The organism is Parabacteroides sp. B2-S-102, from assembly GCF_023656665.1.
GTDB lineage: Bacteria > Bacteroidota > Bacteroidia > Bacteroidales > Tannerellaceae > Parabacteroides > Parabacteroides distasonis.
In genome coordinates this window covers 1-115,343 of the sequence record NZ_JAMOKM010000011.1, presented here as the reverse complement: position 1 = coordinate 115,343, position 115,343 = coordinate 1, and the positions used below count along the sequence as shown (strand labels likewise).

Genomic DNA, 115,343 nt, shown 5'->3' with positions numbered 1-115,343 from the left:
AGAGCCGCAGCCGCTAGAGGCTATCGGAGGCAAAGTTCCTGTAACGATCAACGCGACTTTCCCCGCTAAATGGTTCAACAAGAAAGCTGTTGTAACTGTAACTCCGGTATTGCGTTACCAGGGTGGCGAAGCTTGGGGCACTTCTTACACTTACCAAGGTGAGAAAGTAAAAGGTAACAACCAAGTAATCCCTCAAAAAGAAGGCGCTAACGTAACTATGAAGTCTTCTTTCACTTACAAACCCGAGATGAAAAAATCAGAATTGTATTTGACTTTCGACGCGAAGATCAAAAACAAGACTGTTAAATTGCCGGACGTAAAGATCGGTGAAGGCGTTATCGCTACTTCCGAATTGGCAGACGCAGCTACTGCTACAGCAGCTATCGCTGCTGATAAATTCCAACGTATTATCAAAGAGGCTCATGACGCTAACATCATGTTCTTGATCCAACAAGCTAACCTTCGCGCTCAAGAATTGAATTCTGACGCTATCAAAGAATGGAAAGATCTTGTTAAGAACGCAGACGAGGCTCCGAACCAGAATGTAGCTATCGAGATCAGCGCTTACGCTTCTCCTGATGGTGGTTTCAAATTGAACAACACGTTGGCTGAGAATCGTGAAGGTAACACTTCTAAATATTTGAACAAAGAATTGAAGAAGATGAAAGTTGACGCTCCGGTTGACGCTCGTTACACAGCTCAAGACTGGGAAGGCTTCAAGGAATTAGTTTCTGCTTCTAACTTGCAAGATAAAGACTTAGTATTGCGTGTGATCTCTATGTACCAAGATCCTGAGACAAGAGAGAAAGAAATCAAGAATATCTCCGCTGTTTACTCTGACTTGGCTGAGACTATCCTTCCGCAATTACGTCGTTCTCGTTTGACCGCTAACATCGAGATCATCGGTAAGTCTGACGACGAGATCAGCGCTTTGGCGAAGAGCAATCCTTCTGAGTTGAATATCGAGGAAATCCTTTACGCCGCTACATTGACGAACAACGACAATGAAAAGATGGCTATCTATACAAAAGCTTCTGAATTGTATCCTAACTGCTACCGCACTTGGAACAACATCGGTATGATGGCATTCAAGGCTGGTGATTTGGCTAAGGCTGAGCAAATGTTTAACAAGTCTAACTCTGTTAAGAATAACGCTTCCGCTAACATGAACTTAGGTTTGATCGCATTAACGAAGGGTGACCAAGCTAAGGCTCAACAATTGTTCGGTAACGCTGCCGGCGTAAACGAATTGAGCGAGGCTCTTGGCGTTCTTTACTTAGAGCAAGGCGAATATGCTAAGGCTGTTAACTCTTTCGGTTCTGTTAAGACTAACAACGCTGCTTTGGCTCAGATCTTGGTTAAGGATTACAGCAAGGCTTCTCAGACTTTGAACGGTGTTGCTAAACCTGATGCTATCACCTCTTACTTGAAGGCTGTTGTTGCTGCTCGTACAAACGACGCTAACGGTGTAGTAAGCAACTTGAAGGCCGCCATCGCTGCTGACAAGAGCTTGGCTAAGGAAGCTGCTATCGACTTAGAGTTCGCTAAATATGCGACTAACTCTGACTTCTCAGCTTTAGTAAAATAATTAGAAAATATTCTTTCTAAATAAGAAAAAGACCTCATCCTTTTGGATGGGGTTTTTTTATATTCCACCCACTCAAGCCTATATTTCAGAATATTGCAACACTTCAAAATAAATATTGATTATCAATGACTTTTTTATAAAATAAATCCGTAGATTTGCAAAATTCAATAAAGTTGTTGTAAATATTAATCAAATAGGGTAAAGAAATTATGAGATCACAAATCTGGAAACAAATGGTGTGGGTATTTTGTCTGCTCTTCCTTATGGAATCATGCGTTAAGCATGACATTTATCAAGGAGAAGACCCCTCGGTAGATCCTCAAGAACCTACCAAAGAAAAAGAAGATTACATAGCCCAGTTCGAGAATTTCGAGAACATACAGGTTAGCATATCTTCTCAGCATGAAGGGACCCTATATTCTATTTATTATGAATATCCTTATGAGGAAGGCTCTTTAGTCAAAGATCCTTATTTAATTGGTAAAACTCCGATCCATATGGCCCTGGAAGTACCTAAACACGTAAAGAAACTCTATATCCTAAGAGGGGATGGGGAACTTATCGAGAGCGATGTAAAGGACATCACGATCGGAAGCGATACCAAAAGCAGCTTACGGGCTACAAATGCGATCAGTGATGAAGTCCTTCATCTGATCAATAACAAATACTTTCCAGAAAAAGCATACAATGTAAAAAGCGAGGATTTATATAGATGCTCTGATCTAAAAATCACGGAAACCGTTTTTACCAGTAGCTTTGAGAAAGCGGATATTTGGCTAACCTATATAAGCGATGGAGGAATGTCCAAAGGCAACAGTAATATGCATGGTAAAATTTGGTTCTATACATATCCCTCCGAGAAGATGGAGAACCTTACTTTAGATGACTGCACCTTCTATGGAAAAACTAATGGTGCTATCCAAGTCACTGACTTCAATACGATCAACCAAGGCGATAATTATATATTCTACTCCAAAGAAGAACAGCCAAAGGCCCAAGCAGGAGAATATACCCGAATACCCTTGGGAAGATTCGACAAGGGGCTCAACGTCGGCTTCGTATATCGAGGCACAGACCGTCCACAGTTCTCCACTCCGGCATTAAATGGGCCGGATAACAATAAAGTACCAGATAATGGGACATTCTCCCATAATTACGTAGGCCATACCTTAAAATATGGTAATTCCTCTTTCAAAATAGAGAAAAACGTAGCAAATGGCTTCATTCACCACATTCAAGAAGGTGATTTTGAAGGAAATGTACTGGGAATGGAAAATCGCTGCCCAAACTATAGGGCCTATGATGGAGACTACAACGATATGCTTTGTCTAATCGAAAGTAATCCCGTTGCCATCGAGCCGGCAGAGCCGGTAACCCCTCCCGTCATAGAATCGCAAACGAACAAGAAAGGATTCCTCCTGTTCGAAGATAATTATCCAAACCAAGGCGATTTCGATTTCAATGACGCTGTCATATATTATAGCATCACAGCATATACCGATAAGAGTACCGCAGATGTTTATGCCCAGTTACTGGCTAAAGGCTGTACATTCCACAACCAATTTGGATTTAAGGACGCCAATGGACTAACTCCCTTTTTCTCCGATGTCAATGGATATGTCAATGTGAGAAAATTCGACAAGGAACCGGAAAGTGGGATTACAAAGACATTAACATATAGTGCGACTCAGCTGATCATGCCTTACATTGATAACGGGAAGGGACCGGTAAGTAAAAACGTCAAGAATACGGATCTATACCCATATGTATTGGATATTCCTTATTCGGAAAGTCAACCTTTCCGTTGGTGTATAGAGAATAAAAGCATCGACGAAGCTTATAATTTTGACCAAGATTACCGAAAGGCACATGGAGATTGGTATGAGACTCCTAAAGATGAATCGTTAGTGATACAATTTACCACTCCGGATGAAGAGAAGAAAGATCCGGAAAATAAAGAATGAAGGATACACACTCATTGAAGGATCTCTAAAATCCTAACATCATATAAAAAACGGCGAGCTTTTTAAAGGCCCGCCGTTTTTTGTATCTATTAATAGAAGAATATATTATCTACCTTGGCGCTTACGCTCTGTCTCATCCAAGATGATCTTACGCATACGCATATTATTCGGGGTGATCTCTACGTACTCATCGCCCTTGATGTACTCAAGCGCATCCTCTAGGCTGAATACGATAGGAGGAGCCAAGGAAACTTTGTCGTCCGAACCAGAGGCACGCATATTCGTCAACTTCTTGGATTTGGTAACATTTACCACCAAGTCATTGTCCTTGGTATGCTCACCAACCACCTGTCCAGCGTAAACCTCCTCGCCCGGGGCGATGAAGAAACGTCCGCGGGATTGCAAGTTATTCAGGGCATAAGCGAAAGCCTGACCTGTCTCCATAGCGATAATCGAACCATTCATACGTCGTTCGATATCACCCTTCCACGGTTGATATTCCAAGAAACGGTGTGCCATGATAGCCTCACCGGCAGAGGCGGTCAATACGGCGTTGTTCAAACCGATAATACCACGGGAAGGAATCGTGAATTCTAAGTGCATACGACCATTCTTGCTTTCCATCATGGTCATCTCGCCCTTACGCTTCGTTACCATATCGATAATACGGCTAGAGCATTCCTCCGGAAGATTCACCGTCAATTGCTCTACCGGCTCACATTTCTCACCATCGATCTCCTTGATGATAACCTGAGGCTGACCTACCTGCAACTCGTATCCCTCACGACGCATCGTCTCGATCAATACAGACAAGTGAAGCACGCCACGGCCATATACCAACCAAGAATCAGCGGAATCAGTAGGAACTACGCGTAAAGCCAAGTTCTTATCCAATTCTTTCTGCAAACGGTCAAAAATATGACGGGAAGTAACAAACTTACCATCCTTACCAAAGAACGGAGAATTGTTGATCGTGAAAAGCATAGACATCGTAGGCTCGTCGATAGCGATCGTTGGCAATGGCTCCGGCTCGTTCACGTCGGCGATAGTCTCACCGATCTCGAAACCATCGATACCGATAATAGCGCAAATATCCCCGGACTGCACGGAATCAACTTTCGTACGTCCCAAGCCCTCGAATACATCCACTTCCTTGATCCTCGATTTCACCATACTACCATCACGCTTACAAAGCATGACATCTTGGCCCTCTTTCAACTCGCCACGGTGTACACGTCCTACGGCGATACGACCTACATACTTAGAATAATCCAAAGAAGTAATCAACATCTGCGGAGTACCCTCCAACATCTTTGGTTCGGGGATATACTTGATGATCGCATCAAGCACAGCCGCGATATCCTCTTTCGGCTCCTTCCAATCCTCGGACATCCAGCCCTGCTTGGCGGAACCATAAATAGTAGGGAAGTCAAGCTGCTCCTCGGTAGCATCCAGACTAAACATCAAGTCGAATACCATTTCCTGCACTTCCGACGGGCGGCAATTCGGCTTATCCACCTTATTAATTACCACGATCGGCTTCAAACCCAGTTGAATCGCTTTTTGCAAAACAAAACGAGTCTGCGGCATAGGCCCCTCAAAGGCGTCTACCAATAGCAAACAACCATCCGCCATATTCAAGACACGCTCCACCTCGCCACCAAAGTCGGCGTGGCCCGGAGTGTCAATAATATTGATCTTATATCCCTTATAATTGATAGACACGTTCTTGGCAAGAATCGTGATACCTCGTTCCCGTTCCAGATCATTGTTATCCATGAACTGATCCGGTTCTGCCTGTCCTTCACGGAAAAGCTTACCGGCTAATAACATCTTATCCACGAGCGTCGTTTTGCCGTGGTCTACGTGCGCGATAATCGCAATGTTTCTGATCTTTTGCATTGAAGACTAATTTATTGGCTGCAAAAATACGATATTTTTACGATATATATATGACATTCATGCTTCAAAACACAAAAAAGATAGTAGAATCTATTGCAAATCAAAAAGGAATGTCTACCTTTGCGACCGCTTAGATAACATAGTATTAATTTATTAAAGTAAAAAGAATCATGTATTTAGATTCAGCGAAGAAAAAAGAATTATTTGAAAAGTATGGCAAATCAGCAACTAACACAGGTTCTGCTGAGAGCCAAATCGCATTGTTCACATTCCGTATCTCTCACTTGACAGAGCACTTGAAAGTGAATCACAAAGATTACGCTACGGAAAGATCATTGAAGATGTTGGTAGGTAAACGTCGTCGTTTATTGGACTATCTGATCAAGACTGACATCGAGAGATACCGCGCTATCATCAAAGAACTTGGTATCAGAAAGTAAGAAAAAGCTTACTCGAAAATATTAAAAAGGGCAATCCCAAATGGGTATTGCCCTTTTTATTTGTCTTAATCCTAGATATAATAAAATATTAATGTAAATTTGCGCCGTTTAGTATCAAATTATCAAACATTACAGGACTATAAATAACAAATCATACACATGGGAAACAACAAAATTATAGGCGCGAAAATTAAAAATATCCGGGAATCGAAACAACTCTCTATCGAGGAGGTAGCCGAACGCTCCGGGTTAGGTATCGAACAGATCGAACGTATCGAGGGTAACTTGGATTTTCCATCTTTGGCCCCTCTTATCAAAATAGCACGGGTATTAGGGGTACGTTTGGGTACATTCTTGGATGACCAAGCGGAGCTAGGCCCGGTCGTATGCCGCAAAAAGGACAGCGAGGCCGATGGTATCGGGTTCACGAACAACGCGACACAAGGGCACAAGCATATGGATTACCACTCGCTCTCGCAAGATAAGTCCGGCCGCCATATGGAACCCTTCTTGATCGAGATCGCTCCCTCCGAGGAAGGCGAGGATTTCATCCTGTCCACGCATGAGGGAGAGGAGTTTATCTACGTATTGAATGGCGTCGTAGAGATCAATTACGGAAAGAACACCTATATCCTAGAGGAAGGCGATAGCATCTATTATGATTCTATCGTGGCGCATCATGTACATGCGGCAGCCGACAACAAGGCCCGAATCCTAGGAGTTGTCTATACACCTTATTAAATCCGGCGTTTTATGGAATTACATAACAGAACCCTTGGCCAATGGCTGGAACATTGGGCCGAGACTACACCGGACAAGGAATATATCGTTTATTCGGACCGTGACTTACGTTTCACTTGGAGCGAATTCAACAAGCGTGTGGACGACATGGCGAAAGGCATGCTGGCGATCGGTATCACTCATGGCACACATGTCGGCGTATGGGCGACAAACGTACCGGATTGGCTGACTTTCTTATATGCCGGAGCCAAGATCGGTGCCGTACTGGTCACGATCAACACCAACTATAAACAAAGCGAACTGGAATATCTGGTTGAGAACGCCGATATCCATACGATGTGTATCACGGACGGCGTGTTTGATGGAAGTTACGTGGACATGGTCTATACCATGTTGCCGGAATTGAAGACCTCTCAACGGGGGTATTTGAAAAGCAAGCGTTTCCCACGCTTGAGAAATGTAGTATATATCGGACAGGAGAAATACAGGGGTATGTACAATACGCCCGAGATGTTGCTCCTCGGACAAAATATCAAGGATGAGACCTTAGAGGCTGCCAAAGCGAGAGTAAATTGCCACGACGTTGTCAATATGCAATATACTTCCGGTACGACCGGCTTCCCGAAAGGGGTCATGTTGACTCACTACAACATCGCCAACAACGGTTTCTTGACGGGTGAGCATATGAAATTCACCGCCGACGATAAGCTTTGTTGCTGCGTACCTCTCTTTCATTGCTTTGGTGTGGTATTAGCTTCCATGAACGTATTGACGCATGGATGTACGCAAGTGATGGTCGAGAAATTCGATCCGCTATTGGTATTAGCTTCTATACATAAAGAGCGTTGCACGGCCGTGTACGGCGTGCCTACCATGTTCATTGCCGAGCTGAACCACCCGATGTTCGAGATGTTCGACCTCACGTCGTTACGTACCGGTATTATGGCAGGTTCTCTTTGCCCGGTTGAACTCATGAAAACCGTGGACGAGAAGATGCATATGCGTGTAACCAGCGTGTATGGATTGACAGAGACCTCACCGGGTATGACCCACTCCCGTATCGAAGATCCGGCCGAGGTGCGTTATAATACTGTAGGCCATGAGTTCGAATTTACCGAGGTACGGGTTATCGATCCGGAGACCGGCGAAGAATGCCCCGTCGGCGTACAGGGTGAGATGTGTAACCGCGGTTATAATAACATGAAAGGTTACTATAAAAACGAAGCCGCCACCAATGAGGCGATCGACAAGGATGGCTTCCTGCATTCCGGCGACTTAGGCGTGAAAGACGAGAACGGCAACTATCGGATCACCGGCCGTATCAAGGACATGATTATCCGCGGGGGCGAGAATATCTATCCCCGTGAGCTGGAGGAGTTCCTCTATCATTTCCCCGGCGTGAAAGACGTGCAAGTAGCTGCTGTTCCTTCCAAGAAATATGGAGAGGAAGTGGGTGCCTTTATCATCCTTCACGATGGCGTGACGGCTACGGAGGAAGAGGTGAAAGACTTCTGCCGCGGAAAGATCGCCCGGCATAAGATCCCGAAATACATCTTCTTCGTCGATACCTTCCCGATGACCGGAAGCGGAAAGATACAGAAGTTCAAGTTGAAAGACCTCGGGCTGAAACTATTGCAAGAGCAAGGTATCACGCCGGCCTAACGATTTAGTGGACAGTTAACAGTTACTTTAAAATCCTCATAATGGGCGGCACGATCTTCCCGTGTCGCCCATTTTCCTAAAGAACGATGGACGGGATCAACACACTGCGTTACTCGGATTTATTTTTAGCGATGTATTTCGATGGCGGAAAGAGCTGCCTGCACCGGAATCATTCGCACGTGTTGGTGTATGTATACTCCGGAGAGATGGTAATCGACGAGAAAGGCCAAATCACCCGGTTACATAAAGGAGAATGCGCTTTCATCCGCAAGGACTTCAGCGTGCAGATGACGAAACAAGCATGGAATGGCGAGCAGTTCAAGGCGATCTTCTTGATGTTCACCATGAAGTTCCTACGCGACTTTTACAGCAAATTAGATCGAAATACTCTCCCTAAAGATGCCAAGCGAGATCAGGTAAGCCTTTACAAGCTACCGTCCAACCGTCCCGATATCGTAAGCTTGTTTGAGTCGATGACCCCTTATTTCAATTCCAAGATCCAACCGACAGACGAATTGCTGCAACTAAAAATGGTCGAGGGCGTTTATGTGTTGCTCAATACCGACAAGAATCTATATGCCTCTATCTTCGATTTTACCGATCCATGGAAGATAGACATACTGGAATTCATGGAGCGGAATTATATGAACGATATTTCCATGGAAGAAATCGCCAACTATACGGGACGCAGTCTCTCCACATTTAAACGTGATTTCAAGAAATGTAGCGCTCTCTCGCCCCGGGAATGGCTCATCCAACGCCGCCTTGAAGCCGCACATGGGCTGATACGTAAAGGGGGGCGTAAGGTCTCGGAGATTTGTTTCGAGGTAGGCTTCAAGAACCTTTCCCATTTCTCGAAAATCTATAAGATAGCGTATGGCGTACCGCCAACCGAGGATATATAATATTTATAATGGGCCACACAACAAAGCTATTTGAACCACATAACAAAGCCTCCATACCACTCCCTCCTTATCTTCGCGACATAAATAATAACAAAATGTAAATCAAATGATCATGACAAAGACAATGGAAGAGAAAGTAGCTTTAGTAACCGGTTCAGCGATGGGTATCGGACTCGCTTGCGCTGAAGCCTTCGCCAAGGCTGGATACATAACCGTATTGGCAGACATCCGTGAGCCGAGAGAACAGGTAGAGAAATTAGTAGCCGAGGGACATAAGGCCGTAGCGTATCGGTGCGACGTATCAAACACGCAAGCCGTAAAAGAGATGATCGACTGGATCGTAGCTACCTACGGAAGACTGGACGCGGCTCTTAACAACGCAGGCATACAAACACCGCAACGCCCAATGGCGGAAATCACCGACGATGAATTCGACCGTACCGTGGCTGTGGATTTGAAAGGTGTCTGGAACTGCATGCGTTATGAGATCCTGCAAATGCTGAAACAAGGCGGCGGCGCCATCGTCAACACCTCATCGCAAGGCGGAGTCACGGGATTTCCGGGGCAAGCGGCCTACATAGCCTGTAAGCATGCCGTTATCGGACTGACACGTACCGCCGCTATCGACTATGCGGCAAAGAACATCCGCATCAATGCCGTATGTCCGGGCGTTATCCGTACGCCGATGGCGGAAGACTTAATGCGGCGTGACCCTTCCTTGGAGAAGGAGCTGGTGCGCGACATTCCCGCAGGGCGGCTCGGTAAACCGGAAGAGATCGCCAACGCCGTACTTTGGCTATGCAGCCCGCAAGCGAGCTTCGTAGATGGACATGCGTTATTGGTAGATGGAGCCTTCAGTATTCATTAAATCGCAAAACTACAGAGAGTCCAATACTGCAACAGCATTGCAGTGTTACTACAATGCGGGTTGCAGTAACGAACCCACCGTACCCCTCAGCAAGCCTCTGCCCTAGATGGAAATTCATAGATAAAGAACACCTACTATCAACGCTTTTTCGTACCTTCGCGTCTCAACCATTTATAGTATTAATTTATGTCACAATTATTTCCAACTAATCTGCCTTATAAAGTGGCAGATATGAGTTTGGCTGAATTCGGTCGCAAAGAGATCGAGATCGCCGAACACGAAATGCCGGGATTAATGGCGCTACGCCAGAAATACGCCGATCAGAAACCCTTGAAAGGCGCACGTATCACCGGCTCACTGCATATGACTATTCAGACGGCAGTGTTAATCGAAACATTAGTTGCGTTGGGAGCGGACGTTCGCTGGGCTAGCTGTAACATCTTCTCCACACAGGACCATGCGGCGGCGGCTATCGCAGCTGATGGCGTACCGGTATTCGCTTGGAAAGGCGAGACGCTGGAAGAATATTGGTGGTGTACGGACATGGCGCTTCGTTTCCCGGAAGGCAAAGGTCCTCACATGATTGTTGACGATGGCGGTGACGCTTCCTTATTGATTCACATGGGCTATCGTGCGGAGAACGATGCGGAGACCATCAACCGCAAAGGCGGGAATCATGAGGAACAGGTAATTCTAGATACATTAAATCGTATCCTTCAAGAAGATAACAGCCGTTGGCACCGTACGGTAGCCGAGATGAAAGGTGTGTCGGAAGAGACGACCACCGGTGTTCACCGTCTGTATCAGATGATGGAGAAAGGTGAGTTGCTGGTTCCGGCTATCAATGTTAATGACTCCGTGACGAAATCCAAGTTCGATAACTTATATGGTTGCCGTGAGTCTTTGGCGGACGGCATCAAGCGCGCTACGGACGTGATGATCGCCGGCAAGGTGGTAGTCGTGGCCGGATACGGTGACGTAGGTAAAGGCTGCTCTCACTCCATGCGCACTTACGGAGCCCGTGTATTGGTGACGGAGATCGACCCGATCTGCGCCCTGCAAGCCGCTATGGAAGGTTTCGAGGTTACGACCATGGAAGAGGCCGTGAAAGAGGGTAACATCTTCGTTACAACCACCGGAAACTGCGATATCATCACGATCGAGCATATGACACAGATGAAAGATCAAGCGATCGTATGTAACATCGGTCACTTCGACAACGAGATACAGGTGGATAAGCTTGTCAACTATCCGAATATCAAGCACACGAATATCAAACCTCAAGTGGACAAATATACGTTCCCGAACGGAAATTCCATCTTCTTATTGGCAGAGGGACGCTTGGTAAACTTAGGTTGCGCTACGGGACACCCGTCATTCGTAATGAGTAACTCGTTCACGAACCAAGTGCTTGCCCAGATGGACTTATGGCAAATGGCTTATGAGGTAGGTGTATACCGCTTACCGAAACGCTTGGATGAGGAAGTTGCCCGCCTACACTTGGAACGTATCGGCGTGAAATTATCTACATTATCACAAAAGCAAGCTGATTATATCGGCGTACCGGTAGAAGGACCGTACAAGGCCGATCATTACAGATACTAATTAATTGAAGATTGAAAGTTGAGAATTGATAATGAAGGGAGGGCAGCTCCTGTAGTTCTCGATTCTTAATTTTCAATTTTCAATTCTTAATTTTCAATTACCATGCGTTTCGCTATTCTCTCCCCCATTTATCCCTATCGTGGCGGTATCGCCCAATTCAGCGGGATGCTCTATACGGAATTAGTAAAAGAAGGTCATGAAGTAAAGGCTTTCAACTTCAAACGCCTTTATCCGGATATCTTATTTCCCGGCAAGACTCAATACGTAGAAGCGGGAGACCGTGCGATCGAAATCGAGAGCGTGCGAGTATTAGATAGCGTCAACCCGGTTAGTTATTTCAGTACCGTAAACGCCATTCGTTCCTATGCGCCGGACGTACTGATTATCTCTTACTGGATGTCCTTTTTCGTTCCCGGATACGCCCACGTAGCGAACCAGATGAAGAAGCATTGCAAGGTAATCACCCTTATCCACAATGCGATTCCCCATGAGCCGCGTTTCTTCGACAAGCCTTTAGCTTCGTTACTTTTCAAGCAATGCCATGGCTTTATCGTGATGAGCGATAACGTGCGGTATGATTTGCGGAAACTTTACCCGGGCGCTAAATATATCCAGAACCCACACCCGCTTTACAATCATTTCGGGAGTAAGATCAACAAGAACGAGGCGTGCCGGAAATTAGGAATCCATCCGTCCAAAAAGAATCTTCTATTCTTTGGACTGATACGGGATTATAAAGGATTAGATCTGCTGATAGAAGCGATGGGACAGCTTAACGAGGATTACCATCTCATTATAGCCGGCGAATGTTACGGTAGTTTCGAGAAGTATCAGGCTCTGATCGATGCATCTCCGGCAAAAGAACGTATATTCGTCCACTGTGAATATATCAGCGACGAGGAAATCCCCATTTATTTCTCAGCGGCGGATGCCTTGGTACTCCCCTATCGCTCCGCCACTCAAAGCGGTGTCGTATCCGTAGCCTACAATTACGATTTACCTATGTTAAGTACTCCCGTAGGCGATTTCAAGAACAGCATCGAAAAGCCGGGTACAGGCATCGTAGTGCCTGAGATATCTACGACGGCCCTCGCCCAAGGTATCGAGGAACTTTTCACCCCCTCACAGCAAGCCACCATCCCTGCGAACATATCCAAAGAAAAAGCAGCCCTCTCGTGGGAAACCCTAACGAGAAAACTGCTCGATTTTATCAATAGCGGTTTCATCTAGTTGTAGAGACGGGGCGTGCCCCGTCTCTACAACCAACCGGAATTTATATCTCTTTTTGCTTTCTAGCTTTCCAAACCGAATATCCTACCGCACCAATCAATAACAACAAGATAATCAACGAACTGAAAGAAGTAACATAAGCCGCCGTAATATAACCTTGCGGTCTAAACTCAAATACGATCTGATGCTCTCCTGCAGGAACTAACATAGCCCTTAATATCCAATCCGCCCGGAAATGCGGAGCGGGCTTCCCATCAATCGTAGCCTCCCATCCCGGTTGATAATAGATCTCAGAGAATACTGCTAATTGCTCAGAATTAGTCTTCGTCGTATAAACTAACTTATTAGGGCGATAACTATCCAATGTTATCGTAGCGGTAGAGTCCAATTGAGGCGTGAAACCTTTCACCTCATCAGCGAAACGTTTATCGACAACCGCCGTCGTTAACGGATTGATCGTATTCAACGCCGCTATTTCCGCATCCGCATTCTCCACGACCTCCACTTTATCCACAAACCAAGCGTTGCCGAAAGCGAACGGATTTCTCAAAGGCGGTTGCTCCGGATTATAGATAATATAACGTGTATTGAGCATATTCAAGGACGGGCAAGCAGCGAACGCCCCCATCAAATCCTCCGCGGTCTGCGCTTTCTGGAAAGCCCCGATAACCGAGTTAAGCTCTCCTTGCAGACGGTGGTCGATCAGTTCTTGGTACCGTCTCAGCTTCGCAGCGTAATAACCACCGACGGAATGGTGATAGTACGAGGTCGTTGTCTCCAAGAAAGGATTATTCAAATTCAAGACACGATAAGAAAGGTCCTTATCCTTCATGATTTCTTGATCGGCTACCGTCTCTTTATATACCTCTGTAGGTTTCTGGCGGATAAAGTTACTATCGTTCAAATACCGTTTATCCACCGTCCATAAGTCAACCAACATCAAGACCGCAACACCGATCCCTACGAATGTCGCCACCTTTTTCCGATCTTTCGAGGTATAGAACCAGAACAACAAAGCCGCCCCTAATAAGATAAAGACCAAAGAGCGCAACGCATCCGCCGAAGCCAAGGAAGCACGATCCATTAACAAGGCGTTGTAATACCAATCCGGCAACTGATATTGAGCGTCGAAAGAAGAACGGAAATCCAACAGCATACTCGGCATCAACCAAAGGATTAAAGAAAGCCCCCCCGTGATAGCCAAAGCAGCGATCAATCCTTTCTTCAACAAGGCATCGCTCACGGTCTCCGATAACACCTCTTTCAATCCCCATATAGCGATAATAGGAAATACCATACCCGGAATAACCAATGCCATCTCTACGGTACGGAACTTATTATACATCGGCAAGTAATGGAACATAAAGTCATTGAAGCTATCAAAATTACGTCCCAATGCCAGCAATATCAAAAAGACAGAACCTCCGAACAACCACCATTTCATCGGATTACGGATCACGAACATTCCCAGAACAAACAAGAAGCAGACCAATGCCCCGAAATAAACCGGCCCGGAAGTAAATGTCTTCTCTCCCCAATAGGTAGGAGCCTGTACCTCTTTTCCGACTTGAGCGCCTTTCGCCCTTAATTCCTTATATAGCTCAGAATCCGGGCCTAGCATTCCACCTGAACTTCCACCATAGGCATTCGGGACCAACAAGGTCAACAACTCCCCTTTTCCATAGCTCCAAGCGAACGCATAATCCTTGTCTAAGCCGGAAGAAATCTTCTCGCCCGAAGGGGTCGTTGTCGTTAATTCCGTAGCCCCACGGATAGAGTTCTGTCCCAAATCCCATTGAGCATACATATTCTGGGCATTCGGCAACACCGCCAATATCACGCATCCAGCCATAATAGCGGTTACCGTACCCAGTTCTTTATAAGCTTTTTCCTTCAGTTTATTGAACAAATATCCCAAATAAACGAAGAAGCAAAGTAATAATAAATAATAAGTGATTTGCAGGTGCGTATTCGCAATAGAGAATGCGACACCCAACAAGAACACGACCGCCCCCCATAAATACTTACGCTTGAACAACAGGGCCATACCCGCCAACGTTAATGGCATATAAGCGATTACATACGCTTTCGTGACATGGCCGGCCTCTATAATGATCAGATTATAAGATGCTAAAGCGAAAGCGATAGCACCAGCGATCGCCAACCACCAATTTACGCCCATGACACACATCAAGATATAGAAACAAACGAATCCGGTAAACACCATCCCCGCATCCATATACCCCAGCGCTTTTAAAGGCTTCTCCACTAAAAGATATCCGGGAAATCGTGGAGCCGGATTTCCATATCCCGACACATAAGGCATTCCGCCAAACATAGCATCAGACCATGCGCTGAATTCTCCCGGTTGGGCCGTCTTCTCATATTCATCCATCTGGCTATTCCCCATACCGATAGCCTTTTCCGTATCCCCTTGCCGGACTACCTTACCCTCAAATACGGCCGGAGAAAAATAAATCACCGTCAATACCAAGAATACGGCTATCGCTGCGATATGTTTTCCCCATTTACTCATTATACTCCGCATAAAACTTATCTATAATTTATTGTTTATACTCTACCTTTAAACCATTTGGCAAAATAGAATCTCACGGCGAACCAACCATGCAACAGAATCGTCGACACCTTGCCATAATACTTACACATGACCTCATATCGCTCCTTTAAGGAAGCTTTCCGGTTCACACTACTTAACCCTTCCTCCAAAAAATTAGACAGGATCAAACGTGTATTATGTATTCTTTTCGATCGTCTCAGACATTGGATACACCAATCATAATCCGCCGTCAAACGGTATTCCGTATTATATAACGGAGCGATCTCCCGTTTTGATATAAACGACTGGTGACAAACCAACATTCCCATCCGGAAGCTTTTCCAAGTCAGTTTCTCCGGTGCTTTCAATCTGCGCATCCCTAATGATCTACCCTCCGCGTCAACGATCCGGGTCTCTCCGTAAATCACGTCTGGCAAAGATACTTTCTTTTTCAAAGACGCCACAATTCTTTGCACGGTATCTGCGGTATAAAGTGTATCCCCCGCATTCAGGAACCACACATAATCCCCCGTAGCCCGCTTCAATCCCTTATTCATAGCATCATACAAGCCTTTATCAGGCTCGCTTATCCAAGAAGCGATACCGGACTCATATTGCTTGATGATCTCTACGGTCTTATCCTTCGACGCTCCGTCAATCAATATATACTCGATATTCGGATACGACTGGCTAAGTACGCTCAATATCGTACGCTCCAACCATCGCTCCGCATTATAGGTGATCGTTATGATCGAAAATGTAGGTTGCTGATTCATTGTTGTTTCTTTTTATATGCTTGATTAGGATGATTTGGAGTAGTAGGATATAAACGTTCTAAAAGCCCATCTTTCAATAATTGAGATACTATCTTATTCTTCAGATATTTTGAAGTACGTCGGGTTTTTACCGCGATCTCCTCGATTGTTAAATACTTACTTGAGCAAATTTCTACAATATAAGACTTTAATTCTGAGCTTTTAATTTCTTGCATATTTCTGCCAAGGTGTCCATCTTTCTTGTCCGAGGTGTCCATCTTTTCATTAAGGTGTCCATCTTTCTTATCCGAGGTGTCCATCTTTTCATTAAGGTGTCCATCCAAGTTCTCAAATAAACTTCCTTGTTTAAGTCCTATTCCCTTATTCAAATGATAAGAAGTCCAACGTCCCTTATTCTCTGGATTTAAATATCCTTGCGAACATAAATCTTTTAACATAATAGATATCTCCGAGGAATGTTTATTAAGTAAACCCTGTAATCGAAGATTTGAGACAACCCCTTCTATCTCAGCGGTAGACAATATAACCAAAGCATCCCCATACATATTACGAACATCCTTAGCCGTCAAAAGGTTAACGCTCACTTTTTCTTTATTGTTTATCTGATTCCAAAAATCATCAAGCCACTTACGCACAACATCCTCTCCTAAACCATCCAAATAACAATAATTATCTTTTTCGGAAACGCCAAGAATAATTGTACCTCCCTCGGAATTAGCAAACGCAGAATAAGACTCCCAAAGAGACCGAGGAAGCCCCCCCTTCGCACTTTTGAACTCCAGATCATACGATTCGTTCAAAACGCCTTTTTCTTCCAATATCTCTAAAACATTTGATAAATACTCTTTCATCTCATAGCATTCCTTCCTATACTATATAGTAACTTCCATTTTTCACAAAAGTAACTATATTCTTGATATAGATGAAATATCCAAAGAATTCATTCTAAGGCGAAGTTAAACTCCGATACAAATCAATATACCTCCCCGCTACAACCGATTCTTGATAACAATCATGGACCTTTCGAATGCAAGCCTCACTTAATTGTAAAGATTCCCGGCTATCTATTATCCACTTAATTCCCTCCGCTAAATCTTCAGTATCCTTATATTTAGCTACATACCCATTCTTCAAATGATCTATCATCTCTGGAATCCCTCCTGTCTCAAATCCCACACAAGGCGTACCGCATGCCATCGACTCCATAATCGTATTGGGTAAGTTATCCTCCAACGAAGGAATAACGAACATATCGGCACAGGCATAAACGGAAATCATAGAGTCTTGATCCGATATATATCCCAGCGTATTCACCTTAAAAGGAAACTGGCTAATCAATTCTTCCGAGCTATTTCCCATCAACACGATTTCTATGCGATCTTGGTATTTCTCTTTTAGTTTTTCGCAAGCCTCGATCAAAAAAATCGCTCCCTTCCGGGTATCTGAAAGCTTAGCGGCGGCAAAAAGAAGAAGGAACTTATCTTCCGGCAGGCCGAATCGTTTACGGGCCACCCGCTTTTCCATACGCTTAAAGGCTGTCACGTCAATCGGGTTAGGAATCGAGGTAAAACAGGCTGTTCTCAACCAATTGCCTTTTTTGGCCTCTTCCATTATCCATCGGCTACAACCGACAAATGTAATCTTAGATAACCCTATTTTCCCTTTCTCCTTAAAAACAGAAGCCGCTAAATCAAAAAACGGATTTCGTTTCAGCATCGGGCACTGATAACAATTCGATATATACTTCTCACATCCTCCCGGATAATGACAAATAGCCGTAGCAGGCCACAAATCATGCATAGTCCACACAATGGGTTTTCCGGTATTTACTAATTTCTTGATATCAGAAAGAGACAAAAATCCTTGATTCACCCAATGCAGATGAATCACATCCGCCTGTTGCACTAATGGGTGCTTCGATAAGTCCGTGCCTGTATTGGCTATGGAAACTTGAAAGAGGTTCTTCTTGCTAAAGAAGTTACAGATAAAGATTATCAGTCGTTCCCAAATGAAACGAAAAGAATTAAGCCTATGTGAAGTCCATGAATTATTTACAGAGAAAACTTTTACATGGTCTGTTTTCCGATCACGTACTAACATAGAAACCTCTACACCAGATTTACCCAATGCTTTCGCTAGTCGGTTCGCGGCGACTGCCGCTCCACCAGTTAATTCAGAGGTATTTAATATCAATATCTTCATGACTTCTCTATTATTTTCCAATAACCATTTTTATCTGCACCTACACGTTCTATGTAATTCTTATCTTTCAACGCCTTCATTATTTTGCGAATATATTGTACCGTTAGCCGCAACTCCGCAGCTAATTCTAATTGAGTAACAGATGGCTTATTTGCAACGAGCCTATAGACAGCTCTGTATCAGTAAGCTCATTTACCCGCTCATGAGAAAAAGTTAAGTACAAAAATCCCATCTTATACTCATACATAGGAGCGGATAATCCCTCAGCTACGCAGTTATCAATAATACGTTGTGTTCCCCGCCCCCAACTTTCCATAAAACCTGCCTTGTAAAAGACATCCGCTATCAATTTATTATGAGGTCTAGAGGGGTGAGATCGAGATAAATCCTCCTCGATCACACTTTCCCATGTCAACCCCATTTTCGCAGCCAAGAACATATTTAACTGATTCCCTTGTAACTCGGAAGTAACGCTTCCACTCCGGGTATAATACCGTCCATGCACGGAAATCGGCATGGCAAAAGGTTGGACTTCTATTTCCAAATATTCCTTACCTGCCCTTTCCTTTAAATGGATAAGAGGCATAATACCTGTTTTCTGAGCGATAAAGTTCGGAAGTTTCTCAATCAACTTCTTTGGCTGCTCTATCCCTACAACTTCTCCTTTATCATCGATACCGATATATAATACACCACCCTCCGTATTACAGAAAGCTGATATATAACGGGTATATTCGTCATGCCATGACTCCTTAAATTCGGTATGTTGGTTTTCTTTCATTCTATTGTAACTACTCTTATCAACCCAAAGGTACTGAACATATTAGATTAAACAATAATGCTTTATGAATATCAAGTAAAAAATTCAATCAAACGACCCTATCAATCATGAAAAAACAATAAACACTTTTTGTGAAAGTATCTCAAATACTTACTTAAATCAATGAAAAATCTAAGTAAAGCAGGTTTATAATTAATACAGCCCACATGTTCTATACCTTTAGAATGAAAAAAAGTACCTTTATCTCTAAAAATTATTTTTGCATGTATGGGGAAAAAGAACTTCTCTGGTTTTCCATATATGGTATCCACAATCTTTATTTTTTTATTTAGTAGATACCTATTCAAATAAGACTCATCAGCAACAGCTGCTATATTATTTTTTTCCACATCTATATCTACCGCAATCATACACTGTTCAGCAAGTTCCAAATATTCCTTTGTACGTCCACCATTTAATCCTCCTTGAAAGTAATACACTCCTTCATCATAAGAAATATAAGCCAAGGAATTTGGATTTCTATCATATGGAAACTTTTTAGGAGACTTTATTTGATATATATGCCAAGATAAAGCCAATAAATAACCCTCGCTCTCACATGGAATCAGTTCCTTACTCAGAATTGTCCGTTTAAAAACAACATCCCCGTTGAAGAAAAACAAATAATCACATTGAGACAAAGCAGTCCTATGTTCATAAAACATTTTAAACCTATACAATGTATTATTTCTTCCCCCTAAGTCTTTTTGATACAATTTTACAACAGATTCAGGGAAAAAATCATCGCTATCTGTAAATACAAAATAGACTTTTTCAGCATCCGGGAACAAATACTTCTGACTCGTTTTATAAAAATCATCCCACAAGCTCAAATATTTACCTATTCCTATATATAAAATTCCTATTTTCATTCCAACTAATTTTTTAACTATACGGTCAACAAAGCCAAAGCTATTTCCTTTGTACATCGTTCTAAATTATATGTACGTTCAGCCAATCGTCTCGCATTTTCCCCTAAACGCTTGGCTTTTTCTGGATGGCTACTCAAATATTGGATTGCCTCAACCCAACCGTTCACATCCCCATATGCGATTTTTATTCCAACCTGCTCTTTCTCTACATCAAACGGAAAGGTCGGATTATCCGTAGATAGTATAGGTAATCCGAGAGCTAAAGCCTCTACCAACGAAGTAAGACCAACAGTATATGGAAAATCCAAACAACAAATCAAAATAGCAAAAGCGTTATTCGTTTTCTCTGCCATTTCAAGATGAGTGGAATCTACAATATGGAAATGTATATTCTCTTTTAACACACCTATTTCTTTTTGCACAAGTAGTTCATAATCACTGACTCTTCCTCCAAATCGAGTCGTATAAATATCACAGGATTCCGTTAACTGACTAAAAGCCCGAATAAGCGTTATAAAATCACGATTCTCTCGCCCTGTAGATATAAAATGAGATGAGGTTTGCCTCTTAGCTATCAAACGATCATAAAAAGCCAAGTCTCCTCCCCAATGAACCACAAAGGCATTTTCCTTCTTTAACTTTTTTGTTTTCAAAGATTCGCTCAATAAGACCTCACTAAAAAAGAACATTCTATCAATCCCTTTATAGAAAAGGGCAGACCCCCATCTTCTAATAGAACTCTCTGGAACTACCACTGCCGTATGATGCCAAATCACAATAGGCTTTCTAAATAAGCCTAATGCCCTCATAAAAATCAATAGTTCCAAACCTGTATGAGTGACCGCATAAACCGCATCATAACTTTGAGAACAAGACAATATCTTTCTCAAGTTGTAAAACATCAGTTTCCACTTATGAAGATAGGGATTGAAGGGAAAGGTATGATATATACATTCAACACCATATTGAGATAAATGTGTCAGACCATATAAAAGATGTCCGGGAATCTTTCCTGCCCTCCAATCCTCATAATAAGATTTAATGGGCACCATATGGTAATAATAAACTTTCATCATCAATTCTATTTATTCAACAAGTCATCTAATCGGTTCATAAAATTAGCAAAATATGTATCATAACTATTTAGCATCTTATTCTCCTTAAGTCTCAACTCTGATAAAACAGGAGTCATATCCAAAGCTACTGTCAATTGCTCTACCAGCCCATCTTTTGAGTGAGAATCAAAAATCGCACCATTCTCTAAAGGATTAACCAAACAGGCGGCTCCTGCCGCAGAAGAGCATAAGGTATAACAACCTGCCAATAATGCCTCATTCACCACCGCTCCAAAACGCTCATAATAACTTGGCAGCACAAATATCTGGCCGACATTATAACAAGCATATAGATCCTTACCTTGCTTTTTCCCAGCGAAAATCACATGGTCAGCCAATCCATTTCTCTCCGCATGTCGCTCTAAAGCCACTCGCTGATCACCATCACCAACAAATAAAAGAATAACCTTAGGATACCTATTTACAACCAAGGCTAAAGCATCCAGTAAAAAGAATAAATTCTTGATATCTATTAAACGACCAACAAACAACAAGACTTGCCTTCCTTCCAAATGATACGTATCCTCCAATATCTTAGAAACAGGCAACGCATTCTCCAATAGCAACCTAAAATCTTGATCTTTTTGGATAATCGGGAAAAACAAAAATTTCTGCTTTACCCGAAAGCGTTTAACATACCAAGACAGCACATCATCGTTTGTCAAGATAATGCCACTGTAAAACTTAACCGCGATAAAACGCATACATCTTTTCACAAGACTTGCGCTTTCAGCAATCTCTTTGCTATCATCACAGATCGTAAAAATAGACAATTTCCAGTTGAATAGAAATTTATAAACCAACAATAATAAACCCAATATATTATACTCACTACAAAACACCACATCCGGCTGTTCCTTCCTCAATATTGAGAAAACCTGTGTCCTAAGATTCTTAATCCCGAATAATCCCGAAGCCAGAAAGCGAGGTACAAATTCCAATCGCCCTCTCAACTCATCTTGAGCGAATGATTGCTCCAATACATCTCCAAACTCAAAATAGAATATAGCATCAAACTCCTTATTCAAGGAATTAAAAAAATCTACTCGATAAGGAGCTATCGCCGGATGAAAAACCACAAGTTTCTTTTTCATTTCAAAATGCGTTTTATCTTTTCGGAGTTCCATACTTTCCTATTTGTCTCCAACTTCATTTTCCAATAAGAACGTCTTTCCGAATTTCCCAACAATAAGAATTGAAGAATACGAATATAACTTTTCAACTGGGTAATAGCAAAGATCAATCGGCAGCCAGAGATACCATAAACCTTTCGAAAATAAATGTATTGCCCCTCATATAAAAAATAAAGACGAGATTGCTTTATATAAGAAGCACGGCCCTCCAAATGTGTGATCTGAGCCGAAGGCACTGAATATATATCCCAACCCGACTGATGAATCCGAAGACACAATTCTGTCTCCTCATAGTTCATGAAGAAATCCGCATCAAAACCTCCTCCTATCGAAGATAACACTGATCTCCTCACCATCAAATCCGCACCAGTAACAGAAGCCACCTTTATCGGTTTCCCTTCGTGATTGAAAAACAAAGAACGCCCAGACGAAAAACATAGTGAAGGTATATATAAGATCCCCAATAACTCCCATAAAAAAGACGGATATTTACGGCTAAAAGAAGTGGTCGCATTTCCCTTTTCATCGTATAGGTTCCCTCCACAGGCCCCTACAGACGGATGATCTTTCATGAAACGACAAAGTATATCTATCGCATTATTCCGTAAAACTGTATCTGGATTCAAAAAAAAGATATACTCTCCTGACGCATACTCAAGACCAAGATTGTTTGCTCGTCCAAAACCTAAATTTTCAAAAGCTTGTACACATACCGTTTGGGGACAATACTTTCGTATCAACTCTAGATCACATTCTCCAGAAGCATTATCGACAACAATAAACTCATACTCAAACTCCTTCGTATTTTTCTGCACAGACTTAATGCTATCCAGTACCAATGACGCAGTTTTATAGTTCACATAAATGATAGATACATCCATTTCACAAACTATTTGATTCAAAAAATCTTTTTATTATAACACGCCAAGAAAGTTGCACGGGATCAAAATCCGCAAAAACATCCAAGTTTGTCTCACCCGCTATCACTGATTGTAGTCTTGAAGCTAACATATCACTATTATCTTGCTCTACGAAAGATCCATACTTACCCTTTATCAAATCTTCTGCCGCACCGACTTCTGTTGATATTATATAGTTTTTAAACCTTAAAGCCTCATTCAAAACCAACGCATAACTTTCAGATCTAGATGTTAAGACAAAAATTTTAGATCTGTTATAAAAATCCCACAACTTCTTCTTATCATAGATAGCATCTACAACAATCACAGATACCTTTTTTTCCGGATACTGTCGAAAGAAATCATTAATCCTTAGTCTAAAAGACTCTTCTACTGGACCAATCAAATAAAATTTCCAATCTTTTAAATCAACTTTAGCTAAGGCATTCAACAACATTTCAGTATTTTTCTCAAAAGTGCCCAAACGCCCCACTGTTATCATTATATTTTCTTTAATATTTCTTTCTTGAAACCTCATTGAGATCAATTCATCCTCATCGAATCCATTTTCTAGAATCCTTAATTTCCTCTTAAAACAATCTGACAATAAATTACTAGTCATTAATTTCTTATAGTAAGTAGATGTTTCACAAGTTAATAGATCTACCTTTTCCAATGATTGAAGCAAAATATATTTCTTGATCTTATCCCTTAAAAAGCGACTTTCTGCCAAGAACAGCGCATCTATATAGCCATCAAGCTTTACATATACCTTTCCTCTCTTATTAAAGAACTTATATAGCAATATCATGATCGCTGTCATTAATGTATAATGAAAACGAAATAGAATATCTATACTTCTCGCATTTTTGAGTAAGTAAACAACAAAGTTCCATTCTCTATAAAGGAAAAAGCTCGTCGTATTACCTAAGCTTCTCAAAGCCGAAAGCTTTACACCTTTTATAGAAGATGGAAAATCTTTATTCATGGGGGTACTAGGATAGACAATCTCTACTTCATCCCCATATTCTTGTTTCCAATAATAAGGAAAAAGATAAACATCCTTACCCAAATGTACCTCCTCAAAGTGATTAAATATCAACACAAATCTTCTCATACCTTACCTTTCCGCAAATACTCCAATATTTCCTTAAATATGATCGAGTTACCCAGCCACATAATTATCATATAAAAAATTACTGATAATACAATCTTCAAAATTAATAGTACCAGTACATGCTCTATCTGAGAAGTTACAAACCAAGCGATAAAAAACGACAGGAAAGTCGCCAACACATAAGGCAATATATCTTTTATTATATGTATTAAGTGTAAACCTATAAGCTGTGAGGCAATATAATGCCAAAACAAAAGTCCTAGAAAGTAAACGCTGATGTAAGCCCCTAACATATAATATATACCATAACGCAGAAAAGCAAACACACAGAGAAGTTGTATCATCCCAACAAAAACAATACCCCACATATACAAATCAGACTTCCCATGAGAGATCAACAGGTTTGAATATAGATTCCATAAGAAACTCACCGCTCCCCATATGCAAAAAAGTTGTAGGAAGGGTACGCTGGGTAGCCATTTATCTCCGATAAGCACACAGATAAATTCTTTTCCGACAAAAGCAAGACCAAGCATCACCGGAAAGGATACGAAGGAGCCAAAACGGACCATTTTCCTGAACACATTCCTTTGCCGGCACAAATCATCCCCCACCGAGACTAGAACCGGTTGAGCGACACTATTGATCATCCCTGAAATAAACGTATTACCCATACCCTGCCATTTATTACCTTGAGAATAAAATCCTACTTGTCGAGCATCATAGAACCGCCCTAATAATACAGAAAATATATTCGTATTAATTTGGGTAAACACATTGGTCAAGAAGAGCTTCACGCTAAAAGAGAACATATGCCTCAATGGGGAAAAATCAAATTCAAATGTAGGACGCCACGGAGAGACATAGCACTTCAGCAAAGAATTAATCGTCACGTATGACATACTCTGCAAAGCGATCGCCCAATAAGCGAAGCCATTTAAGGCGAGACTAACCCCTATAATCCCCGAGAAGAACAAAGACAGAATATCAATTTTGGCCTGTTCCTTAACCATCAGCCTTTTAAACATGACCGTATAAGGAACGGAAGCAATCCCAGAGACGAAAAAGCTAATGAACAAAACACGGGATAAAGCTGTTAGTTCCGGTCGGTGATAGAACTCAGAAATCAACGGCGCAGCCAGAAACAGCACTAAATATAAAATCAAACCGATAAAAAAGGTAAACCAAAACACCGCATTATAATCCTTATGAGTCGCATTTTGATTATTTGTTAGCGCTACCGTAAATCCACTATTGATAATCGTACCAGCAATTCCACTAAATATCGCCAACATCCCTACCAACCCATAATCCTCCGCATTAAGAATCCGAGCCAGATAAATACCAAACAACATCCCCAGCAACTGCTGTACCCCATTGCTCACCCCTCCCCAGAAGAGCCCTTTCGCTGTCTTATCTTTTAGTGATTGTTCTGCCATTTGATATTTACGGTAAAAGTGCCACAAAGATAAACATTTACTCTTGGGTAACGGGCAAAACCCGGAAGCTTTTCATACTTTATGTATAAAATAACAAATAGTACGTATGGAAATATGAATTAGTATCAATAGAAAACACCAATTAGTATCAATAGAAATCCGGATTTCTATTGATACTAATTAAAAAGTCTCGCACCTACTAGATATAATAAATTAACAATCAGAAATATACAAAACAAACCCATTCTAATATAGCTTATTGTATATTTTTACATTTTACTAGTCTTGCGAACTAAAGGAAGCGAAACAGGCACTCGTAGACTAATAGCCACATACACGGACATTGACAGACATAAACCGACACAGACCGATTTGCCTCATACGGCTCGCGATACCTTTGTCATGTTTTCGAAAACAAGGTAATTCATTTAATCATCTTTTAAAATTTAGAAATTATGGCAGTAAAGTACAGATTGATCGAGAGAAAGAACTTGGGTAACGACAAGACAGAAACACCCAAGAAACAGTATGCGCAAGTGGTCTATGGAGATCTTGTAGAGTTCGAGACTTTCCTCGAGGAAGTGGCAGATGGAAGTGGAGTAGGCTCCGCCCAAGTCAAAGCGGTACTCGACCGTATCAATATCGTGTTGAAACGAAATCTCGCGCAAGGGCGCAGGGTGAATGTAGGCGAATTGGGTAATTTCCGTTTTGGGGTAGGTTCTACGGGAGCCGCTACCACCGAGGAGTTTACCACCAGTTTGATCAAAGAGCCTAAAGTCGTCTTTAGCCCCGGAAAGGCCTTGAGAATAGCTAAGAAACTCACTAATTTCGAGAAAAAGGAACTCTCCGAACCGCAAAGCGGGGGTAGCCAAGACAGCGAAAGCCCTGACGAGATCTAAAATCTCAATCTCTATTCGCGGTGGATTTATGCTTTCAATACGTAAATCCACCGTATTGTTTCCAATATAAAACAAAAAGCAAGCGGATGCGTTTCTACATCTTAAACGTATGATGATTATCATCCGAGACGAGAAACGAACCATCCAAGTCCAAGAGAGAACGATCGAGGTAGTCCCTATCTGGGAATGGATTCTCAAGCCTTCCCCGCATAAATCCTCCGTATAATATCCACCACCTTCATACCTTCCAAGACGTTGGTCGTTATGATCTCGCCGGGGGCGCCGGAAAGGACATTGACCACGTTACGGATCACGAAGTTGTGGTTTTGGGCGGAGCCTTTGTAAGGGCCATAATCATTGCCGGGGTTGGTAGGGGCCAATTCCGGCATTTTATACCCCTTGATATGGCAATATTCTACCTCATTCATATATTGACCGCCGATTTTCACGCTGCCATTCTCAGCCACGATCAGCATGCTGCTTTCCAGATTCTTGTCCCATACCGCCGTAGAGTAGCTCAAACTACCCATTCCACCGTTCACGAAATTAAAATTCACGAAACCGGAATCCTCAAAGGCGGTCAGTTTCTCGTGGTTGAAGTCGGCGAAACGGGTCTGGATATTACAGATATCCCCGAATAACCAGTACATAATGTCGATGAAATGGGAGAATTGGGTGAATAAGGTACCACCATCCAAGGCAGCGTCGCCATGCCATCCTCCGGGTTTATAGTAGCGTTCGTCACGGTTCCAGTAGCAATTCAGCTGCACCATATAAATCTGGCCTAATTTTCCGGACTCAACCATCTCCTTGATCCAGACCGAAGGCGGGGAATATCGGTTTTGCATCACGCAAAATACCTGCTTACGGAATCTCAGCGAGGTATAAACCACTTTCTCGGCATCCGCCAAGGTCAAGGCCATAGGCTTTTCTATGACCACATGATGTCCGCTTTCTATCGCTTGGATCGCCATCTCGGCATGTAAACCGTTGGGTGTACAAATATTCACCACATCTATATCCAATCCCAAACGGAATAGTTCATCTATATTCCGGGCGAAAGGGACCGCATAAGCCTCGATCCCCAGCTCCTCTTTCGGACGGATATCACACAAAGCGACCAACTCCGCCCCTTCATCCCGGGTAATCATCTCGGCATGACGCTTACCTATATGACCACAGCCGATCACGGCGAAACGTATCTTCTTATTCATAAAACACTTATTCATTAAAGAAGTACAAAAGTACTTCTTTTAGCAACAAGAACCTAAATATTGCCTTAAAAACAAAAAATGGGCTGAGAACTATCTTATTCTTTATATTATTCACACTCATATTAAATTTATTCCGATATTTAGGACGTTAATCTTAAAAACTCATTTTACAATGAAAATCATTGATAGCACATTACTAAATACCGTAAGCGAACAAGCTAAGACAAACTCACGCTTACGAATGAATTATAACTTCCATAAACAAATGGATGAGCCTGTTCAAAGATTATTAAATGCTCTTGAGCCAAATACATATTTACCTCCTCATAGGCATCTCCAAGCCCAAAAACAAGAGATATTCCTCGTACTAAGAGGGAGTGTACTTACATTTTTGTTTGATGACAAAGGCACAATTACACAAATCCACGAGATTAACCCTGCTAAAGGTGTTTTCGGTATGGAAATAGAGCCAGATATATGGCATTCTTTTATTATTCTAGAAACCAATACTGTTATATATGAAATCAAACAAGGGCCATTTGCTCCTATAGACCCTAAAGATATGGCCCCATGGGCTCCAAAACCCCAAGAAACAGAAGCTGCGCAAAATTACATACAGGAACTATTATCAGCTTATCAACCCCAATATATAATCCACCCAACCGCAGAAGTAGCACCTTCCGCTACAATCGGAAATAAAACCATCATTGAGAACCATACAATAATCGGAGAGAATGCAAAGATTGGTGAACAATGTAAAATACACCGGAATATCTACGTAGACAATGATGTGCAAATAGGGAATAAAGTAAAGATTCAAGATAATGTCATGATTCCGCACGGAGTTACGATCGAGGATGGAGTATTCATAGGCCCCGGTGTAGCTTTCACTAATGATAAATGGCCTAGATCGATCACGGAAGATGGGGAATTAAAGACCTCCGAAGATTGGGTTTGTTCCGAAACCATCGTAAAATACGGAGCCTCTATCGGAGCGAACGCTACTATAGTTTGCGGAATAACTATCGGAGAGTGGGCCATGATAGGTGCTGGAGCGGTCGTAACCAAGGACGTACCGGCACATGCGATAGTGATAGGGAACCCGGGAAGAATAATTAACCAGAAAGTAAGATGAGACAGTATATAATTGATTTCATACAAACCATTTGCATATCCGTATTCGGTTTAGCGATTGTAGCATCATACAAATTATATAATAGAAAAAAATCCATACGGAGCAGGGAAAAATATCTATCCACTCACTATAAGAGTGACAACGAAATAGAATTCGTATGTACCGACTTCGATTTTTTCGATCATGATGAAAAATATGAACAAGAATTGATGTATGTAACCCTTTCTGACACTCAAATACGATATGATTTCACCATATCTATAGACGAAAACCTCAAAAAAGGCCATTTCAAAAAAATCGATGATTTCATCAATGAGTTTTATCCAGATAAAATTGATACAGCATCCTTAATCCAATCCATCCTTATCCAAGAACCACCTTCCACTGGAGAGAACCTCATCCAATATGGCATCCAGTCTTTATCCAGAGGCAGAATCGACTTTGAGGGAAGACCAGAAGCCTCTTCTCTCTATATCACATTATGCGAGATCGACAAAAAAACCGCTTGGCTAATTGATAACATCTACAAACGTCTAAGAGAACAAGACGAGAACGTATTACGCCTAAAGAGCCGGGAACTAAAATTTAAGGTAAGTCAACTTAACAGCATTCTTGACCTAGAGAAACTTCTTATTTTTATGACTACAATACAGATATCCGGCTTTATCGCATGGAAAAAATCAGATAAAGGAACTGTTAAATTAATATTTCAACAAAAGGAAGATAAAGAACTGTTTTACGCATACGATTTTCCTTTGTATGCCCACAAAAATAACATCTTACTACCTATGAATGGAAACAATGCCTCATTAGACTATACCCGACTAATCCAACAAGAAATCTTAAACCATTATTCCCAGCCAACACAAAAACAAAAATACGACATCGTGATTACAGATATTTGTTTAGACTACACCCATGGGTTTCATCTAAAACTACTCAGTTACGCCGGATACACAGGAGAAAAGGAAATCAAGTCTCACAAAAACTCTATAGCTTTAAACATCGAGTACACTGAACTAAGGAATCATCTCACTTACAAATGCAAGAATAAAGAGATAGCCTTATATGCTCTTTCTCTCAGTCAAAAAGCGAGACATAATATCGAGTGTTTCTTAAATAATCTAGATTAAGCCATATGATACACCTATTTTATCCCTTATTATCAAACAGCCATCTATATCAGTTTATTACAGACTGTTTTTCATTTTCTATCCCAATTGTTGTCATCGGAATATTGGGTACTATAATCATAGAGGTCTTACTCTCTTATTTTTCTCCCTTGATTAAGAAGTTCAAGGACTATCTAAAAAAAAATAAACTGGAGAGAAAAATCAAAAAGATAACACACTCTAACTATACACCTTTAATATCTAGTTTCACATACGAGATAAATGGGTTCCCTATTGATATCACCTCTAACCGATTCATTTGGCCTATTCCTACAGATGGAGACAGAAGGACTCGGCTAAATAAAAAACTCCACTTCGGAAAACCTCAAAGAACAAATGAACACACATATATATATAAGGAGAATATAGAAAAAATAATAAAAGATTACTTCCAGCCATATATTCCCAATGCTAATAAGTTCCTAAATGAAACAGCAAATGAGATAACAGATAAGTTCATAGAAGATCTCAAAGCCAATAAACTCCGTTTTAACAAATGGCTTTATGGAGTCTCTAAAATCAAGGGAAAGAAAATGATCCAACTATATCATTCCGATTACTTTACATTTAAATTCACAGTACATGTCTATAACAAATTGAAAAAAATCATATCAACAAATTCACTACAGACTCCATTATCCCACTACACAGATCTGAAGCATATCGAACGATTAAAACCATTTCTGAACTCCATCGGAATAGGGGGATTTCTAATTCTTGACAGAGGAAAGGGAGATGAGATTGTCTTTGGTTGGAGGGATAATCGTAGTTGTGAGAGTGGAGGGTATTGGCATTTTACATACGATGAAACTTTTACTCCCGATGATGTCGCAAATGACACAAAAGGCGAAAATGGTATGATCACTTGTCTAAAGAGGGCGCTATTTGAGGAAGTTGGCCTTACATATCATCAACAAAAAATTTGTATGCATCCCAATCATATGGGAATTATCGATGCTGGAATTATCCATACGGATGGAGACGATAATCGGTTTGAGTTTGAGGTATGCTCATTCGCCCGTCTCTGTTTTTCCGACGAATTCACGATTGATGATTTCATTAATAGCTACCAATTCGCTAAAGATGCAGCGATAGAAACCAGCAACCTGCATTTCGTACCAATAACCGAGCTAGACGAATTCTTAATGAATGAGAAAAACAGTTTTTCTCCCGAAGCAAGGCATCTCTGTCTGCAACTAAAAACACGAATTGAAGAAGAGGTCATTGCCAACGATTACACATGTTTTGAGGACATCAAACGAGCAAGAGAGTCTCAATCTATACATAAAAATCTTTAATCTTACATACAATATACTCTTGAACATCCTCTTCCATCTCCGTATGTATAGGGAGGGAGAGGACGTTTTGTGTAAGGCGTTTAGCTACAGACAAGTCGCCTCCATGCCGAACATGATCCTTAAACGCAATTTGTTCTTGCATTGGAACGGGATAGTAAATCAAGGCAGGGATTCCATGTTCTTTTAAATAATTTTGCAAAGCCTCACGACGGCCATCCAAGACCTGTATCGTATATTGGTGGTATACATGTGTTGAGGAAGGAATACAAGTAGGCAACAATATACCATCCAAGCTTGATAAGCCTGCATCATATCGCCGGGCAGCAGCTTGTCGGGAGGCAATAAAGTCATCTATATGTTTTAATTTAGCATTTAAGATAGCCGCCTGTAAGGTATCAAGGCGGGAATTACAACCTATAATCTGATGATGATACTTTACATTTTGTCCATGCACCGTAGTCATACGGATTTCTTCTGCCAAGTCCGCGTCATGTACGATCACAGCTCCTCCATCACCATAACATCCTAAAATCTTTGTCGGGAAAAAAGACAAAGCGCCAATATCGCCTATCGTCCCGGTCTTTCTTGAGGTTCCGTCCGGGAATGTATATTCCGCACCCAATGATTGCGCATTATCTTCAATAACATATAAATCATTTTTCCTAGCCAATTCCAATATCGGATGCATATCACAGCTTTGTCCAAAAAGATGGACCGCAATGATAACCTTCGTACGATCCGTTATAGCTTCAGCTATGGCTTCCGGAGAAATATTAAAAGTACGCTCATCTACATCAACCAAAACGGGAACCAGACCTAATAAAACCGCAGCCTCAGCCGCCGCCGCATATGTGAACGCCGGCACTATTACCTCATCTCCTCGCTTTAAATTCAAACGCATCAAAGCGATTTGTAAAGCATCGGTACAGTTTCCACAGGGAATCACATACTCCGTATCTAAATAAGCTGCCAGATTTGAGCCAAAAACCTTCACCATCGGGCCATTAATAAAAGAGCTACTCTCTATCATTGAAAACATAGCTTCATCTATCTCTTCCTTTAGTCGATGATATTGACCAACTAAATCAACCATTTGTATTTTTTTCTCCATATCTGCGATCTTATTATTTAAAAATGAAAAAGGAAGGACATTCAAATAGCACTTGAATGTCCCTACTTTTAATTATGCCATTCCAAAAGGATTTCCTATTTCACCTCACTACCCGGTTTCACCTCTTTCTCCGGAGTGATAACCGCCAGCTTTCCATCAAAATTCTCAGCGGAGAGAATCATGCCCTCGGAAACAATGCCTTTCAGCTTACGGGGAGCTAAGTTAGCGATGAAGCAAACTTGCTTGCCTACCAATTCCTCGGGTTTATAATGTTGGGCGATGCCCGATACGATCGTGCGTTTCTCCAGGCCATCGTCGATACGGAACTGAAGCAGCTTATCCGCTTTCGGAACTTTCGTGCATTCCAGAACCGTACCCACGCGGATATCCAGTTTCATGAAATCATCGAACTCAATATTCTCACGGATCGGTTTCGCCTTATAATTCGCTTCCTCATTCGCTTTCTTCGTATCCAATAATTTCTGCACTTGGGCCTCGATCACGCTATCCTCTATCTTCTCGAACAACAACTCTGCCTTGCCCAATTGATGACCGGCCTCCAATAGATCCGTAGCACCTAGGCGATTCCATCCCAACGGCTCTACATTCAGCATCTTGTTCAGTTTCTCCATGCTAAACGGCAAGAACGGCTCAAAAGCGATCGCCAGATTAGCCGTAATCTGCAAAGCGATGTTCATGATCGTAGCGACACGAGGCATATCCGTCTTCGCCAACTTCCAAGGCTCCATATCAGCGAGATACTTATTTCCGATACGGGCCAGGTTCATCGCCTCTTTCTGAGCGTCACGGAAGTGGTAGGTATCCAACAGGCGTTCCACGTTCTCTTTCACATCCGCGAAATCCTTCAAGGTCTGACGATCGTAATCCGTCAACTCGCCAGCCGCCGGCACCTTACCCTCGAAATACTTATCCGTAAGGACTAACGCACGATTCACGAAGTTCCCTAAGATAGCGACCAACTCGTTATTATTACGAGCCTGAAAATCTTTCCATGTGAAATCATTATCCTTTGTCTCTGGAGCGTTGGCCGTCAAGACATAGCGCAACACGTCTTGCTTACCCGGCATATCCACCAAATACTCGTTCAACCAAACCGCCCAGTTGCGGGAAGTAGAGATCTTGTCGCCCTCCAAGTTCAAGAACTCATTAGCAGGGACATTCTCCGGCAAGTTATAAGAACCTTCCGCTTTTAGCATGGAAGGGAACACGATACAATGGAATACGATATTATCTTTACCGATGAAATGGACCATTTTAGTCTCTGGATCCTTCCACCAAGTCTCCCAACTATCCGGCAGCAACTCCTTCGTATTAGAGATATAACCGATCGGAGCGTCGAACCATACATACAGCACCTTTCCTTCCGCCCCTTCTACGGGAACAGGGATACCCCAATCCAAATCGCGACTCACCGCACGGGGTTGCAGACCCATATCCAGCCAACTCTTACACTGCCCGTAGACGTTCGGCTTCCATTCCTTATGATCCTCCAAGATCCATTTACGCAAGAATGGCTCCCACTTATCCAAAGGCAGATACCAATGCTTCGTCTCACGCATCACCGGCTTGCTGCCACTGATAGCGGATTTCGGATCGATCAAATCCGTCGGGCTAAGGGAAGTACCACAAGCCTCACACTGGTCACCATATGCCTTCTCGTTTCCACAATGCGGACAAGTACCCGTGATATAACGGTCGGCCAAGAATTGCTTCGCCTCCTCATCGTAGTATTGCTCGCTTGTTTTCTCGATGAATTCGCCTTTATCATACAATGTACGGAAAAAATCCGAGGCCATCTGATGATGCGTAGCGGAAGTAGTACGTGAATAGATATCAAACGTGATACCGAACTCCTCGAACGATTTCTTGATAATACCGTGGTAACGATCCACCACATCCTGCGGCGTGATCCCCTCCTTCTTCGCTCTCAACGTGATGGGTACCCCATGCTCGTCCGAACCACCAATCATCAACACTTCCTCTCCCTTCAAACGAAGGTAACGGGCATAAATATCAGCAGGCACATACACCCCGGCCAAGTGTCCGATATGCACCGGTCCGTTCGCATACGGCAACGCCGTAGTAATCAGCGTTCTCTTAAAATGTTTTTCCATACCTTGTGTTCTCTTTTTGAGGGGCAAAGGTACGGAATAATTTGGTTAGACGAAAAAGAATAATTTCCTTTGTGAGTGAGTTTCCTCTTAATGAGGCTAGGAACTTTACCTCTAATAATAATATATATGGGAAGAAGACATAAAAACAAGGTATAAAAAAAGAGCTTACCGCTAGGGGACATAAGGCGGAAGCTCTTGGCATCATCGAAAAAGGTAATTTCTTCGACAAAAAGAAGATTATTATAATAAAGATCGAAGATAAGATTTACACAGCGTCCATTACTACTTCCGAGAAGGGGACTTTAATCTCGTTTATTTAAATCCAAACCTATACACCAGCGCCAACCGGAAATTAAGCATGAAATGGGTCGCTGAGAAATTCTCCGTAGTCTCGCTCACCTGTGCATCATAATCCCGCTCGTAAGTGGAAGCATCAAAGATAATTCGTGAGCCAAAGCCAAACCCAGCCTCAAAAGCGAAATTCCCGGAGATAGGTTGCAAATAATTCAGCATCGCCCCGATACCGAAGAACTGTCCAGTCTCTCCATGTCCTAACGGCTCATTATCGCGCACGTTGAAGTTTCCGTATTTCATCTGCAAGCCCACGTTGAATCCCCGATAAGTACCATCATCGTTAAACCATAGTCGAGGCTCCAAAGATAGCACCGACACTCCCCACAAATTATTAGGATTCCCTTTATAACCAAACCGAGAATACATACCTCCCAATACGACAGAACCCCAACCTCCAAACATATACTCCAATTCCAAGTTTGGCATGATAGACCCTGTCTTCAATTCCGCTCCCTCCTTACCGACACTTAAACCCGGGGGAACCGTCATCCAAGGCAGTACATTCGTCCTAACAGTCAAATTTGTCATTTGGAAAGTAGGATAGACTTTCTCCATCGTCACGGCACGAGTCTCCGCCTGTCGGGGCTGATATGCGGTAGACTGCCGTTCCGGAGCTTGAGGCTCAGGGGTTACAGCTACCGTTGCCTGCCGAGTAATCTCAGGTTCCGTCCGAGCCGGTTGAGAGACTACCGGCGTTTGCCTCACCTTCTCCTGCGCAGGAGGAGCCACCGGAACCATCGCCCCTTCCTCATAAGGAAGATCGGCCTTATTGCTGATCACGACATAAGCGAACACCTCATCATCCACGCAAAGATCCGGATCATTGAGCACGTAAATATAAGGGACCTCCGTATATCGTTTTAGGCTTGCCGAGATAGCAGGTATAGACTGATCCGTGGAATAAAAGATCTGCTTATTGGCAAACTCCGGCATAGCGAAATAAAGCAGATACACATGCACGCTATTCCCCCACTCCCCACTACGGTCTACATAGAAGGAGATTTGTTTATTATCAAGCTCGTATTTGTTTTTCAGATATTTCCTCACGGTATTCCCCCGCCACATGGCAGTGTTGACAGCGGTTTTGGATACCGCTCCTGTCTCAGTATAGATATGCGAGACGATCAGCACATGAAACTCCCCATCCATCAAAGGATTCATCACCGGCCAGATTTTCCGATTGAGTCGCTCCATCTCTATTGAATTATTCCCGTAGGTAGCTTGTAGATCAGCCTCTCCGGGTATAAAGGAAAACAAGAATGAATCGCCCTTGGATTTCTCATTCTCCGATTGCCCATGGGCCATAAAGATTGAGAGAAGCGAAAAACAGAATAGAATAATTAGCGAATGTCTCATACCTTGTTCTTTATGTTATATTTTTTGCAAAGTTACTACAAAAAGTAAGATACGTAATATCATTACACTTGGAAATCGGACGGAGAATCTGGATAAATGGAGACAATCACTCGTAAGGATTGACCTCGACCGGTATCTCGACAATCTCCACCGTTCCGTTTACATTGATGCTCAACGTCAATGTACCTTGCGTATTCGAAAGGCTATATTTCACGTTGTAGTTCTTCTTGGCCGTGGTAGTAGTACCATCCTTTTCCTTTATCGGTGACGAGGTAGCGAATGTCTTGGTCTCGTCTGCGATCAACTTGCCTTCTATGCGGATATATACATTCGAGAGACCGGGTTTCACAAACAAAGTCTTACCGATTTCTAGGGTATTTACAGCGGATAGCAGGGAATATTCAGGGTTCTCTTTCGTAGGATCGGCAGCGGTACCGGTGTACACATAAAGCTTAGTGATCGTAGCCATCTTCTGCAACTCGGCGAACGTTCCCGGATCGATCGTGATGATCGAGTTGGTGAGCGTGGCGGTGATAGAGGCCTTTGCAGCCGCGGCGTTGGGAGTGACGGTTACGATTTCCGTTGTCTTCCCTGCAAGCATGGGGCTGTCGAACTGCAAATCGCCGATCATTTGGCTGTACGTAGCCGATAGTTCCGTATAGGTACCGGCGGGAACGGCCCTTGTGGCCCCATCAGCGAAATCGGAGGATTTACCTAAAGTAATAGGGCTGCCACCTTTTGTACCGGTGATCACCAGATTGTTTTTAACTTCGTCACTGATCGTGACCGTTGATGTAGCTTTCGTTGTTACACTAACGGAGGCATCTGCCTCAAGGGCAAGGTTAAGCTTGCCGGTCTCTGTGATAGCCGACGGGTTTCCGGAATCCTCTAGGATGTTGCTACAGGAGGGGAGGAAGACTAATGCCAGGGCAGTTAAGCCAAATAAGAGTATTTGTTTCATATTTATTGTTCTATACTATAATAAACGTTTATCTTATAAACTATTGAATGAGTTTGCCCTACCCCATAACTATTATTACATTTTATATAGTTATTAGAGGATGATAATACAGAAAAACGTTTTTCTTCGACTGTTTCACTGTTAGGATTAAAAATAGTAGCACCCGCAACCGTTGTTCGAAACAACTCATTTGTTCCTATAAACAAACTAAAAGTAGTACCACTCGTTGCTCCCTGCACATGATATTTTGTATCAATTTCCACATTCAGCTCTTTTGGAACATAAAATTTATTAAACAAAATAGATTGAGGATTAGATGTAGCATTCTTTCCCAATTGTACATAACCGCTCTCCCAGCTAAGCTTTCCCTCCCCTGTCCATTCTTCTTGTTTCGGCGGCTCCGCCTTATACGGCAACCCCGTCACATGGCAGTCACTTGGAGTGGAAATCTTCTCTGTCCCATCAAAAATAACCGCCGCTGTCAGCGAGTGCTTTTTCCAAGCAAGGGAAGTGAAACTTGCTTTTGCACCATAGGCAAACTCTCCTGATTCTTGTCCGGTATCCGTTTTATAAGAACTCTTCAACAAACTCGAATAATTCGGATTATTCAATATACCCTCAGCTATACTTGCCGTAGCCACGATATCAACAATGCTTGATCCATCCATCGCATTCGCAGCGGTAGGATTATTCTCTTCCGCATAAACCGAATAACTCGTGCGACCGGAAACACTTACGGAGAAGTCCGGCTCTGTAACCGCAACATCTACCGGAGGAAGCGTAAACTCCTCGCCTGTTCGCAGTCTAATAGAGGTAGACAACTTACATCCCTTCGGGACATACGGCCATCCCTCCACCACAGTCATGGCACCAGTAAGATTATTACCTGAATAAGTCCGGATAGGCGTGTCATTGTATAAAGCACTGATTGTCCAAGTATCTACCAACTCAATAGGAACCCCTTCCGCTACACAGCCCAACGTTATCCTAGAACCCGTCAGCAGACCTTCTTCATACGTTGGTGTAGCAAGTGCTTGCATCTGTATGTTCGAGAAGATCGACAAATCCGGGTCACACTGAACGATATATTGCTTACAAGCCTCCGCTTGATCAATCAAGTCCCATCCCTTCGGGGTCGCCGACTTGTCCAATAGATTCGTACCTTCGAACAGAGCTTTCACCGTCTGCCCGGAACGAACAAACAAGGTTCCCTCCGAAACCTCATGGGTAGCTAAAACATCGGAGGCTTCTCCCACCTCTACCGTCAGTTGCCAAGTCTTATAATGCTTTCTCAGATTTTCACTTACCGCAGCCACCAACATCGTATTCGCCAAGGAAGTCTCAATGGATTCCACCAAGCTCTCTCCCGGCACGATACGCACCTCCTTGGAACCATAAAAATAAGGACTCTCTTGGATCAGTTCATTCGTTCCCGCATATACCTCCAGAGTATAAATGCTCGTAGGCAACTCCAAGTTCTGCCCCTCTATCTCTGAAAAGGGTTTCGGATACCCTTCATACGAAGTACCCCCTTGCTTAATATCAATCATGAAATCCGTTTTTGCGGGAATATACGTATCGGGCAACGTAAGCGTTCCCGCCTTCGTCTCCACCTCTGCGGAAACAGCGGCCGAGATATCCCCCAGCGTAAGCCGGAGATACCCTGTGCCCTCCCCCTTCGGGGCAGAAAGCTCCTCGCCCACGCAAGCGGAGAGTGTCGCGAGCAGGGCGAAGAAGGGTAAATATATGTACAAGTGAATATGTCTCATTGCTTTCATCCTATCGTTTGTTTTCCTTATTGTTAGTCGTAAATCAATTCACATTCATCCAGCCAAAGCTTGCTACCCTCGCCACCCGTGAAGTAATCGCCATACTTGCTAGCAGAAGCGACTACCACGATGTATTTAGGCGTACGGTTCGTGTAGCGGTAATCCAGCACGATATCCGCTTGCGTCCACGAGGAGACAGACTCGCCCTTCGTCAGCTCGCCGTAAGCGATCACTTTCGGATCCGAAGGGTCAAAGAGCTGACGTTCGGAAGGCCGGGTACGGATCTCCAGCGGAGCGTCCCAGTCAGTCAAGGCGATATAGACCTGACACGAGTCCGGGCGACCTACCAAATATTTGAAATCATCGTCGCCCGACTTGTTGATCGGAACGCAATTGTATTTATAATGGATCCGCAACTTCGAGGGGAAGCTCGTGAAGGGACGGCCGAATTGCAACACACCGTTCGTCCCGTCCGTCCGCACGTAAGTACCCGTAAAGATGTTGCCGGCAGCAAACTTCAAGACGATATATTTCGACTCCAGCGAGGCAGCTTGCCCACTTCCCGTGCTCGTCTCGGTAGTAGGCGTGGAGTTGCTGTTACCCACGGTGGTAGCCCCTTTGTTTCCCGTATCCCAGAAGGAGGTTCCTCCCTCCGCCCAAGGTTGCCAAAGCGTATTCTTGCCCGCGGGCACGGAACTCCAGTCATCGAAGCTCCCGTTCGTCAAGGGTACCGCCTCCGCCGTGGTAAAAGATTGCTCCTCTCCCGCTGTTCCATCTACCGATACCCGGTATTGGTAGGCAGTGGCAGCCTTCAGCCCCGTCAGCGAGGCCGTAAAGGAGGTACCGGACACCTTCACAGCCGAAGTCGCCAACGTGCTCCAAGCCGCATCCGCCTGTCGCTTATACTCCACGACCGGTGTCTTCCCGCTCTGGATCTTTCCGGAAAGCGTAGCACGGGTTACCATCGCAAAAGCTTCCGCACCACTTGCGTTACTCTCCTTATGATAGACGAAGACATTCCATTTCGACATCGTCTCCTCCCAGTTATACCCCACATAGAACTGCCGGGGACCTTTCGAATAATCTTTCTCCGCCGGATCGGTAGGATCCGGTTCCACACGCCCGAACTCCCCACCAAGCATCATGCTGTTCACTTGCAGGTCGCTTAACGATTGATCCGGAGATACATAGATAATCACGTTACGGTTCACCGGATCGATCACGGCATCCGCCACTTGCCCCGTCACGTCCACTTCTCGTTTGATCAATTGCGTCACCGACACCTTCCAGACATATTCCTGATACGTTTTCACCGTAAAGGAAACCGGCTTGGTAAAATCCACCCGCGTATTCGCATCGGAAGAGATACTGTCCAAAGAGGCGAAACCCGTTGTCGGGAAACGGAGTATATCCGCACACGCAGCCGAATCGGCCATCAAGGTAGCTCCCTCTGTCACTTTCAAGGATTTTATCTTCAAACGGGAGAGATCCACCGAGTCGTTCACGAATAGGGTCACCGTGCGGGCCTTCGCATCGATCGTAGCCTCCACGCTCTGTCCCTCCTCACCGGCACGCTGCCCCTCCACCGTCATCGAAAGGATGGCTCCCTCCAACAACGGATAAGGGATATCATCTTCAATCACGCAAGCGGTCAATGATAACAGACATATTATATAACAGATTATATTTCGATTCCTCATCTTCATTCCTTACAGATAAAACGTCATACCAATATTGATCGAGAAGAGATTGATCTTGAAATTTCCGGAAGAGACCCGCTGCCGTCCCTCCTCTACTTTGTTTGTTTCTTGATCGATCCACTTGAAGTCGAAGCCCATCACACCAACCGACACCTCTACCGCCGACCAATCCGTGATAAACGCCGTCATACCCGGGGCGAAACCGATCTGCATATTCTGTACTGTTTGATACGAGCCGTCATACTCCGCACCGGAACCGGTAGAGTTCTTTCCCGTGCCATACCCATACGTCAAGCGAGCCTCGTTGAAAAGACCGAAGATCTTGCTTTTGCCGATCGGCATATACGTCCGGATAAAGCAAGAGGCCTCATACTTATGCTCCAGATAATACAAATTCTTTAAACTGATATTGAAATCCTCGCCCAAGTTCAAGTCGAAATTACCCAGATCCAAGTAATTCCGCTTATAGGCGAAACGTGCGCCCATAGAGATATTATCGCGAAAGAAATAACCGAAATAAGGGCTTACGCTAAAGTCGTATCCCTTCCCCTCGATATCCTTGAGGACGAGGAAATTCAAGTTACTCTCGTTATGCTCCGAATAAGATACCGTACCACCAGCCATCCATGTTCCTTTAGGAATAAAGACTGTCTTCTGTATCTCGCGGTCGATACGTTGCATACGCCGTTGAGCCTGTGCCTCACCGACACCACCCAACAACAAAAAAAATACACCCAATAGGGGAACTATCAAAGTCTTATACATTATTCACCTTCTATTTAAATTCAAATATCTCCGGACGAACCTCGCTGACCTTCCACACGCCTAATTCCCCGAGCCTAAGAGCTTGGGGGAATCACCATAGATGAGTTCGAGGTCATCGAGGTACAAAACACTCGAATCACAACCCACAAAATAATCGCCATACTTACTCGAAGAGAAGACGATGATGATATGGGTAGGCTTTTCCACCAAATTGCGATAAGTCAAGTCGATCGAGAACTGCTTCCACTCCGAAGAAGTAACGCATTCCGCATCAGGCAATACACCATAAGCGATCACGTCGAAACCGCTGGCATCCTTACCGGTTCTTAAGATAGAAGCGAAATCTTTCGAAGTTCCTGTCATATCCGTGTTGTCCAACCGATACGTTCCGTTCGTGAGAACGATATAAGCAGACCAAAGATCCGGATCATCTTTTGCTACAGGAGTCCCTGGAATAGAGGTAATGCCTGAAACTCTATTTATATTACCTCCTTTATATTGGAACCATCCTTTTAGTTGAGTAGGACGAGAAGTGAAGGGACGACCGAAATCAATCTTGGCACCTTTTGTACCCACCAAACTAACAAATTGTCCGACATATAAACTAGCTGCCGCAAACTTGAGTACAGCCCATTTAGATGCCAATTGCGCTGACATACCTCCTGTATGGACTGTTTCCGTATCACCGAAAGTATTGCTTCCTATATAAGTTGCTCCTCCTGGATTGCTGGAGTCCCAGAAATCTTTTACTGCGCCTAGATAACTTATCTTGCCATCCGCAACCCACGTTTCCATATCACCATAAGGTAGAGGAGTAGCACTTTCTGTTTTAAACATCACCTCATCGCTCGCATACTGATCACTCCCCTTACTATAAACAAGACGATACATATATGCCGTTTCCGGTTGCAAGCCCGTCAGAATAGCTTTATAATTCTCCCCCTCTTGCGTGGAAGCTAAAGTATTCCAATTCGCATCGTCCTTCTTTTTCCACTCAAATCTCATCGCACTCGGATCCAGCACGAAAGATTCCGACTTAGACAAAATACTTCCTTCCAAATGGGCGAACCGGCTCCATAACACAGCCGGAGTCTCTGCGCCCAGTTGCGTGGAAGCGACCGTAGGTACCTCGAAGGTATAGGTATATTCCTTTTCCGAGTCATCTGCTTCCACGGTAATCCCGCCATTGCCGGAATCCCCCAACTTGCAATTCAAGATATAATGATCGCGCGCCTTTACACCCGTAATCGGTTTCTCCAACGCTGGGAAAGTAGTCCCTGCCATATTGGTCACAGCGGTTCTCACGGTCAAATCCCCCACCGGGAAATAAACCACCCGCTCAGTCGGAGAGCAAGTAGCCGACTGCGGAAGCACCCCTGAGACAGAGGAAACGACCTCCATCGCCAAGCTCTTAAACACACTCAACACGGAGGTATCGAAACGGAATGTCACTTTCACGTTTGCCAACCGGCAAACAATCGAGGCCGACACCGAACTGCCATCCGCAGGAATGGTCACCGTTGTGGAACCCATATAATAAGGGATACCCTCACCCGAGGCATTCCCGTCAAAACCGTTTGAGGAAGCGGCTATCGTATAATTCCCCGGGGACAGCATCATTTCTTTCCCTTTCCACTCCAGATCAAAATTGTCTGTGCGTTTCACGATGTTCCCACTGGCATCCTCGATCTCCACATGCAGTTGCTTCGGATTATAATTCTCCGGGACAGCCGATTTGGTATTCGTACTTGACACCGCAGCCACATCCAATCGCAAATAGCCCATCTTGCCCTGCAAAGAGGTATCTTCCTCTTGACAGGCCATCAAAAGACATAAACTAAACAATAGCACATATAATCTTTTCATCATTATTCTTCTATTGTTATGGTTAAGACTCCTGAAGTTGTATTGCCGGATTGATCTTTCAAGGTAATCTCAAATTTATGTTCACCTGCCATACCTATCATAAATGGGAAAAATCCACCTACCGGGAAAGTATAAGAAAGTGCTCCCTTTTGAGGCGATTTCAAATCCTTCCCAAGTTCTTTAAACAAAGCCTCAACAGCTGTATTCCCCACAAGTTCTTCACCTGTCAGGAAATCGATAGGGCCACCATCATCAACACTTCTATTCTTAAGTTCCATCAACGCTTCCGTAAAAAAATCTCCATCAGGAATAATTTTTACAGTCATACTCTCAATGCCATTCTTTGCGTCAATCAACGCATCCGCTTTTTCCGGAGCATTTGAAATATCCGCCTTCATAGTTATATCCTCCGGCAAATTCAGCACCAAGTCTCCATCCCCACCCGGAGTCGGGTCTGGATCCGGCTTCGGATCCGGAGTCTGATTCTTATCATTCACCTCGATCTTCACCTCCGTATCCGAGTTGGCGAAAAGAACATTCACCGTAACGTCGATACCGATCGTACCACTCGTCGGCGCATCCGGAGCTTTAGGATCCAAGGTGATAATCAGCGCATCGCCTCCCTTGAAATTAGGGTCATCCTCCTCCTCATAGCCCGTCTCCGCATCCGCCTTGTAATAAGGCTGGGAAAAAGTAATCGTATTCCCCGTAACGGTAGTCGCACGGATATTCAGCGTGACATATTCAGCCCCGTTCTCCTCGAAAGCATAGTAACCGACTTTGGGAGTCGTTCCTATCGTATTGTCGTGCTCAACCTTATACGCTATGCCAGAGCCATCGTCCAACGTAATCGTCCACGATTGAAACGCCGCCAGGAATTCCACTGAATAGTTCAATTGGATCCGGCTGTTTCGCATCTTACACTGCACGTTGGCCTGCGTATCCTTGTTCTTCTCGATCAGCAGATCCTTGTCGCCCAAATAATAAGGGTGATCCATCCGCTTCTTCAAATCTCCCGGCGTATGCGAGACCACATTATACGTACCCACCGGCAACTCGATAGAAGCGGGCAAGTCACTCACCCGATCGAAATCTTTCGTATAATCCTTCACCTCATCGCTTACCCCCACGATACTCACCGCGAAGTTATCCGTAACGACCGCAGACTTCGTCTGTACCTTCGGAGCGATTGCCTCCACCGACAAGCTTAGCAAACCCGAACCTTGCGATTCCTTCTTACCCAAGATCTCTTCCCGCATCTCGCAAGAAGCCAAGCCCACCAATAGGCAAAGGGCCATTCCTATCTGATTCAATGCTTTCATTTCCTTTTCTTATTTATTTCCAAGTTGGAGGGATTACAATATCGATCGGCTTGTCCTCCGTTGTCTCATCTATCGTGATCTCCAAGCCCAGCTGACCGTGGTTATAATTAGGTTTCACCTTCAATGTCCAGCCTTGGTTCGGACTTAACGTTTTTGTCTGGACAACTGAGGCCTCCTTGGTCTCATACTCCGCCTTTGGCGTCAAGGTGATCGTCGCCTTGACCGTCTCACCTGCCTTATCAACCTTCAGGTACCAAGGTTCCGTATCACCTTTCGCCCACGTAGCCGTAGTAGATCCGTTCAACGCCTTGGTATCATATACCACCTTATAATCGCTGAAATAGGTCGCCATCGTCGCGTCAAAATCCACTTGCACCTTGGCACAAGTAGGCACACATTCCACGGAGACCGATTTGTCCTGGTCGCCACCTTTCACGCCAAACGCTTTCTCTCCATACACGTAAAACTCATTTCGGGAAACTACTTGTTCCTTGCCATAAAAAGCCTTCAGCTTATACGCACCCTCCTCCAGCTCTATCGAGGCAGGCCGATCCTTAAACAAGAACTCATCTTTAATATTATCACCAGAAAGGATCTGCAACGTATATCCATTCTTATCTTTATACGCAGCCTCATCCACCGCCTTCGTCTTGGAACCGGAGGCGAATCCCGGCTGCGCGTTCAGTTCGAGCGTGATCGTCCCCGTCCCTTTCGCCACGGGCACTCCACCCAGTTCCTCCTGTTGGCAAGAGGCCAGCGACAAGCATCCACCCAGCAGACAAGCCATCCCCCAACTCATAAATCTCATTTTTCTCATATTAATATCTTTAATATACTCACTCCTCAACAATAAGGATATTCAAACCCAAATTCAACTGCAAAAGAACAACATCCCAACAACACGCACAAGGTCTGTTTATATGATTACCTATTCTCTTTTTTAGATTTCACTTCTCACTCCCACACATACAGAAGTGTTTAAGAAAACAATTATGTCCGATTTTTGTAAGCCTCTGTTCTCTTTTTCAAATAGCACAAAGCAACAAGCCATCGCCTTGACCGTGGAAGAAAGATCGTTACAAAATGACAATTTGTAATCTTAACTCCCGAAGAATCGATTATTCCGGGTAAAAGTACGTGCCGTTCCCAAATTTTTACAAAAAAAACCACAATCCACTGTTTAATAGTTCTATATCCCAAAACGGCCTTTTATTCTAGCGAAAACAATTCATGCTAATTCATATTCGAAGCGTAAAAAAGGGAGATCCGGGGGGCAAGAATCGGGTTATACCAGTATACGAATGCCCATTCGCGACTACTCACGATCCAGTTCTCGACTACTTACGATGCCCAACGGCAGTATCGGCGTTGCCCAACGACACCTATCGTGCGTACTTTCACCGCCTAAAAGGTATCCAAAACACGGTTTTCTCACAAAAAAGGCCGATTATTACCTGTGTACTCCCGCTATTTTTGGAAGCATGGAAAACAGTCTTGTCACGATATGCGGATCCTTTTGATCAAAACGTCACAAAAGAAAGAATTCCGATAACAAATCTGCTTTCCGGCAAAAGCGGAGCTCAATCCTACCAAGCACAAGAAATATTCCGCAAAAAGACACGACAAGTCTTTGAAAATATCTACTTTTGCCAAGTATTCATGCTTAAGGAATGATAAGAGAGACATGGAAAAAGACATCCCTAAAATAGACCTGCCCCAAGATTGGGTCATCGGGAAGCTCACGGCCGGAGATATTGGATTGCTGAACCTCTACGCCAATTATCCCTGCCGGCTGAAAGCGGGGATCTTCGTGTTCTGCCTGAGTGGAGAGGTGGAGGCCTCCATCAACCTGACGCAGTTCAAGGTTGAACCGGGAAGTTTTATCTCGATCTTGCCAGGCAGTATTTTCCAGATTCATAAGATAGGCGGAGACCTGCAAATCTATTTCATAGGATTCTCATCCGATTTCCTCGAAAAGGCAAACGCAAGTAAATCGGTCATAGATATGCACTATATCGTGAAAGAAAATCCGATCTACAAACCGAAAGAGAAAGCCCTGCCCCTGTTGAAAGATTATTTCGAGTTGCTGATCAAGACTTACGAGCTGTGTGGCTCCCAACTGAGCAGGAGTGTTATCAATCACCTGTTTACCGGCATCTTGATGGGGGTAAGCACCATGTATAAAGATCAAACGGCAGATAAACAAAATCTCTCCAAAGCAGAGCAAACCAGCAAGAACTTCACTCAATTAGTAATGCAAAACTACACCATGCAACGATCCGTTGCATGGTATGCCAAGCGGCTTGGCATCACACAAGCGCATCTAAGCAGCATTATCAAACAAACCACCGGAAAAACTTGCGTGGAGATCATCACCTCCATGGTAATCATGGACGCAAAGGCTCAGCTGAAATCAACAAACCTTTCCATACACGACATAGCCTATGCGCTTAATTTCACGAATATGTCTTTTTTCGGGAAATACTTCAAGCGCCACGTGGGTATGAGCCCGCAGGAATATCGGAATAGTTAAGTTGATACTCACATCCCCCAATTCTCCCGATCCAAGCTCCTGTACTGAATCGCCTCCGCCAGATGCCGTACCTCGATCCGCTCGGAAGCGTCCAAGTCCGCTATCGTGCGGGAGACTTTCAGGATACGGTCATAGGCACGGGCGGAGAGGCAGAGACGTTGCATGGCGGTTTTGAGGATGGAGAGGCCGGAAGCGTCGGGAACGGCGTACTGATGGAGTAGCTTGGAGTTCATCTGGGCATTACAATAAATACCCTCATAAGCGGCAAAACGCCTTTCCTGGATCGCACGGGCTTTTATGACCCGCTCACGGATAGCGATACTAGGCTCTGAGGGCTGTTGCTCGGAAATCTTCTCGAAAGGGACAGGGACAATCTCTATCTGGATATCGATACGATCGAGTAATGGGCCGGAAATGCGGTTCATATATTTCTGGACGGCTCCGGGAGAACAGAGACAAGGACGGTCCGGATGGTTGTAGTAGCCGCAGGGACAAGGATTCATGGAGGCCACAAGCATAAAGCCGGCTGGATATTCCACCGTGAAACGGGCACGGGAGATATTGATCACTCGATCTTCCAATGGCTGTCGCATGACTTCCAAGACACTCCTGTTAAATTCCGGCAACTCATCCAAAAAAAGGACACCATTGTGAGCCAAGCTGATCTCTCCCGGCTGCGGGAAAGTGCCACCTCCTACCATGGCGACATTAGAGATCGTATGATGGGGAGAGCGAAAAGGACGTTGTACCATCAAGGAGGTGCCACCTCCTATCTTACCGGCTACGGAATGGATTTTAGTTGTTTCCAAGGACTCATGCAAGGTAAAAGGGGGCAAGATCGTGGGGAGACGTTTCGCCAACATGGACTTGCCACTTCCGGGAGGACCTACCATGATCAGATTATGTCCGCCGGCGGCGGCCACCTCCATCGCACGCTTCACGTTCTCTTGTCCCCGGACATCGGAGAAATCGCAATCAAACAATTGCTGGCGGTCGTAAAACTCCTTACGGGTATCAATGACCGTAGGCCGCAATGTCGGTTTCCCCTCCATAAACTCCAGCACCTCTTTGATATTCGAAGCTCCATACACTTCCAGATCGTTCACTACCGCAGCCTCACAAGCGTTTTGCTTGGGTAAGATAAAGCCCTTAAAGCCTTCTTCCCTAGCCTTAATAGCGATAGGCAATGCCCCTTTTATCGGTTGGAGGCTCCCATCCATAGAAAGCTCGCCCATCAATACGAATTTGGATAAGTTGGATGAATCTATCTGCTCTGCCGCCGCCAGAATACCGATCGCCAAAGGCAGATCATAAGAAGACCCTTCCTTACGGATATCTGCGGGGGCCATATTAATAACGATACGATTGCGGGGGAATTTATAACCACATACTTGAAGAGCCGAGATAATGCGTTCATGGCTCTCACGAACGGCCACGTCCGGAAGACCGACTAAAAAGAATTGGATACCTTTGGAACAGTTCACTTCTACGGTAACGACCGTAGCGGAAATCCCCTGCACGGCAGCGGCATAAGATTTTACTAACATAGTTAAGAATTTTGAGTTACTAATTACAAATTAAAACCGGAACCTCCTGTTTTCAATCGCTCAGTCTTCGAACAAGTTTTCCAGTGTTTGCTTGATCTCGATTCCATTCTCTGTTTTCATCAAGATCTTATGATCCTCATCTATCAAGAAACAGCGTGGCAATACGCTTACGTTATACAGATCTATCAACATAGCCGCTTGTCCAGCCGAATCTGTTACCAGGTTCCACGCTATACTATCCTTCTTCAGTACATCCCGGACATTATCCGGATTATCGTCCAAGCTAACCAAAAGAATATCCAACTGATCTTTCGGATATTTCATCGCTACCTTATCCAGATATAGATCCTCTGTCTGGCACATATCACACCAAGGAGCAGTAAATGTCAGCAATAAATATTTCTGCGGGAAAGAATCCAAACTTACCGTATTCCCATAAATATTCCTTACGGAGAAATCTGGGGCTTCCGCACCCAAAGCCGTACGTTTCGCACGGGCGCTATATTGCTCCAGCTCCTTCACCAGATAAAAGTCTTTCAACCTTGGATTCAATAACGCCAACAACTCATCAATTTTACGAGTATCATCGGGATCTGAGAAAAAAGATTGAATCAAGACAACGGATACCTCTTCATCCGGGTTCTCTTTTACGTACCGGATCGCTTCCTCGCTCAATTGCATATTAACATTCGCCAAACGAGCGGCGATATCCGTCTCCTCGATCGTATCGTTCAAATCCTTGCTATTTAAAGAATTTGATAAATTTGTCAATTCCGTCAATAAAGGAGCGATTTTTTTCTTAAAAGCGGTCAACTTATCATTTGTCCGTCCCCCCTTTACCTGCAATAGCAATGGAGAGTTAGCGTCGCCCGTGATTTTCACGGTTTCTCCCGGTTCCAGATAAGCCGTAACCCAATGCTCTTTATCCGCAAAGAAGATAGTCACACAATGGAAACCCGCTTCATGTTGATCGATCTGGAACTGCCCGGGTTTCGTACAAGCCACTGTATCAACCACTTTATAATTATCCTTCTCAAATACAGCATATACGGTTTGATCTTCCAGATTAGAAAGTTCCCCTTCAATCCGATAGACATAATCCTTGCCACAAGATGACAAACAAATTATAAAGCCAATAATAAGTGCCAGTTTTTTTATCATTACTCCTTTTTAAGCTCTTCTTATAACAGATAATCCGGTCTAAAGGTAGGAATATTTTTTAAAACTACTTCACATTTATAATAAAATTAACGCAGTTATCATAAAAAAAGCGCAGAATTAGTAATTCCACGCTTTTTTATAAAGATATTTTTAAACCTTGACCTTTTTTGATCAAGGTTTTTTAAGCAATTATAACTGAGGACCAGCAGCAACCAATGCCTTACCAGCTTCGTTGCCCGTGAACTTAGCGAAGTTCTTCTGGAAGCGAGCAGCCAAATCCTTCGCTTTCTCATCCCATTGAGCAGGATCAGCATAGGTATCGCGAGGATCTAAGATCTTCGGATCTACGCCCGGTAATGCAGTCGGAACCTCGAAGTCGAAATACGGGATCTTCTTTGTCGGAGCCTCGTTGATAGAACCATCAAGGATAGCGTCGATGATACCTCTTGTATCTTTGATAGAGATACGTTTGCCGCTACCGTTCCAACCTGTGTTCACCAAGTAAGCCTTTGCGCCAGTCATTTCCATCTTCTTAACCAACTCTTCGCCGTATTTTGTCGGGTGCAATGACAAGAAAGCAGCACCGAAACAAGCGGAGAATGTAGGAGTCGGTTCCGTGATACCACGCTCTGTACCTGCTAATTTAGCGGTAAATCCAGACAAGAAGTAGTATTGAGTTTGCTCCGGAGTCAAGATAGATACTGGAGGCAATACACCGAATGCGTCAGCAGACAAGAAGATAACTTGTTTTGCGTGCGGGCCTTTAGAAACCGGCTTAACGATGTTCTCGATGTGATAGATCGGATAAGAAACACGAGTGTTCTCTGTAACTGACTTATCAGCGAAATCGATCTTACCATCAGCGGCAACTGTTACGTTCTCAAGAAGAGCGTCACGTTTGATAGCGTTGTAGATATCCGGCTCGCTCTCTTTATCCAAGTTGATAACCTTAGCGTAGCAACCACCCTCGTAGTTGAATACACCTTCGTTATCCCATCCGTGCTCATCGTCACCGATCAACAAACGTTTCGGGTCCGTAGACAAAGTAGTCTTACCAGTACCAGACAAACCGAAGAAGATAGCTGAGCTCTTGCCCTCTTTATCCGTGTTAGCGGAGCAGTGCATAGAAGCGATACCACGCAACGGGTTCAAGTAGTTCATGATAGAGAAGATACCCTTCTTCATCTCACCACCGTACCAAGTATTCAAGATAACTTGCTCTTTAGTCTTCAAGTTGAAAACAGTAGCAGTCTCAGAGTTCAAGCCTAATTCTTTGTAGTTGTCAACTTTAGCCTTAGCTGCGTTGAAAGAAACGAAATCAGGTTCGCCGTAGTTAGCCAATTCCTCAGCTGTCGGACGGATGAACATATTAGTTACGAAGTGAGCTTGCCAAGCAACCTCCATAATGAAACGTACTTTCAAACGAGTAGCCTCGTTAGCACCACAGAATGTATCGACAACGAACAAACGTTTGCCAGACAATTCTTTTACGGCTTTAGCCTTCAAGTCTGCCCAAGCAGCCTCAGAACAAGGCTTGTTATCATTCTTATATTCATCAGAAGTCCACCATACAGAATCTTCGCTGGCTTCATTCTTTACGAAAAATTTATCTTTAGGAGAACGACCTGTATAAATACCAGTCATCACGTTTACAGCACCTAGCTCAGTTACCTGGCCTTTCTCGAAGCCTTCCAAACTCGGTTTAGTTTCTTCTGCGAACAGAACATCATAAGACGGATTGTGAACGATTTCTTTCACATCAACAATTCCGTACTTGCTTAAATCTAAATTAGCCATCTTGAATTTAATTTAAATGATTGACTTTATATAACTTTTCTCTCTACTCTAGTTCGATACGGTGAGGCTTTCCGACCTTTTGGAGCTTGCTGCGACTCCACCTTGTTAACCGCGGTACAAAAGTAATATTTTTTTTTATCGTACACAGCTTATTAAGGAAATTTTTCAGTAATAATTACTCTTTTCCATGCAATTAACAAAACCCTTAGTCTATTTGTAATATGGAGTTTACAAATCATATACTTTTAGCTAGCATCTCAACTATTTCCGAAGTTGTCATCATAGGTATTCGCTTTTATTGTGACTGAAACAAAGATATATACTTTTTTCCGCACAAACAAATCCAGCGTATAAATATAAGAAAGGCGCAGGATAAATATCTTGCGCCTTCTCTTATATCCGATCAGAAATATATTACTTTACCTCCCAAATCTCACCTTTCATCAAAAGGTCGTGTAATTTACGTGTAGGATTCTTCGCTTGCACCTCCTCGATTTGCTGGTGGACAGCCTCATCATAGGTCGGTCCCTCTACATCTCGTATTACGCCTAACGCAATTGGCATATCACCGCTCATCATGGCAAGCATCATATGCAAGGTGTTATCCTTCTCATGGGCGTCATGCACCAATACGTCATCCATCGTATAACCATCTTGTCCGATCGTTACGGATTTCAGTTTTAGGCCATCTAGCACAAGACCTTTATCCATGTTAGCGCCATAAACCATTTTCTCGCCATGGCGAAGGAAAATCGTACGATCCGCACGGTATTCCTTGTCTACGATGCCTTTATGGATACCGTCATTAAAGATCACACAATTCACTAATACCTCCGTAACGGAAGCGCCTTTATGACGGGCGGAAGCCGTCAATACCTCGGTCGTATTCTTCAAATCCACGTCAATCGTACGGGCGAAGAAATTACCACGGGCACCCAACGCCAACTCGGCCGGGATAAACGGATCTTCCACCGTCCCATAAGGAGAGCTCTTGGATACGAAACCACGGTCGGATGTCGGGGAGTACTGTCCCTTCGTCAAACCATAGATCTTATTGTTGAAAAGAACGATATTCAAATCGATATTACGACGGACAGCGTGGATAAAATGATTACCGCCGATAGCCAAGCAGTCGCCATCACCCGTAATCAACCATACGCTCAAGTCCGGGCGAGCCGTCTTTACGCCGGTAGCGATAGCCGCTCCACGACCATGGATCGTATGGAAGCCATACGTATTCATATAATAAGGTAAGCGGGAAGAACAGCCGATACCTGAGATAACTGCCATATTGTGAGGAGCCACTCCTACCTCGGCCATAGCCTTATGCAGGCAATTCAGTACCGCATGGTCGCCACAACCCGGGCACCAACGTACGTACTGGTCGCTTTTATAATCTTTCGGTTGAAATTTAGTTTCTTCTGTTGTCATCTTTTAAGCCTCCAATATTTTAGTGAATTCCTCAACTAATCTCGCAACGACAAAAGGTTGTCCCTTTACACGATTGAAGCGATACGGATTAAATCCGGGTACCTTTCCACGTAAATAGTTAGCGAACTGGCCATTATTTTGCTCAGCCACCACCACTTTCTTATACTTAGAAAGAACCTCAGCCGTATTCTTAGGCAGCGGGTTGATAAACTTGAAGTGAGCGAAAGCCACCTTCTTGCCATTCTCCTGCATCGTCTCCATCGTCTCGTAAAGGTGTCCGTAGGTTCCACCCCAACCAACGATCAATAAATCAGCGTCCTCATCTCCGATCACTTCCAGTTCGGGGATATAGTCGGCGATCTTATCGATCTTAGCCTGACGGGTCGTCACCATCTTCTGGTGGTTAGCCGGATCGGTAGAGATAGCACTCGTCTCGTAGTCTTTCTCCAGACCGCCCAGACGATGAGCGAAACCTTCCGTTCCCGGAATCGCCCAGTAACGAACCAAGCTTTCCTTGTTACGACGATACGCCTTCCAAACTTTCTCGTCTTGATAATTAGCTACGTAATTCGGCTTAATCTCCGGATATTTATCCATTTCCGGAATTCTCCAAGCGGAAGAACCATTAGCGATAAAGGCATCGGTCAACAAGATAACCGGAGTCATATGCTCCACGGCCAACTTACCCGCCCAAAATGCGGCATCAAAACAATCAGTCGGCGTAGAGGCCGCTATTACCACGGCAGGGCTCTCACCATTACGGCCATACAGAGCCTGCATCAAGTCCGTTTGCTCGCTCTTCGTCGGCAAGCCCGTAGAAGGACCGCCACGCTGAACATCGATAATCACCAAAGGCAACTCGGCGATTACAGCCAAACCGATCGCCTCGCTCTTCAAGGCAAGCCCCGGTCCGGAAGTAGATGTAGCCGCCAAGCAACCGGCGAAACTAGCTCCGATAGAAGTACAGATACCGGCGATCTCATCCTCGGCCTGAACCGTGATAACGCCTAAATCCTTACGTTTAGATAATTCATGTAAAATATCAGTAGCCGGAGTGATCGGGTAACTACCCAAGAACAACTGCAAACCAGCCTTCTCGGCAGCGGCTATCAAACCATAGGAAGTAGCCTTATTACCATTCACGTCCGTATAGAATCCAGGCTCGGCTTTCTTACTCTCGATACGATACGTAGAAACTGAGGCATGGATGTTATTACCATAATTATAACCGTCCGTCAAAGCCTTGATATTAGCTTGGGCGATAACCGGTTTCTTAGCGAACTTATTCTGCAACATGTGCATAGCCTCCTCCAGTGGACGCTCGAACAACCAGCAAACAAGTCCTAAGGCGAACATATTCTTACAGCGAAGAGCCGATTTATTGTCCAAACCAAACTCAACCAATCCGTCTTTTACCATCGTAGAGATCGGAGCGGCAACAACCTGCACGCCAGTCAATCCCAGCTCAGTAAACGGATCATCGGTCGTAAACAAGGCCTTATCCAAATCACTTTTCTTGAAAGAGTCCGTGTCGATTAAAACAATCGCATTGGGTTTTAGGTGTTTTACGTTCACCTTCAGCGCGGCGGGATTCATGGCCACCAATACGTCGGCCTTATCACCGGGTGTGAAGATCTTGCGCGATCCCAAGTGCACTTGGAATCCAGATACACCACTTAGTGTTCCTTGTGGAGCACGTACTTCTGCCGGATAGTCTGGGAATGTAGAAATCTCGTTCCCGAAAACCGCGGACAGGTTTGAAAAGATTGTACCGGTTAACTGCATACCATCTCCCGAGTCTCCCGAGAAACGAATTACAACCTTCTCCAGCGTCTTAACTTTTGTCTGTTCTGCCATAATATACTTTATTAGCTTTATCGCTTATTGGTATTTAGATCGTCCGCAAAGTAAAGCATAAACTTTGCGAGTTCAAAACTTTTCCGCATCAAAAAGCAGAGAGGTATAGATCAAGATTATTAGATGATAGATTAAAATGGTTAGACACATAACTATTCACTGTCTTCCCATAATACATATATACTCCCGCCCTAAAGCCCTTATCCGATTTGATCATTCCTTGCACGGAACCGGCGTCGCCCAACGACAATAATAAAGGTACGAATATATTACTATAAGCCATCGAGGTAGTACGAGCCACCCGGTTGCTGATATTCAGTTTACAATAATGTAATACCCCATATTGCTCGAACACCGCGGGATCTTCCCTCGACAAGCAGCAAGTCGTCTCAAAGCAACCGCCTTGGCTTACCCTCAGATCGATCACCAAAGCTCCCTTTTTCATCGTACGCACCAAGTCCGTAGCGATAATATAGCGATGTCTCGTATTAATATAACGCATCGCCCCGATCACCACGTCAGCGCTACGAAACGCGTTATGCAGCACATTCGGATGGAACGTGGAAGTAAAAAGCCCTTGCCCTAAGACCTGTTGTATTATACGCAATTTATTGATATCATCATCGAATACTTTCACGGATGCTCCCAAGGCCAACGCGGCACGCGCGGCCACGGTCCCGGCGTTTCCGGCCCCGATAATCACCACTTCCGTAGGGGATACGCCCGGGATACCGCCTAATAAGATCCCTTTACCTCCTTGGGTATTGCTCAACAGCTCGGAAGCGATCGTTATGGAAGCCGCCCCCTCGATCTCGGAAGTGACATTCAGCACCGGGAAACGATTATATTCATCCGCCATCAACTCATAAGAGATAGCGGTAATCCGTTTCGCCATCATCAACTCGAAAGCCTCTTGAGCGAATAAATTAAACTGCACCAATGAGAAAACGGTCGTGCGAGGTCTCATAAACGCGATTTCCACCGGTAACGGAGGCAATATCTTCAAGATCAGATCCGCTTGGAAAACTTCTGCGGGCGTATCGACGATCTCCGCCCCCGCCTCCGAGAAATGATTATCGGAATAGTTGATGCCTAATCCGGCGCCACTTTCCACCAGCACCCGGTGACCGCAATCGGTCAGCATATCCACCGCCTCCGGAGTTAACGGCAAACGTTTTTCCGCCTCGCATCGTTCACGAGGAATACCGATGAGCAAACGGTTATTCACCTTGCTGATCTCTTTCAATAATTCCTGCGGGATATAGGCCCCCTGTGCCTGCCGGCCGTCGTTCGCTTCCATATGCTATAGGATTTTCATTAACGCGTTCGATATGTCATGTACATCAGATTCTGTTAACATCTTCTCGGCATCAAACGTTATGGACGCCTTCGTATAAAACGGATTCCTTTTCTCCAGACTCTCGGCGATAAACGCCCTCAGTTCCTCCCCGGAACGTCCTTTCAACACCGGACGGGTATGTTTGCACAACTCCAGACGCTTCGCCAGCTCCTCGACTGACACCTTCAAGTAAACCGTCGTGCCAGAAGCGTTCATAAACTCCATGTTATCGAAAAAGCAAGGAGCGCCTCCTCCCGTGGAGATCAGCACGTCCTCAAACTCAGCGACCTCGTGAAGCATATTCCGTTCTATCTCTCGGAAAGCCTCCTCCCCTCTCTCGGCGAATATCTGCGAAACGGCCTTATGATAACGCCCTTCGATATAGTAATCAAGATCTATGAACGAAAGACCGGCGAGCTTGGCAAGCTCCTTTCCCACCGTTGTCTTGCCCGCTCCCATATATCCGACCAAAAAAACACGTTTCATACGTTATTATAATAGTTTTCGCAAATGTAAACTTTTTCCGGGAACTCTATCTTCTTTATTCCTAAGAATCAATAAAAAAATCATAGGCCAATGGCTTTTACTGTCTGGGTCGCACGATCCACTACCAATAAAGTATGACGAGCACCGGCTATTTTCTCGGGATAGACCATCGAATCTGTAAAGTCCTGCAATAATTTTCCGTTCTTAGGGCTGATCTCCCATAGCTCCGACCGTTTATCATCGACACGAAGCGTAACAAACAAACGATCCCCTACAAACGCTATCGACTGGGGAGACTTTTCAAATCCCAATGTCACCAGATACGGCGCAAAGCCCGTGTCCCCTGCCCGAATGTCCGCAGGATCGAATAAATAGATCATATTTTTATTCTGGGCCGTTACATATAAAAAGCCATCATTTCGTGCCGCTACCGCATAAGTACCCATTGCCTCTTGTAAATTTACGCTACGGCTATATATAGGTACCCGAGCAGCGGAACCGGGCTGTACATCTTGCTCCAAGACAACTACCAGTTTCCGTTTATCCCGGATAAAGACAGCCCCTTGACTAGCCGTCACATCAAACGCATGAACGGTCTGATAACCACCCTCACCCCAAGTACCCGTACCGATACAAGTAATGAACTCATACGTTTCCGCATCAAACACATCCGTACGGCTTCCCGTATTCGTGACATATATTTTCCCATACGAGCGAGTCACGCCGTTTGGCTCCCCCGCAAAGGTCTCTTTCTTATCTCCGTTCATCCACTCAACCATACTTTTCACATGACGCACATTACCGGAAGATACATCAAAGACCTCCAAACTATAATGTCCCGGAGCGTCATTTGCTACATATAGCGTATTCCCATAAAGATGGACCGCTTTCGGATGAAAAGTTTCCACAGTGGCACCGGGAATATCCAAGACAGAAAGTGTAAATGAGAGAGGAGAACCCTCATCACCAGCCCTATCCGTCTCCATCGGAGCAAGCCCAAGCCCGCCATCTATGGCATCCAATTCCGGATCATCGATAATGTATTTCGAGGAGGTATACACGTTTTTATTCTCTACCAGATTCTTATTCCTCCGGGTATGCAAGAAACGGCGGGAATAAACCGGTAATTTCTTGCTCACGGAAAGCTGTGAGTAAACCTTCATACAAATTGTAGGGAAGCCTCCTTCCGCCGGATAATACGTCATATTCCCACTATGCCCATATCCCAAGCAGTGCGCCAGCTCATGATACGGCACATCAGTCCCGTTGGCATCATCCGCATAATGGGTAAGATAGACATATTCACCTAATCCAAAGGTATTTCCCCCGCCCAGGCCGACAACATTCACCACACGCCCATAACACAATCCGCCATGATTCAAGATCTTTTTCTTCAATACATCTATATCCACGATTTGCTCGTTATTTATCAGCTTGCCGCGCCACTTCTCCAGTTCCTCATCAAAAAGCGAGGAAGAAAACATCGCAGCCATATTCAAGGAAAGGGCAACCGCCTCACGAGCCAGATGTGGCCTGAAGTTGCCCCAGTTTGAACCGGAATACTTACCAAACCAAATATTCCACTTTGGTTTCACGTTAATCATTCCTTGATATACCGGATCTCCACATTCAATCCGCAAACTTATATTCTCGGCCGCCATATCCGGATAGGCTTCTATGGTAACCTCCTCGCCGGAACGCGTATAATAAACCTTCGCCTGTTCCAGAAAAGGCAACTTCATTTTAAACTCCTGAAAAGGTAAAACCGTAGTAAACTCCGCAAACCGTACCTCGTCCTCATAGCCTTCAATCGTCGCCCATACGATCACGTTATGTATAGCCCTGGGTGAATAGAAACGAAGCATCAGCTCATTCTGCTCGGTAACCGACACCTGCAAAGGTTCATTCACCTTGAATTTTCGCTGCGACGAATCGAAAAGAACCTCGTCCGGTTCCTCATCCTGAAGGATATAAGAAGTATTCGACGAATCATAATCCTCCTCCGCCATCCGTATTAAACCATATTTACTCGTTCCTCCACTATTATCCACATCATCTTCATCCGAACATCCGAGAACAAGAAAGCCTCCCATTACAAACAGAATGACACGAATGATCGTGTATCTCAACATTTCATTCATAAATAATCTCTTACCAGTTTTGGACGCAAAAATAGTATTTTTATTTAACTCGCATAAAAGTCACCGTTTTTATGTAATTTTGTCCCGTAGACAGATGTAGATTCGATGATGAAATTTATAGATAAGTTCAATACAATTATCCATAAGCCATTTTTCAGCAAATATAGTACCTTAATGGGGCTATGGGCATTGCTGGGGGTTATCGCATGGATTACCAAGTATTTCCCCGGGAAATATAATAACTTCTCGATCTTCAGGCAATCCTTTTGGCATACGTTGAATGAGTTACCGCTCTATGCCGCCTATCCGGAAGAATACAACGATATTTTTCACTACGGGCCGGTATTTAGCTTGGTAGTGGCTCCGTTCGCCATTACACCGTTATGGTTAGGACTGCTTACTTGGTCGGTGGCACAGAGCCTTTTCTTATTCTGGGCGATCAAGATGCTGCCGGGGATCAAGCGGGAACGTATCTTTATCTATTGGTTCTGCGCCCATGAGTTGCTTACCTCGCTTTTCATGTCGCAATTCAATATCAGTATCGCCGCTATCATTGTCCTCGCTTACGTATTGATAGAGAAAGAGAAAGACGTATGGGCCGCTTTCGTGATCATGCTGGGTACCTTCACTAAATTGTATGGGATCACGGGATTGGCCTTTTTCTTTTTCTCCCGCCATAAGATGAAGTTCAGCCTATCTTGCATAGGGTGGGCGGTCATCATGGTCGTAGCCCCAATGATATTGTCCGGGCCGGATTATATAATGTCCCAATATACCGGTTGGTTCGAGGACTTATCCGGAAAAAATTCGGAGAACTTATTCGCGCTCATGCAGAACATTTCCTTCTTGGGAATGGTTCGTAAGATATCGGGATCGGTCAGTTACTCGGACATTTATCTGATAATAGGGGGATTAATATTATTCGGCCTGCCTTATCTACGCATCAGTCAATATAAATATGAGGCTTTCCGGAAAACGTTATTGGCCTCGGTGTTAATGTTTGTCGTACTGTTCAGCACGGGTAGCGAGTCCAGTACCTATATTATAGCGTTTATCGGAGTCGCTATTTGGTATACGGCTGTACCGTGGAAACGTTCGATATTGGATATTGTCTTGATGGTCTTCGCCTTTCTATTGACCAGCATGTCTCCGTCCGATCTTTTCCCGAAATATATACGAGTGCATTATGTATACCCGTATGCGTTAAAAGCGTTGCCTTGTATGCTGATCTGGCTAAAGCTGACATTTGAGATGTGTACGAGGAATTATAATCCGGTAAAGGTATAAATGGAATGAACGCACGAGCAGACATAGATTTGGTATTACCTTGTTACAACCCGCCTTCGGGCTGGGAGGAACGAGTAGCCACCCATTTCCGCGAAGTGGAGCGATTATTCAGCCCGGTACGTTTCCACCTTTTTATTGTCAGTGATGGTTCGAGACGGGGATACGAGCCGGAGACGATCGACCGCCTCCGGCAATTGATACCGGATGTCTGCGTCGTGGACTATAAGCCTAACCGGGGAAAAGGATATGCCTTGCGAGAGGCGGTAAAGCGATGTACCTCTCCTTACATTATTTATACGGACTACGATTTTCCTTATACAAACGACTCATTCGGCAGGATGGTCGAGGCGTTGCTAGGAGGAGCGGACGTAGTCGTGGCTACCCGCGGCAAAAGTTATCAGGATAATCTACCTCCTTTCCGGCAAATGTTATCCAAACTGTCCCACATATGCAATACATGGGTCTTGCGGATCAAGATCAAGGATACACAAGGGGGCATGAAGGGATTCAGCCAAGCGGGACAGGCGATATTCCTGACTACCCGTATCAATAGCTTCCTATTCGATACGGAATTTATCTATAAGGCAAGTCGCCGGAAAGAGATAAACTTACAGACAATCAATGCGAACATCAAAGAAGGACTGGCGGTATCCGATATGGGATTCAAGGTCCTGCGGCGGGAAGCGTTGAACTTCTTATCCATCTTATTTCATAGAGATTAATTGACATACATGATATTACTTAGTTTTGATATCGAGGAGTTTGACGCTCCATTGGAACACGGCGTGGAATTGCCGTTCGAGGAACAAATGCGTACTTCCGTAGAAGGAACCCGGAAGATACTGGCATGTCTGGCCCGTCACCGGGTAAAAGCGACTTTCTTTTGCACGGCGAACTTCGCCCTTCACGCAAAGGATTTGATCTTGGACATCCAAAAGGGTGGACACGAGATCGCTTCGCATGGTTTTTATCACTCGTCGTTCGAGACCGCCGATCTACGCAAGTCCAAAGAGGCATTGGAGGAACTGACCGGACAACCGGTGAACGGTTTCCGTATGGCCCGCATGATGCCCGTCGAAGAAGAAGAGATACATAAGGCCGGTTACTTATACAACTCGTCCTTGAACCCGACTTGTATTCCCGGCCGTTATAACCATCTGGGACAACCCCGCACCTATTTCATGAAAGATGGCGTATTGCAACTGCCCGCCTCGGTGACCCCGATCGTCCGTTTCCCCTTATTTTGGCTGGCTTACCATAACCTTCCGGCCACCTTGTATCGTAAGTTAGCGCTTTGGACTTGGAAAGAGGACGGTTATTTCCTAACCTATTTCCATCCGTGGGAGTTCACCTCCTTAAGTGATCGGAAAGAGCTAAAGTTACCGTTTATCATGACCAACCATTCCGGTTGCGGCATGGAAAGAAGGCTGGACGCCTTGATCCGTTTCTTCAAGGATAAAAGAGCGCCGTTCGGTACCTATACGCAATTCTCACAAGAAATCTTGAGTAAGAGTCATGGCCAAGAATAAGTTTTATGTCGTATGGAAAGGGTTGAACCCGGGAATCTATGATAACTGGGCGGAATGCAAGGCACAGGTAGACGGACAAGAGGGAGCCAAATATAAATCCTTCGAGAACCGGGAGGAAGCCGCCAAAGCCTTCGAGGCCGGCTATACCCATTACCTAAAGACCGCCTCTTCCCCGAAAGCCGTTGCCCGTCTCGCGCCGGAAGCCCCGATCGGGAACCCCATCAATGAGAGTCTTGCCGTAGACGCCGCCTGTAGCGGTAATCCCGGGGATATGGAGTACAGAGGCGTTTATACCGCTACCGGACAAGAGATCTTCCATATCGGCCCGCTGAAGGAGGGCACGAACAATGTCGGGGAATTCCTCGCCTTAGTACACGGCCTCGCCTTGCTACAGCAAAAGGGAAGCGACCTGCCGATCTATTCGGATAGCCGCAACGCCATCAGCTGGGTCAAGAAAAAGAAATGCAAAACCCTATTAGCACGTAAACCGATCAACGAACCTATCTTCGACCTCATCGAGCGGGCCGAGAAATGGTTGAACACCCATACCTATACCACCCAGATCCTCAAATGGGAAACATCCGTATGGGGGGAGATCCCGGCGGATTTCGGAAGGAAATGAGGTAAAGGTAATTAAAATTATATCGTATATTTGCCCAATATATCGAATTCAAGCCTATGAAGATCGCTTTCGACGCAAAACGGATTACGCATAACGCTACCGGACTGGGTAATTATAGCCGGTTCGTAGTGAATAGTTTGTCCGCATCTTTCCCGGAGCATACCTATCAACTCTATACGCCGAGCAAAGGCAAAGAGGCGTTACGGAAACGGATCGAGGAGCGTCCAAGTGTCTCATTCCATTATCCGGAAGGCAGGTTCGATAAACTATTTCCGTCTTTATGGCGTACCTCGGGTCTAACGGCTACGCTTCGAAAAAAGCACGTAGATCTGTTCCATGGCTTGAGTAATGAGATTCCTATGAATCTAAAACAGAACGGAATCCCAGCGGTCGTAACGATACATGACTTGATCTTCTTGCGTTACCCGCAGCTTTATAAACCGATCGATCGTTCCATCTATACCTACAAATTCAAGCAAGCTTGTTTACGATCGGACAAGATCATAGCGATCAGCAGGCAGACGATGCGAGACATCCGGGACTTCTTCCACATTCCGGAAAGCAAGATCGAGGTTGTTTACCAAGGTTGTGACCCGATATTCGGGCAAGCGGTTCAAGAAGACGTGAAATCGTCCGTACGCGAGAAATATCAGATAAACGGGCCTTATATATTATATGTAGGGAGCATCGAGGAACGGAAGAATTTATTGCTTCTGGTAAAAACCCTGAAAGCCCTGAAAGAAGATATCTCCGTGATCGCTATCGGTAAGCATACGCCTTATACGGATACGGTAGAAACCTATATCCGGGAAAACAACCTGTCCGGTCGCGTCCGTATCTTGACCCATATACCTTTTAACGAATTAGCCGCTTTCTATCAGATGGCGACCTTATTTGTCTATCCCTCGTTTTTCGAAGGATTCGGTATCCCGATCTTAGAAGCCCAACTTGCCGGTATTCCGGTGATAGCGGCTACCGGTTCTTGTCTGGAAGAGGCGGGCGGATCGTCCGCTCTATATACCGATCCGAGAAATGAGCAAGAGCTGCGCAGCTTGATAGAGTCCGTATTGAACGAGCCGAAGCTGGCCGAATCCATGCGTTCCGGCGGACGAGAGAATATACGGCGATTCATGCCCGACGTATTAGCGGCTCATTTCATGCGAGTATACGAGAATATCTCACGATCTTAGCAAATCCATTTTATCCATACACAATGAATATACTTTTAGTCTATAAAGAAGCCGACATAGCGACCTACAAAATGCTGGAAGGATTGTCCAAGCTTGAGGACTTCAACATCTATATCGCTTCTCCCCAATCGTATACCGACAAAAAGATCTATGGGAATTGTACACCCTTGGATCTGCCGGTCATTACCTCGAAGTTCAACTGGAACGTTATTCGTGCCCTGCGCCAAATCATCAAGACTTATCAGATCGACCTTATCTACTCACCGAGTAGTTCCGGTTTATCAAACGCTCTATTCGCCTCCATAGGCACACGGGCGAAGAATATCGCATACCGAGGTACGCAGGCTAAATTGAAGCGGTTCGATCCGACCTATTATCTAGGCATCTTAAATCCCGCCGTGGAGCATGTCGTATGCGAGACCAAAGATATCGAGGAATATCTCTCCCGATTCATCGCACGAAAAAGGCTAACGACCAGCACAAAACCATTTGATATCGATTGGATCAAGGAAGCAGTCCGTACGCCCAAACAAGCAGACGATATTCCGGACGACGCCTTTCGTTGCATCTATATCGGAGCGACGAAGAACAGGCCGTTCAAAGGCTTAACCGATTTGATTCATGCGTTTATCTTATTGGATGATCCACGGGTACATCTTACGATCGTGGGAGAATATGGGGAAAATGATTTCCAATTAGCCCAACAGTCGAAGGTAAGCGCACAAATTCATTTTCTGGGACAGCGTTCCGACGCCATCTCTTTTCTGGTCACGTCCCAGTTGTTTATACTTCCCTCGCACCGGGATGCCTCCCCAAGAGTCGTGCGGGAGGCTATGGCTTGTTCCGTTCCTTGTATCGTAACAGATATACCGGGAGCAAGAGACTTAATCATAGACGGAGTCACCGGATTGTTAGTGCCGCCTTCTTCTCCTCAACAAATGGCGGCGTCTATCCGCTCGCTTATCGATAACCCGGAGCGATTGGAAGCGTTCGCCAAGGCCTCACGTGAGCATATCATCCAAGATTTCAGCGTAAAGGCTTATACAGACGGCTTCGCCACGTTATTCAGGTCGATCAAGAAAGCATAGATTATTTACAGATTCAGAAACAACGGATATAAGCTAATGAATAGCTATCATAAAGATGGTCCTTCATTCCATGTTTATATTGGAAGGACAGGATATTTTTCTTAAGCTCATAATTTAGCTTTGTCCGTAGAATCATCGGCTTATCCCCATTATCCCGATATCCCCGGAAACCGGCATAATTACAATCCAACGAGAACCCCCGATAGGTTCCTAACACACCTGCCCCATAACAGAAAGCGTCGTTCTGACGATTAACGACATCGTTAGTCATCCAACAATAAAAACCCGCTAAAGCTTGCACACGGATCGAAGCGTTTACATCTTTCCGCTTCCACAACGTACGTCCCAGATTAGCGTCGAACCAATAAGAGGCCGCATCCGTATAACGAGCGTCGCACAAGCGTCCGCCACTGGCGGTTTTCAGGTTGGCGCTTACCACGATATCCATCCATTTCTCGCTCCGGAGGGCTTGGAAATAAAAATTAAAGATCACGTCGCCCCGGCAAACAATCGGGGATTTCAATTCTACCGCATAACGCTCATCCCGCACTTCCGGCGACATCTCGTACCATTCTTGGAATACCCAACTGACATTCACTCCTACACGCCCCTTTACGACAGGAATGTACAAACGGGTAAAGATATCTTTCGTCTGATCGCCTCGCGTCTTATGATATTCCCCCCGAAGCTCCACTTCCCAACGGCTGGACAGGCTTCCTCCTACCAGCTCGGGAATCGGAAAGGCATTTGGCCCGAAATAACGGGACGAGTAAGTCAGATACTCTACCTTTTCCCACCATTCTAACGCCTTAACCGGAGATACATAGGCCAAAAGACAACTAACAACTAAACAGAACCGGAGTATTTGTATTTTCATAAAAGTCTATAATTCAAATTCAATCTCATGCTTCAACGCATATTTCTTCCAGAAACGATTTCGATAGTATAATATCCAACGAAGGCATTCCGCTTTATCAAAATGCCGGCTCTCGGCATAGGTCTCAGCCATTAAATGAAAAGCGGCTTCCCGTCCCCACAAGCGGGAGAAATTCTCGCATCCTCGTTTTAGCGAGACAGGCCCGAAATACATCCGGTTTATATCGATCAAGGAGAACCTAACCCCTTCCTCCGTACGATCGTACAATACATTTCCGGGAGAGAAATCGGCATGATAGACCTCCGCCTCATGCAACTTTGCCATATAAGTACCTAACGCACGGAAAATATCCTCGTTCTCCTCTACCGGACGCTGTCCGACTTTATACAATGTCTTATAGCTGGATTGCAAACTGATAAAATAACTATATCCCAAAAGGCCTTTCTCCCGAAAAAGGACATAAGCGATCGGGGCAGGAGTCTCAAACCCCTTGGCAACCAATCGCAGAGCGTACTCATAGGCTCGCACAGCCTTAGGCTGACGGAAAAAACGATAAATAACACGGTTTATCAAGAGGGGGACTCTATATCGCTTGACATTCAGTTCCACACCATCTACCTCAAAAACCTTGATCTCATTCCTCGCCTTATAAATCGTTTTTCCCTCTTCTGAAAATATACGAGGTACACGCCTTACAAAATCCTCGAATCGCCCGTACGCCGGGTTAATGATCTCCTTCATCCGAAACCATTTCATTTAAAGAGGTTAATACCTTGTTTATGATTAGATCCGGATTGAGCTGTTTCATACACGCCCAATCCTTCCGCAGGCAGGGCTTTTGGCCGAATACGGAACAAGGACGGCAAGGTAAGTCCAACTGGATACAATCTTCCGGATCCTGATGATATCCGTAAAATCCGGCATAGGGATGGGTAGCGCCCCAAACGGAAAGCACCCGTGTACCGACCAAGGAAGCGAAATGCATATTGGCGGAATCCATGCAAATCAACAGATCCAACCGGCTGATCAAGGCCAGTTCCTGATCCAAGGAATACTTGCCCGCCACGCTTTTTACCCGGGGATACTCAAAAGCCCATTGATCCAAGAGCGCCTCCTCGTAGCCACGACCACCGAACAGGAAGATGGTAAAATCCTCTCGATCGGAAAGCTCGGCCATGACCAGCTCCATCTCCCCGGTCGGATAAATCTTTCCCCGGTGCTTGGCGAAGGGGGCGATACCGATCCATTTGCCCGTCTTCGTTCCCGCAAGGGGTTCCAAGGCGGATAAATCAGGGGTCGAGGTCTCATAAAGCGAGGTGAACGATTCCGTATAGTTAAGCCCGGCGTTGCGGAACACATCCGCATAACGTTCGATCACCGGGCGAAGTTGTTTAAATCGTTTATGCTTCGCGTCGGTCAACCGGGCACGATCTTTCCGGGCCTTATCCACGACAAACACCCGTCTGCCGTTCAAGCGGAACAGCGTACGGATAATCATGGTTCGCAACACATCGTGCAAATCCAGCACCATATCGAAATCGTATTTCACCAAGGCAGAGGCAAAACGAAGCAATCCCGCCAACGTTTTCTCCGTGCTCTTCGTATTGATACCGATCACGTTCACGTTCTTCGGGCGGTTGATAAAAACCGGGATCAAGAACGCTTGCGTCAACACGGTAAACGAGTCCGTAGGATTCGCCTTGGCTGCGGAATAGATAACGGGAACGGTCATCGCCACATCCCCGATAGCCGAAAGTCGTATTACTAATATATTTGCCATTATTTCTTACCGTACAACACAGGATTCAAGGCCGGGTCGTTGTACATCTTCATTTGCTTGTAGACCTTCATGTATTTCTTACCGTCACGGATATCGGATAGCAATTGATCCAAAGCCATCGACAAATCCTTCTTCTGTTCCAACAAGACGGCCAACTTCTGCTCACAACGAGCCTTATGCTCGGCAGTAGCGTCCGGACGGTTTGCCTCCTCACGCATATGATAGATCTTAAGCGTAAGGATCGACAGACGATCGATCGCCCAAGCCGGGCTTTCCGTATTGATCGTAGCGTCCGGCAATACTTTCACGTTCTTGTATTTATCCAGAAAGAAACTATCGATCAACTCTACCAAATCCGTACGATCTTGATTCGACTTGTCGATGCGGCGTTTGATAGCCAGCGCTTCCACCGGGTCGATCTCCGGATTCCGGATAATGTCCTCCAAATGCCATTGGACGGCATCGATCCAGTTCTTAAGATAAAGATAAAACTCGATGCTCTTTACCGCATAGGGATTATGCACTGTAGCATCTACATTGTCAGTTACATGATAAGCCTCCGTAGCTTGCTCAAAAATGCGGAAACATTGTTCGCTGAAGTTCATATATGATTCATTTTCTTTCTGTGAATACTTTGTGGGACAAAGATAATGCTTACGGATCAGAAACCCAATTCTACCGGATAAATTCTATCCTCTTAGCATATATCCTTTCTTCGGCAAGGATACGATGCCGGTAGACGGATCGTTATGAAGCGCTTTACGGAGATAGGTGACCTGCACATTCAAGGCCAGGGAGTTGGCGTATGAGCTAGTTCCCCAGACGGTTTCCAACAGAAGGTCACGATCCACCGCCAGATTCAGGTTTGTCGCCAGGATTCGCAGAAGATCCGCTTGGCGGGAAGTGATCAATACCTTGTTATTGCCCGTACGGATCTCATTCGTGGTATAGTTGAAGGTCGTGTTTCCGAAATGGAAGCTCTCCTCCTGCACGTTTTCATGGACACCGATCTCAAAACGGTCCTTGATACGGGCGATCAGCTCTTCCGGATAGAAGGGTTTCGCCAAGTAATCGTTTCCGCGCAAGCTAAAACCTTTCAAACGGTCGTTCTTATCGGAACGGTCGGAAAGGAAAAAGATCAAGACATGGCGGTCTTGCTCACGGATCTTTTCCGCTACCTCGAAACCGTTTAGGCCGGGCATGTTGATATCCAGCAAGACCAGGTCCGGTTTCACGACCGGGAATTGCTTCAAAGCCATGGTACCATTGCCGGTATAAGTCACCTCATACCCCTCCCGTTCCAAGAATCGCTTCAAGACGAGGGAATACTTAAGGTCATCGTCAGCGAAAAGTATTTTCAATGTCGATTTCATAAGGCTGTAGTCGGTAGATTTATAGTAATTCGAGTGCCTTCACCTAATTCACTTCGCAGGGATACTGAACCATGATGCGCCTCTACTATTTGGCGAACGTAGCTCAATCCCAACCCAATACCGGGAATTTGCTTATCAGGCAGATGAGACGAACGGTAAAACTTCTCGAATACCTTTCGCCGCTCATCCGGAGCGATACCGAAGCCATTATCCGAAACGGTCAATTCCACCCCTTGCTGATTCCAAAGCACTACGATATCGATATTCACTTCCTCTCCCGAATATTTGATCGCATTCTCTATCAAGTTAGACAAGACATTCGCCACATGTACCGGATCGGCCGTCAGATCCGGCATATCCGGGGGAAAGGCCGTCGAGAAAGAGACTTTTTTCCCGGCGGGGATATTGGTCAGGCGTACCACCTTCTCCACCAACTCACGGAGGTTAAAAGCGGAAGGTCTCAAGAGCGTCTCCCGCTCGTCCGCACAAACCATATCTTTCAATTTTCCCAGATAGGCGGAAAGATTATCCAACTCGAACATGGAGTCTTGAAGGACCCGTTCCGTCGTGGCCTCATCCATCCGCATCTCCCGGTCATTCAAGAAAGAGACGAATACCTTCAAGGTTTGTACCGGTCGCCTCAGCTCATGGATCATCGTATGCACGAATCCCTCACGCAACTCGTTCAAGCGCATTTGCTCCCAGATCGTACGGATCTGGAAACCCAAACAAGCCAGCAATAACAAGATAAGGAAAATACTTAGGAAAAGCTGCCATCCCATCCGGCCCAATAACGGATTCATGGGAAGATCCACATCCACCCACACCGCCTTTCGCTCGATCGGGGCGAACTCATAGCATATCGAGATAGAGGTTGAAAACAGGTTTTTCGATAACGGCAACCATAAGGCCGACGACTGCCCGGACAAGGTATCGCCCGCTACGAACGGACGTACCCGATAATCCAGACCGGGCAGACCGGCAGACAAGATGGAGTCCAAACGCTCCGCGGAGAAAGGCACAAAGAACTCCACGACCGAACGATCTACCCCAACCAATAAGCTATCTTCCGGCATATTCGGGTCCAGATGAAGCCGAAAACTATGGATCTTTGTCGTATCCTTGGGATAAAGCTGGAAACCGAACGAGTTTTTCAACCCATTTAACACGCTATCACCAGACTGGTATTTCGACTGGCGTTCTATGATATAAGTACCTTTCGTCATCTCCGCCTCTTCCTTCCGTATACGAAATTCCTCCTGCCCGGCATGAAATACCTCACCGGCGATCTCATCCGCATAAGTACACATCTCGTACCGGAACTGATTGAACAGCCAATAGCCTTGTACCCCGATCGCCGCCAAAGCCGCCGCCAACGAGATTACCCATATCCATCGAATCCTCTTTCCCATATCTTATTCCTTTCCGGCAAAGATAGATAGCTACTCCATGATTACAACGTACATGTAGCCATTTTTATAAGCGGAGTAATATTTCAGTAATAAAAATCTTCCTTACGGCAAACGTTCCTCTCTTACATTCGCGACAAATAACTTCTAAAACCAACAGATCATGAAACGAATCATAGCGACAATCGGCCTGCTTTGCGTAGGTCTGTCAGGGGCGGGACACGAGACGAACGCCCAAGTGACAATCAACATCTTCAACCTAAACGACGTACTAAGAGCCAAGCCCATCGACGAGACACGTTTCACGGTACAATACCAAACCACGTCCATGCCGGACACGCTCCAACCCGACAAGAAAGAGGAAGAGACCCTCATGCTGAAGGTCGGGAATAAATGCTCCGTTTACTATAGTTACGCCAAATTCCTCACCGATTCCGTACTAGAGGCCGACAAAGCCGCCGGAGCCTCACAAGAAGTCATCAATGAACACCTGCAACAATATTCATCCAAGACCAACGCGCAGGTCTACAAGAATTATCCGGCGGGAAAGACCACGACCTTGGATGCCCTTGCCGCCAGTCGCTTTCGCTGCGAGGAAAAGGAGGAGCGCCCGGAATGGACCTTACTGCCCGATACGATGACCATCCTGTCCTATCCTTGCCGGAAAGCGACCTGTCATTTCAAGGGCAGGCATTATGAGGCTTGGTACACGCCGGAGATACCGAAAAGCGAGGGTCCTTGGAAATTATGCGGATTACCGGGCCTGATCCTAAAAGCCCAAGACAGCCAAGGACATTACACTTTCATCTGCACGGGTATCGAACTGAGCCGGGATAAGAACCCGATCCTTTTCGGGGGAAACGATTTCGAGCCGATCAGCCGCAAGAACCTGCAAAAGGTTTACGAACGATATGCCGTCGATCCTATCGGATACATCGCCTTGACCTCGCCACAGGTGAAAGTGACTGTCACCGACGATAACGGGAAACCTTACCAACCCAAGAACATGCCGTATAACCCTATAGAAAGGGAAGAAAGATGAAACGGATCATACTGCATATACACACTTTTTGTTTACTTACGCTGCTCTGCCCGGCAGGATTGGCCGCCCAATCCGTCATCCGAGGGATCGTGATCAACAGGGAAAGTCAACTGCCGGTAGAAGCGGCCACCGTGCAATTAACTAGAGGCAACGTCTCCCTTCCGATCAACTATACGTTAAGTAATAATGAAGGGACCTTTACCCTCACCCAACCGAAGCGGACGGACTCACTTCTCGTCTCCGTCTCGCTCTTAGGGTACCAAACCCAGCAACAAGCCGTACATGCCGGACAAACGCTTCGTTTTGAGATGGAGCCGCAGGTATTCAGCCTAAAGGAGGTGGAAATCCGTCCGGGACGTGTCTGGGGGCAGCAAGATACGATCAATTATGATGTCACCCGCTTTCTCTCCCCAAAGGATCAATCCATCAAGGACGTATTACGGAAACTTCCGGGTATCGATATCGATGATCTGGGGAAGATCTCTTACAACGGGAAAGAGATCCGTAATTTCTATGTGGAGGGACTGGATCTCACCAACGGGAAATACAAGCAAATCAGCGAGAACCTGCGAGCCGACGCCGTACAGAACATACAAGTGATGGAGAACCACCAACCGATCCGTGTGTTACAGAGAAAGATCAAGACCGAAGACGTAGCGTTGAACCTCAAACTGAGACCGGAATTCCGGGATCGCTGGCTGATCAATGCCGAAGGCGGTCTCGGCGCATCCCCGTTCTTATGGAAAGGAGCCGCTGACGCCTTGCAGATCAGCCGCAGCAGCCAATCCGCTTATCTATATAAAGGGAATAATACCGGGCAGGATGTATCGGGCGAGCAAAATACGCTTACCGAATCACCCGAATCCCGTTTATCCGAGCCCAAGGTTCCCCAATTTCTGCTACAGCCCTCATTCTCCGCCCCGCTAAAGAAAGAGCGCTGGCTGTTCAACCATATACACAGCCTATCCGCAAATCGCCTATATAAACTGAACGAGAACACCCAACTCCGTATAAACGCCGGTTATATCCACGACCTGCGAACACAGGAAAGGGGGAGTGAGACGACTTATTACCAATCCGAGGACACGATTCATCTAACGGAGCAAAGCGATAGCCGCATTCGCTCGGATCAAGCCAACCTCAATATCGGAGTGGAAAACAACTCGCAGGAAAGGTATCTCAAGAACCAGTTCTCAGCCACCGGAGATTGGCAATCCAGCCTTTCCCATATAACCGGAAACACAATTTCTACTGGCCTTAGAACATTGGACCAACGCATCAAAACCCCGAACCTCGACTTGCGTAATAATTTACGGACCCTGTGGAGCTTGGACAAATACACGTTAGAAGCCCAGTCTTCGCTCCGTTACCACAGCAACGCGGCCGATCTTCGCTTGGATAACCACCCTTATCCAATGAGCTTACGCGACTTTTATACCGATAATTCCTTCTCATTCCTGAAAAAGAGCGGTTCCCTCACCCAGCGATATACGGTGGGCATAAACGGGGAGATCAGCAATATCGAGAAAAGCCTGCAAACTTATCTTTCACCCGATTACCAATGGAATACCTATAAATGGACCCTATCCCTCAGCGTTCCTCTCAGATGGACCGGATATACAGGGGTCGGTTTCTCCCGCATCTCGGTTAATCCGTCCCTGTCCATTATCTACAAACTGAATTACGCATGGCGTTTCACGGCGCACGCCTCCTATAAGGAAAGATACGGAGAGATGACCGACTTATACGACCGGCCTTATCAAACGGATTACCGGAATAGCGTCTGGAATTGCGGAATCCTCCCGGTTTACAGACAACAGCTTTATTCCGTTTATGGGGAATACAAGAATACGGCACGGGAATTCTTCGCCACGGTAAACCTAACACACAACCGGGAGTGGTACAATCGTATATACGAGCAACGTATAGAGAACGGACAGGTACAACGAGTCTCCTTACCACTGTCCAACCACGGTTCCGGATATACCGTCAAAAGCACGCTATCCAAAGGCTTTTACGATCTAGGGCTAAAGACCTCGTTCCTGGCGCTCCTTAATATCAGCAAGGCCGAGCAAAGCAGCGGGGGACAAAGGCTTCCCTATCAATATCGTCTCATGCGCCTAGAACCCAAAGTGATCTGGACTCCCAACCGCCATTGGGAGACCAGCTACCAAACCGATATCCGGTACGGAGGAAATAAAATAGGAGAACGTACCCGTTTGGCGCCCTTATGGAACGTCACCCAACAAGTACAACTCTCCTACATTTTCTCACCCATAGAGGCAAGCCTTTCCGTAGATCATTATCACAATGACGTGAATGAAGACCAATCCGTCAACGCCGTTTTCGCAGACTTCTCGGTCTTATGGAAATCCCGGCGTTGGCAAATCACCGCCACGGCGACAAACCTGTTCGACAAACGTACCTACGCATACACACGATACGCATCGTTGGAAAGCTATACCTCATGGGTACGTATCCGTCCCCGGGAGTTTCTGGTAGCGATCCGCTACCGTTTATAATTATTAGGTCGTTTAGGGGATACTATTGTGAAAAATCAACTAATTTTGCGTCTTGATAAATAAGCGGCTTTATGAATAATGATAAGATCGTCACACCCAGCTTTTGCTATATACTAGCGGCGAATTTCCTGCTTTTTTTCGCTTTCTATCTAATCCTGCCGATCTTGCCTTTTTATCTGAAGGAAGAATTCATGATCGGGAAGTCTATGATCGGGTTTATCTTGTCGTGCTATACGCTAGCGGCGCTCTGTATCCGTCCGTTCGCCGGATATTTACTGGATACTTTCGCCCGCCGTCCCTTATATCTGGTGGCTTATTTCATTTTCACCGCCATATTTGGCGGATACATGGTAGCCACGGCGCTTACCCTCTTTATCGCCTTACGCGTCGTACACGGTTTCGCCTTCGGCATGGTGACGGTGGCCGGAAATACGATACTGATCGACATCTTGCCCTCCTCCCGCCGTGGGGAAGGTATTGGCTATTACGGCCTAGCCAATAACATCGCCATGAGTTTCGGGCCGATGATCGGTCTGTTCATGCAAGGGAACTTCACATACGACGTGATCTTTTCCTGCTCGTTGCTATCCGGAAGCCTTGGTTTTATCATGGCCTATATGGTCAAGACTCCTTATAAGCAACCGGTCAAACGAGAACCGATCTCCCTAGACCGCTTTTTCTTGGTGAAGGGAACTTGGGCGGGTATCTCCCTATTATTGCTCTCCATTCCTTATGGTATGACTACCACTTATGTAGCGATGTACGCCGCTGAGATCGGGATCAGTGTAAACTCCGGACTTTATTTCACCTTTATGGCCGTGGGACTCGCCGTCTCCCGCCTGTTCTCCGGACGGCAAGTGGATAAAGGACGGATCACGCTTGTTATCTCCCTCGGGATGTATTTGGCGGCGGCCACATTCTTTCTTCTTGCGGCGCTCAAGGAGTTGATGCATTGGAATCCGGTATTTTCCTCTTATCTCTACATAGGTATAGCCCTCTCGCAAGGCGTGGCGTTCGGAACCATGTTCCCTGCTTTCAACACGCTTTTCGTGAATCTGGCACCCAATAACCAGCGGGGTACGGCCACGTCTACATATCTAACTAGTTGGGATGTAGGTATCGGTATCGGGTTGATGGCCGGGGGCAGCATCGCACAAGAGCTGGGTGGCTTCAACTACGCCTACTTGTCTGGCGCTTGCCTTACGGTATTGTCTACGTTTTTCTTCTTGTTCAAGGCAGGGCCTCATTTCAATCGGTACAAGCTGAGATAAGTACTGCACGGCTCTTCCATTAATCTATCCGTTTTAGTTAAGCCGAGAAGCTTTAATTCTATACAATAAGCCTACTCATGAGCTGCGCACGTAAGAAGCTAAGAATCAGCGTCAAAAAACACGAGAATCTTTCCGTCAAAACACGTACATGTTTTTTCAAAAAGTCGTACGTGTTTTGGATGAAACTCGTACGTGTTTTCCCGAATCTTTCGGCTGAGAACAAAAGCACAAATAGAAATCGACAAGAAGCCATCATCACTTGTATATCCCCTGTTTTTTACTTAATATCGCGTAACGATAATCAAGCTGATAAGATGAAAATAATAGCAGATAACACGGTTCCTTACCTAAAAGGGATCTTGGAGCCGATAGCGGACGTATCCTACCTTGACTCCAAAGAGTTTACGCCCACGAACATAAAAGATGCGGATGCCTTGATCGTACGTAGCATAGATAAATGTACACGCGAGCTATTGGAAGGTAGCCGGGTTCGCCTCATCACGACAGCCACGATCGGGTACGACCATATCGATATCCATTATTGCGAGAAGGCAGGGATCACGTGGAAGAACGCCCCGGGTTGCAACGCCGCTTCCGTGGGGCAATATGTATTATCCTCTTTGGTAGCCGTCGCCCTCCGCAAAGGAGAGAGACTAGCAGGGAAGACTATCGGTATCGTTGGCGTAGGCCATGTAGGGAGTATCGTGGAGATGCTATGCGAGGCCATGGGGATGCGTGTGCTTCGCAATGACCCGCCCCGTGCCGAGCTGGAAGGTGAGGATGGATTCGTATCCTTGGACACGATCGCGAAAGAGGCGGATATCATAACCTTGCATGTGCCGTTGACCAAAGAGGGACGTTTCGCCACCCGCCATCTCGCCGATCATGCTTTTTTCGACAAATTGGAACGAAAACCATGGTTTATCAACAGTTGCCGGGGCGCCGTACATGATACGCAGGCCTTATTGCAGGCCAAACGAACCGGCAAGGTCAGCGAACTGATCATCGATTGCTGGGAGAACGAACCGGATATCGACCGGAAATTACTGTCGGAAGCCACGATCGCGACTCCTCATATAGCCGGTTTCTCCGCCGACGGGAAGGCGAACGGGACACGAATGTGCCTAGAGAATATAGGATGCTTTTTCGGTATCCGTATCGAAAAGATCAAGGAAGTCATTCCACCTGCCCCAACCAACCCATTCATCGACTTGGGACAATTCAAGGAGCACCGGGTGGAAGAAGCCATCTTGAGAAGTTTCAACCCAGAAGTAATCGACCAAGCACTAAGAGCAAATCCTCATCATTTCGAGCGATTTAGGGCAGCGTATGACCATCCCCGTGAGTTCCATGCTTACCAAGCGATCAAAGCTGACCCGGAAGAATTCGCCGTACTCCAGAAACTAGGTTTTCAAGTAGGCTAATGACAAAAAAGCCTTACAGTAAACTTTCGATCACATGAGGATAATGCGCATACTCCAAGGCATGCACTTTCGCAGCTACCTCATCTGGCGTATCCGAAGGTAATACCGGGCAAGAAGCCTGGAAGATGATAGCGCCCTCATCATAATGCTCATTAATATAATGTATAGTAATACCCGACTCCCGCTCACCAGCCTTTACGACCGCCTCATGCACATGCATGCCATACATCCCCTTGCCGCCATATTTAGGGAGTAACGCAGGATGGATGTTCACGATCTTTCCGGGAAAAGCCTGAAGAATAACGTCTGAGATCTTATTCATAAAACCGGCCAACACGATAAGGCAGACATCATATTCCGCCAACTTTTTCAAGATCGGCACACCGGCAATAAATTCCTCCCGTGAAAACACGAAAGAAGGAACGCCCAACTTGTTTACCCGCCCATGCACGCCAACATTGCGGTTATTTGATAAAACAACCGCAACATTAACGTTTTCACTGTTAGCAAAATATCGGGTGATGTTCTCGGCATTCGTACCAGATCCGGAAGCAAAAATCGCTATGTTTTTCATATTTTCAGATGTTTAAATGCACAAGAAAAGAAAAAATGTGCAGTTTTCCGCATTTTTAGCTTATTAAATTTGCTTTGTAACATAAAAAATTCTTTTCTTTGCACTGCAAATTTAAAAAGTATATTCGTATTTATTAATCTAAATTGAAAAAGTTATGTCTGAAGTTGCTGAAAGAGTAAAAGCTATCATCGTTGACAAGTTAAGTGTTGAAGAAACAGAAGTTACAAACGAAGCAAGCTTTACTAACGATTTAGGAGCAGACTCTCTTGACACTGTAGAATTGATTATGGAATTCGAAAAAGAATTCGGTATCTCAATTCCTGACGATCAAGCAGAAAAGATTACAACTGTAGGTGACGCTATCGCTTACATCGAGGCTAACGCGAAGTAATCAATCCTTTTAACTAAAGGTATGGAATTAAAAAGAGTTGTAGTAACAGGTCTTGGAGCTATTACTCCTCTTGGTAATACCCTCCCCGAAACATGGGAAGGTATTATCAACGGAAAAAGTGGCGCTGGACCTATTACTCAGTTTGATGCATCCAAATTCAAGACACAATTTGCATGCGAAGTTAAAGGCTTCGATCCGTTGAAAGTTATGGATCGTAAGGAAGCCCGCAAGTGTGATCGTTATAGCTTATTCGCGATCGATGCGGCGAAACAAGCGATCGAGGACGCGGCAATGGACTTGGATAAAGAAGATAAGAACCGTATCGGCGTTATTTTCGCTTCAGGTATCGGTGGTATCAAGACATTTGACGAGGAAGTATTGAGTTATGCGAAGATCAAGGATACGATCGGTCCGAAGTTTAACCCGTTCTTCATCCCGAAAATGATCTCGGATATCGCGGCCGGACATATTTCCATGCTTTATGGATTCCACGGCCCGAACTTTGCGACCGTCTCAGCTTGTGCATCTTCTACAAACGCTATCAGTGACGCATTCAATTATATCCGTTTAGGCAAGGCTAACGTCATCATCACCGGTGGAGCGGAAGCTGCTGTTTCTGAATCGGGTGTAGGTGGATTCAACTCCATGAACGCGTTATCGACACGTAATGATTCTCCCGAGACCGCATCTCGCCCGTTCAGCGCTAGCCGTGACGGATTCGTGATGGGTGAAGGTGGAGCTTGCTTGGTATTGGAAGAAATGGAGCACGCATTGGCTCGTGGCGCTAAAATATATTGCGAGATCGCAGGAACCGGAATGTCTGCCGATGCCTATCACTTGACCGCTTCTCATCCGGATGGTTTAGGAGCGAAGCTGGTTATGCGCAACGCATTGGAAGACGCTGGAATGGCTCCGGAAGATATTGATTACATCAATGTTCATGGAACATCGACTCCCGTAGGCGATATCTCAGAGGTTAAGGCGATCAAAGATGTGTTCGGAGAACATGCTTATCAACTGAATATCAGTTCCACAAAGTCAATGACCGGTCACTTGCTTGGTGCTGCCGGAGCGGTAGAGGCGATCCTGTGTATTATGGCGATAAACGATGGTATTATCCCGCCGACCATTAACCATGCGGAAGGCGACGATGATCCTGAAATAGATTATAAACTGAATTTCACATTCAATAAGGCTCAAAAGAGAGAAGTGAAAGCCGCTTTATCGAATACGTTTGGTTTCGGTGGACACAACGCTTGCGCCATTGTTAAAAAATTCGTGAAATAACGTGTTTAGAAAGCTATACAAACAGCTACATAAAAGAATAAGGCTCCTGCATAATAAAGGTAGGGAGCCTTATTTGTCTTTATCAAAGATTCTAGGTTTTTATCCGGATAATCTCCAGATTTACGAGCAGGCCTTGTTGCATAAATCATCATCGGTAGAGACGGGTGATGGTAAATGGCTTAACAATGAGCGTCTTGAATTTTTAGGAGATGGCATTTTGGATGCGGCGGTCGCCGATATTGTCTATAAGCGCTACCCAAATAAGCGGGAAGGCTTTTTGACAAACACACGCTCCAAGATCGTACAACGGGAAACGATGAATAAGGTCGCCGTACAACTCGGCCTCGATCAAATGGTAGTCTATTCAACCAAGATAAACTCTCATAACAATCATATGTATGGTAATGCGCTCGAGGCTTTGATCGGCGCTATTTATCTGGATCAAGGTTATGACGTTTGTTATAAGTTTATCCGTGACGTGATGATAGAAAAGTATATCGATGTAGATATGCTCGTCCGGAAAGAGATAAATTTCAAGTCAAACTTGATTGAATGGAGCCAAAAGAACAAAATATCGATCTCGTTCGATCTAATAGAGTCTTTTACGGATCATGATGGAAATCCTGTATTCCAAAGCGCGATTAAATTGCTGGGCGAGCAAATTGGCATAGGTATCGGTTACTCCAAAAAAGAATCCCAGCAAGCGGCTTCTAAAATGGCGGTCAAAAGATTGCGGACAGACAAAGAACTCCAGCAACGTATCTCTGCCACAAAGAAAAAGAAGACTGGTGAACTAACCGATGAAAAAGAGTTTTCTGACCTCCCAGAGGAAGAAACTGTATGATAAATAGCAGAACTTGGGTATATCGTTTGATATACCCAAGTTCTTAGTTATATAAGAATAAGCTCATATAAAGTTGTATGTATGAAAAAACAGTACAGTAAATTTCTCCGAATATTAATAACCAGCATATTATATATCGGCTATTTCTCGATTTCAAGTTCGTTGGCGCAGATCAGCGAAGGAGGACTCCCCCCCAGCTTTCAATTCGCAGGTTCACTTCGAAGTGAAAAGCTAGCAGAACAAGTTCCAGTGAATTTCAGTGTGGAAGACCTCAAGACGGTCGATGCGTGGAGGGTCAGCCAAGGCGCTCCGTTGCGTGTAGCCAAGTCGATACCAACCAGCTTCGACATCGCCGATAGTGGCGATTGGATTTCACTACCCGACGGCAGCCAAGTATGGCAACTTCACCTTCAAGCGAAAGGAGCGATCGCCTTGATCCTGTATTACTCCGATTTTTATATACCCAAAGGTGCCCGGTTATACCTGTATAACGCAGCGAAAACCCAAGTATTGGGTGCCTATACGCATCGTACGCATCCTGAAAACGGACCGTTCGCAACCCAAGCCGTAGCAGGCGATGAGGTGATCCTCGAATATGTACCGGCACCATCCGGCGAGACACCTCGACTACGCATCCGGGAGGTCGGTTACGGGTATAATCATCTTGAAGCGATCATGCCAGAAGTACAGGAAGCGCCGGGAGCCGGCTTTTCAGAAGCTTGCGAAGTGAATATCAATTGCGAGGAGGGAGCCGATTGGCAGGAGCAAAAGAAGGGGGTGATACAAATGATTCAATACATCCGTAATAAAGAGGGAGAAGGAGGAAGCTATATTTGTACGGCTTCTCTGGTAAATAATACGGCCCGTGACAAAAAGCCTTATGTATTATCCGCCTTCCATTGTTCGCAAGATATGCTGGGCGAACAGACGGTTACTCCCGAGGAATTAGCAGTCTGGTTGTTTTATTTCCACCAAGAACATGTGGGCTGCGATAATGAGTCACCCATTTATCCGATAAAAACCATGGTAGGATGTACACGGAAAGCCTCTACCCCTGTCGAAAACGGTTCCGACGGACTGTTGCTGTTGCTTAACGACGAGATCCCCGACGATTATAATGTATTCTTTAACGGATGGGATCGTTCAAATATGCTTTCACTCTCGGGCGTAGGCATCCATCATCCTTCCGGCGATTATATGAAAATCTCCACCTATGGAAATTATCCGACAGAATCGATTACATGGCGTAATAGTGATGTTGGGAAAACCGGGGCCACGAACGCTCATTGGAACGCGACTTTCGATGCCACGCTAAACGGACACGGGGTGACCGAGGGAGGTTCTTCCGGCTCGCCTTTATTTAATAGCAAAGGTTTGATTATAGGTACGCTGAGCGGTGGAAGCTCCAGTTGCGAACTGCCCGAAGGATTGAATTTATACGGTAAATTGTATTATCACTGGAATAAATACAGTGATAATGATACAGCCCGGATGGATGTCTGGCTAGATCCACTCGGAACGGGCGTCACCTCGTTGCAGGGAATGACGCAGGATGGGAAAACGATCGGAAACGAGTATGAAAGTCCGACTGATTTGAAATACAAACAGATCTCCACGGGTGAGATTCAACTGACATGGAATGCCCCAGTCCTCGAAAAAATAGCTGGTTGGGGATCACAAGATCGTTATCAACAGTTCGGTCTCGGAGGAGATCCATTCTATTTCGCTCAGAAATGGGATACGAAAGATCTACAACCGGTGCATAAAAAAACGATCCGGAAGGTTAATTTCTATCCGCAGGAAGGAGTCACCTATGGAGTCTATATCAAACAGGGAAACCGGGAGTATGAAGAGAGTTTCACTCAACTGAAATCAGGTAAAATAAATTCGGTCACACTTAAAACACCATTCGTAATCGACGCGAAGCAGGATTTACTGGTAGCCATTCATGTGATAAGCTATGCCAATAACACATACCCGGCATGTTCCGATGAAGGCCCCGCAGTCGATGGAAAAGGGAATTTATATTCTTTGGACGGAAAAAAATGGGAAACATTCTCAGATGATGAGCTAGATGCCAATGTTGTGTTATCGATCGTAATAAGCGCGGAAGAAGGTGAGTTCCCCTCAAGTTCCGTATTCTCCACGAGCACTTTCTCGGAGAAACCGCAACCCATGAGAACGGGCCGATTATCATTCCGGAAACTGGCTATCGCCTCCGATGCGCAAGAAGCAGAGTTGATTACGGCTTTTCCGGAGCTGACCGGTTATAAGGTATATCAAGATACTCGGGAACTGACGACATTACCTGTTTCTCAACGGAATTATACGGTGAAAAATCTGGCAACAAGTACCCCTCTGCTCCAAGTAACGGCACTTTATGGTACCGACGAGAGCGCCCCGGCTACGGTAATTCCGGAAACGAGCGTAGGTAACGAACTGAAGCCAACAGACGAAGAAGTAGATATTCAACCACGTATCTTCTCGAATGAAGTACAGATCCAGAATTATCAACAACTGAAATCGCTTGAGATCTACAGGGCCGATGGAAAGTTGATACGTAGCGTCCCGCAACCGGGAAGCAGTCTCAGCACGGGTGATTTTGCCACTGGAATGTATATCTTCCGCTTGACTACCGAAAAGGGAAGCCAAACCGTTCAAGGTATTAAAAAATAAACGGCCGCCTACTAGTATAAAGTAAAAAAGGTTGTGCGTTCTCTGACACACAACCTTTTTTATTTTATTTCCCGAATGTTACCCCCATCCGTTTTCCTTGTACGATCAAATCATGATCCGGTGTCACTAATTTTAGTTTTCCCGCTACTTCTAACAAGGGAATGGATTCTACCCTATCTCCTTTCATACAAACCATACGTCCGAATTCACCATTAGCGATCAGTTCCGTGGCATGGCCTCCCAAGCGAGTCGCAAGGTTACGGTCGAACGGAGAGGGGTTTCCACCCCGTTGGGTGTATCCCAATACGGTATCCCGGGTCTCGATACCCGTTCCCGCCTCGATAGCCCGGGTAATATAATCAGAAGGACGCTTTTTATCCGGAGTCTCGATACCCTCGGCTACTACAACGATGGAATAAGGTTTGCCCCTGCGAGCCCGATCCAAGATCGCCTCGTTCACCTTATCGATATCGTATCCCAATTCCGGAAGTAAGATCACGTCGGCACCTCCAGCCATCCCGGCATACAAGGCGATCCATCCGGCATGATGGCCCATCACCTCCACGACCATCACCCGCTTATGTGAACTAGCCGTAGAATGAAGACGGTCTATAGATTCCGTGGCGATATTCACGGCGGTATTAAAACCGAACGTAATATCCGTACCCCATATGTCATTATCGATTGTCTTGGGAACGCCTATCACGTTCAATCCGATCTGAGATAACAGATTGGCCGTCTTCTGCGTACCGTTTCCTCCGATACAAACCAAGCAGTCCAGCCCCAGCTCCTCATAATTTTTCTTAATGATCTCCGGCTTTTCCGAATCTCCCGAGGCCAAGAGCTTACGGAAAGGCTTCTCTCTGGACGTTCCTAAAATGGTTCCCCCTAAATTTAATATGCCGGATAAGCTCCGTTCATCGAAAACTTGGACGTCTTTATTCAAAAGACCTATAAAACCGCTATGAATACCTATCACTTCCATGCCGTAATGCATGATAGCGGTCTTGCCAACACCACGGATCGTAGCGTTGATACCGGGGCAATCGCCACCCGATGAGAGAATCCCTATTTTCATCGTAACGTTAATTTAGTACCTAGCAAAGATATAAATAAAAAGAGAATGCCTACATTTGCACTCGAACAAATAAAAAGAGCATGGATATTTTAACACAGACGATTTCGCTCCTTTTCCGCCATCGACAAACGGAGATCGGACGATTTGGGCAGGATATAGACCATATCCAGCGCAAACAGCTGCATGCTCTGCTTTCGACGGCACGCAAGACGGAATGGGGACTCAAATATGATTATAAAAGCATTCGCTCTTATTCTGACTTCTGCCAACGTCTTCCCTTACAGACTTATGACGAGATAAAGCCGTATGTCACCCGAATGATAAACGGAGAAAGGAATATTCTCTGGCCTTCGGTGGTGCGGTGGTACGCTAAGAGTAGCGGGACCACGAACGACAAAAGTAAATTCCTGCCCGTCACCCCCGAGATATTAAAGGGTTGCCACTATAAAGGCGGCTTTGATTGCGTAGCCATCTATCTGCGGAACAACCCGGAAAGCCGTTTCTTCTCCAAGAAAGGCTTGATATTGGGCGGTAGCCATAGCCCTTCCCCGCTAAACTCCGAGGCTCATCAAGGCGACTTATCCGCCGTATTACTTCAAAATCTCAATCCGCTCGTCAATTTAATACGCGTCCCCAAGAAACCCATTATCCTAATGGATGAATGGGAAAGCAAGATCAAGGCGATCGTGGAGAACACTTGGAATAAGGATGTAAACAGCCTATCCGGTGTTCCTTCTTGGATGTTGGTATTGATCAAGGCCGTATTGAAAAAAACGGGTAGGGAATATCTTACGGACGTATGGCCAAATCTGGAGGTCTTCTTCCATGGGGGAATCAGTTTCGAGCCTTACCGGGAGCAATATAAAACCTTGATTCCATCGAATAAGATGCATTATATGGAGACCTATAACGCATCCGAGGGCTTCTTCGGGCTGCAAGACGATCCGACAGACCCCAGTTTGCTTATGATGCCGGATTACGGTATTTTCTATGAGTTCATCCCGATGAACGAGGTGGGTAGCGCCCATCCGACCGTGTTACCGCTGGAATCGGTAGAGACCGGGAAAAACTACGCGATGGTGATCACGACCTCAGGAGGATTATGGCGCTATCAGATCGGGGATACGGTACGTTTCACCTCGTTATTCCCTCATAAATTCGTTATCTCCGGACGTACCAAGCACTTTATCAACGCCTTCGGCGAGGAGCTAATGGTGGATAACGCCGATAAGGCGATCGCCATGACTTGCCTACGAACCGGGGCGAAAGTAAAAGAATATACCGCCGCCCCACTTTTTATGCTGGATAAGGCGAAAGGACGGCACCAATGGTTTATCGAGTTTGACAAGAAACCGGAATCTCTCGATGAATTCGCCACTTTATTAGATCAGAACTTACAAAAGCTGAACTCGGACTATGAGGCGAAGCGGTATAAAGAGATCTCCCTCCAACCGCTGGAAATCGTTATCGCCCACGACGGCGCTTTCTATGAATGGCTCAAGCAGAAAGGCAAATTAGGCGGCCAACACAAGATCCCACGCCTCAGCAACGACCGCACGCATATAGAGGAGCTTTTGCGCATCAACCAGTCTCTATAAGCCGACATGCGCTTGATCCATAAGACGCATTAAAATTGATAAGTCAGATAGAATCCCGCCATATTCGAACTGAATACCGGAGCGGCCACGATCGGGCAGTTCTTCACATTTCGATTGATCCGCCGGGCGATAGCGTTACGAATCGGGAAATAGATCAGATACGATAACTCAACCGACAAGATACCGAAGCCGGCACCAGCCACTACATCCGCCACCCAATGCCTGTTATTGTATAAGCGGGAACCCGCCACGAACGCCGCTATCGCATAACCCGAGTAAGCGAGTATAGGTGAGCTATCCTTAAATTCCTTATAAGCCATATGCGCCCCTAAGAAAGCATTCGAGGTATGTCCGGAAGGAAACGAATAAGGCGCCCCATCCGGGCGAGGCTCATTTACCCAGTTCTTCAGTCCATGCACCATCAATCCGTTCATCCCCTCCGCTAAAGCGACCAAGCAAAGTTGGTCCACCCAGTTATGCTTCTCTTTTCCCATAAGGTCGCAGACAAATACCCAACCGAGCATTCCCCACTCCAAGTAATTGTCGATATGGATTTGCTTCACGGAATCTTTCCGGGAAAACAGGTGAAAGTCATTCATCCCGTCAATCGCCGTGCCTACGGCTCCCACCGTTATCAATGAGGCCGGAAGAATCAAGCTTTTCGGGTTAAACTTATAGGCAACGACAGGCATTCTCTCCTTGACAGGGGCTTGAGAACGTACGTTTAACGTATCGAGATCACCAACGCCGGCGAACGCAATGTTTACGAAGCCTATCAAAAGGCTTACCAAGACGATTAATTTCCTATATATCATATCCGTTATTTTCCTCTAAGACATCCCTCTCCCGGATAAACCCTTCATCAAAATAGTTGTTCTCTATTTTCGAGTGGATCACCCGCTGGAAATAGAAACGATAGTTATTCCAATGGAAAGCCGGATATTCCTTATTTTGTTTGACAATATTATTCGTGAACACCAACCCGTCCACGGACTTGGCGTATACCAAAGGTCTGTCGAACGTGATAAACTCATTCGCGTCGATCACGATATCACTATGGAAATATTTCCTTTGCGACGCTAAATCCGGGATTTCGGGATAAATAGAGATAATAGCGTTCGTAAATTGGAACATATTCGTCAAGGAGTTGATGAACTTATTCTTACGGATCAACACGTTCCGGCAAGCGCCGGTCTCGAACCAGCCGTTGCAATCACCGCACAGCAGGATCGCCGTCCCCGAGGTATGATCGAAAACATTATTCTCTACGACCGTTTGCCGAGGCGTGCTGAACAAGGAACCGCGGGCACGGTTATTACGGATTAAGTTATCCGAGAATAGGACCGTCGGTGTCCACTCCAGATTCTCTATGCCGAAACCGCTTCCCTCATGGATCGAAGGATTCACCGTATTCTCAAACCGGATCTCGAACTCCTTCGCCCCTCGGTAATCCGGTTGATCTACCGCCTTGATAGCGGTAATCCGGTTTCTCGCCCCTATCAATTCCATGGTGCTCGAATGGATGAACTGCACGGAATCCCCTACCCTTCCCCATTCGAAACCATACGATTGCGGGTGCATATACCGGCCTACCAAGGTAGAGTCATTCACTCGTCTCACCACTTTCAGGTAAGTTCCATGCACATTGATAGCGTCGTCCATCATCCCTTCGTACAAACCATTCTTGGAGATGATCGCTCCCTTGCAGGCCGAGAAATGGGTAGCGTCCGCCTGTGTCGTGAAATACCGCGGATCGTCCGCCCCTTTCAAGCAAACGGAGAAACCATCCAGCGTGATATTCTCGCTCATTTGCGCCAAGAGGCCCATTCCCTCGGCATAATGAACCTTGATATTCTCCAGAGTCGTATTCACGTCATGATACAGGAAGACACCGGGAGCCGGGCGTTCCCAAGAACGCATGGCGATCACCGTACCGGGCACCAAACGGTTGTCTTTCCAACGGGGAGACTTTATCAGCCTTGGAGAAACCTCGATCAAGCCCCGCACGCCTACCGGGATATCGCTTGTATTATACACCAAATGACGTGTATCTCCCTCGAAGGCGATACCGGAACCGGGAGTCAACTCCCAGCCTTCTCCCTTCGCTACAAACACGCTATCCCGTATCTCATAGTGTACCCACGGAGCCACCTCGAAAGTGATCCCACCATTCACCGTATCGTTCTCCACCACTTTTACCTGTGAAATCTGAGGGTGCTTGAAGTCTATACTAAAGTTTTTCAAGACACAATTCCTCGAATCCAGCAAAGAGACCGGCAACATCCTGCCGTGGAAGATTAACTCCGAACCTTGCCCGTCGAACACCATATTCTTCATCCCCTCGAAAGGCAAGCCTACTTTCTTCGGATTCATTTGATCATGATTCGAGATGAAATAGACACGCTCCGCCGCGCTATCGGGATAAAACTCATAGCGGCCCTTAGGCAAGGTCACCACAATTGTCTGGTTTTCCTCGCATTTCTCCCGTATCTGCTCCAATGCCCTCGCCATAGCGGGCGCATTATCCACATTCTCGACCGGGGATAAACCATAAGCCGACAAATCATACCTCCCTTCCGTAGAACAAGCGCTTCCAAACAGGGAATAAAGCAGGACAACTGCCCCCCATAGATACCATTTCATAGAAAATCAATTAAATATATCCGCGAAGGTATGTATTTTACAGGGTAAGCGCACTAAAAACAGACAACAACTTTCCGTCTCATGAATCCTATCACGAATCTCCTATAATAGCAGCCTGAGTTTTCTCCTAATAAAACAAAAGTTTCCTCAGTAAGAAACTTTTATTTCCCTATATAGAAACGAAAGTTTTTCCTTGAAGAAACTAAAGTTTTCCGTATAAGAAATTTAGAAAAACTGCAATAGACTGATAATCAATTAAAGTACAAAAAGAAACAGCTACCCTTTCCATTCTCGGATTCTACCGAGATATGGCCGCCATGCAAGGTGATTATTTGCTTACAGATGCTTAAACCGATACCCGAGCCGGAGGGCTTGGTGGTGAAGAAAGGTACAAAAACCCGGTCGATCACCTCGGGTAAGACACCGATACCGTTGTCTCGCACGGTAAAGACGAGTTCGTTTCCCTCCTGCTGAGCCGCCACGATAATCTCGGGGTTTGACTTTTCCGCACAAGCCTCACAAGCATTCTTCAGTAAGTTCAAGAAGACCTGCTCCATCTGCGCCCGATCCGCAAACCATTCCAGAGGCTCGTCCGGCAAGCGGAAACGGATAGAAGGCTCAGGGCACAAACGCCCTAAATCCGAAAAGAAATCTTTCACTAAGATACGGGTCTTTACCGGAGAGGCGATCCGGGTCAATCTCCGGTAATTCTCAACGAAATCCAGCAACCCTTTACTCCGGCGATGGATGACATTTACCCCATGCTGGATATACGAACGATTCCGGACATCATCCGGATCTGCTTTGCAACGCTTGCTCAAGGTCTCGGACAACGAGATAACGGGTGTGATGGAGTTCATGATCTCGTGCGTCAAGACACGGATCAATTTCTGCCAAGCCTCCATCTCATTCCGCTCCAAGGTAGAATGGATGTTCTTCAAGCTGACGATCCAACGCTCGCAACCTCGCAAGTCGATACGAGTGGCATCGATCGCCCAATCTTGCGGAACGGATGGTTTTCCGTAACGCACCACCGTCTTCCCCGCCTTGATAGCCTCCAAAAACTCATTGGGTAACCGACACCTCGTATCCAGCAACGCGTCGGCGGTCCGGTTCTTCCATTCAATAGCCCCTTCCTTGTCGGTAACAAGTACGGCTGTATCCACCTTATTCAACAGGCTCTCAAAATACTGCCGCCTCACCTCCTCGTCCATCAATCGGCCACGCAAGGATCGCAGGGCTGCGGACAAATCGTCCGCCAACTCCCGCATCACCTTATCCTCGTAAGGTGAACGAACGATCTGGATCAAGTCTTGCTGCCGCAAGCAATCCACCACATAACGCCAATACTTCACCTGCCGCATCTGTATGAAATAAAGATGAATCGAGAAATACAAGATCGCGATCCCGCAAAAAGTAGGACAAAAGATAATCTCCTCATGCACGCAATAGAACAGGAGTCCCGTAGACAAGACGATGCCTACGATGTGCGAGATGACCGTGAACGCATACGATCTCATAAGCCGAACTTCTCTATTTTACGATACAAGGAAAAACGGGTGATACCCAATAGCTCGGCGGCATAGCTCATATTACCATTGCTTTGCCGCAAGGCTCGCTCGATGATTTTCCGCTCGGCTTGCTCTAGATTCAAATCAGGGTCCAGCTCCTTCTTCCGCTCGTAAGAGGCTGTATAGAGAGGGAAATCATCCGGTCTCAGCACCGTACCCTCGTTCAAGATCACGGCTCGCTCCAAAACATGCTGCAACTCCCGGACATTACCGGGCCAAGGGTATTTCATCAGCTTACTCCCCGCCTCCCGGCTCAACCCTTTGATCGTTTTCTTGTATTTCCGGCTATACAGCCTCTGGAAATGATCGGCCAGCATCAAGATATCCTCTCCCCGCTCACGCAGCGGTGGTATGGCTATCTCTATGGTATTGATCCGATAGAGCAAGTCTTGCCGGAAACTCCCCTCGCCCACCAGCTGACGCAGATTGGCGTTGGTGGCGCAGATCAAACGAACATCGATCGAGATCGGTTCCACCGCTCCCAAACGGGTGATATGACGTTTCTCTATAGCTGTCAGCAATTTAGATTGCATCGGCAAGGACAGGTTACCGATCTCGTCCAGAAAGAGCGTACCGCCGGAAGCCATCTCCATACGTCCCGGCTTGGATCTTCGGGCATCCGTGAAGGCACCTTTCTCATAGCCGAACAACTCACTCTCAAATAATTGTTCCGGGATACTTCCCAAGTCGATCGTCACGAAAGCATCGTCACGCCGGGGCGAGTAATGCCTCAACAAACGGGCAACCAGATCTTTTCCGGTACCGCTCTCACCGGTAATCAATATATTCGCGTCGGTCTCCACAAGTTTGTAGATCGTGTCTTTTACCTTCAGCATAGCCGGCGACTCACCGATCAATTCCGGCAATGTGTCGTCCTCCTTCATGGCTTTCATTTGCTCTCGCAAACGTCCTACCTCCTTACGGGAATGGCTCAATCGAATGCCCGACGAGAGGGTAGCCAGCAACTTCTCCGTTTCCCACGGCTTGGAGATGAAATCGGTAGCTCCTACCTTAATGGCCTTGACCGCCTTCTCTATATCCGAATAGGCCGTCATGAAGATCACGACCGCCTGCGGATCGATCTCCAAGATTTGTCCCAAATACTCAAAACCCTCCTGCCCGCTCACGGCATCCCGATGGAAATTCATATCCAGCAAGACCACGTCCGGTTGAAACGTCCGCATGAAATACTCGATGCGTGCCGGTTGTGTCGTTACCTTCACCTTTTGCATGTACGGCTCCAACAGTAAGTTCAATGCGAACAACACATCCTTATTATCGTCGATGATCAATATCTTTCCTTTTTCTTCCATACGGACAAAGATAAAGGGAATAAAGACAGCTTGTACGTGCATTATCGCACAAAAAATGTACGCTATCGCACTACATGAAGAAATACAGATTTTTCTATGATTCTATTTTCTAATACGTTACATTTATGGCATGATATTTGAATCGGATTCAGCGAAATTGAGTCATCAGCGATATTATCAAAAAACGGAATTGCCATGTTAATACATTACTGTGTCATTGCCTTCAAAAACATCTGGAAGTATAAAGTCAGCGCCTCCATCAGTATCCTAGGGTTGGCTTTCGCCCTCGTCTGTTTCGTGCCCATACTCTATTGGATGGATCATGAGACCGCTTACGATTCTTTCTACAAGGATTCCGAATCCATCTACCGTGTCTATAGCGTAGAGAAACAATCCGGGAAAGTAAACAAAGGAGCCTCGAAAGGTATCGAGAATAGCCTACGAGAGCAAGTCCCAGCTATCGAAGCCTCCACCACGCTTATGCTTTCAACCGAAAACTGCCGTACCCAAGCGACTCCTTATATCCAAATGAATATGCTTTATACGGACAGCACGTTCCTAGAGGTATTCCCGCAATCTTTCGTTTGTGGAGAAATGAGTCATCCGCTACAAATCGTAAACAACATGATCTTGAGCGAAAGCATGGCGGTCCGTCTATTTGGCGACGCGGAAAAGGCGATCGGACAACCGATACACACCTTGATGAGAGCCTCCTTGCCTCCCTACATCGTCACGGCGGTGGTAAAAGATCCACCGGCTCATACCAATCTACTGTTCGACGCGATCATCAACCATAACATGATACAGCATTTCTCCCAGTTACCTCCAGAGGCACAATGGAGCTTCTTCGTGATGGACTTATACGTGAAACTCCATCCAAGCGCAGACCCAAAAGCCTTCGCCAATCAACTAAAAGAGCTACCCGAACGTATCGGGGTGAACAAGGAGATCGAGTTGCGAACACTCCCCATCCGTGAGATCCGGCATCATCTGAATGAAGATACACCTTTTACCTTAAATTTCATCGGCTTGTTTGTCGTATCTGGTGCCCTATTATTGTTTGCCGCCCTCTTCAATTTCTTGAATTCCTATATGGATCTCTTTCGGCAACGTGTGCGGGAATGGCGTTTACGGACGGTCAACGGCGCAACGAGAAAGCAATTGATCGAACAAATGTCTGTCGAACTAGGCTGTTCCGTACTTGCATCCTTGTTGGTAGCCTTGATCTTCATAGTCCAAGTCAAGCCGCTTTTCGCCCGATGGCTGGAGATTGATTTGGAGATGGGCCGGTTCCTGTTTCTTTTCGCAGGGGTAGGTATAGGTACATTCCTCATCCTCCAATGTACAGGATTAGTATTCTTCGGGCAGTTCAGCCATACGGCAACCACCTCGCTCGTTCCCAAAGAGACAGTCAAACCCCTTTTGTTACGCCGCATGGCCGTGACCTTACAATTGATGATCAGTATCCTGTTCATCGTAGCATCGCTGGTTGTCATGGAGCAAATGCGATTCGTAAATCAAAAAGATTTAGGTTTCGATCCAAAAGGCCTTATCCAACTATCCGGCTTCGTAGACGTATCCGGGAAAATAGAATCCACGTTGATGCAAGAGTTAAGTGCCCTGCCGCAGGTCAAAAGTTTCACCGACACGAACTTTAAGCCTCAACATCATGTCGATCCCATGGCGATCTTCACGAATGTGGAATGGGAGGGAAAACCGCTGGACACAAAGGTGGACTTCCACCTCTATGGAACCGATCACCGATTTGGTGAGACCTTCGACCTAAAGATGTTAATGGGCCGATGGTGGACAGAAGGCAACGAACTTAGTGTCGTGCTCAACGAGTCGGCGGTTCGTGCCATGGGCTTACAAGACCCAGTCGGCAGCATCATCCGTATGCCGTGGTGGTCAGATTTCAGCGTGATCAAAGAATACGAGATCGTCGGTGTCGTCAACGATTTCCATGCGCTATCTTTCCGGGAAAGTATCCATCCGATGCTATTCATTCCTTCGGGTGGACTGGTGAATAATCTGTATATCCGGGTCATACCGGGTGAGGAAGGAAACGTCACCCACCGTATCACGGAGCTACTGCCCAAGATTGACCCGACATTAGCGGACACCCAACTCACCCCGATCGGAACGCTTTACGATCAACTGAACCAATCCGAGATCGTCGGGCTGAAGATCTTCTCGTTCCTCGCTTTCGCTTGTTTGCTAATCTCCTTGTTCGGCATCTACGCCGTCGCTACAGCCTCCACGAAACGGCGGCGTAAAGAGATCGCTATCCGGAAAGTAGTAGGCTCGAAAGCCTCCGAGATCATTTTCTTGTTCTTCAAGGAATACATGCGATTAATTGTCATCGCCGGAATCATCGCTTTCCCGATCAGCTATCTCGTCATGAACTACTGGTTGCAAGGCTACGCCTATCGCATCCAAATCCAGATCTGGTGGTTGGTGGGAATATTCATCACCATTACCAGCATGGTTCTAGGTACGATACGTGAACAGGTATGTAAGGCAGCCAATGAGAATCCGTCGGAAGTCATCAAGAGTCAATGAATGCCTATGAAAACTACAGACTATTCACGATCAGCTTGATAATACCAAGGATTTTATGTAAGTTCGCGATTCCTAAATATATAATAGAATATGGAACATCCATTGAATATTTACAACACGCTTACGAGAAAGAAGGAGCAATTCATACCCCTGCACGAGCCGCATGTAGGTATGTACGTATGTGGCCCCACGGTTTATGGTGACGCCCACTTGGGACACGCACGTCCGGCGATCACGTTCGACTTGCTATTCCGTTACCTTACCCACCTAGGATATAAAGTGCGTTATGTACGTAATATAACGGATGTAGGGCATCTGGAGCACGACGCCGATGATGGGGAGGATAAGATCGCCAAGAAGGCACGGCTAGAACAGTTGGAGCCGATGGAAGTGGTTCAATATTACCTCAATCGTTATCATCAAGCGATGGATGCGCTGAACGTACTTCCTCCCAGCATCGAGCCGCACGCTTCCGGACATATTATCGAACAAATCGAGTTAGTCAAGAAGATTCTGGATAACGGCTACGCTTACGAAAGTCAAGGCTCCGTCTATTTCGACGTAGAGAAATATAATAAAGATCATAAATACGGCATCCTCTCGGGTCGCAATATCGAGGATATGTTGAATACGACCCGTGCGTTGGACGGGCAGGACGAAAAGCATAACGCCATCGACTTCGCCCTTTGGAAATGCGCCCAGCCGGAGCATATCATGCGTTGGCCGTCTCCGTGGAGCGACGGCTTCCCCGGTTGGCACTGCGAATGTACCGCTATGGGCAAGAAATACCTCGGGGAGCATTTCGACATCCACGGAGGTGGCATGGACTTGATCTTCCCGCACCATGAATGCGAGATCGCACAAGCCGTGGCTTCCCAAGGAGATGATATGGTTCATTATTGGATGCACAACAATATGATCACCATCAACGGCCAGAAGATGGGTAAATCATTAGGTAATTTCATCACGCTGGAGCAATTCTTCACGGGTGATCATCCCTCCTTGCAACAAGCGTATTCCGCCATGACCATCCGTTTCTTCATCCTGCAAGCGCATTACCGTAGCACGGTCGATTTCAGCAACGAGGCTTTACAGGCTGCCGAGAAGGGCTTGTCACGCTTGATGGAGGCATACGGACATTTGATGAAGTTGCAGCCGTCCGCTACCTCTACCGTAGACACGAAAGGTCTTCGTGAGAAATGTTTCGAGGCCATGAATGACGATTTGAACTCACCAATCGTGATTTCTCATCTATTCGACGCTACCCGTGCGATCAATTCCGTAAAAGACGGTAAGGCTACTCTGTCCGAGGAAGACTTGAAAGAGTTACAAGAGGTATTCCATTTATTCTTGTTCGATATCCTTGGCATGAAAGACGAGGCTTCCGCCAGCGGCAGTAATTACGAGACTTTCAGCAAGGCCGTAGACTTATTATTATCCATCCGCCAACAAGCGAAGGCAAACAAAGACTGGGCGACTTCCGATAAAATCCGTAACGAATTAACCGCGATGGGATTCGAGATAAAGGATACCAAGGATGGTGCGGAATGGAAACTAAGCAAATAATCCACCAAGCGAATAGTAAGAGGTTATGACAATCCATGAATTTCTTCAAGGCGATAAATTCGCCTTGCTTGCGGGCGTTGAATTATTAGAAACGGGCAACGGTTACGCCAAGGCGCGTATGCTCATCAAGCCCGAACATTTAAATGGTGGAGGCGTATGTCAAGGTGGGGCGATCTTCACGTTGGCGGATCTGGCTTTCGCCGCGGCGACTAATAGCCACGCACGCCTGACATTATCCATTACCTCAAACATCAATTTCTTTAAGGCGGAGAGTAAGGGATACTTATATGCGGAAGCGAAAGAAGCGTTCAGCCATAAGAGACTGGCGAATTGCGAAGTCCGTATCACCAATGAAGCCGAAGAATTAATCGCGACTTTTAATGGTACAGGTTACCGCAAAGACACGGAATTACCCTTCACTCCGTTGGTTTAAAAAAGAAATTCTATAAAAAGCTCTCGCCCCAGCTCCGTGATGAGCTGGGTGCGAGAAACACAAGCCTATCTAAAAAGCTTTCATTTCTTCTGCACCACGATACGGCAAGTAAGCGGGGCACGCAGGTTATAGGAGTCTTTATAATAAACCTCCGCTGCCCCGATCTTCAGTTTCGCCCGGATCTTTACCGGGATATGGTTCTCGTCATCCCCGATCCAGACCTCCGCCGCTTCCTTGGCTTGGGAAAATGCCTCATCGTAGATATCGATATAGAAATGGCGGGTACGGAATTTCGCCTCCTTATGCTCGACGATCTGTTGTCCCGTATAGCGGAAACGAGCGTTCACGAGCTCCCGGCCGATAGCGATCATGAAAGGGAACTCCGCACCATAACTCATCGTCCGCCAATCCAGCGAACGGAGATACATCGTAGCTCCCAGCATATCGAATACACGTCCTTTCGCCATTAGCATCGTGTCGATCTTCGTCTCCTTTAATGTATGGCGATGCGAGTGGATATTGATCCTACCGCTTCCTTGATACTCAAACTGGAGATTATCCACCAGATAGTAGTCTCCCTCGTTCGTGCGCTTCGAGCTGAACAAGAGCCGAGGCTCCTTTGAGTAATGGCAATCCATCGTATCACGCATCCTGAAGACTTTCTCGATCACGCCGGCAGAGCGGAACAACAGGTTATAATGCCATGACGGCGCTCCTTGGTATTCCGATTCTTTCACGGAAAGGGTAGCCAATCCGGCCTTCGACATGATCAGGCCCCATTTAAAATAAAGATCGTAATCCACCCGTTCCCCATGGGATAACGGCAACGTTTGTGCCCGCAAAGACGTAAGACTCGCTACACACAAAAAGAAAACGCATATATACAGTTTAGAAGCGCAAGCCGCCCACACCGCTGTTCCTATTGGACGAAGACTGTGTTCCCTCATTTTTGTAATCTCTTTTCTTTTTCGTTAGCTCTTTCGGTTTATTCTTCGTGATATCGATCGGTTTCTGCCGTTTCATCGGTGTAGCCTTGATATTCCAAGTCTCCTCCACTTGCCAATTCTGCATGATATTGAATATCTTCGGGCAATAGAAGACAAGTTCCGGCTGCCGTTTATCGGCGTAATTACCGGTATCCCAGACACCGTTATCATTCACGTCTAATACTAAACGGGCATAATATTTATCCGGTTTCAAGTCCATGAAAAGCACGCCGCCATCTTTTACCTTCACCTTACGGATCGGCTGGTCGCTGCTATTCAATAATTCCACGAAAGCGGTGGTATCCGCTCCCTCAATATTGATATATAAATGCCCGTACTCATCTTCCTTCTTGATCTTGAATTCCCCGCTATACACATCGTTCCATTTACCATAGGCACTGAATATCGTGGCGGAGTCTACTTCCAAACGGTATTCCTCTCCATACTTCCACGGGCGCTTGATGAAGAAGTTCAAAGAGTTCGTCGTATCCGGAAAGAAATCGAAGTCTACGGCTTCCCAAAGCGTATCCACTTTCTGATCCAGATAGAAATGATCTTTCGTTAACCCCGCTACCGGTTCGCTAAACGTAACAGCGACCGTATCATACAGGTTGATCGAACCGGAAGCGTTTACGTTCATTCCCAGAAACTCGATGGGTTCCGGCTCATCGTCTTTTTTCTTTTTCTTCTTCTCCACAGGACGGCGACGCATGGTAAATTGTACCGTATCGGTCTGCGGACGAAGTATATTCATGGAATCGCTTTTCAGGTAATTCACCTCCACTTGCAGCGTATCTTGCTTCCAGATCAAAGAATCGGTCAACCAGTAATGCACGGCTTTTCCTTCCTCCGCTGTCTGCAAGAAATACCAATTGCTATCCGCCGGGGTGAAATTCAAAGGAACCGGTACCGGAATAGTATCCAAGGAGGTATTGAAACGCAAGGTTAGTATTTTCTCATCCGTACGCTCCGGCTTCAACATATATTGACGCTCTACTTTCTCCTTAAACAGGCGTAACTCGATATTGTCCGGCATAAAATGGGTATAACCGACTGTCATCACCGTATCGATCGTCAAGCTATCTTTCCAAATCGTATCCTGACGGGTCGTCAACTCGAACGCGGGGACGATCAAGGAATCGTAAAAAGCGATCTGCTGCCCGGGCTGGCTGTACTTGTAGGAGCGCATCACATCCTCCAAGGCATAGATCCGATAGGTTCCGGGGGCCATATTACGAATCGTAAACTCTCCCTTGTCGTTCGTACGGGAAGTACGGACAAATGGGATCGTCGTAAAGGCGGAATCCTCCAGATTCGTATGCACGCCGATCGTAATACCCGGCATAGGCTCCAGATTCTCGGCGTTCAGCAAGACTCCGGACACCTCCATACTGTCGATGGATTCGCCGGTAGAGAACGCAAAGGAATAATTCTCCAATACATTCTTCTCATTATTATCGGAGATCGAATTGGTAAAGTCTATCGTATAGGTCGTATTCTCCTTCAACGTATCCATCAGCTCGATGACCGCCTTCCGGCCGTTCGCCCGGATAACGGGTTGCTCCATTTGGGGTGGAGTGATGATCACGTTCTCGGTAGGCTTATCGATCTGGATCAACTCATCAAAAATAATCTCCACCTTCTTTCCCTTATAGTTTATCTGGCCGGGCAACGGCGTACTGCTTACGAACTTAGGCGGAGCCTCATCATAAGGCCCTCCGTTCGGCGAGGCTATATTCGCGCACGAATACAGCACGACCAGCAGAAGTACCCCTATAAAGAACCGTAAACTATTTCTCACATATTTATCTTCCATTCAATACTCTCATTTCAATTGAGGGACAAAAATAGGGAAAAATCCCGTGAACGATAAGGATATATACGCTAATTAATCTATCTTAAAATGAAAAAGCCCCTATCTCCTATTAAATAAAAGAGATAGGGGCTCTACAAGTATCTCAATTATTTGAACGCTACTCTATGAACCTCAAAAATCGCATCGCTTACTTGTATCCTTAAAATATATATGCCGGAATTCACTTGATTAAAATCAAGCGTACCCCCGCTTCGTTCCATTTTCCCCTCAGCGACTAATAGGCCTGTCGCTTGATTATATAGCTGATAAGAGACTTGATTTGAAACAACCACATCAGACAAAATAGATGACTCGTCATTCTCTAATTGATTTTCTATGACATCCACAATTTTACTGGATCCATCAGAATAAACCATATAAGAGCTTTGCACGGATACAGTTGTTGATGCCGCAGAGCCCGCCGCCCCACACTGAGTAGTATAAGCACGACACGCTATATAATAACTGCCCGGAATCGAGAATGTTATATAATTTGTATTACGAGAAGGAGATTGGCTCGCTCCCTGACTTGGTGATACGGTCCATTTATACTCACAAACACTATTATCATAAAGAGGATTCGCTATAAAACTCCCCCCTTGATTTAGGCGTACACTCGGAAGGTCCGGTAACTTTAGTTACTGTTGGATATCCTGCATAAATCGCTTTAGATACCGCAGCACTTTGTCCTCCTAAACTAGCGGTCAAGCGTATCCACTCATCTCCAAACTTACCCGGAGCTATCCCTACAGATACTGTTTTCGTACTCTGTCCTCCCTGTATCTCTAGCTTGCCATTAGTATAGCTCCAAGTCAATTGTACCTCAGAAGGAACAGTTACATTACTAATCGTATAATTACCATTATAGCAAATCACGGATTCTCCAGAAATCAGATAACGGAAAGGTGATACGGTAAATGTCTTAGAGATAGTTCGCACACCGGAACAACCCGACAAGCTAACAACAGCTTGCACCGTAACAGATCCGGACTTCGTAAATATCACTTTAGGGGCAGCTGTTCCTTGCCCTGATGCCACATATATACCCGTTCCGGACCATGTAGCCTTGCTTAACGAAGAAGAAGCGACATCCAACGCTAACGTACTATATTCAAATTGGTAAGCAGCTGTAGAAGTTATCGCTGGATCTGAAATTCCTTTATAAGGACAATTATACCATTGAGATACTTCACCATTTTTCTTCAACCGGACCTTAACTATTCCATCTGTAGGGCACACACTTGAGGTGATACTTACGCTATTCAATTCCAACCCTTCCTTCGTATTTCCTCCATTATTGATTTTCCATCCGGAGGGCGTACTCCATTCATAAGTCATTCCTTTCACTAATTGAGTGGTAAATGTATTAGTCTGAGTTTTTCCAAAAGGAACAGAAGTTGGATAAGCCGTAAAGCCAAATTTACGAGTGAAAGATATAGAGGAATACCCACTTTTATCAAATTCAGCACCTTGATTTACACCACGTACCTTGACTGTTCCTGTACCGACATTATTTGTCGTAATATTGATGGATTCAGAAGAAGTAGTAAATACACCTGTTTGAGTACCACTTTTCCATCCTTCAGGTAAAGTCCACTCATATTTAGTAACCAGATTTTTATCTCCAGTTGTTGTTTGTCCCGGGTAATAAAATTTTTGACCAAGCAAAACTGTTATATTCTGAACTCCATAGTCTAAATTAGTAGAAGTTTTTGAAGTAAGAGAAGGCGGAGTTACTCCATTCAAACTTTTTATTTTTTGAGTGTAAGAGGCTGACTGCACTCCGCTAACTCCCGAACTATAATAAACTTCAGCCGTTAATTTCCCTTGAGGAGTACTACCATTTGTAGACTTCACATTATCCCAATATACGGTTATACCATAGAAATTCCCACCGGGGATTGAGGTTTGGGATGAACCAAGGGAAAAAGACCCACCCGAGACAGTCCAATTTACTCGGGCAATATTACTCCCTGCATCCAATACATAATAATATCCCATTTTTGGAGTAACGAACTCTGGTACGTCTTTGTCTGGTTTTAACACTGGATGCTGTGCCATCGCACTAACTATACTGAAAAAAACATACCAAAACGGATAACAACAATTTCATTCGTTTCATAATAAATCAATTTAAAGGTTTAAAACAAAAAATACACTCCACATCGAAAAGCATGATCGATATGTGTATCATAATCCACTTCACGAGGAAGTTCTGAGAATTGTTCGGAATAATTATCCAACCCTCTCACGGAGAAATAGCATCTATAATCAAACTCAACACCTACAAATTTCCACGTATATCTCAATCCCACTTTGGGATATAAAGAATAATCATTGAATCTATCACGTTGAAAAGGGAAAGGCTCTCCTTCTTGAACCTCCTGATATCGATTATAAAATCTCTGGTATTCCAACCCTCCACCCGCAAACAGATCTAAGTTCTTGTACGACACAATGGAATAATCATATCCAATGCCCAAACCATACAATCGCATTTTATGAGTATAGTAACCCCGTATGACGGGATCTACAGAAGCATAATCGTCTCTCCAACTTTTCCATCCCAACGGCACATTCACATAAAATGAATGCTTTTCTGAAAGATTATACCGTACCGTAAGCTCTATCGGATGTATTAGCTCCTTCACCCGATCTTTAAAACCATAGGCGATACCAATACCAAACCGAGCCGGTTCCTTTTCCTTTGTAATCTCCTGCGCATTGGATGTCGCAAATAGCAAAAGAAAACATACCAAAATGGATAAAAACAACTTTGTTCGTTTCATAATAAATCAATTTAAAGGTTTAAAACAAAAAATACACTCCACATCGAAAAGCATGATCGATATGTGTATCATAATCCACTTCACGAGGAAGTTCTGAGAATTGTTCGGAATAATGATCCAACCCTCTCACGGAGAAATAGCATCTATAATCAAACTCAACACCTACAAATCGCCACGTATATCTCAATCCCACTTTGGGATATAAAGAATAATCATTGAATCTATCTCGCAGAAAAGGGTAAGGCTCTCCTTCTTGAACCTCCTGATATCGAAAATAGAATCTTTGGTATTCCAATCCTCCACCCGCAAACAGATCTAAGTTCTTATACGACACAATGGAATAATCATATCCAATACCCAAGCCATACAATCGCATTTTATGAGTATAGTAACCCCGTATGACGGGATCTACGTAACCATAATCGTCTCTCCAACTTTTCCATCCCAACGGCACATTCACATAAAATGAATGCTTTTCTGAAAGATTATACCGTACCGTAAGCTCTATCGGATGTATTAGCTCCTTCACCCGATCTTTAAAACCATAGGCGATACCAATACCAAACCGAGCCGGTTCCTTTTCCTTTGTAATCTCCTGCGCATTGGATGTCGCAAATAATAAAAGAACAGCCATAGACAAAAACCATTTACTCCTCAGTATATACTTCTTACTCATACTCCATCCCATATTGCACGTTCATAAATATTCGATATAAAAACTATCTTTCAATAACTCCATAAAGATAGCCTCCCAAAGCCCTTACCAGTTAACTGATAACTTCCCGATCCAACCTCAGAGATATCAAGCATATATAGTACTCCGTATCCCCGAATATTCGTCAGTATATGACTAAGGCATAAATATGCCAATAACATGATAAAATTTTTGTTTACTTCCACCGTCCTTTCTTTATTAACAATAGGTTAAATCCTATCAACAAATATAGGTCTTATATTTAACTATTCCAAGATATTTGAGTAGATAAAGAGAGATTTTCTTAATCATATCATGTTATAAATAAAGCATTGTCCGGATATTCCCACATCACAGATTCCGCACCAACTAATTTTTGTAACACAGAAGAGAAAAGCCCTTATTGTCATTTTTCTCTCCTAAAGAATATCATCGCGGCTCATCCGGGAAAAAACATCAGCTTGTTTTCCCGAAAACACGTACATGTTTTTCGGAAAACACGTACGACTTTTCCAAAAAACATGTACGTGTTTTTTCGAGTCCGGTTATCAATCTCTTACAAAACAGTAATTCACATCGAACTTATTGTAAAATAAAACACCCGAAATAAGGCAGATACCTAATTAAAAACAGTATCTTCGCAATAGATGGAAGTATAACCAAATAAATAGAGCAACTATGTCAGAAGTATCAGGTATCGAATTGGAGAAAGATGCGGCAGGGAACAACAGCTACGTTCGCATCGACTTAAAGAAATATGGGGATATGATCAATCCTATATTGAAACGATTGGGAGTAAACCTATCGGATAGTAACCTTGATGAATTTGAACGAGATTGGAACAAAGGATTGAGCATCGAGGAATTCAGACAATACGCAAAACAAGAACTAAGAAAACATTTCTATGAAAAAAACGCACAAAGAAAATAACACAAAAGTTATTATCCCTAAAGAAATAATCACTTATCTGATGGATTTAGCCGACACCTTATTTGAGAAAGATTATTATTCATACATTGAGTACGCAAACATACTTATCGATGATATCCTCGATTTCATCCACACTTTACCTCATGCACCACATTATAATCTCTCCCATACAGCTGAAATGAGGTTCAACCGATACGGGAGAGATTTGCAATACGCTTTTTTCAAACGAAAAAGCAGCAAGCATACCACATGGTATGTTTTTTTCAACCGGAAAGGTGATCGATATATTACGTTATATCACCAATAATCATAAAGACGGCAAGTATATAAGAGCTCCTTTTACCGAGGAGGATTAACACTTCGTTTTAGCAACCTGAACCCAATCCGGCAATACAAACACTTTCGCTTCTCGCAATATTCTCGTTTTAACTGGATGAGTGATTGCGTATCACCAGCGTTATGGACTTCGATACCGGATCGAGCGAAAGCGGTTACGATATGATTGCGTTCCGGCGGGATACTCTCCAAGAGGCGGGTCGCACGCAGGCAATACTCAGGAAGTTTATTTCGACCGCCGTAAGCGAATAGCAGAGGGACTACCGTATTTATTAACAGGATATTCAAGGCATTCTCCCCGATCATTTTATCTTTTTCCACCGAGGCGTATTGGAAATGATAATGATTCTTCCAATAATCCGAGGGTTGGATACGGAAATAATCCTTGATCTCTTTAGGAGAAGAAGCGGACAGGATCATCGAGAATAACGTATCGTACCGATGCCAGATAGCGGCCAGTTGCGCCAACTTCACATGCGGGAAGTTGGTCGGACGGATACGGAGGCTTTTGAACAAGGAGTCATCCAAAGGCTTGAGCCCGAACTTATGGCGGAGAAACTCATATTCCCGCCTCAGCAGACGGTAGTAATGGCAGGAGCCCTCTTCCGAGAGCATACCCGCTTGTCCGAAAAGCATCGCCTCTACTTGCGACTCGCTAGCCCTTTGCTTTTGGATATATCGCAGGGGGAGGCTTTTCGCCAACCACTCGAAAGCGTCGCTATTCACGCCAAAGCCGAAACTACGGGTTAATAGGATATAGAACACCTCGTTCCAATCCTCTTGATACTGATCCAACAGACGGTATATATCCTCTGTCTTTCGTTCCAGCCGCTCACCGAGCAAGGCATCCATCCATGAGGCCAGATGTACGGAGTCCACATCTTGAATCCGCTCGAGGCAGGGGACGGGCACCTCTCTTACCAATAACCAATCGATATTTTTCCGGACAGGTTCCGGAACGGATAATATCAATTGAGGAATAGGCTCACCGTTCATCCGGCAGATAGATGCGTCATTCACACCCGTTACATGCAAGATAACGGAGTCATATGCCTTATCTGAATCATGATGATGCAGCAACCAATCGGAAGCTTTTTCGTGGATCTCCACGCTTCCCGCCCATACCGTGCCGTCGATTTTTACCTTGGCGTTGAAGAAGTCGGGACCGGCGTCGGTGTTTTGTATTCCGGGATCGATAACAGCGATAGGAAGCCCCTCGGTGGTAGTCAATGGAGTACTCGCGTAGAGTTTGTATTTCCAAACATAGTGTAATAAACGTTCCATATTCTTTCAGAGTTAAGATTTTGGATTCAAATGTAATTCATTTTCTGTATATTTGCGACATTAATTGAATTAAAGTATGAAAATTGCACTTATAGGTTACGGGAAAATGGGCAAAACGATCGAGCAGATCGCCATCCAGAGAGGACATCAAATTGTTTCCATCATAGATATCAATAACGCTGAGGATATATATTCAGAAGCGTTCAAGAGCGCCGACGCGGCGATTGAGTTTACTACCCCGGCTACCGCTTTCAATAACTATATGAAATGTTTCGAGGTAGGGGTGCCGGTCGTATCGGGTACTACCGGATGGCTGGACCGTATCGGCGAGATCAAGGAGAAATGCGAGAAAGAGGGCAAAACCTTCTTCTACGCCTCCAACTTCAGCATCGGCGTAAATATCTTCTTCGCCATGAACAAGTATCTGGCGAAAATCATGAACAACTTCCCCTCCTACGACGTTAAAATGACGGAAGTCCACCATATCCACAAGCTGGATGCGCCCAGTGGAACGGCTATCACGTTGGCCGAAGGTATCTTGGAAAACATCGATCGTAAAGACCGCTGGACCTTAGAGAACGCCGAGAGCGCAACCGACCTACCAATCCACGCCATCCGTGAGGGTGAGGTTCCGGGTATCCACGAGATCACGTATGAGTCGGACGTAGATATGATCAGTATCAAGCATGATGCCAAGAGCCGTGCCGGATTTGCGCTAGGCGCCGTAATAGCGGCAGAGTTTACCGCCGGAAAGAAAGGTTTCCTAGGCATGAATGACTTATTCAAATTCTAAACGTATTAGCTAAAAGATGAAGAAGTTCACGAAAAAACAATGGATCAAGTTTAGTATAGCGGCCGTATTATACACGTTGTTCGCTATCTGGATGCAAAACGTATGGCTACTGCTGGGATTAATCGTCCTAGTCGATATATTCTTGACGCACTACATCCCTTGGGGAGCTTGGAAACGGTCTAAGAACCCGGCGGTACGCAACGTATTGGAATGGGTGGACGATATCGTATTCGCGCTGGTAGCCGTTTATTTCATCAATTTGTTCGTCTTCCAGAACTATCAGATACCGAGTTCTTCCTTGGAGAAATCCTTGCTGGTAGGAGATTACCTGTTCGTCAGCAAATTAAGTTACGGCCCTCGCGTACCGAACACGCCGATCTCCTTCCCGTTGGTACAAAATACGTTGCCTATCTTAAACTGTAAATCGTATCTGGATTGGCCGGAATGGGGCTACAAACGGGTGAAAGGTTTGGGCCACGTGAAACGTAATGATATCGTAGTGTTCAACTTCCCCGCAGGCGACACGATCGCCGTGAAAGTGCAAAACCCGGATTACTACTCCTTGGTCGAGGAGTACGGACGGGAACGTATCTTATTGGATAAGGCCACGTTCGGCGAGGTAATGTACCGCCCGGTCGACAAACGGGAGAATTACGTGAAGCGTTGTATCGGTATGCCGGGTGATACGCTCCAACTCATAGACAACCAAGTGTACATAGACGGTAAACCCGCCGAGAACCCGAAAGATATGCAGTTCAACTACTTCATCGAAACAGACGGTTCCCCGATCACAGAGGAGCAATTCCGTTTGATGGACGTAAGCAAGGATGACCGTATGCTGGCCTCCAGCGGCGGTTATTACCAAAACCTATTGTCATACCTAGGCTTTACGCCTAACGCGAACGGACAGTACAACCCGGTATATCGCCTGCCGCTCACGAAAAAGGCCTTGGCGATAGCGGAGAAGTTACCTACCGTGAAGAAGGTTATCATCGAGCCGGAGACGTTGGGCGGCCCCACCTATCCGGTCGGATACAATACTGGCTGGACCCGCGATAACTTCGGGCCGCTTTGGATCCCGAAGAAAGGGGCTACCATCCCGTTGGACGAACGTAATCTGGCGTTGTACAGCCGTTGTATCAAGAATTACGAGAACAACACCTTGGAAGTGAAGGACGGCAAGGTCTACATCAACGGCAAGCCCGAGACTTCCTATACGTTTAAATACGATTATTACTGGATGATGGGCGATAACCGCCATAATAGCGCGGATAGCCGCTCATGGGGTTTCGTACCCGAGGATCACATTGTCGGCAAGCCGATCTTGGTTTGGCTATCCTTGGACAAGGATCGCAGCCTGTTCGATGGTGGTATCCGTTGGAACCGCCTGTTCCGTTGGGTTCATCCGGATTAAGAGGTGAAAACTTCGTATTATGACAATCCAACGATTCCTGATAGTTCTCATGAAATGGCTGGCAGCTTTCGCGCTAGCCTCGGGGATCGTCATGCTCATACGTCTTTTCTGCATAGAGTCCTATCGCATCTCCACGGACTCTATGGAAGAGGCTTTACATAAAGGGGATTATATCCTAGTCAATAAAATACCGGGGAAGAATAAGCCCGTCCGGGGCAAGGTCGTGCTTTTTACCAGTCCGCTCTCTCGAGATTCAGCGGATGCTCCCTTATTCATCAGCCGCTGCATCGGTATGCCGGGCGATACGATCCGGGTCAGCATGGACGGATATACGATAAACGGGCAGAAAATCCCCCGCTCTCCCCGCTCCCTCAGCTCCTATTTCATAACACTGAGCGCCAAGGAGACGTTCTTGGAGACGTTAGAGAAGTTGGACATCCCACTTAGGGATTTCAGGCAGGAAAGTTTTGGCTGCATGCTCAGCCTCACGGCTTTCGAGGAATATCAATTGAGGGAGGAATTGCCCGATGCCATAAACCGTCATTTTATCGGGGAACAAATGCAAGAATACATGTTGATCGTCCCCCGGAAAGACCGGGCTTACCCGCTGGACGCCGCCTCGCTCACCGCCTGCAAGGAGATCATCATGCGGGAGACGGATGGCAAGGCTTCCTTCCGCGACGGAAAGTTATATCTGGACGGGCGGGAGACTAATTTCTTCTTTTTCCGACAAGACTACTATTGGGTACTGTCCGATAATACCAACGAGGCGGTAGATTCCCGCCATCTCGGTTTCATACCGGCCGACCATATCGTCGGCAACGCTTGGCTCTGCTGGTACAGCCCCGACAAACAACGAATCTTTAAACCCGTTCATTAATCATGCGACCTGTATATATAGCGACCGCCTATCTAGGCCCCATACAACAATATTGTAAGATGCTCCAATACCCGGAGGTCCGTATCGAGACCGCCGAGAATTACGTGAAGCAAACCTATCGTAACCGTTGTTCCATCGCCGCCGCGAACGGCCCACTCTCCCTATCCATCCCCATCGTCAAGCCGGATACCTTGAAATGCCAGACCAAGGACATCCGTATCTCCGACCACGGAAACTGGCGGCACCTACACTGGAACGCTTTGGTATCGGCCTACAATATGAGTCCGTTTTTCGAGTATTATGCCGATGACTTCGCTCCTTTCTACGAAAAGAAATACGAGTTCCTCCTCGACTTCAACGAGGAACTGCGCCGTCTAGTCTGTGACCTGTTGGATATGCAACCCGCAGTCGTCTACACCGAGCATTATGAGCCAGAGGTAGCCAACGATTTCCGGGAAACGATCCGCCCGAAACACGAAGGGGAAGATCCCGCCTTCCGCCCGGAACCTTATTATCAAGTATTCCGGGAGAAATTCGGATTCCTCCCCAATCTGAGTATTGCTGATTTGCTGTTCAATATGGGCCCCGAAGGACTCGTTACGTTACGGGCATCGATTACCGGATCTCTTTAATCGCTTGTATCAAGGCTTCCATATCTTTCGGGAAGATATCTCCGATATTACCGATACGGAATGTATCCGCATCCGAGATCTTACCCGGATAGATCACGAAGCCTTTCTCCTTTAGCCGCACGTAGAACGAGGCGAAATCGAAATCCGCAGAGGGATATAAGAACGAAGTGATAATAGGTCCTTGCGCGTTATCGGACAGTAACGTCTTAAAGCCCAATCCACGCATACCTTCCACCAATACTCGGTGATTCTCTTGATATCTCTTATAACGAGCCGTGATACCGCCTTCCTCGTTCAATTCCTTCATCGCTTGGTAGAAAGCGTGAACCACGTGCGTCGGAGACGTGAAACGCCATTTGCCTCCCCCTTTCTCCATCGCTTCCCACTGGGCATAGATATCTAAGGAAAGCGAGCGGGCATTCCCCTTCGTCGCCATCAATTTATCTTTTTGGGCGAGGATAAAGCCGAAGCCGGGAACTCCTTGAATACATTTGTTCGCACTACTGACCAAGAAGTCGATACCTAAACCTTTCACGTCGATAGGGACACCGCCAAAGCTGCTCATCGCATCCACGATAAAGGTAATCCCCCGGCCCTTGATCACCTCGGCTACCTCCTCAATCGGATTCAACAAACCGGTCGTGGTCTCGCTATGTACCATTGAGAGATGCGTGATACCGGGATGCTCCTCCAAGGCACGTCGGGCTACCTCGCCAGTTACCAGTTCCGTCTCATGCAAAGAGACCAGTACGTAATTGATATGATAATAATCGGCGATCTGCGCCATACGTTTGCCATAAGCGCCATTAGCGAGGATCAACAATTTATCCTCCGGACGCACGGTGGCCCCGATCGTAGCCTCCACACAATACGTTCCGCTACCTTGCAGCAGGACACTGGTGTACGCATCCCCGTCCAGTCCCGCTATCGCCAGCAAGCCTTTACGGATCGGGGTAACGATACCCTCGTTATAATCCTTATCCCACGTACACCAATCCTGAAGCATGGCCTCACGTACCGTCTGCGACGTACTCAACGGACCCGGTGTCAATAATAAATAGTTTCTCATATGATTGTTTTATTTTATTCGGTTATCAGGCTTGATCCCTGTTGTTAATCTTCTCAATGCAAGCAGGCAGCTCGGCGATCGTATCCAAGACGAAATGAGCCCCCGCCGCCAACATACGCTCACGCACCTCTTTCTTCAGAGATTCCCATTCTTCCGCCGGACGGCTGTTATATTCCTCCTCGCTCACGCCCATCTCGTTGCTACCGGTCACGATACCGACGCTCCATACCTTGGCGTTCACGCCCTCCTTAATATCAGCGATCGTATCTCCTACCTTCACCACTTGATCTACGGAAGGAATCGCCAAATCGATCATATTCTTATAGATCATATACGGAGCGGGGCGACCGGCCGGGACCTCGTTCGGTGTCACCAGATTATCTACCCTATATCCTTTGGCCTCGGCTCCGGGACGGACAATCTCCATCATCTTCGCCGTGTACCCGGTCGTAGAGCCGATCTTTATACCTTGCTCGCGAAGCATCGCCATCGTCTCCAAGACTCCCGGTATCGGAGTGGTGAAATCCTTCAAGGAAGCGAACAAATGTTTCTCGAAACTAGTGTACATCTCATCCACGTCCCTCTTGTTCCAGTCCCTCTTATACAAGGCACGGAACTTCTCGTTCACCTCCGGCATACTCAAGATCGCCTTGATATGATCGATCTTCAAGAGACCCATCGGCTCACGGGCCTGCCGGTAAGTGATATCAATCCCTTTCTCTTCCGAGAATACCTTGAGGAAAGCGTTCAGCGGAGCGAAGCATCCATAATCCACGGCCGTACCGGCCCAATCCATAATGACACCTGAAATCTTCTTCATATTCTGTATGTATCGTATTTAATAATTTTCTTGTTTAAGCGATCGTAAGGACATTGTTTTCGGTAGGCTCAAGAGTTGCTATTTCCTCGCAGCCACATAAAGCGGTCTCCTTGCGATAGCGTTGCCGCAAATATACGAAGGAAGCGACAAAAGTGGCGCAGCAAAAGATCCCTACATATCCGGCAAGTTGGTTATAAAATACTGCCCAATCCAATCTCGTACCCACGAATTCCTTTAGCACCAATACCAGTATCGTACCCGTGTACCCCAGAAAATCTGTTAAGACAATAAAGAAACCGACGTTTCCCCGTATCTTGAAACAAGCGATGAAGCGATCGAAGAAAATCGTCTGGAAGGTTAAGTAAGCCATATACAGGCAGAGGCTCTGCAAGAAAAGCCATGTCACCGGACTCAATCCCATCCGCTCCTGCCCGAACGACACGAACGCCATGACCATCATGCCCGTAATAATCAAACCGTACAGGACTGAAAGCGCCTTAAAATTATCTTTCACGAGCACCATCAAACCAAAGATCGCCAAGATAGTCAAGGTCACCACGCTATCTATTTGCGTGAACAACCAAGGCGAGTAACCGGACATATCAATGATATTCACCAAGAAGTCCTCCTTGATATCCCGTAACACCACGATCGCTATATTCGCCACGAAAAGCATCGTCAAGAAAGGTATGAAGTTCTTGAAAAGCTCCCAACGCTGCCGCCCGTTCAAGGTCTCCCGCTCCGACTTCAAGGCGATATCCTCCTCCGTAGGTTGTGGAAGCCGGTTTAGCGCATATCCCAACAAGGCTAGCAAAGGCAATGCCACCGCCCCGATCAAAGCCGGCATCCAGAACTCGCTGACCTGCCATATATCCATCACGTACAAGCCGACAGACTTCGCTGTACCGGAACTGATCACCATACTTACGCCCAACAAACTAGCGAGGACATCCGTCATCCTACGTCCTTCTATAAAGCTGAAAATAATCCCCCACATGCACCCCAGCGAAAGCCCGTTCAAGAACATCGCCGCTATATTATAAGGAGCCGAGAGCAACCCGAAGAATACCAACGAAAGTTCCGCCATCACCACGGACATCAAGATGAACCGCAAACGCTCTTCCCGCCGCAACTCCGATATCAACTTAATTCCCATGAACTTCGACACCACGTATCCCAAGATCTGCACGATCGTGACCGCCACCTTATAGTCCATATTGAATACCTCCAGATCCTCGAAAGCGGCAGCCGTATACGGCTTACGCAACATATATACCAAGGAATAAGAAAGCAAGGCGGCCCCTCCGGCCCATAGGATGAAAAGGAGATCGGAAATCCGTTTCCGGGATGTTTTATTGCTCTGTATCGCAGTGTCCATAATCTTCTGTCGTTTTATTTTCGAAGGCAAAAGTACAGCCGCCATGTTACAGACATATTACTGAACCCATGAATGTATATTATTAATACCCAACTAGGAATCAATAAATTATAAAGAAATATTTATGTAACATTCATGAAACGGAAACGCAACATATGTCCTCTTATTTTGTAAGGTAAATCAAGAATATAAACACATGAACAATCTTCAAGAATTCTACCGAAAGATCGAATATCTACGAAGCAATGGGGTTAAGATGAAAGAGATAGCCGACTGGATCGATATGGCTCCCAGCATATTGTCCTCCCTATATACGACCGTATTGCCGAATTATTTCGAGGGCATCAAGAGTTACCCGCCGGAAGAAGCACTGGACTCGGCGCTCGCCCTAGTGAATAACGTGTCGAAAAAACGTTTGCTTTCCCATATAGAGGAGATGATCCTTCGCCTAGACCAGATGGAGCTCGCCGAACCGGATAGCCTAAAAGATAATCCTTTCGCCAAGCAATTGATGGAGGAGACACGGCTCTCCGCCTCTAAAATAGAGGCTTTCAAAGGAATCTATACCAGTTACAGCCTTTCTTCCTCCTCGGACTGCCTCAAGATGGAACCCTTCCTACTCTCCCCCTCGGATAATCAAGTCCGTGTAGGGCGGATCAGCGCTTATGGAGAGGCTCAATGGGGATTCGGGATCATGCCCGATCCTCAGAATTTCCATTGCATGCTGAACGAGAACCAAGCGCCCCAATTCACGATGGTAACGATATACCTGCAAATACCATTTTTCAAGAATCCCCGCCAATTACGAGGATTATACATCGGGCAGGATTATAATCGTAACCCGATCGCCCGCCGAATCCTTCTTATCAAGGAATCAGAAAGCACGGAGATCGATGAATTCATGAGCCGGAAAAGCGGACTGATCGATAAAGAAGATTTTACCCCGGAACAACAGGTCTACTATGATTATACTTGCCAGACAGGAGATTTTATCAAGATGTGTACAGTCCCATCCCTGCGGATGGACGAGAGTGATTTAGTCAAAGAAAAGAAGATGCTAACCCTATAAACCAGTAGAGACGGGGCATGCCCCGTCTCCCACCATCCTAATATAATAGAGACTGATTATTCCTTCTGGAACTTCCTACTCACCTTCAAAAGGTTCGCCGTAAAAGAAACCACGTTCTGGGCCTCTTGTACCATGTTCAAATAAACCATGCTCACCTTCGTGCTGCCGGACTGCCCTTGGATACGCTTCAACTCCCCTTTCTTCAAGGCGGTAAGTTGGTTCATCAAGGTAATCGACTCAGCGATCAGCTCCTCAAAGCCAATATAATCGTTTTTACGGATCATAGTAGCGCAATTTCTCAAGAAGGAGATGATTTGTTCAGATACCTTACCAAAATCATCTTTCTGTACCGGACTCAACGGGCTGAAATTATTATCGATATGATCTTTCATCGGTTCTGCCAAGCGACGGATACTGAATATGATCTCGCTGGCGAAGTCATTTCCTTGATAATAATAAAGCCCCTTCTCCACGGCGATATCGTGATCCAATTGGGTAACGCCAAGCGTACCGACACGTTTCACTTGTTTCAAGTGAATCTTCTTCTCCTCCACGGCAGTCAAGACCTTGCGCAACTCACGGAGGTTCTCATTCATGAATCCATTTACCGCCTTGCCGAATACTTCCGCCGTAAAATCCAGATCGGATTGTAATTCCTCACGGCTATGCTCGCGGAACAGGGCCAAAGCCTCACGGGTATCCGTAGCCTTACGAAGTTTAGACACCGTAGAATTCACCTCCTCCTTCAATGCCTCTTTCCGCAATTTAGCCTTATAAGCGAAGTGGCTACGAACCAACGAATAGATCGCCAAACCAATCATAGCGACCAAAGCTGGAATACCTCCCCAATAAATCAAAAGAGCGACGATGAAACAGATCGTAAAAGCAGCCCCTGCCGTAATGAACCAACCACCTATCACGGACAATACGCCTGTGATGCGATATACGGCGCTCTCACGCCCCCAAGCACGGTCTGCCAACGAAGTACCCATAGCGACCATGAAAGCCACATACGTCGTAGATAAAGGCAATTTCAAGGAGGTTCCCAAAGCGATCAGCAAGCCGGACAAAACCACGTTAACCGAGGCACGTACCAAGTCGAAGCTAGCCTTGTCATCCATGATCATCTCGCTTTGGTCGAAACGGCTATCAATCCAGTTCTTAACCGGAGTGGGCACGATACTTAATATCGTAGCGGATATATTACTGCAATTCCGTACCAATACCCGTGCGACAGGCGATGTACCGAAAGACTCCTCTCCATCCGATTGACGAGACAGATCCAAGGAAGTCTTCACCACGTTCTGAGCCTTTTTGGAGGTAGCCAAGGCGATTACCATCACGATCCCGGACCCCACCAAGAAATACCAAGGTGTCTGGGCCGGTCCCAACAAGGAGGTCATCAAAAATGTATCCGTGGTAGTGGTCCCTCCCTGCGCCATCAAGTCCATATAAGAGGAATAGCCAGCCAAGGGGACTCCGATAAAGTTCACCAAGTCATTCCCGGCAAAAGCCAACGCCAAGGCAAACGTACCCATCAAAATGACCACCTTGAATACATTCACCTTCAACCAATGCAATACCTGCATCAAGATCGTAAAAAATACCATACATCCCAAAACGATCATCCCCGTATTGGCATACACCATATCCTTGAACTCACCCGTCATAAAAGAACTTGTCTTCAGTCCCTTTATCAGCATAAAGTAAATGATGGAAGTGGCCGCTAAACCTCCGAACAGACCAATAAAATATTTAGAACTTTTCTTATAATTAAATGAGAACAAGATCCGGGACAGATACTGCACGATCACACCAAAGAAAAAAGCGATCGCCACAGAAAGAAAGATACCCAGAATCACGGTAAAAGCCTTCTCTGTATTCAGCAGATCCCCCAATTGCAAAGCGCCTGAAGAACTAGCGATCTTTACCAAGGCAATCGCTACCGTTCCACCCACCAACTCAAACACCATGGAAACCGTTGTCGAGGTCGGCATACCTAACGAGTTAAAAATATCCAGTAACACCACATCCGTAAGCATAACGGCCGCAAGGATACACATGATCTCCGAGAAATAAAAATGCTGGGGTTGATAAATACCATGCCGGGCAATATCCATCATACCATTGGATAACGCCGCACCAACAAAGACTCCCACGGCAGCGATAGCGATAATAACTTTAAAGGATGCGGCTCTTGCGCCGATAGCTGAATTCAAGAAATTCACGGCGTCATTACTAACACCGACCGATAAATCTACGATGGCCAATACAAACAAAAATATGACCAAGAACAAATAAAATGTTTCCATACTGATTGTTATAATTCTTGCGCAAAGTTCTGAAACAATTATTTCGCATCCGTTACATACATATTACAATGATGTTACAACCTGCGGATTAGATTCAAAAACAACCAGATATGAAATTAGGTTGAAATTAACATCAAGTATTTCTCTTTTAAGAGAGAGATCCACTAAGGGTTTTTATATACATTTGCGACTATATATTTAGAAGGGAAATAAGTTAACAAGATTCTAGTTACTTGGAAAAACACTCCAAAGAAATAATGCAATGGGTCTGTGAAATCGCACTATCCGATTCTCAAACTGCTTTTAAATCGCTTTATTTAGCCTATTTTCAGAGGCTAATGCGGTTTACATCCCTTTATGTGCCTTCCTCTGTAGAAGCTGAGGAAATTGTCTCTGATACATTTCTAAGTCTTTGGAATAATAGAAAGTCATTACCGGAGATCTCTAACTTCGATTCTTATATCTATGGCATAGCCCGCCACAAAGCCATCAGCCTATACCGGACACAACATATGGAGAAAGTCCAGATCGATGAGAATACGATCGATTTATTCGCACATACCGATACTACGCCCGAGGAAGAACTTATTTCTAAAGAATGTATCGATCATTTAAATGAGGCGATCAATACGCTCCCGGATAAATGCAAGATGGCTTTTAAACTGATCCGTGAAGATAAGATGAAATATAAGGATGCGGCAAATATCCTAGAAATATCAGTAAAGACATTAGAAGCCCACATCGCCACGGCAGTACGGAAACTACGGGAATCTCTAGCTAAAGAAATAAACGACTAATCTATCCACGTTCCCTCTTTGTAAAGACGTAGCGTGCCACATCTCTACAACGGCTGGTGTATATACCAAAAAAAGGAGCCAATCTTTCGACTGACTCCTTTCACCTAAGACGGCGGCTACCTACTCTTCCACTGTTACGCAGTACCATCGGCGTGACGAGGCTTAACTTCT

At 45.5% G+C, this 115,343-nt stretch carries 93 protein-coding genes and 2 pseudogenes (1 of these 95 running past the window's edge); 40 read left to right on the top strand and 55 right to left on the bottom strand.

Annotated elements, in window-relative coordinates; genetic code table 11:
* Together NBH07_RS14590 and NBH07_RS14585 are read left to right on the top strand one after the other, a co-directional pair.
* Positions 1-1,588 carry the 3' portion of a tetratricopeptide repeat protein gene (locus NBH07_RS14590; protein WP_009018688.1) on the top strand. The gene continues 104 nt to the left of window position 1, outside the view, so the window shows 1,588 of its 1,692 coding nt (coding positions 105-1,692); the start codon falls outside the window, past its left edge; its stop codon occupies positions 1,586-1,588.
* 209 nt (positions 1,589-1,797) lie between these two features.
* Positions 1,798-3,552 carry an LruC domain-containing protein gene (locus tag NBH07_RS14585; RefSeq protein WP_008781076.1) on the top strand — a complete coding sequence of 585 codons (1,755 nt, stop codon included), beginning with the start codon at positions 1,798-1,800 and terminating at the stop codon, positions 3,550-3,552.
* Between the two features lie 105 nt (positions 3,553-3,657).
* Here the strand turns inward: NBH07_RS14585 and typA are convergent, their stop codons facing one another.
* Complete coding sequence (gene typA / locus NBH07_RS14580; RefSeq protein ID WP_005860802.1) at positions 3,658-5,454, bottom strand: translational GTPase TypA; 1,797 nt, start codon at positions 5,452-5,454, stop codon at positions 3,658-3,660.
* A 170-nt stretch (positions 5,455-5,624) separates the two neighbouring features.
* On the opposite strand from typA, the gene rpsO reads away from it, so the two are divergent.
* The 7 genes from rpsO (at position 5,625) to NBH07_RS14545 (ending at position 12,905) form a co-directional block, all read left to right on the top strand.
* Positions 5,625-5,894, top strand: coding sequence for a 30S ribosomal protein S15 (rpsO, locus tag NBH07_RS14575; protein ID WP_005864132.1), 270 nt, complete (start codon positions 5,625-5,627; stop codon positions 5,892-5,894).
* 159 nt (positions 5,895-6,053) lie between these two features.
* Complete coding sequence (locus NBH07_RS14570) at positions 6,054-6,635, top strand: helix-turn-helix domain-containing protein (protein ID WP_005860798.1); 582 nt, start codon at positions 6,054-6,056, stop codon at positions 6,633-6,635.
* Between the two features lie 12 nt (positions 6,636-6,647).
* Positions 6,648-8,297: an AMP-binding protein gene (locus NBH07_RS14565; protein ID WP_005860796.1), complete on the top strand. Its 1,650-nt coding sequence runs from the start codon at positions 6,648-6,650 to the stop codon at positions 8,295-8,297.
* A gap of 86 nt (positions 8,298-8,383) precedes the next feature.
* On the top strand, positions 8,384-9,202 hold the full coding sequence (locus NBH07_RS14560) for a helix-turn-helix domain-containing protein (protein ID WP_009018689.1): 819 nt from the start codon (positions 8,384-8,386) through the stop codon (positions 9,200-9,202).
* Positions 9,203-9,314: 112 nt separating this feature from the next.
* On the top strand, positions 9,315-10,070 hold the full coding sequence (locus NBH07_RS14555) for a glucose 1-dehydrogenase (protein WP_009018690.1): 756 nt from the start codon (positions 9,315-9,317) through the stop codon (positions 10,068-10,070).
* A 186-nt stretch (positions 10,071-10,256) separates the two neighbouring features.
* Positions 10,257-11,675 (top strand): adenosylhomocysteinase, encoded by a 1,419-nt coding sequence (ahcY, locus tag NBH07_RS14550; RefSeq protein ID WP_009018691.1) that lies wholly within the window; start codon positions 10,257-10,259, stop codon positions 11,673-11,675.
* Positions 11,676-11,777: 102 nt separating this feature from the next.
* Positions 11,778-12,905, top strand: coding sequence for a glycosyltransferase (locus tag NBH07_RS14545; protein WP_009018692.1), 1,128 nt, complete (start codon positions 11,778-11,780; stop codon positions 12,903-12,905).
* Positions 12,906-12,948: 43 nt separating this feature from the next.
* On the opposite strand, the gene NBH07_RS14540 is transcribed toward NBH07_RS14545, so the two are convergent.
* The 12 genes and pseudogenes from NBH07_RS14540 to NBH07_RS14485 all read right to left on the bottom strand — a co-directional run bounded on the left by NBH07_RS14540 (position 12,949) and on the right by NBH07_RS14485 (position 25,835).
* Positions 12,949-15,453 carry a YfhO family protein gene (locus tag NBH07_RS14540; RefSeq protein ID WP_009018693.1) on the bottom strand — a complete coding sequence of 835 codons (2,505 nt, stop codon included), beginning with the start codon at positions 15,451-15,453 and terminating at the stop codon, positions 12,949-12,951.
* A gap of 23 nt (positions 15,454-15,476) precedes the next feature.
* Entirely contained in the window at positions 15,477-16,238 is a 762-nt protein-coding gene (locus NBH07_RS14535) for a glycosyltransferase family 2 protein (protein ID WP_009018694.1), read from the bottom strand.
* Complete coding sequence (locus NBH07_RS14530; RefSeq protein ID WP_009018695.1) at positions 16,235-17,089, bottom strand: AlbA family DNA-binding domain-containing protein; 855 nt, start codon at positions 17,087-17,089, stop codon at positions 16,235-16,237. Before NBH07_RS14530 ends, NBH07_RS14535 begins: the two co-directional genes overlap by 4 nt.
* Positions 17,090-17,183: 94 nt before the next feature.
* Entirely contained in the window at positions 17,184-18,440 is a 1,257-nt protein-coding gene (locus tag NBH07_RS14525) for a glycosyltransferase family 4 protein (protein WP_009276677.1), read from the bottom strand.
* Positions 18,437-18,556, bottom strand: a pseudogene (locus NBH07_RS14520) (cell filamentation protein Fic); the annotation flags it as partial. The gene NBH07_RS14525 and the pseudogene NBH07_RS14520, both read right to left, overlap by 4 nt.
* Positions 18,557-18,567: 11 nt before the next feature.
* Entirely contained in the window at positions 18,568-19,221 is a 654-nt protein-coding gene (locus NBH07_RS14515; RefSeq protein WP_009018697.1) for an RNA/DNA-binding domain-containing protein, read from the bottom strand.
* Between the two features lie 101 nt (positions 19,222-19,322).
* Entirely contained in the window at positions 19,323-20,132 is an 810-nt protein-coding gene (locus NBH07_RS14510; protein WP_009018698.1) for a glycosyltransferase family protein, read from the bottom strand.
* A 17-nt stretch (positions 20,133-20,149) separates the two neighbouring features.
* On the bottom strand, positions 20,150-21,208 hold the full coding sequence (locus NBH07_RS14505) for a glycosyltransferase family 4 protein (protein WP_229045757.1): 1,059 nt from the start codon (positions 21,206-21,208) through the stop codon (positions 20,150-20,152).
* Positions 21,209-21,213: 5 nt separating this feature from the next.
* Positions 21,214-22,341 carry a glycosyltransferase gene (locus NBH07_RS14500; RefSeq protein ID WP_039849106.1) on the bottom strand — a complete coding sequence of 376 codons (1,128 nt, stop codon included), beginning with the start codon at positions 22,339-22,341 and terminating at the stop codon, positions 21,214-21,216.
* Entirely contained in the window at positions 22,338-23,261 is a 924-nt protein-coding gene (locus tag NBH07_RS14495; protein WP_009018701.1) for a glycosyltransferase family 2 protein, read from the bottom strand. The genes NBH07_RS14500 and NBH07_RS14495 overlap by 4 nt, the downstream gene beginning before the upstream one ends.
* Before the next feature lies 1 nt (position 23,262).
* Positions 23,263-24,396 carry a glycosyltransferase family 4 protein gene (locus NBH07_RS14490; protein WP_009018702.1) on the bottom strand — a complete coding sequence of 378 codons (1,134 nt, stop codon included), beginning with the start codon at positions 24,394-24,396 and terminating at the stop codon, positions 23,263-23,265.
* Entirely contained in the window at positions 24,393-25,835 is a 1,443-nt protein-coding gene (locus NBH07_RS14485; protein WP_039849107.1) for a lipopolysaccharide biosynthesis protein, read from the bottom strand. Before NBH07_RS14485 ends, NBH07_RS14490 begins: the two co-directional genes overlap by 4 nt.
* A gap of 455 nt (positions 25,836-26,290) precedes the next feature.
* Between NBH07_RS14485 and NBH07_RS14480 the strand changes: the two genes are divergently transcribed.
* Complete coding sequence (locus NBH07_RS14480) at positions 26,291-26,734, top strand: HU family DNA-binding protein (protein ID WP_009018704.1); 444 nt, start codon at positions 26,291-26,293, stop codon at positions 26,732-26,734.
* Positions 26,735-26,928: 194 nt separating this feature from the next.
* Here the strand turns inward: NBH07_RS14480 and NBH07_RS14475 are convergent, their stop codons facing one another.
* The gene (locus tag NBH07_RS14475; protein ID WP_009018705.1) at positions 26,929-27,948 is read right to left on the bottom strand and encodes a Gfo/Idh/MocA family protein; all 1,020 of its coding nucleotides are present in this window, start codon (positions 27,946-27,948) and stop codon (positions 26,929-26,931) included.
* Positions 27,949-28,120: 172 nt separating this feature from the next.
* Between NBH07_RS14475 and NBH07_RS14470 the strand changes: the two are divergent.
* The 4 genes and pseudogenes from NBH07_RS14470 to NBH07_RS14455 form a co-directional block, all read left to right on the top strand.
* Positions 28,121-28,576, top strand: a pseudogene (locus tag NBH07_RS14470) (WbuC family cupin fold metalloprotein); the annotation flags it as partial.
* A 162-nt stretch (positions 28,577-28,738) separates the two neighbouring features.
* Entirely contained in the window at positions 28,739-29,083 is a 345-nt protein-coding gene (locus NBH07_RS14465) for an acyltransferase (protein WP_333491410.1), read from the top strand.
* Positions 29,080-30,216 (top strand): hypothetical protein, encoded by a 1,137-nt coding sequence (locus NBH07_RS14460; protein ID WP_009018707.1) that lies wholly within the window; start codon positions 29,080-29,082, stop codon positions 30,214-30,216. The genes NBH07_RS14465 and NBH07_RS14460 overlap by 4 nt, the downstream gene beginning before the upstream one ends.
* 5 nt (positions 30,217-30,221) lie before the next feature.
* Positions 30,222-31,553: a hypothetical protein gene (locus tag NBH07_RS14455; protein WP_009018708.1), complete on the top strand. Its 1,332-nt coding sequence runs from the start codon at positions 30,222-30,224 to the stop codon at positions 31,551-31,553.
* On the opposite strand, the gene NBH07_RS14450 is transcribed toward NBH07_RS14455, so the two are convergent.
* The 10 genes from NBH07_RS14450 to NBH07_RS14405 form a co-directional block, all read right to left on the bottom strand.
* On the bottom strand, positions 31,534-32,664 hold the full coding sequence (locus NBH07_RS14450) for a DegT/DnrJ/EryC1/StrS family aminotransferase (protein WP_198285383.1): 1,131 nt from the start codon (positions 32,662-32,664) through the stop codon (positions 31,534-31,536). The two genes, NBH07_RS14455 and NBH07_RS14450, sit on opposite strands and share 20 nt — an antisense overlap.
* 95 nt (positions 32,665-32,759) lie before the next feature.
* Positions 32,760-34,799 (bottom strand): methionine--tRNA ligase, encoded by a 2,040-nt coding sequence (gene metG / locus NBH07_RS14445; protein ID WP_009018710.1) that lies wholly within the window; start codon positions 34,797-34,799, stop codon positions 32,760-32,762.
* A gap of 312 nt (positions 34,800-35,111) precedes the next feature.
* Positions 35,112-36,509: a DUF3575 domain-containing protein gene (locus NBH07_RS14440; RefSeq protein WP_009018711.1), complete on the bottom strand. Its 1,398-nt coding sequence runs from the start codon at positions 36,507-36,509 to the stop codon at positions 35,112-35,114.
* Between the two features lie 106 nt (positions 36,510-36,615).
* On the bottom strand, positions 36,616-37,470 hold the full coding sequence (locus tag NBH07_RS14435; RefSeq protein WP_009018712.1) for a DUF4493 domain-containing protein: 855 nt from the start codon (positions 37,468-37,470) through the stop codon (positions 36,616-36,618).
* Between the two features lie 2 nt (positions 37,471-37,472).
* Positions 37,473-39,248: a DUF4493 domain-containing protein gene (locus NBH07_RS14430; protein WP_009018713.1), complete on the bottom strand. Its 1,776-nt coding sequence runs from the start codon at positions 39,246-39,248 to the stop codon at positions 37,473-37,475.
* 23 nt (positions 39,249-39,271) lie between these two features.
* Positions 39,272-40,945, bottom strand: a complete 1,674-nt coding sequence (locus NBH07_RS14425) for a PCMD domain-containing protein (RefSeq protein WP_009018714.1) — start codon at positions 40,943-40,945, stop codon at positions 39,272-39,274.
* A 3-nt stretch (positions 40,946-40,948) separates the two neighbouring features.
* Positions 40,949-41,620: a hypothetical protein gene (locus NBH07_RS14420; RefSeq protein ID WP_372584214.1), complete on the bottom strand. Its 672-nt coding sequence runs from the start codon at positions 41,618-41,620 to the stop codon at positions 40,949-40,951.
* 144 nt (positions 41,621-41,764) lie between these two features.
* Positions 41,765-43,573: a DUF4493 domain-containing protein gene (locus NBH07_RS14415; RefSeq protein ID WP_009018716.1), complete on the bottom strand. Its 1,809-nt coding sequence runs from the start codon at positions 43,571-43,573 to the stop codon at positions 41,765-41,767.
* Positions 43,573-44,892 (bottom strand): DUF4493 domain-containing protein, encoded by a 1,320-nt coding sequence (locus NBH07_RS14410; protein ID WP_009018717.1) that lies wholly within the window; start codon positions 44,890-44,892, stop codon positions 43,573-43,575. Before NBH07_RS14410 ends, NBH07_RS14415 begins: the two co-directional genes overlap by 1 nt.
* Before the next feature lie 13 nt (positions 44,893-44,905).
* Complete coding sequence (locus tag NBH07_RS14405; protein ID WP_009018718.1) at positions 44,906-45,709, bottom strand: DUF4493 domain-containing protein; 804 nt, start codon at positions 45,707-45,709, stop codon at positions 44,906-44,908.
* 867 nt (positions 45,710-46,576) lie between these two features.
* Between NBH07_RS14405 and NBH07_RS14400 the strand changes: the two genes are divergently transcribed.
* On the top strand, positions 46,577-47,425 hold the full coding sequence (locus tag NBH07_RS14400; RefSeq protein ID WP_009018719.1) for an AraC family transcriptional regulator: 849 nt from the start codon (positions 46,577-46,579) through the stop codon (positions 47,423-47,425).
* A gap of 8 nt (positions 47,426-47,433) precedes the next feature.
* On the opposite strand, the gene NBH07_RS14395 is transcribed toward NBH07_RS14400, so the two are convergent.
* From NBH07_RS14395 to NBH07_RS14360, 8 genes are all read right to left on the bottom strand, one after another.
* Entirely contained in the window at positions 47,434-48,972 is a 1,539-nt protein-coding gene (locus tag NBH07_RS14395) for a YifB family Mg chelatase-like AAA ATPase (RefSeq protein ID WP_009018720.1), read from the bottom strand.
* Positions 48,973-49,032: 60 nt separating this feature from the next.
* Entirely contained in the window at positions 49,033-50,133 is a 1,101-nt protein-coding gene (locus tag NBH07_RS14390) for a TlpA disulfide reductase family protein (protein WP_009018721.1), read from the bottom strand.
* A 189-nt stretch (positions 50,134-50,322) separates the two neighbouring features.
* On the bottom strand, positions 50,323-51,930 hold the full coding sequence (pckA, locus tag NBH07_RS14385; RefSeq protein ID WP_005860732.1) for a phosphoenolpyruvate carboxykinase (ATP): 1,608 nt from the start codon (positions 51,928-51,930) through the stop codon (positions 50,323-50,325).
* 414 nt (positions 51,931-52,344) lie between these two features.
* Positions 52,345-53,361, bottom strand: a complete 1,017-nt coding sequence (locus NBH07_RS14380; protein ID WP_008781050.1) for a 2-oxoacid:ferredoxin oxidoreductase subunit beta — start codon at positions 53,359-53,361, stop codon at positions 52,345-52,347.
* A gap of 3 nt (positions 53,362-53,364) precedes the next feature.
* Positions 53,365-55,218: a 2-oxoacid:acceptor oxidoreductase subunit alpha gene (locus tag NBH07_RS14375; protein ID WP_005860728.1), complete on the bottom strand. Its 1,854-nt coding sequence runs from the start codon at positions 55,216-55,218 to the stop codon at positions 53,365-53,367.
* Between the two features lie 88 nt (positions 55,219-55,306).
* Positions 55,307-56,518 carry an alanine dehydrogenase gene (locus NBH07_RS14370; RefSeq protein ID WP_008781049.1) on the bottom strand — a complete coding sequence of 404 codons (1,212 nt, stop codon included), beginning with the start codon at positions 56,516-56,518 and terminating at the stop codon, positions 55,307-55,309.
* Between the two features lie 3 nt (positions 56,519-56,521).
* Entirely contained in the window at positions 56,522-57,043 is a 522-nt protein-coding gene (locus NBH07_RS14365) for a shikimate kinase (protein WP_005860724.1), read from the bottom strand.
* A gap of 80 nt (positions 57,044-57,123) precedes the next feature.
* Complete coding sequence (locus NBH07_RS14360) at positions 57,124-59,184, bottom strand: NHL repeat-containing protein (RefSeq protein ID WP_009018722.1); 2,061 nt, start codon at positions 59,182-59,184, stop codon at positions 57,124-57,126.
* A 105-nt stretch (positions 59,185-59,289) separates the two neighbouring features.
* Here NBH07_RS14360 and NBH07_RS14355 point away from each other — a divergent pair, with 105 nt between their 5' ends.
* From NBH07_RS14355 to NBH07_RS14330, 6 genes are read left to right on the top strand one after another with little or no spacing between them, the layout of a single operon-like run.
* Positions 59,290-60,471: a glycosyltransferase family 87 protein gene (locus NBH07_RS14355; RefSeq protein ID WP_009018723.1), complete on the top strand. Its 1,182-nt coding sequence runs from the start codon at positions 59,290-59,292 to the stop codon at positions 60,469-60,471.
* A gap of 5 nt (positions 60,472-60,476) precedes the next feature.
* On the top strand, positions 60,477-61,193 hold the full coding sequence (locus tag NBH07_RS14350) for a glycosyltransferase family 2 protein (protein WP_009018724.1): 717 nt from the start codon (positions 60,477-60,479) through the stop codon (positions 61,191-61,193).
* A 9-nt stretch (positions 61,194-61,202) separates the two neighbouring features.
* Positions 61,203-62,000 (top strand): polysaccharide deacetylase family protein, encoded by a 798-nt coding sequence (locus NBH07_RS14345; protein ID WP_009018725.1) that lies wholly within the window; start codon positions 61,203-61,205, stop codon positions 61,998-62,000.
* Positions 61,987-62,622: a ribonuclease H1 domain-containing protein gene (locus NBH07_RS14340; RefSeq protein ID WP_009018726.1), complete on the top strand. Its 636-nt coding sequence runs from the start codon at positions 61,987-61,989 to the stop codon at positions 62,620-62,622. The genes NBH07_RS14345 and NBH07_RS14340 overlap by 14 nt, the downstream gene beginning before the upstream one ends.
* Positions 62,623-62,678: 56 nt before the next feature.
* Positions 62,679-63,812, top strand: coding sequence for a glycosyltransferase family 4 protein (locus NBH07_RS14335; RefSeq protein ID WP_009018727.1), 1,134 nt, complete (start codon positions 62,679-62,681; stop codon positions 63,810-63,812).
* A gap of 23 nt (positions 63,813-63,835) precedes the next feature.
* Positions 63,836-64,900: a glycosyltransferase gene (locus NBH07_RS14330; RefSeq protein WP_009018728.1), complete on the top strand. Its 1,065-nt coding sequence runs from the start codon at positions 63,836-63,838 to the stop codon at positions 64,898-64,900.
* Between the two features lie 13 nt (positions 64,901-64,913).
* Here the strand turns inward: NBH07_RS14330 and NBH07_RS14325 are convergent, their stop codons facing one another.
* The 6 genes from NBH07_RS14325 to NBH07_RS14300 all read right to left on the bottom strand — a co-directional run bounded on the left by NBH07_RS14325 (position 64,914) and on the right by NBH07_RS14300 (position 70,342).
* Positions 64,914-65,777 carry a hypothetical protein gene (locus tag NBH07_RS14325; RefSeq protein ID WP_009018729.1) on the bottom strand — a complete coding sequence of 288 codons (864 nt, stop codon included), beginning with the start codon at positions 65,775-65,777 and terminating at the stop codon, positions 64,914-64,916.
* A 6-nt stretch (positions 65,778-65,783) separates the two neighbouring features.
* A complete protein-coding gene (locus tag NBH07_RS14320) occupies positions 65,784-66,518 on the bottom strand; it encodes a lipopolysaccharide kinase InaA family protein (protein ID WP_009018730.1) in 735 nt (244 codons plus the stop codon).
* Positions 66,502-67,557 (bottom strand): glycosyltransferase family 9 protein, encoded by a 1,056-nt coding sequence (locus NBH07_RS14315; RefSeq protein ID WP_005864039.1) that lies wholly within the window; start codon positions 67,555-67,557, stop codon positions 66,502-66,504. The genes NBH07_RS14320 and NBH07_RS14315 overlap by 17 nt, the downstream gene beginning before the upstream one ends.
* A complete protein-coding gene (locus tag NBH07_RS14310) occupies positions 67,557-68,162 on the bottom strand; it encodes a DUF4254 domain-containing protein (RefSeq protein WP_005864038.1) in 606 nt (201 codons plus the stop codon). The genes NBH07_RS14315 and NBH07_RS14310 overlap by 1 nt, the downstream gene beginning before the upstream one ends.
* 84 nt (positions 68,163-68,246) lie before the next feature.
* Positions 68,247-68,930 carry a response regulator transcription factor gene (locus NBH07_RS14305; RefSeq protein WP_009018731.1) on the bottom strand — a complete coding sequence of 228 codons (684 nt, stop codon included), beginning with the start codon at positions 68,928-68,930 and terminating at the stop codon, positions 68,247-68,249.
* A complete protein-coding gene (locus NBH07_RS14300; protein ID WP_009018732.1) occupies positions 68,927-70,342 on the bottom strand; it encodes a sensor histidine kinase in 1,416 nt (471 codons plus the stop codon). Before NBH07_RS14300 ends, NBH07_RS14305 begins: the two co-directional genes overlap by 4 nt.
* Positions 70,343-70,502: 160 nt before the next feature.
* Here NBH07_RS14300 and NBH07_RS14295 point away from each other — a divergent pair, with 160 nt between their 5' ends.
* From NBH07_RS14295 to pdxB, 4 genes are all read left to right on the top strand, one after another.
* The gene (locus tag NBH07_RS14295; protein WP_009018733.1) at positions 70,503-71,381 is read left to right on the top strand and encodes a GLPGLI family protein; all 879 of its coding nucleotides are present in this window, start codon (positions 70,503-70,505) and stop codon (positions 71,379-71,381) included.
* Positions 71,378-73,903, top strand: coding sequence for a carboxypeptidase-like regulatory domain-containing protein (locus NBH07_RS14290; protein ID WP_156682772.1), 2,526 nt, complete (start codon positions 71,378-71,380; stop codon positions 73,901-73,903). The genes NBH07_RS14295 and NBH07_RS14290 overlap by 4 nt, the downstream gene beginning before the upstream one ends.
* A 71-nt stretch (positions 73,904-73,974) precedes the next feature.
* A complete protein-coding gene (locus NBH07_RS14285) occupies positions 73,975-75,174 on the top strand; it encodes an MFS transporter (protein WP_009018735.1) in 1,200 nt (399 codons plus the stop codon).
* A 314-nt stretch (positions 75,175-75,488) separates the two neighbouring features.
* A complete protein-coding gene (gene pdxB, locus NBH07_RS14280; protein WP_009018736.1) occupies positions 75,489-76,598 on the top strand; it encodes a 4-phosphoerythronate dehydrogenase PdxB in 1,110 nt (369 codons plus the stop codon).
* Between the two features lie 13 nt (positions 76,599-76,611).
* On the opposite strand, the gene purN is transcribed toward pdxB, so the two are convergent.
* Positions 76,612-77,172, bottom strand: coding sequence for a phosphoribosylglycinamide formyltransferase (gene purN / locus NBH07_RS14275; protein ID WP_008774317.1), 561 nt, complete (start codon positions 77,170-77,172; stop codon positions 76,612-76,614).
* Positions 77,173-77,326: 154 nt separating this feature from the next.
* On the opposite strand from purN, the gene NBH07_RS14270 reads away from it, so the two are divergent.
* From NBH07_RS14270 to NBH07_RS14255, 4 genes are all read left to right on the top strand, one after another.
* The gene (locus NBH07_RS14270; protein WP_005639879.1) at positions 77,327-77,563 is read left to right on the top strand and encodes an acyl carrier protein; all 237 of its coding nucleotides are present in this window, start codon (positions 77,327-77,329) and stop codon (positions 77,561-77,563) included.
* Between the two features lie 21 nt (positions 77,564-77,584).
* Positions 77,585-78,850 carry a beta-ketoacyl-ACP synthase II gene (fabF, locus tag NBH07_RS14265; protein ID WP_008774316.1) on the top strand — a complete coding sequence of 422 codons (1,266 nt, stop codon included), beginning with the start codon at positions 77,585-77,587 and terminating at the stop codon, positions 78,848-78,850.
* 1 nt (position 78,851) lies between these two features.
* On the top strand, positions 78,852-79,694 hold the full coding sequence (gene rnc / locus NBH07_RS14260) for a ribonuclease III (RefSeq protein WP_008774315.1): 843 nt from the start codon (positions 78,852-78,854) through the stop codon (positions 79,692-79,694).
* 81 nt (positions 79,695-79,775) lie between these two features.
* Positions 79,776-82,370, top strand: a complete 2,595-nt coding sequence (locus NBH07_RS14255; protein ID WP_009018737.1) for a T9SS type A sorting domain-containing protein — start codon at positions 79,776-79,778, stop codon at positions 82,368-82,370.
* A gap of 64 nt (positions 82,371-82,434) precedes the next feature.
* Here the strand turns inward: NBH07_RS14255 and NBH07_RS14250 are convergent, their stop codons facing one another.
* On the bottom strand, positions 82,435-83,448 hold the full coding sequence (locus NBH07_RS14250) for an ATP-dependent 6-phosphofructokinase (protein WP_005864022.1): 1,014 nt from the start codon (positions 83,446-83,448) through the stop codon (positions 82,435-82,437).
* An 80-nt stretch (positions 83,449-83,528) separates the two neighbouring features.
* Between NBH07_RS14250 and NBH07_RS14245 the strand changes: the two genes are divergently transcribed.
* Positions 83,529-85,046: a GH3 auxin-responsive promoter family protein gene (locus tag NBH07_RS14245; protein ID WP_005864020.1), complete on the top strand. Its 1,518-nt coding sequence runs from the start codon at positions 83,529-83,531 to the stop codon at positions 85,044-85,046.
* Between the two features lie 29 nt (positions 85,047-85,075).
* On the opposite strand, the gene NBH07_RS14240 is transcribed toward NBH07_RS14245, so the two are convergent.
* From NBH07_RS14240 to NBH07_RS14225, 4 genes are all read right to left on the bottom strand, one after another.
* On the bottom strand, positions 85,076-85,861 hold the full coding sequence (locus NBH07_RS14240) for a phosphatase PAP2 family protein (RefSeq protein WP_005864018.1): 786 nt from the start codon (positions 85,859-85,861) through the stop codon (positions 85,076-85,078).
* Complete coding sequence (locus NBH07_RS14235) at positions 85,851-87,689, bottom strand: right-handed parallel beta-helix repeat-containing protein (protein ID WP_009018738.1); 1,839 nt, start codon at positions 87,687-87,689, stop codon at positions 85,851-85,853. The genes NBH07_RS14240 and NBH07_RS14235 overlap by 11 nt, the downstream gene beginning before the upstream one ends.
* Before the next feature lie 251 nt (positions 87,690-87,940).
* Positions 87,941-89,209 carry a sensor histidine kinase gene (locus NBH07_RS14230; RefSeq protein ID WP_009018739.1) on the bottom strand — a complete coding sequence of 423 codons (1,269 nt, stop codon included), beginning with the start codon at positions 89,207-89,209 and terminating at the stop codon, positions 87,941-87,943.
* Positions 89,206-90,573: a sigma-54-dependent transcriptional regulator gene (locus NBH07_RS14225; protein ID WP_011967021.1), complete on the bottom strand. Its 1,368-nt coding sequence runs from the start codon at positions 90,571-90,573 to the stop codon at positions 89,206-89,208. The genes NBH07_RS14230 and NBH07_RS14225 overlap by 4 nt, the downstream gene beginning before the upstream one ends.
* Positions 90,574-90,768: 195 nt before the next feature.
* Here NBH07_RS14225 and NBH07_RS14220 point away from each other — a divergent pair, with 195 nt between their 5' ends.
* The 3 genes from NBH07_RS14220 to NBH07_RS14210 all read left to right on the top strand — a co-directional run bounded on the left by NBH07_RS14220 (position 90,769) and on the right by NBH07_RS14210 (position 95,134).
* Entirely contained in the window at positions 90,769-93,135 is a 2,367-nt protein-coding gene (locus tag NBH07_RS14220; protein WP_009018741.1) for an ABC transporter permease, read from the top strand.
* 90 nt (positions 93,136-93,225) lie between these two features.
* Positions 93,226-94,701: a cysteine--tRNA ligase gene (cysS, locus tag NBH07_RS14215; RefSeq protein ID WP_005860678.1), complete on the top strand. Its 1,476-nt coding sequence runs from the start codon at positions 93,226-93,228 to the stop codon at positions 94,699-94,701.
* A 25-nt stretch (positions 94,702-94,726) separates the two neighbouring features.
* A complete protein-coding gene (locus NBH07_RS14210; protein WP_005860676.1) occupies positions 94,727-95,134 on the top strand; it encodes a PaaI family thioesterase in 408 nt (135 codons plus the stop codon).
* A gap of 80 nt (positions 95,135-95,214) precedes the next feature.
* On the opposite strand, the gene NBH07_RS14205 is transcribed toward NBH07_RS14210, so the two are convergent.
* The 6 genes from NBH07_RS14205 to NBH07_RS14180 form a co-directional block, all read right to left on the bottom strand.
* Positions 95,215-96,081, bottom strand: a complete 867-nt coding sequence (locus NBH07_RS14205) for a DUF3108 domain-containing protein (RefSeq protein ID WP_039849114.1) — start codon at positions 96,079-96,081, stop codon at positions 95,215-95,217.
* A complete protein-coding gene (locus NBH07_RS14200; RefSeq protein WP_005860672.1) occupies positions 96,023-97,936 on the bottom strand; it encodes an Ig-like domain-containing protein in 1,914 nt (637 codons plus the stop codon). Before NBH07_RS14200 ends, NBH07_RS14205 begins: the two co-directional genes overlap by 59 nt.
* A 146-nt stretch (positions 97,937-98,082) precedes the next feature.
* Complete coding sequence (locus tag NBH07_RS14195; protein WP_227204496.1) at positions 98,083-98,352, bottom strand: hypothetical protein; 270 nt, start codon at positions 98,350-98,352, stop codon at positions 98,083-98,085.
* A gap of 190 nt (positions 98,353-98,542) precedes the next feature.
* A complete protein-coding gene (locus tag NBH07_RS14190; RefSeq protein WP_009018744.1) occupies positions 98,543-100,036 on the bottom strand; it encodes a PKD-like domain-containing protein in 1,494 nt (497 codons plus the stop codon).
* A gap of 80 nt (positions 100,037-100,116) precedes the next feature.
* Complete coding sequence (locus NBH07_RS14185; protein ID WP_009018745.1) at positions 100,117-100,764, bottom strand: hypothetical protein; 648 nt, start codon at positions 100,762-100,764, stop codon at positions 100,117-100,119.
* Positions 100,765-100,783: 19 nt separating this feature from the next.
* Entirely contained in the window at positions 100,784-101,440 is a 657-nt protein-coding gene (locus NBH07_RS14180; RefSeq protein WP_229045759.1) for a hypothetical protein, read from the bottom strand.
* Positions 101,441-102,136: 696 nt separating this feature from the next.
* On the opposite strand from NBH07_RS14180, the gene NBH07_RS14175 reads away from it, so the two are divergent.
* Positions 102,137-102,388 carry a hypothetical protein gene (locus NBH07_RS14175; protein WP_009018747.1) on the top strand — a complete coding sequence of 84 codons (252 nt, stop codon included), beginning with the start codon at positions 102,137-102,139 and terminating at the stop codon, positions 102,386-102,388.
* A gap of 339 nt (positions 102,389-102,727) precedes the next feature.
* Here NBH07_RS14175 and NBH07_RS14170 read toward each other — a convergent pair whose 3' ends face one another.
* Complete coding sequence (locus tag NBH07_RS14170; RefSeq protein ID WP_009018749.1) at positions 102,728-104,008, bottom strand: DUF2851 family protein; 1,281 nt, start codon at positions 104,006-104,008, stop codon at positions 102,728-102,730.
* Positions 104,009-104,084: 76 nt separating this feature from the next.
* Here NBH07_RS14170 and dapB point away from each other — a divergent pair, with 76 nt between their 5' ends.
* Genes dapB through NBH07_RS14150 form a run of 4 tightly spaced genes read left to right on the top strand, consistent with a single transcriptional unit; the run spans position 104,085 to position 107,727 of the window.
* Positions 104,085-104,801, top strand: a complete 717-nt coding sequence (gene dapB, locus NBH07_RS14165) for a 4-hydroxy-tetrahydrodipicolinate reductase (RefSeq protein WP_009018750.1) — start codon at positions 104,085-104,087, stop codon at positions 104,799-104,801.
* A 16-nt stretch (positions 104,802-104,817) separates the two neighbouring features.
* A complete protein-coding gene (locus NBH07_RS14160; protein WP_009018751.1) occupies positions 104,818-106,215 on the top strand; it encodes a S26 family signal peptidase in 1,398 nt (465 codons plus the stop codon).
* A gap of 19 nt (positions 106,216-106,234) precedes the next feature.
* Entirely contained in the window at positions 106,235-107,095 is an 861-nt protein-coding gene (lepB, locus tag NBH07_RS14155) for a signal peptidase I (RefSeq protein ID WP_009018752.1), read from the top strand.
* 2 nt (positions 107,096-107,097) lie between these two features.
* Positions 107,098-107,727 carry a WbqC family protein gene (locus NBH07_RS14150; protein WP_008774292.1) on the top strand — a complete coding sequence of 210 codons (630 nt, stop codon included), beginning with the start codon at positions 107,098-107,100 and terminating at the stop codon, positions 107,725-107,727.
* Here the strand turns inward: NBH07_RS14150 and phnW are convergent.
* The 3 genes from phnW to NBH07_RS14135 are packed head-to-tail and all read right to left on the bottom strand — an operon-like array spanning position 107,711 to position 110,994.
* Positions 107,711-108,796, bottom strand: a complete 1,086-nt coding sequence (phnW, locus tag NBH07_RS14145) for a 2-aminoethylphosphonate--pyruvate transaminase (protein WP_005860653.1) — start codon at positions 108,794-108,796, stop codon at positions 107,711-107,713. The two genes, NBH07_RS14150 and phnW, sit on opposite strands and share 17 nt — an antisense overlap.
* Positions 108,797-108,821: 25 nt before the next feature.
* Positions 108,822-109,616: a phosphonoacetaldehyde hydrolase gene (phnX, locus tag NBH07_RS14140; RefSeq protein ID WP_005860651.1), complete on the bottom strand. Its 795-nt coding sequence runs from the start codon at positions 109,614-109,616 to the stop codon at positions 108,822-108,824.
* A 34-nt stretch (positions 109,617-109,650) separates the two neighbouring features.
* The gene (locus NBH07_RS14135) at positions 109,651-110,994 is read right to left on the bottom strand and encodes a DUF5690 family protein (RefSeq protein ID WP_250833527.1); all 1,344 of its coding nucleotides are present in this window, start codon (positions 110,992-110,994) and stop codon (positions 109,651-109,653) included.
* A gap of 196 nt (positions 110,995-111,190) precedes the next feature.
* Here NBH07_RS14135 and NBH07_RS14130 point away from each other — a divergent pair, with 196 nt between their 5' ends.
* Complete coding sequence (locus NBH07_RS14130) at positions 111,191-112,063, top strand: hypothetical protein (protein ID WP_005863981.1); 873 nt, start codon at positions 111,191-111,193, stop codon at positions 112,061-112,063.
* A gap of 56 nt (positions 112,064-112,119) precedes the next feature.
* Here the strand turns inward: NBH07_RS14130 and NBH07_RS14125 are convergent, their stop codons facing one another.
* Positions 112,120-114,375 carry an inorganic phosphate transporter gene (locus tag NBH07_RS14125; protein ID WP_005860646.1) on the bottom strand — a complete coding sequence of 752 codons (2,256 nt, stop codon included), beginning with the start codon at positions 114,373-114,375 and terminating at the stop codon, positions 112,120-112,122.
* 257 nt (positions 114,376-114,632) lie between these two features.
* Between NBH07_RS14125 and NBH07_RS14120 the strand changes: the two genes are divergently transcribed.
* Complete coding sequence (locus tag NBH07_RS14120; RefSeq protein ID WP_005860644.1) at positions 114,633-115,172, top strand: RNA polymerase sigma-70 factor; 540 nt, start codon at positions 114,633-114,635, stop codon at positions 115,170-115,172.
* Positions 115,173-115,343: the final 171 nt, after the last annotated feature.

Coding starts and splice junctions, on each gene's coding strand:
- NBH07_RS14585 (WP_008781076.1), top strand. CDS start 1,798: ATGAGATCACAAATCTGGAAACAAATGGTGTGGGTATTTTGTCTGCTC.
- typA (WP_005860802.1), bottom strand. CDS start 5,454: ATGCAAAAGATCAGAAACATTGCGATTATCGCGCACGTAGACCACGGC.
- rpsO (WP_005864132.1), top strand. CDS start 5,625: ATGTATTTAGATTCAGCGAAGAAAAAAGAATTATTTGAAAAGTATGGC.
- NBH07_RS14570 (WP_005860798.1), top strand. CDS start 6,054: ATGGGAAACAACAAAATTATAGGCGCGAAAATTAAAAATATCCGGGAA.
- NBH07_RS14565 (WP_005860796.1), top strand. CDS start 6,648: ATGGAATTACATAACAGAACCCTTGGCCAATGGCTGGAACATTGGGCC.
- NBH07_RS14560 (WP_009018689.1), top strand. CDS start 8,384: ATGGACGGGATCAACACACTGCGTTACTCGGATTTATTTTTAGCGATG.
- NBH07_RS14555 (WP_009018690.1), top strand. CDS start 9,315: ATGACAAAGACAATGGAAGAGAAAGTAGCTTTAGTAACCGGTTCAGCG.
- ahcY (WP_009018691.1), top strand. CDS start 10,257: ATGTCACAATTATTTCCAACTAATCTGCCTTATAAAGTGGCAGATATG.
- NBH07_RS14545 (WP_009018692.1), top strand. CDS start 11,778: ATGCGTTTCGCTATTCTCTCCCCCATTTATCCCTATCGTGGCGGTATC.
- NBH07_RS14540 (WP_009018693.1), bottom strand. CDS start 15,453: ATGCGGAGTATAATGAGTAAATGGGGAAAACATATCGCAGCGATAGCC.
- NBH07_RS14535 (WP_009018694.1), bottom strand. CDS start 16,238: ATGAATCAGCAACCTACATTTTCGATCATAACGATCACCTATAATGCG.
- NBH07_RS14530 (WP_009018695.1), bottom strand. CDS start 17,089: ATGAAAGAGTATTTATCAAATGTTTTAGAGATATTGGAAGAAAAAGGC.
- NBH07_RS14525 (WP_009276677.1), bottom strand. CDS start 18,440: ATGAAGATATTGATATTAAATACCTCTGAATTAACTGGTGGAGCGGCA.
- NBH07_RS14515 (WP_009018697.1), bottom strand. CDS start 19,221: ATGAAAGAAAACCAACATACCGAATTTAAGGAGTCATGGCATGACGAA.
- NBH07_RS14510 (WP_009018698.1), bottom strand. CDS start 20,132: ATGAAAATAGGAATTTTATATATAGGAATAGGTAAATATTTGAGCTTG.
- NBH07_RS14505 (WP_229045757.1), bottom strand. CDS start 21,208: ATGATGAAAGTTTATTATTACCATATGGTGCCCATTAAATCTTATTAT.
- NBH07_RS14500 (WP_039849106.1), bottom strand. CDS start 22,341: ATGAAAAAGAAACTTGTGGTTTTTCATCCGGCGATAGCTCCTTATCGA.
- NBH07_RS14495 (WP_009018701.1), bottom strand. CDS start 23,261: ATGGATGTATCTATCATTTATGTGAACTATAAAACTGCGTCATTGGTA.
- NBH07_RS14490 (WP_009018702.1), bottom strand. CDS start 24,396: ATGAGAAGATTTGTGTTGATATTTAATCACTTTGAGGAGGTACATTTG.
- NBH07_RS14485 (WP_039849107.1), bottom strand. CDS start 25,835: ATGGCAGAACAATCACTAAAAGATAAGACAGCGAAAGGGCTCTTCTGG.
- NBH07_RS14480 (WP_009018704.1), top strand. CDS start 26,291: ATGGCAGTAAAGTACAGATTGATCGAGAGAAAGAACTTGGGTAACGAC.
- NBH07_RS14475 (WP_009018705.1), bottom strand. CDS start 27,948: ATGAATAAGAAGATACGTTTCGCCGTGATCGGCTGTGGTCATATAGGT.
- NBH07_RS14460 (WP_009018707.1), top strand. CDS start 29,080: ATGAGACAGTATATAATTGATTTCATACAAACCATTTGCATATCCGTA.
- NBH07_RS14455 (WP_009018708.1), top strand. CDS start 30,222: ATGATACACCTATTTTATCCCTTATTATCAAACAGCCATCTATATCAG.
- NBH07_RS14450 (WP_198285383.1), bottom strand. CDS start 32,664: ATGGAGAAAAAAATACAAATGGTTGATTTAGTTGGTCAATATCATCGA.
- metG (WP_009018710.1), bottom strand. CDS start 34,799: ATGGAAAAACATTTTAAGAGAACGCTGATTACTACGGCGTTGCCGTAT.
- NBH07_RS14440 (WP_009018711.1), bottom strand. CDS start 36,509: ATGAGACATTCGCTAATTATTCTATTCTGTTTTTCGCTTCTCTCAATC.
- NBH07_RS14435 (WP_009018712.1), bottom strand. CDS start 37,470: ATGAAACAAATACTCTTATTTGGCTTAACTGCCCTGGCATTAGTCTTC.
- NBH07_RS14430 (WP_009018713.1), bottom strand. CDS start 39,248: ATGAAAGCAATGAGACATATTCACTTGTACATATATTTACCCTTCTTC.
- NBH07_RS14425 (WP_009018714.1), bottom strand. CDS start 40,945: ATGAAGATGAGGAATCGAAATATAATCTGTTATATAATATGTCTGTTA.
- NBH07_RS14420 (WP_372584214.1), bottom strand. CDS start 41,620: ATGCAACGTATCGACCGCGAGATACAGAAGACAGTCTTTATTCCTAAA.
- NBH07_RS14415 (WP_009018716.1), bottom strand. CDS start 43,573: ATGATGAAAAGATTATATGTGCTATTGTTTAGTTTATGTCTTTTGATG.
- NBH07_RS14410 (WP_009018717.1), bottom strand. CDS start 44,892: ATGAAAGCATTGAATCAGATAGGAATGGCCCTTTGCCTATTGGTGGGC.
- NBH07_RS14405 (WP_009018718.1), bottom strand. CDS start 45,709: ATGAGAAAAATGAGATTTATGAGTTGGGGGATGGCTTGTCTGCTGGGT.
- NBH07_RS14400 (WP_009018719.1), top strand. CDS start 46,577: ATGGAAAAAGACATCCCTAAAATAGACCTGCCCCAAGATTGGGTCATC.
- NBH07_RS14395 (WP_009018720.1), bottom strand. CDS start 48,972: ATGTTAGTAAAATCTTATGCCGCTGCCGTGCAGGGGATTTCCGCTACG.
- NBH07_RS14390 (WP_009018721.1), bottom strand. CDS start 50,133: ATGATAAAAAAACTGGCACTTATTATTGGCTTTATAATTTGTTTGTCA.
- pckA (WP_005860732.1), bottom strand. CDS start 51,930: ATGGCTAATTTAGATTTAAGCAAGTACGGAATTGTTGATGTGAAAGAA.
- NBH07_RS14380 (WP_008781050.1), bottom strand. CDS start 53,361: ATGACAACAGAAGAAACTAAATTTCAACCGAAAGATTATAAAAGCGAC.
- NBH07_RS14375 (WP_005860728.1), bottom strand. CDS start 55,218: ATGGCAGAACAGACAAAAGTTAAGACGCTGGAGAAGGTTGTAATTCGT.
- NBH07_RS14370 (WP_008781049.1), bottom strand. CDS start 56,518: ATGGAAGCGAACGACGGCCGGCAGGCACAGGGGGCCTATATCCCGCAG.
- NBH07_RS14365 (WP_005860724.1), bottom strand. CDS start 57,043: ATGAAACGTGTTTTTTTGGTCGGATATATGGGAGCGGGCAAGACAACG.
- NBH07_RS14360 (WP_009018722.1), bottom strand. CDS start 59,184: ATGAATGAAATGTTGAGATACACGATCATTCGTGTCATTCTGTTTGTA.
- NBH07_RS14355 (WP_009018723.1), top strand. CDS start 59,290: ATGATGAAATTTATAGATAAGTTCAATACAATTATCCATAAGCCATTT.
- NBH07_RS14350 (WP_009018724.1), top strand. CDS start 60,477: ATGAACGCACGAGCAGACATAGATTTGGTATTACCTTGTTACAACCCG.
- NBH07_RS14345 (WP_009018725.1), top strand. CDS start 61,203: ATGATATTACTTAGTTTTGATATCGAGGAGTTTGACGCTCCATTGGAA.
- NBH07_RS14340 (WP_009018726.1), top strand. CDS start 61,987: ATGGCCAAGAATAAGTTTTATGTCGTATGGAAAGGGTTGAACCCGGGA.
- NBH07_RS14335 (WP_009018727.1), top strand. CDS start 62,679: ATGAAGATCGCTTTCGACGCAAAACGGATTACGCATAACGCTACCGGA.
- NBH07_RS14330 (WP_009018728.1), top strand. CDS start 63,836: ATGAATATACTTTTAGTCTATAAAGAAGCCGACATAGCGACCTACAAA.
- NBH07_RS14325 (WP_009018729.1), bottom strand. CDS start 65,777: ATGAAAATACAAATACTCCGGTTCTGTTTAGTTGTTAGTTGTCTTTTG.
- NBH07_RS14320 (WP_009018730.1), bottom strand. CDS start 66,518: ATGAAGGAGATCATTAACCCGGCGTACGGGCGATTCGAGGATTTTGTA.
- NBH07_RS14315 (WP_005864039.1), bottom strand. CDS start 67,557: ATGGCAAATATATTAGTAATACGACTTTCGGCTATCGGGGATGTGGCG.
- NBH07_RS14310 (WP_005864038.1), bottom strand. CDS start 68,162: ATGAACTTCAGCGAACAATGTTTCCGCATTTTTGAGCAAGCTACGGAG.
- NBH07_RS14305 (WP_009018731.1), bottom strand. CDS start 68,930: ATGAAATCGACATTGAAAATACTTTTCGCTGACGATGACCTTAAGTAT.
- NBH07_RS14300 (WP_009018732.1), bottom strand. CDS start 70,342: ATGGGAAAGAGGATTCGATGGATATGGGTAATCTCGTTGGCGGCGGCT.
- NBH07_RS14295 (WP_009018733.1), top strand. CDS start 70,503: ATGAAACGAATCATAGCGACAATCGGCCTGCTTTGCGTAGGTCTGTCA.
- NBH07_RS14290 (WP_156682772.1), top strand. CDS start 71,378: ATGAAACGGATCATACTGCATATACACACTTTTTGTTTACTTACGCTG.
- NBH07_RS14285 (WP_009018735.1), top strand. CDS start 73,975: ATGAATAATGATAAGATCGTCACACCCAGCTTTTGCTATATACTAGCG.
- pdxB (WP_009018736.1), top strand. CDS start 75,489: ATGAAAATAATAGCAGATAACACGGTTCCTTACCTAAAAGGGATCTTG.
- purN (WP_008774317.1), bottom strand. CDS start 77,172: ATGAAAAACATAGCGATTTTTGCTTCCGGATCTGGTACGAATGCCGAG.
- NBH07_RS14270 (WP_005639879.1), top strand. CDS start 77,327: ATGTCTGAAGTTGCTGAAAGAGTAAAAGCTATCATCGTTGACAAGTTA.
- fabF (WP_008774316.1), top strand. CDS start 77,585: ATGGAATTAAAAAGAGTTGTAGTAACAGGTCTTGGAGCTATTACTCCT.
- NBH07_RS14255 (WP_009018737.1), top strand. CDS start 79,776: ATGAAAAAACAGTACAGTAAATTTCTCCGAATATTAATAACCAGCATA.
- NBH07_RS14250 (WP_005864022.1), bottom strand. CDS start 83,448: ATGAAAATAGGGATTCTCTCATCGGGTGGCGATTGCCCCGGTATCAAC.
- NBH07_RS14245 (WP_005864020.1), top strand. CDS start 83,529: ATGGATATTTTAACACAGACGATTTCGCTCCTTTTCCGCCATCGACAA.
- NBH07_RS14240 (WP_005864018.1), bottom strand. CDS start 85,861: ATGATATATAGGAAATTAATCGTCTTGGTAAGCCTTTTGATAGGCTTC.
- NBH07_RS14235 (WP_009018738.1), bottom strand. CDS start 87,689: ATGAAATGGTATCTATGGGGGGCAGTTGTCCTGCTTTATTCCCTGTTT.
- NBH07_RS14230 (WP_009018739.1), bottom strand. CDS start 89,209: ATGAGATCGTATGCGTTCACGGTCATCTCGCACATCGTAGGCATCGTC.
- NBH07_RS14225 (WP_011967021.1), bottom strand. CDS start 90,573: ATGGAAGAAAAAGGAAAGATATTGATCATCGACGATAATAAGGATGTG.
- NBH07_RS14220 (WP_009018741.1), top strand. CDS start 90,769: ATGTTAATACATTACTGTGTCATTGCCTTCAAAAACATCTGGAAGTAT.
- cysS (WP_005860678.1), top strand. CDS start 93,226: ATGGAACATCCATTGAATATTTACAACACGCTTACGAGAAAGAAGGAG.
- NBH07_RS14210 (WP_005860676.1), top strand. CDS start 94,727: ATGACAATCCATGAATTTCTTCAAGGCGATAAATTCGCCTTGCTTGCG.
- NBH07_RS14205 (WP_039849114.1), bottom strand. CDS start 96,081: ATGAGGGAACACAGTCTTCGTCCAATAGGAACAGCGGTGTGGGCGGCT.
- NBH07_RS14200 (WP_005860672.1), bottom strand. CDS start 97,936: ATGGAAGATAAATATGTGAGAAATAGTTTACGGTTCTTTATAGGGGTA.
- NBH07_RS14195 (WP_227204496.1), bottom strand. CDS start 98,352: ATGGTTTATTCTGATGGATCCAGTAAAATTGTGGATGTCATAGAAAAT.
- NBH07_RS14190 (WP_009018744.1), bottom strand. CDS start 100,036: ATGGCACAGCATCCAGTGTTAAAACCAGACAAAGACGTACCAGAGTTC.
- NBH07_RS14185 (WP_009018745.1), bottom strand. CDS start 100,764: ATGAAACGAACAAAGTTGTTTTTATCCATTTTGGTATGTTTTCTTTTG.
- NBH07_RS14180 (WP_229045759.1), bottom strand. CDS start 101,440: ATGAGTAAGAAGTATATACTGAGGAGTAAATGGTTTTTGTCTATGGCT.
- NBH07_RS14175 (WP_009018747.1), top strand. CDS start 102,137: ATGTCAGAAGTATCAGGTATCGAATTGGAGAAAGATGCGGCAGGGAAC.
- NBH07_RS14170 (WP_009018749.1), bottom strand. CDS start 104,008: ATGGAACGTTTATTACACTATGTTTGGAAATACAAACTCTACGCGAGT.
- dapB (WP_009018750.1), top strand. CDS start 104,085: ATGAAAATTGCACTTATAGGTTACGGGAAAATGGGCAAAACGATCGAG.
- NBH07_RS14160 (WP_009018751.1), top strand. CDS start 104,818: ATGAAGAAGTTCACGAAAAAACAATGGATCAAGTTTAGTATAGCGGCC.
- lepB (WP_009018752.1), top strand. CDS start 106,235: ATGACAATCCAACGATTCCTGATAGTTCTCATGAAATGGCTGGCAGCT.
- NBH07_RS14150 (WP_008774292.1), top strand. CDS start 107,098: ATGCGACCTGTATATATAGCGACCGCCTATCTAGGCCCCATACAACAA.
- phnW (WP_005860653.1), bottom strand. CDS start 108,796: ATGAGAAACTATTTATTATTGACACCGGGTCCGTTGAGTACGTCGCAG.
- phnX (WP_005860651.1), bottom strand. CDS start 109,616: ATGAAGAAGATTTCAGGTGTCATTATGGATTGGGCCGGTACGGCCGTG.
- NBH07_RS14135 (WP_250833527.1), bottom strand. CDS start 110,994: ATGGACACTGCGATACAGAGCAATAAAACATCCCGGAAACGGATTTCC.
- NBH07_RS14130 (WP_005863981.1), top strand. CDS start 111,191: ATGAACAATCTTCAAGAATTCTACCGAAAGATCGAATATCTACGAAGC.
- NBH07_RS14125 (WP_005860646.1), bottom strand. CDS start 114,375: ATGGAAACATTTTATTTGTTCTTGGTCATATTTTTGTTTGTATTGGCC.
- NBH07_RS14120 (WP_005860644.1), top strand. CDS start 114,633: ATGCAATGGGTCTGTGAAATCGCACTATCCGATTCTCAAACTGCTTTT.